The sequence below is a fragment of the Dermacoccus sp. PE3 genome, from assembly GCF_001021715.1.
In the GTDB taxonomy this organism is placed as follows: Bacteria; Actinomycetota; Actinomycetes; order Actinomycetales; family Dermatophilaceae; genus Dermacoccus; species Dermacoccus abyssi.
Genome location: NZ_LDCM01000001.1, coordinates 853,172 through 966,612 on the forward strand (window position 1 = coordinate 853,172; position 113,441 = coordinate 966,612).

General features: G+C 67.1%; 113 protein-coding genes, 3 tRNA genes and 2 pseudogenes (2 of these 118 running past the window's edge). 63 read left to right on the forward strand and 55 right to left on the reverse strand.

Annotation, left to right across the window (positions count from 1 at the left end; genetic code table 11):
• A protein-coding gene (locus AA983_RS04075; RefSeq protein WP_047310834.1) for an NAD(P)/FAD-dependent oxidoreductase crosses the window boundary here: on the forward strand, positions 1–46 show its final stretch. Its footprint begins 1,310 nt before the window's first position; only the last 46 of its 1,356 coding nucleotides appear in the window; the start codon falls outside the window, past its left edge; it ends in the stop codon at positions 44–46.
• Positions 47–125: 79 nt separating this feature from the next.
• Here AA983_RS04075 and AA983_RS04080 read toward each other — a convergent pair whose 3' ends face one another.
• Positions 126–485, reverse strand: a complete 360-nt coding sequence (locus tag AA983_RS04080; protein WP_047310835.1) for a hypothetical protein — start codon at positions 483–485, stop codon at positions 126–128.
• A gap of 616 nt (positions 486–1,101) precedes the next feature.
• Here AA983_RS04080 and AA983_RS04085 point away from each other — a divergent pair.
• On the forward strand, positions 1,102–1,830 hold the full coding sequence (locus AA983_RS04085; protein ID WP_047310836.1) for a hypothetical protein: 729 nt from the start codon (positions 1,102–1,104) through the stop codon (positions 1,828–1,830).
• 753 nt (positions 1,831–2,583) lie between these two features.
• A complete protein-coding gene (locus AA983_RS15425) occupies positions 2,584–3,258 on the forward strand; it encodes a hypothetical protein (protein WP_156170161.1) in 675 nt (224 codons plus the stop codon).
• 140 nt (positions 3,259–3,398) lie between these two features.
• Here AA983_RS15425 and AA983_RS04090 read toward each other — a convergent pair whose 3' ends face one another.
• From AA983_RS04090 to AA983_RS04110, 5 genes are all read right to left on the reverse strand, one after another.
• Positions 3,399–4,247: a DUF6308 family protein gene (locus tag AA983_RS04090; protein WP_156170163.1), complete on the reverse strand. Its 849-nt coding sequence runs from the start codon at positions 4,245–4,247 to the stop codon at positions 3,399–3,401.
• A complete protein-coding gene (locus AA983_RS04095; RefSeq protein ID WP_156170165.1) occupies positions 4,244–4,489 on the reverse strand; it encodes a hypothetical protein in 246 nt (81 codons plus the stop codon). Before AA983_RS04095 ends, AA983_RS04090 begins: the two co-directional genes overlap by 4 nt.
• 173 nt (positions 4,490–4,662) lie before the next feature.
• Positions 4,663–5,556, reverse strand: coding sequence for a GIY-YIG nuclease family protein (locus AA983_RS04100; protein ID WP_197078936.1), 894 nt, complete (start codon positions 5,554–5,556; stop codon positions 4,663–4,665).
• Entirely contained in the window at positions 5,549–6,724 is a 1,176-nt protein-coding gene (locus AA983_RS04105; RefSeq protein ID WP_047310839.1) for a DNA cytosine methyltransferase, read from the reverse strand. The genes AA983_RS04100 and AA983_RS04105 overlap by 8 nt, the downstream gene beginning before the upstream one ends.
• Before the next feature lie 558 nt (positions 6,725–7,282).
• Positions 7,283–7,365 (reverse strand) — tRNA-Leu (locus tag AA983_RS04110).
• Between the two features lie 316 nt (positions 7,366–7,681).
• On the opposite strand from AA983_RS04110, the gene AA983_RS15765 reads away from it, so the two are divergent.
• From AA983_RS15765 to pknB, 6 genes are all read left to right on the forward strand, one after another.
• Positions 7,682–9,103, forward strand: a complete 1,422-nt coding sequence (locus AA983_RS15765; RefSeq protein ID WP_231579513.1) for a DUF3662 and FHA domain-containing protein — start codon at positions 7,682–7,684, stop codon at positions 9,101–9,103.
• Positions 9,100–9,570, forward strand: coding sequence for an FHA domain-containing protein (locus AA983_RS04125; protein WP_047310840.1), 471 nt, complete (start codon positions 9,100–9,102; stop codon positions 9,568–9,570). The genes AA983_RS15765 and AA983_RS04125 overlap by 4 nt, the downstream gene beginning before the upstream one ends.
• 4 nt (positions 9,571–9,574) lie before the next feature.
• Positions 9,575–10,846 carry a PP2C family serine/threonine-protein phosphatase gene (locus AA983_RS04130; protein WP_047310841.1) on the forward strand — a complete coding sequence of 424 codons (1,272 nt, stop codon included), beginning with the start codon at positions 9,575–9,577 and terminating at the stop codon, positions 10,844–10,846.
• The gene (locus AA983_RS04135; RefSeq protein ID WP_047310842.1) at positions 10,843–12,219 is read left to right on the forward strand and encodes an FtsW/RodA/SpoVE family cell cycle protein; all 1,377 of its coding nucleotides are present in this window, start codon (positions 10,843–10,845) and stop codon (positions 12,217–12,219) included. Before AA983_RS04130 ends, AA983_RS04135 begins: the two co-directional genes overlap by 4 nt.
• Positions 12,216–13,670 carry a penicillin-binding protein 2 gene (locus AA983_RS04140; protein WP_047310843.1) on the forward strand — a complete coding sequence of 485 codons (1,455 nt, stop codon included), beginning with the start codon at positions 12,216–12,218 and terminating at the stop codon, positions 13,668–13,670. The genes AA983_RS04135 and AA983_RS04140 overlap by 4 nt, the downstream gene beginning before the upstream one ends.
• A gap of 103 nt (positions 13,671–13,773) precedes the next feature.
• On the forward strand, positions 13,774–15,654 hold the full coding sequence (gene pknB / locus AA983_RS04145) for a Stk1 family PASTA domain-containing Ser/Thr kinase (RefSeq protein ID WP_047310844.1): 1,881 nt from the start codon (positions 13,774–13,776) through the stop codon (positions 15,652–15,654).
• A gap of 81 nt (positions 15,655–15,735) precedes the next feature.
• On the opposite strand, the gene AA983_RS04150 is transcribed toward pknB, so the two are convergent.
• The gene (locus tag AA983_RS04150; RefSeq protein WP_047310845.1) at positions 15,736–16,371 is read right to left on the reverse strand and encodes an aminodeoxychorismate/anthranilate synthase component II; all 636 of its coding nucleotides are present in this window, start codon (positions 16,369–16,371) and stop codon (positions 15,736–15,738) included.
• Positions 16,372–16,417: 46 nt separating this feature from the next.
• Positions 16,418–17,251: a DUF881 domain-containing protein gene (locus AA983_RS04155; RefSeq protein ID WP_231579514.1), complete on the reverse strand. Its 834-nt coding sequence runs from the start codon at positions 17,249–17,251 to the stop codon at positions 16,418–16,420.
• 99 nt (positions 17,252–17,350) lie between these two features.
• On the opposite strand from AA983_RS04155, the gene AA983_RS04160 reads away from it, so the two are divergent.
• Entirely contained in the window at positions 17,351–17,581 is a 231-nt protein-coding gene (locus tag AA983_RS04160) for a cell division protein CrgA (RefSeq protein ID WP_047310846.1), read from the forward strand.
• A gap of 534 nt (positions 17,582–18,115) precedes the next feature.
• Positions 18,116–18,484 carry a hypothetical protein gene (locus AA983_RS14655; protein ID WP_129666281.1) on the forward strand — a complete coding sequence of 123 codons (369 nt, stop codon included), beginning with the start codon at positions 18,116–18,118 and terminating at the stop codon, positions 18,482–18,484.
• Positions 18,485–18,549: 65 nt separating this feature from the next.
• Here AA983_RS14655 and AA983_RS04170 read toward each other — a convergent pair whose 3' ends face one another.
• Both AA983_RS04170 and AA983_RS04175 read right to left on the reverse strand, forming a co-directional pair.
• Positions 18,550–19,458: a rhomboid family intramembrane serine protease gene (locus AA983_RS04170; RefSeq protein WP_047310847.1), complete on the reverse strand. Its 909-nt coding sequence runs from the start codon at positions 19,456–19,458 to the stop codon at positions 18,550–18,552.
• Positions 19,459–19,570: 112 nt separating this feature from the next.
• On the reverse strand, positions 19,571–20,089 hold the full coding sequence (locus AA983_RS04175) for a peptidylprolyl isomerase (RefSeq protein WP_047310848.1): 519 nt from the start codon (positions 20,087–20,089) through the stop codon (positions 19,571–19,573).
• Between the two features lie 219 nt (positions 20,090–20,308).
• Here AA983_RS04175 and AA983_RS04180 point away from each other — a divergent pair, with 219 nt between their 5' ends.
• Positions 20,309–21,436: a hypothetical protein gene (locus tag AA983_RS04180; RefSeq protein ID WP_047310849.1), complete on the forward strand. Its 1,128-nt coding sequence runs from the start codon at positions 20,309–20,311 to the stop codon at positions 21,434–21,436.
• Positions 21,437–21,612: 176 nt separating this feature from the next.
• Here the strand turns inward: AA983_RS04180 and AA983_RS15905 are convergent, their stop codons facing one another.
• Positions 21,613–21,744 (reverse strand): hypothetical protein, encoded by a 132-nt coding sequence (locus AA983_RS15905; RefSeq protein WP_255352608.1) that lies wholly within the window; start codon positions 21,742–21,744, stop codon positions 21,613–21,615.
• A gap of 109 nt (positions 21,745–21,853) precedes the next feature.
• On the opposite strand from AA983_RS15905, the gene AA983_RS04185 reads away from it, so the two are divergent.
• Complete coding sequence (locus AA983_RS04185; protein WP_255352614.1) at positions 21,854–22,363, forward strand: LysE family translocator; 510 nt, start codon at positions 21,854–21,856, stop codon at positions 22,361–22,363.
• Between the two features lie 71 nt (positions 22,364–22,434).
• On the forward strand, positions 22,435–22,998 hold the full coding sequence (locus tag AA983_RS04190) for an NYN domain-containing protein (RefSeq protein ID WP_047310850.1): 564 nt from the start codon (positions 22,435–22,437) through the stop codon (positions 22,996–22,998).
• 164 nt (positions 22,999–23,162) lie between these two features.
• On the opposite strand, the gene AA983_RS04195 is transcribed toward AA983_RS04190, so the two are convergent.
• From AA983_RS04195 to dnaA, 16 genes are all read right to left on the reverse strand, one after another.
• Positions 23,163–23,235, reverse strand: a tRNA-Ala gene (locus AA983_RS04195).
• Positions 23,236–23,247: 12 nt separating this feature from the next.
• On the reverse strand, positions 23,248–23,388 hold the full coding sequence (locus AA983_RS15435; protein WP_156170166.1) for a hypothetical protein: 141 nt from the start codon (positions 23,386–23,388) through the stop codon (positions 23,248–23,250).
• A gap of 33 nt (positions 23,389–23,421) precedes the next feature.
• Positions 23,422–23,498: transfer RNA gene (locus AA983_RS04200), tRNA-Ile, on the reverse strand.
• Positions 23,499–23,995: 497 nt separating this feature from the next.
• Positions 23,996–24,523, reverse strand: a complete 528-nt coding sequence (locus AA983_RS04205) for a DUF3566 domain-containing protein (RefSeq protein ID WP_047310851.1) — start codon at positions 24,521–24,523, stop codon at positions 23,996–23,998.
• Entirely contained in the window at positions 24,520–27,285 is a 2,766-nt protein-coding gene (gyrA, locus tag AA983_RS04210; protein ID WP_156170167.1) for a DNA gyrase subunit A, read from the reverse strand. Before gyrA ends, AA983_RS04205 begins: the two co-directional genes overlap by 4 nt.
• Positions 27,286–27,566: 281 nt before the next feature.
• On the reverse strand, positions 27,567–29,696 hold the full coding sequence (gene gyrB / locus AA983_RS04215; RefSeq protein ID WP_047310852.1) for a DNA topoisomerase (ATP-hydrolyzing) subunit B: 2,130 nt from the start codon (positions 29,694–29,696) through the stop codon (positions 27,567–27,569).
• 270 nt (positions 29,697–29,966) lie between these two features.
• The gene (locus AA983_RS04220) at positions 29,967–30,749 is read right to left on the reverse strand and encodes a hypothetical protein (protein WP_047310853.1); all 783 of its coding nucleotides are present in this window, start codon (positions 30,747–30,749) and stop codon (positions 29,967–29,969) included.
• Positions 30,746–31,342, reverse strand: a complete 597-nt coding sequence (locus AA983_RS04225; RefSeq protein WP_047310854.1) for a hypothetical protein — start codon at positions 31,340–31,342, stop codon at positions 30,746–30,748. The genes AA983_RS04220 and AA983_RS04225 overlap by 4 nt, the downstream gene beginning before the upstream one ends.
• Before the next feature lie 63 nt (positions 31,343–31,405).
• Complete coding sequence (locus tag AA983_RS04230) at positions 31,406–32,089, reverse strand: hypothetical protein (RefSeq protein WP_047310855.1); 684 nt, start codon at positions 32,087–32,089, stop codon at positions 31,406–31,408.
• Between the two features lie 114 nt (positions 32,090–32,203).
• The gene (locus AA983_RS04235; protein ID WP_082128737.1) at positions 32,204–32,827 is read right to left on the reverse strand and encodes a DUF721 domain-containing protein; all 624 of its coding nucleotides are present in this window, start codon (positions 32,825–32,827) and stop codon (positions 32,204–32,206) included.
• Positions 32,820–34,094, reverse strand: coding sequence for a DNA replication/repair protein RecF (gene recF / locus AA983_RS04240; RefSeq protein ID WP_047310856.1), 1,275 nt, complete (start codon positions 34,092–34,094; stop codon positions 32,820–32,822). The genes AA983_RS04235 and recF overlap by 8 nt, the downstream gene beginning before the upstream one ends.
• Before the next feature lie 37 nt (positions 34,095–34,131).
• A complete protein-coding gene (gene gnd, locus AA983_RS04245; RefSeq protein ID WP_047310857.1) occupies positions 34,132–35,124 on the reverse strand; it encodes a phosphogluconate dehydrogenase (NAD(+)-dependent, decarboxylating) in 993 nt (330 codons plus the stop codon).
• Positions 35,125–35,245: 121 nt separating this feature from the next.
• Positions 35,246–36,376 (reverse strand): DNA polymerase III subunit beta, encoded by a 1,131-nt coding sequence (gene dnaN, locus AA983_RS04250; RefSeq protein ID WP_047311219.1) that lies wholly within the window; start codon positions 36,374–36,376, stop codon positions 35,246–35,248.
• Between the two features lie 611 nt (positions 36,377–36,987).
• Positions 36,988–37,944: an MFS transporter gene (locus tag AA983_RS04255; RefSeq protein WP_231579515.1), complete on the reverse strand. Its 957-nt coding sequence runs from the start codon at positions 37,942–37,944 to the stop codon at positions 36,988–36,990.
• Positions 37,945–37,946: 2 nt separating this feature from the next.
• Positions 37,947–38,243 (reverse strand): MFS transporter, encoded by a 297-nt coding sequence (locus AA983_RS15770; protein ID WP_231579516.1) that lies wholly within the window; start codon positions 38,241–38,243, stop codon positions 37,947–37,949.
• A gap of 52 nt (positions 38,244–38,295) precedes the next feature.
• The gene (dnaA, locus tag AA983_RS04260; RefSeq protein ID WP_047311220.1) at positions 38,296–39,795 is read right to left on the reverse strand and encodes a chromosomal replication initiator protein DnaA; all 1,500 of its coding nucleotides are present in this window, start codon (positions 39,793–39,795) and stop codon (positions 38,296–38,298) included.
• Between the two features lie 477 nt (positions 39,796–40,272).
• Between dnaA and rpmH the strand changes: the two genes are divergently transcribed.
• The 10 genes from rpmH (at position 40,273) to AA983_RS04310 (ending at position 48,841) form a co-directional block, all read left to right on the forward strand.
• Positions 40,273–40,410, forward strand: coding sequence for a 50S ribosomal protein L34 (gene rpmH, locus AA983_RS04265; protein WP_047310858.1), 138 nt, complete (start codon positions 40,273–40,275; stop codon positions 40,408–40,410).
• A gap of 18 nt (positions 40,411–40,428) precedes the next feature.
• Positions 40,429–40,848 carry a ribonuclease P protein component gene (rnpA, locus tag AA983_RS04270; protein WP_047310859.1) on the forward strand — a complete coding sequence of 140 codons (420 nt, stop codon included), beginning with the start codon at positions 40,429–40,431 and terminating at the stop codon, positions 40,846–40,848.
• Positions 40,845–41,174: a membrane protein insertion efficiency factor YidD gene (gene yidD / locus AA983_RS04275; RefSeq protein WP_047310860.1), complete on the forward strand. Its 330-nt coding sequence runs from the start codon at positions 40,845–40,847 to the stop codon at positions 41,172–41,174. Before rnpA ends, yidD begins: the two co-directional genes overlap by 4 nt.
• Positions 41,174–42,307, forward strand: a complete 1,134-nt coding sequence (gene yidC, locus AA983_RS04280) for a membrane protein insertase YidC (protein WP_047310861.1) — start codon at positions 41,174–41,176, stop codon at positions 42,305–42,307. The genes yidD and yidC overlap by 1 nt, the downstream gene beginning before the upstream one ends.
• Before the next feature lie 17 nt (positions 42,308–42,324).
• Positions 42,325–42,822 (forward strand): R3H domain-containing nucleic acid-binding protein, encoded by a 498-nt coding sequence (locus tag AA983_RS04285; RefSeq protein WP_047310862.1) that lies wholly within the window; start codon positions 42,325–42,327, stop codon positions 42,820–42,822.
• A gap of 23 nt (positions 42,823–42,845) precedes the next feature.
• The gene (rsmG, locus tag AA983_RS04290; RefSeq protein ID WP_231579517.1) at positions 42,846–43,601 is read left to right on the forward strand and encodes a 16S rRNA (guanine(527)-N(7))-methyltransferase RsmG; all 756 of its coding nucleotides are present in this window, start codon (positions 42,846–42,848) and stop codon (positions 43,599–43,601) included.
• A gap of 702 nt (positions 43,602–44,303) precedes the next feature.
• The gene (locus tag AA983_RS15440; RefSeq protein ID WP_369798758.1) at positions 44,304–45,548 is read left to right on the forward strand and encodes a ParA family protein; all 1,245 of its coding nucleotides are present in this window, start codon (positions 44,304–44,306) and stop codon (positions 45,546–45,548) included.
• Positions 45,549–45,636: 88 nt separating this feature from the next.
• On the forward strand, positions 45,637–46,854 hold the full coding sequence (locus tag AA983_RS04300) for a ParB/RepB/Spo0J family partition protein (RefSeq protein WP_047310863.1): 1,218 nt from the start codon (positions 45,637–45,639) through the stop codon (positions 46,852–46,854).
• The gene (locus AA983_RS04305) at positions 46,847–47,230 is read left to right on the forward strand and encodes a sulfite exporter TauE/SafE family protein (protein ID WP_047310864.1); all 384 of its coding nucleotides are present in this window, start codon (positions 46,847–46,849) and stop codon (positions 47,228–47,230) included. Before AA983_RS04300 ends, AA983_RS04305 begins: the two co-directional genes overlap by 8 nt.
• A gap of 168 nt (positions 47,231–47,398) precedes the next feature.
• Positions 47,399–48,841 carry a sodium:alanine symporter family protein gene (locus tag AA983_RS04310; protein WP_047310865.1) on the forward strand — a complete coding sequence of 481 codons (1,443 nt, stop codon included), beginning with the start codon at positions 47,399–47,401 and terminating at the stop codon, positions 48,839–48,841.
• Positions 48,842–48,930: 89 nt separating this feature from the next.
• Here AA983_RS04310 and trxA read toward each other — a convergent pair whose 3' ends face one another.
• The 8 genes from trxA to AA983_RS04350 form a co-directional block, all read right to left on the reverse strand.
• Positions 48,931–49,257: a thioredoxin gene (trxA, locus tag AA983_RS04315; protein WP_047310866.1), complete on the reverse strand. Its 327-nt coding sequence runs from the start codon at positions 49,255–49,257 to the stop codon at positions 48,931–48,933.
• A gap of 62 nt (positions 49,258–49,319) precedes the next feature.
• Positions 49,320–50,324: a thioredoxin-disulfide reductase gene (gene trxB, locus AA983_RS04320; protein WP_047311223.1), complete on the reverse strand. Its 1,005-nt coding sequence runs from the start codon at positions 50,322–50,324 to the stop codon at positions 49,320–49,322.
• Positions 50,325–50,413: 89 nt separating this feature from the next.
• Positions 50,414–51,391 (reverse strand): hypothetical protein, encoded by a 978-nt coding sequence (locus AA983_RS04325; RefSeq protein ID WP_047310867.1) that lies wholly within the window; start codon positions 51,389–51,391, stop codon positions 50,414–50,416.
• Positions 51,392–51,515: 124 nt separating this feature from the next.
• Complete coding sequence (gene sigM / locus AA983_RS04330) at positions 51,516–52,052, reverse strand: RNA polymerase sigma factor SigM (RefSeq protein WP_047310868.1); 537 nt, start codon at positions 52,050–52,052, stop codon at positions 51,516–51,518.
• On the reverse strand, positions 52,049–53,905 hold the full coding sequence (locus AA983_RS04335; protein ID WP_047310869.1) for a protein kinase family protein: 1,857 nt from the start codon (positions 53,903–53,905) through the stop codon (positions 52,049–52,051). Before AA983_RS04335 ends, sigM begins: the two co-directional genes overlap by 4 nt.
• A gap of 207 nt (positions 53,906–54,112) precedes the next feature.
• Positions 54,113–56,209, reverse strand: a complete 2,097-nt coding sequence (gene murJ, locus AA983_RS04340) for a murein biosynthesis integral membrane protein MurJ (RefSeq protein ID WP_052946849.1) — start codon at positions 56,207–56,209, stop codon at positions 54,113–54,115.
• A 13-nt stretch (positions 56,210–56,222) separates the two neighbouring features.
• A complete protein-coding gene (locus AA983_RS04345; RefSeq protein WP_047310870.1) occupies positions 56,223–58,559 on the reverse strand; it encodes a DUF6049 family protein in 2,337 nt (778 codons plus the stop codon).
• 17 nt (positions 58,560–58,576) lie between these two features.
• The gene (locus AA983_RS04350; RefSeq protein ID WP_047310871.1) at positions 58,577–59,056 is read right to left on the reverse strand and encodes an NUDIX hydrolase; all 480 of its coding nucleotides are present in this window, start codon (positions 59,054–59,056) and stop codon (positions 58,577–58,579) included.
• Positions 59,057–59,197: 141 nt separating this feature from the next.
• On the opposite strand from AA983_RS04350, the gene AA983_RS04355 reads away from it, so the two are divergent.
• Positions 59,198–60,649, forward strand: a complete 1,452-nt coding sequence (locus AA983_RS04355; protein ID WP_047310872.1) for a CCA tRNA nucleotidyltransferase — start codon at positions 59,198–59,200, stop codon at positions 60,647–60,649.
• A gap of 89 nt (positions 60,650–60,738) precedes the next feature.
• The gene (locus AA983_RS14660) at positions 60,739–61,464 is read left to right on the forward strand and encodes a putative glycolipid-binding domain-containing protein (RefSeq protein WP_052946850.1); all 726 of its coding nucleotides are present in this window, start codon (positions 60,739–60,741) and stop codon (positions 61,462–61,464) included.
• A 142-nt stretch (positions 61,465–61,606) separates the two neighbouring features.
• Here AA983_RS14660 and AA983_RS04370 read toward each other — a convergent pair whose 3' ends face one another.
• On the reverse strand, positions 61,607–62,302 hold the full coding sequence (locus tag AA983_RS04370; RefSeq protein ID WP_047310874.1) for a peptidylprolyl isomerase: 696 nt from the start codon (positions 62,300–62,302) through the stop codon (positions 61,607–61,609).
• Positions 62,303–62,377: 75 nt separating this feature from the next.
• Complete coding sequence (locus tag AA983_RS04375) at positions 62,378–63,325, reverse strand: hypothetical protein (protein ID WP_052946851.1); 948 nt, start codon at positions 63,323–63,325, stop codon at positions 62,378–62,380.
• A gap of 144 nt (positions 63,326–63,469) precedes the next feature.
• Between AA983_RS04375 and AA983_RS04380 the strand changes: the two genes are divergently transcribed.
• From AA983_RS04380 to AA983_RS04395, 4 genes are all read left to right on the forward strand, one after another.
• Positions 63,470–64,450: a sugar ABC transporter substrate-binding protein gene (locus AA983_RS04380; RefSeq protein ID WP_047310875.1), complete on the forward strand. Its 981-nt coding sequence runs from the start codon at positions 63,470–63,472 to the stop codon at positions 64,448–64,450.
• Between the two features lie 182 nt (positions 64,451–64,632).
• Positions 64,633–64,851, forward strand: coding sequence for a biotin/lipoyl-binding carrier protein (locus AA983_RS04385; RefSeq protein WP_047310876.1), 219 nt, complete (start codon positions 64,633–64,635; stop codon positions 64,849–64,851).
• A 122-nt stretch (positions 64,852–64,973) separates the two neighbouring features.
• Complete coding sequence (locus AA983_RS04390; protein WP_047310877.1) at positions 64,974–66,026, forward strand: ABC transporter permease; 1,053 nt, start codon at positions 64,974–64,976, stop codon at positions 66,024–66,026.
• Positions 66,023–67,042, forward strand: coding sequence for an ATP-binding cassette domain-containing protein (locus AA983_RS04395; protein WP_082128676.1), 1,020 nt, complete (start codon positions 66,023–66,025; stop codon positions 67,040–67,042). The genes AA983_RS04390 and AA983_RS04395 overlap by 4 nt, the downstream gene beginning before the upstream one ends.
• Before the next feature lie 68 nt (positions 67,043–67,110).
• On the opposite strand, the gene AA983_RS04400 is transcribed toward AA983_RS04395, so the two are convergent.
• From AA983_RS04400 to AA983_RS04415, 4 genes are read right to left on the reverse strand one after another with little or no spacing between them, the layout of a single operon-like run.
• Positions 67,111–67,983, reverse strand: coding sequence for a hypothetical protein (locus AA983_RS04400; RefSeq protein WP_047310878.1), 873 nt, complete (start codon positions 67,981–67,983; stop codon positions 67,111–67,113).
• Positions 67,980–68,534 carry a TerD family protein gene (locus AA983_RS04405; protein WP_047310879.1) on the reverse strand — a complete coding sequence of 185 codons (555 nt, stop codon included), beginning with the start codon at positions 68,532–68,534 and terminating at the stop codon, positions 67,980–67,982. The genes AA983_RS04400 and AA983_RS04405 overlap by 4 nt, the downstream gene beginning before the upstream one ends.
• The gene (locus tag AA983_RS04410) at positions 68,527–68,961 is read right to left on the reverse strand and encodes a hypothetical protein (protein WP_047310880.1); all 435 of its coding nucleotides are present in this window, start codon (positions 68,959–68,961) and stop codon (positions 68,527–68,529) included. Before AA983_RS04410 ends, AA983_RS04405 begins: the two co-directional genes overlap by 8 nt.
• Before the next feature lie 11 nt (positions 68,962–68,972).
• Positions 68,973–70,256: a toxic anion resistance protein gene (locus tag AA983_RS04415; protein WP_225911336.1), complete on the reverse strand. Its 1,284-nt coding sequence runs from the start codon at positions 70,254–70,256 to the stop codon at positions 68,973–68,975.
• Between the two features lie 267 nt (positions 70,257–70,523).
• Between AA983_RS04415 and AA983_RS04420 the strand changes: the two genes are divergently transcribed.
• The 10 genes from AA983_RS04420 (at position 70,524) to AA983_RS04465 (ending at position 78,552) form a co-directional block, all read left to right on the forward strand.
• Entirely contained in the window at positions 70,524–71,660 is a 1,137-nt protein-coding gene (locus AA983_RS04420; protein ID WP_047310881.1) for a DUF475 domain-containing protein, read from the forward strand.
• Positions 71,661–71,784: 124 nt separating this feature from the next.
• The gene (locus AA983_RS04425; protein ID WP_052946852.1) at positions 71,785–72,441 is read left to right on the forward strand and encodes a prepilin peptidase; all 657 of its coding nucleotides are present in this window, start codon (positions 71,785–71,787) and stop codon (positions 72,439–72,441) included.
• 281 nt (positions 72,442–72,722) lie between these two features.
• A complete protein-coding gene (locus AA983_RS04430; RefSeq protein WP_047311229.1) occupies positions 72,723–73,292 on the forward strand; it encodes a PadR family transcriptional regulator in 570 nt (189 codons plus the stop codon).
• A gap of 41 nt (positions 73,293–73,333) precedes the next feature.
• Positions 73,334–74,425: an inositol-3-phosphate synthase gene (locus AA983_RS04435; RefSeq protein ID WP_047310882.1), complete on the forward strand. Its 1,092-nt coding sequence runs from the start codon at positions 73,334–73,336 to the stop codon at positions 74,423–74,425.
• Positions 74,426–74,696: 271 nt separating this feature from the next.
• Positions 74,697–75,077 carry a VOC family protein gene (locus AA983_RS04440; protein ID WP_082128678.1) on the forward strand — a complete coding sequence of 127 codons (381 nt, stop codon included), beginning with the start codon at positions 74,697–74,699 and terminating at the stop codon, positions 75,075–75,077.
• A 426-nt stretch (positions 75,078–75,503) separates the two neighbouring features.
• A complete protein-coding gene (locus tag AA983_RS04445) occupies positions 75,504–75,704 on the forward strand; it encodes a hypothetical protein (protein ID WP_047310884.1) in 201 nt (66 codons plus the stop codon).
• A complete protein-coding gene (locus tag AA983_RS04450; protein WP_231579518.1) occupies positions 75,701–76,093 on the forward strand; it encodes a type II toxin-antitoxin system death-on-curing family toxin in 393 nt (130 codons plus the stop codon). The genes AA983_RS04445 and AA983_RS04450 overlap by 4 nt, the downstream gene beginning before the upstream one ends.
• 159 nt (positions 76,094–76,252) lie before the next feature.
• Positions 76,253–77,299: an NAD(P)-dependent alcohol dehydrogenase gene (locus AA983_RS04455; protein ID WP_047310885.1), complete on the forward strand. Its 1,047-nt coding sequence runs from the start codon at positions 76,253–76,255 to the stop codon at positions 77,297–77,299.
• 300 nt (positions 77,300–77,599) lie between these two features.
• Positions 77,600–77,959, forward strand: a complete 360-nt coding sequence (locus AA983_RS04460) for a helix-turn-helix transcriptional regulator (protein ID WP_006947315.1) — start codon at positions 77,600–77,602, stop codon at positions 77,957–77,959.
• A complete protein-coding gene (locus tag AA983_RS04465; RefSeq protein WP_006947316.1) occupies positions 77,956–78,552 on the forward strand; it encodes a cadmium resistance transporter in 597 nt (198 codons plus the stop codon). Before AA983_RS04460 ends, AA983_RS04465 begins: the two co-directional genes overlap by 4 nt.
• A gap of 2 nt (positions 78,553–78,554) precedes the next feature.
• Here the strand turns inward: AA983_RS04465 and AA983_RS04470 are convergent, their stop codons facing one another.
• Both AA983_RS04470 and AA983_RS04475 read right to left on the reverse strand, forming a co-directional pair.
• Entirely contained in the window at positions 78,555–79,613 is a 1,059-nt protein-coding gene (locus AA983_RS04470; protein ID WP_047310886.1) for an IS630 family transposase, read from the reverse strand.
• 136 nt (positions 79,614–79,749) lie between these two features.
• The gene (locus AA983_RS04475; RefSeq protein ID WP_047310887.1) at positions 79,750–80,730 is read right to left on the reverse strand and encodes a GTP pyrophosphokinase family protein; all 981 of its coding nucleotides are present in this window, start codon (positions 80,728–80,730) and stop codon (positions 79,750–79,752) included.
• Between the two features lie 146 nt (positions 80,731–80,876).
• On the opposite strand from AA983_RS04475, the gene AA983_RS04480 reads away from it, so the two are divergent.
• From AA983_RS04480 to rplI, 6 genes are all read left to right on the forward strand, one after another.
• Positions 80,877–83,207 carry a transglycosylase domain-containing protein gene (locus tag AA983_RS04480; RefSeq protein WP_052946853.1) on the forward strand — a complete coding sequence of 777 codons (2,331 nt, stop codon included), beginning with the start codon at positions 80,877–80,879 and terminating at the stop codon, positions 83,205–83,207.
• Positions 83,208–83,263: 56 nt separating this feature from the next.
• Complete coding sequence (locus AA983_RS04485; protein WP_052946854.1) at positions 83,264–84,544, forward strand: hypothetical protein; 1,281 nt, start codon at positions 83,264–83,266, stop codon at positions 84,542–84,544.
• A gap of 244 nt (positions 84,545–84,788) precedes the next feature.
• On the forward strand, positions 84,789–85,076 hold the full coding sequence (gene rpsF / locus AA983_RS04490) for a 30S ribosomal protein S6 (RefSeq protein WP_047311233.1): 288 nt from the start codon (positions 84,789–84,791) through the stop codon (positions 85,074–85,076).
• Positions 85,077–85,109: 33 nt separating this feature from the next.
• Entirely contained in the window at positions 85,110–85,745 is a 636-nt protein-coding gene (locus AA983_RS04495; RefSeq protein ID WP_047310888.1) for a single-stranded DNA-binding protein, read from the forward strand.
• A 127-nt stretch (positions 85,746–85,872) separates the two neighbouring features.
• Entirely contained in the window at positions 85,873–86,109 is a 237-nt protein-coding gene (gene rpsR / locus AA983_RS04500; RefSeq protein WP_006944621.1) for a 30S ribosomal protein S18, read from the forward strand.
• Between the two features lie 22 nt (positions 86,110–86,131).
• Positions 86,132–86,578 carry a 50S ribosomal protein L9 gene (gene rplI, locus AA983_RS04505; protein WP_047310889.1) on the forward strand — a complete coding sequence of 149 codons (447 nt, stop codon included), beginning with the start codon at positions 86,132–86,134 and terminating at the stop codon, positions 86,576–86,578.
• A 174-nt stretch (positions 86,579–86,752) separates the two neighbouring features.
• Here rplI and AA983_RS04510 read toward each other — a convergent pair whose 3' ends face one another.
• Positions 86,753–87,577, reverse strand: coding sequence for a serine hydrolase (locus AA983_RS04510; protein ID WP_052946855.1), 825 nt, complete (start codon positions 87,575–87,577; stop codon positions 86,753–86,755).
• An 83-nt stretch (positions 87,578–87,660) separates the two neighbouring features.
• The gene (locus AA983_RS04515; protein ID WP_047310890.1) at positions 87,661–88,980 is read right to left on the reverse strand and encodes an MATE family efflux transporter; all 1,320 of its coding nucleotides are present in this window, start codon (positions 88,978–88,980) and stop codon (positions 87,661–87,663) included.
• Between the two features lie 379 nt (positions 88,981–89,359).
• On the opposite strand from AA983_RS04515, the gene AA983_RS14665 reads away from it, so the two are divergent.
• From AA983_RS14665 to AA983_RS15970, 7 genes are all read left to right on the forward strand, one after another.
• Positions 89,360–90,439, forward strand: a complete 1,080-nt coding sequence (locus AA983_RS14665) for an NlpC/P60 family protein (RefSeq protein ID WP_052946856.1) — start codon at positions 89,360–89,362, stop codon at positions 90,437–90,439.
• 391 nt (positions 90,440–90,830) lie between these two features.
• Entirely contained in the window at positions 90,831–91,976 is a 1,146-nt protein-coding gene (locus AA983_RS14670) for a peptidoglycan DD-metalloendopeptidase family protein (protein WP_052946857.1), read from the forward strand.
• A gap of 80 nt (positions 91,977–92,056) precedes the next feature.
• On the forward strand, positions 92,057–92,368 hold the full coding sequence (locus tag AA983_RS15630; RefSeq protein WP_197078937.1) for a DUF2316 family protein: 312 nt from the start codon (positions 92,057–92,059) through the stop codon (positions 92,366–92,368).
• Between the two features lie 681 nt (positions 92,369–93,049).
• On the forward strand, positions 93,050–94,435 hold the full coding sequence (gene dnaB / locus AA983_RS04540) for a replicative DNA helicase (protein ID WP_082128679.1): 1,386 nt from the start codon (positions 93,050–93,052) through the stop codon (positions 94,433–94,435).
• Positions 94,436–94,657: 222 nt separating this feature from the next.
• Complete coding sequence (locus tag AA983_RS04545; RefSeq protein ID WP_197078938.1) at positions 94,658–95,401, forward strand: TnsA-like heteromeric transposase endonuclease subunit; 744 nt, start codon at positions 94,658–94,660, stop codon at positions 95,399–95,401.
• On the forward strand, positions 95,398–96,762 hold the full coding sequence (locus AA983_RS14675) for a hypothetical protein (protein WP_129665793.1): 1,365 nt from the start codon (positions 95,398–95,400) through the stop codon (positions 96,760–96,762). Before AA983_RS04545 ends, AA983_RS14675 begins: the two co-directional genes overlap by 4 nt.
• 29 nt (positions 96,763–96,791) lie before the next feature.
• Positions 96,792–97,031, forward strand: a complete 240-nt coding sequence (locus AA983_RS15970) for a hypothetical protein (protein WP_197078939.1) — start codon at positions 96,792–96,794, stop codon at positions 97,029–97,031.
• Here the strand turns inward: AA983_RS15970 and AA983_RS04555 are convergent.
• Positions 97,018–97,329: pseudogene (locus AA983_RS04555) on the reverse strand (IS3 family transposase); the annotation flags it as partial. The gene AA983_RS15970 and the pseudogene AA983_RS04555 sit on opposite strands and share 14 nt — an antisense overlap.
• A gap of 69 nt (positions 97,330–97,398) precedes the next feature.
• On the opposite strand from AA983_RS04555, the gene AA983_RS04560 reads away from it, so the two are divergent.
• Positions 97,399–97,764: an ethanolamine ammonia-lyase light chain EutC gene (locus AA983_RS04560; protein WP_052946860.1), complete on the forward strand. Its 366-nt coding sequence runs from the start codon at positions 97,399–97,401 to the stop codon at positions 97,762–97,764.
• A 328-nt stretch (positions 97,765–98,092) separates the two neighbouring features.
• Here the strand turns inward: AA983_RS04560 and AA983_RS04565 are convergent, their stop codons facing one another.
• The 4 genes from AA983_RS04565 to AA983_RS04580 form a co-directional block, all read right to left on the reverse strand.
• Positions 98,093–99,097, reverse strand: a complete 1,005-nt coding sequence (locus AA983_RS04565; protein ID WP_047310893.1) for an NADP-dependent oxidoreductase — start codon at positions 99,095–99,097, stop codon at positions 98,093–98,095.
• Between the two features lie 27 nt (positions 99,098–99,124).
• The gene (locus AA983_RS04570; protein ID WP_047310894.1) at positions 99,125–99,808 is read right to left on the reverse strand and encodes a type 1 glutamine amidotransferase domain-containing protein; all 684 of its coding nucleotides are present in this window, start codon (positions 99,806–99,808) and stop codon (positions 99,125–99,127) included.
• A 73-nt stretch (positions 99,809–99,881) separates the two neighbouring features.
• Positions 99,882–101,270 carry an NAD-dependent succinate-semialdehyde dehydrogenase gene (locus AA983_RS04575; RefSeq protein WP_047310895.1) on the reverse strand — a complete coding sequence of 463 codons (1,389 nt, stop codon included), beginning with the start codon at positions 101,268–101,270 and terminating at the stop codon, positions 99,882–99,884.
• A gap of 90 nt (positions 101,271–101,360) precedes the next feature.
• Positions 101,361–101,789 (reverse strand): organic hydroperoxide resistance protein, encoded by a 429-nt coding sequence (locus AA983_RS04580; protein WP_047310896.1) that lies wholly within the window; start codon positions 101,787–101,789, stop codon positions 101,361–101,363.
• Positions 101,790–101,903: 114 nt separating this feature from the next.
• On the opposite strand from AA983_RS04580, the gene AA983_RS04585 reads away from it, so the two are divergent.
• Both AA983_RS04585 and AA983_RS04590 read left to right on the forward strand, forming a co-directional pair.
• Positions 101,904–102,335 (forward strand): MarR family winged helix-turn-helix transcriptional regulator, encoded by a 432-nt coding sequence (locus tag AA983_RS04585; RefSeq protein WP_047310897.1) that lies wholly within the window; start codon positions 101,904–101,906, stop codon positions 102,333–102,335.
• A gap of 27 nt (positions 102,336–102,362) precedes the next feature.
• A pseudogene (locus AA983_RS04590) lies at positions 102,363–102,758 on the forward strand (hypothetical protein).
• Positions 102,759–103,105: 347 nt separating this feature from the next.
• Here AA983_RS04590 and AA983_RS15975 read toward each other — a convergent pair.
• Both AA983_RS15975 and AA983_RS15980 read right to left on the reverse strand, forming a co-directional pair.
• Complete coding sequence (locus AA983_RS15975) at positions 103,106–103,273, reverse strand: hypothetical protein (RefSeq protein ID WP_225911270.1); 168 nt, start codon at positions 103,271–103,273, stop codon at positions 103,106–103,108.
• Between the two features lie 10 nt (positions 103,274–103,283).
• Positions 103,284–103,529 carry a hypothetical protein gene (locus AA983_RS15980; protein ID WP_369798747.1) on the reverse strand — a complete coding sequence of 82 codons (246 nt, stop codon included), beginning with the start codon at positions 103,527–103,529 and terminating at the stop codon, positions 103,284–103,286.
• Between the two features lie 43 nt (positions 103,530–103,572).
• Here AA983_RS15980 and AA983_RS04600 point away from each other — a divergent pair, with 43 nt between their 5' ends.
• Together AA983_RS04600 and AA983_RS04605 are read left to right on the forward strand one after the other, a co-directional pair.
• Entirely contained in the window at positions 103,573–104,595 is a 1,023-nt protein-coding gene (locus AA983_RS04600) for an RCC1 domain-containing protein (RefSeq protein ID WP_369798759.1), read from the forward strand.
• A 243-nt stretch (positions 104,596–104,838) separates the two neighbouring features.
• Positions 104,839–105,309 (forward strand): mismatch-specific DNA-glycosylase, encoded by a 471-nt coding sequence (locus AA983_RS04605; protein WP_323132707.1) that lies wholly within the window; start codon positions 104,839–104,841, stop codon positions 105,307–105,309.
• Between the two features lie 70 nt (positions 105,310–105,379).
• Here AA983_RS04605 and AA983_RS04610 read toward each other — a convergent pair whose 3' ends face one another.
• Positions 105,380–106,351 (reverse strand): DUF4268 domain-containing protein, encoded by a 972-nt coding sequence (locus AA983_RS04610; RefSeq protein WP_047310899.1) that lies wholly within the window; start codon positions 106,349–106,351, stop codon positions 105,380–105,382.
• 364 nt (positions 106,352–106,715) lie between these two features.
• Here AA983_RS04610 and AA983_RS04615 point away from each other — a divergent pair, with 364 nt between their 5' ends.
• The 5 genes from AA983_RS04615 (at position 106,716) to AA983_RS04635 (ending at position 112,074) form a co-directional block, all read left to right on the forward strand.
• Positions 106,716–108,350 (forward strand): nuclease-related domain-containing DEAD/DEAH box helicase, encoded by a 1,635-nt coding sequence (locus tag AA983_RS04615; protein ID WP_231579539.1) that lies wholly within the window; start codon positions 106,716–106,718, stop codon positions 108,348–108,350.
• A 106-nt stretch (positions 108,351–108,456) separates the two neighbouring features.
• Positions 108,457–109,119: a HEAT repeat domain-containing protein gene (locus AA983_RS04620; protein ID WP_052946862.1), complete on the forward strand. Its 663-nt coding sequence runs from the start codon at positions 108,457–108,459 to the stop codon at positions 109,117–109,119.
• Positions 109,120–109,250: 131 nt separating this feature from the next.
• A complete protein-coding gene (gene putP, locus AA983_RS04625) occupies positions 109,251–110,789 on the forward strand; it encodes a sodium/proline symporter PutP (protein ID WP_047310901.1) in 1,539 nt (512 codons plus the stop codon).
• Between the two features lie 96 nt (positions 110,790–110,885).
• Positions 110,886–111,521, forward strand: a complete 636-nt coding sequence (locus AA983_RS04630) for a maleylpyruvate isomerase family mycothiol-dependent enzyme (RefSeq protein ID WP_047310902.1) — start codon at positions 110,886–110,888, stop codon at positions 111,519–111,521.
• Positions 111,522–111,699: 178 nt separating this feature from the next.
• A complete protein-coding gene (locus tag AA983_RS04635) occupies positions 111,700–112,074 on the forward strand; it encodes an ectoine synthase (RefSeq protein WP_047310903.1) in 375 nt (124 codons plus the stop codon).
• A 97-nt stretch (positions 112,075–112,171) separates the two neighbouring features.
• On the opposite strand, the gene AA983_RS04640 is transcribed toward AA983_RS04635, so the two are convergent.
• On the reverse strand, positions 112,172–112,603 hold the full coding sequence (locus AA983_RS04640) for a pyrimidine dimer DNA glycosylase/endonuclease V (protein WP_047310904.1): 432 nt from the start codon (positions 112,601–112,603) through the stop codon (positions 112,172–112,174).
• Between the two features lie 40 nt (positions 112,604–112,643).
• Positions 112,644–113,441, reverse strand: partial view of a magnesium and cobalt transport protein CorA gene (locus tag AA983_RS04645; RefSeq protein WP_082128684.1) — the 3' portion only. Its footprint extends 372 nt past the window's final position; 798 of the gene's 1,170 nt are visible here — the last part of the coding sequence; its start codon lies off the right edge, out of view; the stop codon is at positions 112,644–112,646.

The following is a 113,441-nucleotide window of genomic DNA, read 5'->3' on the forward strand; positions in this document are numbered from 1 at the left end:
AGAGGGCTTCAACGAGGTGCTCGGCGAACTCAAGCCGCTCGACTGACCGATCCTCGCCTGACGCCGGTGGGGGCCTTCCGATTTCGGAGGGCCCCCGCCGTCAGTTCCTGAGCCGTGTCCCTCGCTCAGGTAGACGGCGGACGTAGCCGCGACGTCGACGACATCGACAAGCTCTCGGCGTGCGGAAACGACGGGTCGCTGGGCTGCGGCTCACGGCCTGTTCGCGCCGAACGCAGTCCCATGCGCAGGCGAAAGATCTCGCCCGCGACAGCCAGGACGAGGCCGACCGTCGTGAGGAAAACCAGGAGGGCGAGAACGGCCTTGTTGAAATACCCGATGGGCGTCGGTGCACCGAGCCAGTAGAAGCGGCCCGTTCGTATCCAGGTGACCAGCTTGTAGACGAGCGCGAACACGATCCACATCGACGACATCACCGCTGCGAGGGCCACCATGGTGGCGCCCGTGCCCCGCAGGAAACGCTTCACACCGCGAGCAGAGCCCGGAGTTCCGACCGTTTGTCACTAGCTGTCCACGCATGGCACAGCCGCCTCTCGCCGCGGGATGAAGCACCCCGTCGATTATCTGGACGTTTGTCCAACTTTAGTCTAGCGCCTTGCGGGGCAATAGTTTTCGTCTGATGAGTCACACGCGCGACGAGGTTATCTCGCGATGATGCGGGCCCGCCCACCCGACGAACGGAAGCCATCTTCGTCGAGTGTGGACCCCATCAGCACGCCCACGGATGGGCTCAGTACATCGCTCCCGTGAAGAACACCTTTGCCCCCGTCCTCGCGGCCGCCGTCCTCGCCCACACCACCAGTGGCGGTAGTCATGGATCGCCTACTAGTAGGAGTTCGACGGAGGGAAGCGACTGACGTGGCTAACCCCTCTGAAGCCTTTGGACGTGCGCCAAACTACGGTTCTCCGACATCGTTGATCCGTGTCTTGCACGTTCCTACGCACCGTTACAGAAAGTTCAGGACGACTAGCCCGCCCTGCACGGTAACGAACGTGAAAAGACCCGCCCGAAATCTGTGACAAGAGCGGTTGCAACCCGCAGTCTTAGCCCTACAACTGGATCGACTGAAAGCAAGTAACTCCATGAAGGCCATCTCCCTGCGCACCAGCCTCAGCTCGTGCGTGATCACCGCGGCACTACTCCTCGCGGGCTGCTCCCCTTCGTCAGACTCCGACAAGACACCCTCGTCGGGCACGGCGACCACGCAGGAACGCTCGGGAGCGACCTCGCCGCCCACGGCCCCCACGTCGTCACCATCAAAGTCGGCCTCGCCGTCGGCGTCGGAGCATCCGCTCGTCACGAAGCTGCGCAACTCCTACGCCGAACAGGGCATCACCGGCGAGGTTCTCGAAGGCATCGACCTCGGCGGCGACGTCAACACTTCTGATGGCCGGTTCGTGTCCTACCCCAACGGGTTGCGGGTTACGTTCAAGAGCGCCGCCAGCGCCCACGCGCCCCAGACTCGCGCCGACGGGAAGTACGGCAAGGGAACCTCGCTGATGACGGTGCGTCTAACTATTAGTAACGAAGGCCAAGACACCATCCAGCTCGATAGTTTCTCGTCCCTGTTCAATGCTTACGGCGGACCGAACCTCAACGAGCTCGAAGTCGAAGCAGGCTATACCGATGAAGACCTCATCTCGGACAACACCGCTCAGGTCATCAGTCCCGGCTCCTCGATCGACGTGTACAGCACGTATGAAGTACCAGCGGCAGCGCCGGTCGCACTCTGGGTCAAGACTGACGATTACTTCCCCGAGCTGGGTTACACCGAATTCATCTTCCACGGCATAACGGCCCCGAAGCAGTAATCTGGTTCGCCCATACGGCCCCGTGGGGACGCACTCCTCGGGGATCCAGAGGAGTTCTCGAGATATTCGTGACTGCTGTTAGGTGGTGCCCCCGCGCCACACACCACAAGACCCAACCACACAGCTGACCACGCCCATCAGCAATAGCCCCCGACACCCCACACCTCACGCACGGACGACCCCTCACACCCCGGCAAACCCCTCAAGAACGCCCTTGCACCCCTGAAAAAGCACTAATCCCGGCCCGAGATTTCTCTCGGGCCGGGATTAATGAAATCAAGTCCACACATTTCGTGAACTACCCCGCGTGGACAGTTCCGGAAACTCCGTTTCCGGCACCAGCACCGGCCTTCCGCTGCTCAGTCTGGAGGCGTTTCCCCTCCACCTTGGACAAATTTCCCCCGCGCCTGTCATTCCTCGAATGGTCTCCCTTCGCGGGCGACTCGGCGCGGTGGCTTTGCGGCCTCCGCCAAGGCTCGGACACGACCCCAACCGGCGCTGGGCTGGAGAGGACGTGGGTCACGTACTCTTAACGCCTCGACGCTCTTCGTCTCCCGCCCCACAAGAGGACTCCCGCGCATGAGTTCGGCCCATCCCTCGCCTGCCCCTGCTCGACGTAGCTGGGTGCGGCGTCACAAAGTCCTCACTGGCCTCGGTGTCGTCTGCGCACTCAGCGCCTGGGGCAACCTCACAGAGCACAAGGACGCGGACGCAGCCACAACGAAGACGGTGTCATCGACATCGAAGCCAGCTGTGAAGGTCATGCCGAGGGTCGTCGGACAGCCACTCGATGCAGCAGAAGCTGCCGCTAAGCAGGCGGGGGTCAAGCTGACGTTCAAGCATGGCGCTCAGGAAGGGTATCGGATCGAGGCCGGCGATCATGATGAGTGGACGGTAGTGACGTCGTCGCTTGCAGAAGGTCTCCCAGCGAAGGCTGGACAATCAATCGCGGTCACAGTTCTTTTTCCTGACGAAGCGAAGTGGTATCTGTCCCATAGGACTATGCCGAACATGCTCGGGCAGGACGCACCGTCGTCGGGTTCCATCGAGGGCCCGTTCTCTGGCCTCCCCAACGATAGGTTGGTGGTGCTATGCGCCAAGGGCACGGAGTCATGGACAGATACGGAGCCGAGCTTCTCCGGCCCCTATGGGCCGAACACACCCATGACGGCTGCGGAGCTGGCACCGGTCAAGGGGTTGAAGGAGTGCATCAGCGGCGGCACGGTGACGGCCACTTACCCGACTCCGGGACAGTCCATTCGTCCTGGTCGAAACATCTACTTCATCGTCAAAGGCACCGGCGAGAAGGAGCCCATCACCAATGACAGTGCCCCCGGAAGCTCCCCCGGCGGGTCAGGGGGCGGAGGAAGCGTCGACTGGCCCAACCACCTTCCTGGCCACCGCCATCGGAGCCACTGGCACTGGTAACGCGAAGGTCCATCGTGTTGATCTACACCGCGGCTGAGGGTCCCGTGGAGGGCCACCTGGCGCGTGCCATCACCGGGCCCGTTGAAGCGTTCGTGAGGTCAAGCGACTGACGCGCTCGAGTCGCCGTGCCCACTCAGACTTCACGCCGAGCCCCATGGAGAGACTCCACCAGTGTCTCCTGGACCGCCTTCGCTTGCGTCCACATAGCCCGGAATGGGAGTGGGCCGCATGTAGTCGAGGCTGATCGGCCTCCCCTCGGGGCGGTCTTGCCAGAGGGACCGGGGACGCTCCTTGTCCCGGTAGCCCCGTTCGTCGTCCCAGCTGGTCCAAAGCACGATGTCCAGTAGACGAATGTCGCTGATGCTGTCGGTCCCAGGCAGATCGATGACAGCTTCGCGTAGCGCGCTGATCCAGTCCCGCTGGTCGTTGAGGGCACTGCGGAGTTCGTCGAGGGCGATGGTAATGCGTTCCGTGCGCGATGGTTCCCTGCGGGTCCCTTTTCGAGTGAAGCCGTCGGAGCCGAATCCGAATATGACGGACAGGTGGCCATCGAGAATCGGAACCGCGGCTGGGCGGTAGAGGGCAGCCACCTTTGTAACGGTTGGTCCCCATGCTCCCTTGAATCCGAACGCGCACAATTCCGCGACGGACCTTAGCTGAGCATCATTCATGTCCGCTAAGGGAAGCTTGGCGGGGACCGCGGCGACACGCTGGGCGAACCTCTCGCGCTGCGAGATGTCGAAGAGGATGACTTCTTTCAGGGTGGGGCGCGCGTTCATGAGTCCCGCGAGAAGGATGTCCCACGCGCTGACCTGTTCGAAGTGGCCCTGTCGGCGAGCGTGAATGCCTGCTAGGTCGTATGCGGACCATCCGCTGGCCAAGTTTGTGCAGTAGGCGCGAACACGCTTTACGGCCAGATCGAGACCGACTGGGGCGAGCTGTTTGCTGCGTTCAGTCACCCTGAGCGGCGCGATGTTTGAATCCTTCACGTCGCGAGCCCCGGACGACTCGGAGTGGCCCCACTCTGGGGCCTCGACGCAAAGGCTGCGGCGATGAGGGCTTGGCCGAGTTGCTGGGCCTCGGACGGGGCGAGTTCGACGCCTTGGCGGTGTGCGCCGTCCGGCGCGCGGGTGACGAGTTGGACGAGCCCGTCGCGCGCTTCGACTGTGAGGGCTGCTCCGTCTGCGTAGCGCACGGGATCGCCGTAACGGGAGGGCTCGTTAGCGGTCATGGCGGCAGCGTAAGACTGCCGGAGCGCCGGAGTTGGGGATTCTGTAGATACGGGACGACTCCGCATCAGCTTTTCCGCTAGCAGTCCTCGCCGAGGCGCGGCGTGCCGCTGCGTGGCCATATCCCCTGATTGTCTCACCCATCGTGACGGTGACCGTGAAGATCAACGCCTCGTCATGCAGCGTCTGGATCGTCCCCATCTGACTCGTCACCCAGGCTCGCGTCGTTCGCGTCCTCCTTCGCGCCCGTGGGGTCTGACAGCTCCACAAGAACGCTGCCGACCAGCGCCTCCATGTCGATCACATCAGGGCTGGGCAACTCCCGGCCCTCCACCTGGGCAAGACGGGTCGAGGCGAGGTAGGCGAGACGCACGGCCTGAATGACGAGGACACGTCGGAGACCATCGGATACCTCGCCGCGCTCACGGGCGACCGACGCTAAACGCGAGATCGTCTCAGCTCGTCGTTCGATACGGATGTCCTCGTGTCCGCGCTCCTCACGCATTTCCTGGCTGATGACATCACGCCGCAGGGACGCGGGGAGTGCGATCCGCTCGGAGACCGGGGGGATCTTCTCGTTGAGGATGGCCTTGAAGCGCGAGTTCTCAATGGAGTCGAGATATACCGAGTATTCAAGCGCGTTGAGGTGAGCGATCGCGGCCTTATAGCGGGCCGAGGCTTCCTGATCTTCGCTATTCGAGCGGGGCTTCTTGACCTCCTCGTACTCCCACAGGGGCCAAAGGGCGACCTCGGCCACTTCGAAGAGGTCGAGGATGCGCATGGCAACCGCATCCGTGCGCTGGTTGGTCAAGTGCCGCTGGACGCGAACGCGCAACTGCTCATTCGACTGCCCGACGTAGATCGGCTCGCCCTCATAGTCATAGAACGCGTAGACACCCCACCGTGCGTCCGCCCATTTACGCCCTTCGTCGTCCTTAACGGACAACAGCTTTGCGAGGTTCTCACGAAACTCTTGAACATCCCTCGCAGGCAAGGACTTTCGCGTCGGCTTCCGAGGCTTCTTAGGCTTCGTAGATTTCTTGGACGCCTCGTTACCGCGGTCAGCCATGGGACGCCTCCAAGTAGACGGGGAGATGCCTCTCGTCCGCCTTCTTTCGCGTGAGGGGCATGAGGTAGTGCTGGCTAAGCCAAGCTACGGCATCAACGCACACCGCATCTCCGAAACCGAACAGGATGTGAGAGTCTCGCAGGCCGTCGAGGGTGTAGTCACCCGCACCCATGAGCCGCGCGTATTCGCGCGCGGTCATCCAGCGCACCTGGACACGTCCGTGCCCAGCACGAACGACGGCCTGCTTTGACGAGCCTCCCCTGGCAGTTCGTAAGCAACCGCTGATGTCGTCGGCGCGTATCTCCCACACTGGCGAACCGTTGCGCGTGCGTCTGTACGCAGTGCGGTAACTGACGGTGCGTGCGTCGCGCAGGCCGAGCAGACGTGCTTCCTGAGCCTCCGAAAGGGAGTCGAGAAACTTCTTCGTCCGTTCTGTGTCCCACCAACGCGCGTCGGCGGCGGAGATGTCTTCGACGTAATCGCTGAGGCCGGCTGTTCTCGGTGCGGGCGGCGCAGGCAGCGCCGCCCGGTGGGTCCTCAGGGACGGGTCACCGAAGACCCCTTGAAGCCAGTCGGGGCGCAGCTCCGAGTTCGGTTCGGGCGAGTCCTCTGGCGGGTTCATTGCTGCGACGAGGAAGATGCGCGGCCGCGACTGTGGCACGAAACGGCGAGCATCCAGGGCGAGCACGTCCACGGAATAGCCGAGCCTGTTGAGTTCTCGCACCGCTGCCGCCAGGTCTTCTCCGCCGTGGCTGTTGGCGAGGGCGGTGACGTTCTCTAGGGCGACGACCTCCGGGCGGCGTTCACCCATCTCATCGAGCACTCGGGTGAATTGGTAGAAGGTCGACGAGTGCTTGCCTGCCAGACCCGCGCGGTTGCCTGCGAGCGACAAATCGGTGCAAGGGAACGACGACCACGCGAGGTCAACATCCGGCACGTCGTCTCCCGCGACGTTCGCCACGTCACCGACGACAAACTCGTGAGTGCCGTCGTCCTGGAAGTGACCCGCATACATGTTGTGCTTGAACTCTTCGAGATCGTTGGCCCACACCACCTCGAAATCGGCGCGCTCCAAGCCCATGCGCGCCAGCCCGACACCCGCGAAGAACTCAGCTACGCGAGGGCGCGCAGCGGCGGGAAACGGGATGAGGGTCGCTTCCATTGTCATATCGCCACACTATCGCGAAATTGGCGCCTTAGGATGCACTGCGTGCCCCTGACGCCAGATGACCCGCGACACGGAACCTCGAACGGCTACGGCAATTGCGGATGCCGGTGCGAGCCCTGCCGCGAGGCCAACCGTGTGGCACACGCCGCCTACATGAGCAAGGTCCGCTCCGAAGGACGTCAGCTCGGTCGCCACGGCACCTCCCTGCGATACGACAGCGGGTGCCGGTGTAACGAATGCAAGACCGAACACAATCGACGCAGCCGCGAATACAAGCGCAAACGAAGGGCGTCCGGGGAAGCGGACGGTAAGCCGGTTCAAGACTGAAGCGCGTTGACACCGGGGCCAGGGTGTGGTGGACGGGGGAGGCGTCGGCGACTGCTGCACGGATAGGTGACACCGAACCTGGCTGACCGCGTGGGTTGGCCTGACCAAACAGCCACAATCACACCGCGATGCGCCGCTGAAACACAGTTGGGCCCTCATCCCGATGAGGATGAGGGCCCAACTGGCGTAGTTTTCCGAACACATCCGACTAGTTAACCGAACTGTCCCGCGTGCGCGAGGGGGGATTTGAACCCCCACGCCCTTTCGGACACTGGCACCTGAAGCCAGCGCGTCTGCCGTTCCGCCACTCGCGCGAGTGCTCACCTATCATTCCCTACCGCCACACGGTTCGCCAAATCGGCGGGGCGCGCGTCGCCCCGGCCACCGGACCGGGCGGCGAACCGGCTCCTCAGCAGGCCCACAGGCACGCGCGGAGGGCAGGAATTCAGCGGTTCCCCATGGCCGACGGCTACGATCGAATCCCTGGTTCACCCGACCAGACCGGCGTGCTGCCCGCACACCACCGACGCACAGGCCGCCCACCGACGGAACCACCGCGCCGCGAGGGGAGTCGAAGGCCGTGAGGCCCACCGGCATCCACGCCGGCCACGACACAACGAGGAGGCACCCATGGGGTTGTTCGACAAGCTCGAGAGCAAACTCGAACAAGGTGTCAACGGCGCCTTCGCCCGCGCCTTCAAGAGCGAGGTGCAGCCGGTCGAGATCGCCTCCGGCATCCGCCGCGCCATGGACGACCGCGCAGCCTCCGTCGGCCGCGGCAAGCGCCCCATCGTGCCCAACCTCTTCACGATCGAGCTCTCCCCCACCGACTACGACCGCCTCTCGGCCTGGGGTGACGAACTCGACGACGAGCTCATCGCGAGCGCCCAGGAGCACGCCGACGAGCAGCGCTACTCGCCCGGCGGCCCGTTCACCATCGTCCTGCAGGAATCCGAGAGCCTCGAGACCGGCGTCTTCCGCCTGCGCCCCGCCACCGCAAAGGCCGCCGAAGCCCTCGCGCACCAGCGCGCGAACGTCCGTCCCCGCAACCAACAGGACGAGCGCAACTCGCACGACTCCTCCAACCGCGGGCCCCGCCCCGGCCGCGACGCCGCCCGCCCGGCCGCAGCTGCCGCCGGAACCGCCGCAGGCGCAGGCGCTGCAGCGCCCGCCGGCCGCAGCTTCGCCTCGCGCATCAAGGACTACCTCACCGGCTACGCCCCCGACGACGCCGCGCAGCCGGCACCGGACGAGCAGCCCCAGCCGCGTGAACCGCGCGAAGACATCCGCCGCGACGACCGTCAGGCACACGGCACCAGCGGCAACTACGGCTACGACGACCGCGCACACGCCGAGGACCCCTTCGAGGGCAACACCAACCGTGCGGCCTCGAGCCTCGGCGGCGCCTACTCGTGGGACGCTGCCGGGTCGGACGCGCCGCGCCGTCAGGAGCACGACGCACACGACGGCCACGACGAGTACGACGGCTTCGCCGACGAGCGTGGCGACGAGCGCGCCGGCCACGACGTCGACAACGGGTACGCCGACGACGCGTATGACAACAACGACTACGGCAACGGCTTCGACGACGCCCACCCCGACAACCGCGCCACCGGCCGCGGCCTCGCGTGGGACGACGATGACGACTACGGCGACCCCACCGGTTTCTCCCCGGCCGAGGAGCCGCAGGACTCCACGGCACGTCACGTCCCCGCCGGCGGCGGCGCACGCCCGCCGCGCCCGGTCTCGCCGCGTGAGCGCCCCTGGCTCAAGATCGACGGCCAGCGTTACCCGCTGCTGGGCGCCATCACGGTGCTCGGCCGCGACGACGAGGCCGACATCATCATCGACGACCCGGGCGTCAGCCGAAACCACAGCGAAATCCGCATCACCCACGACGGCCCCCACCTCGTGATGAGCGCGCGCGACCTCGCCTCCACCAACGGCACCTACGTCAACGGTGAACGCATCGACTCCACCCACGTCCACGACGGCGACCGGCTCACCCTGGGCCGCACGTCGATGACGATCCACCTGGGAGACCGCACGTGAACGAACTGACGCTGACGGCCATCCGCATCGGCCTCCTCGCCCTCCTGTGGTTCTTCGTGTTCGCCGTCGTCGGCGTCCTGCGCGGAGACCTCTACGGAGCGAAGACCGGTGGCGGACGCGCCTCGCGCGCCTCCTCGCGTGAGCGCGGCACCAAGACGCCGCGCGCCGTGAAGAAGGGCCCGACGCACGTGGCCGTCATCGAGGGCGCCATGCGCGGCACGACGCTGCCGCTCACCGAATCCGGCGTCCTGCTCGGGCGCAACCCCGAGTGCTCTCTCGTCCTGTCCGACGATTTCGCCTCCGGGCGTCACGCACGCATCTACCCCGAGGCCGACGGCTGGTACCTCGACGACCTCGGTTCCACCAACGGCACGTACATCGGCGCCGAACGCATCGGCGAGCACGTCCACGTCGACGCGGGAACCCGCATCCGTATCGGCCGCACCGTCCTCGAGCTGAGGAAGTGACCCCATGCCCATCGCCCTGAGATTCGCCGCTCGTTCCGACGTCGGCCTCGGCTCGAAGAAGCGCAACGAGGACTCCGGCTACGCGAGCAACACGATGCTCGTGCTCGCCGACGGCATGGGCGGCCACGCCGCCGGTGACATCGCCAGCTCCACCGTCGTCGGCCAGATCGTGCCCCTCGACGGTGACGACGTCGGCGCGGACGACGTCCTCGACCAGCTCGCGGACCGCATCCACCTCGCCAACGAGAAGCTGCGCAGCGAAATGGACGCCGACCCGACCCGCGAAGGCATGGGCACGACGCTCATCGTCCTCATGAAGGCCGGCCGTCAGCTCGCCATGGCCAACATCGGCGACAGCCGCGCCTACCAACTGCGTGACGGCAAGTTCACGCAAATCACGAAGGACCACTCCTTCGTCCAGAGCCTGCTCGACTCCGGCCGCATCACCCCCGACGAGGCCGTCCACCACCCGCAGCGCAGCCTCGTCACCCGCGTCCTCACCGGCCGCGAGAACGACGTTCCTGACCTTTCGCTGCGCGAGGCCCGCATCGGCGACCGTTTCCTCCTGTGCTCCGACGGCCTGTCGGACTACGTCGGCGGCCGCACGATCGAGGAGATCTTCACCTCCGGCAAGCCGATCGACCGCGTCGCCGACGAACTCATCGAAATCGCCCTCAAGGCCTCGACGCTCGACAACGTCACCGTCGTCGTCGGCGAGGTCGCCGACAGCGACGAGCTCGACCTCTCGAGCAAGCCCGCCGTCGTCGGCGCCGCCGTTGCACACGGCGTCACCGAGGCCGTGCCGGTGCGCGACCAGACGCCCGCCGAGAAGGCCCGCGCTCTCTCGCGCGAAGTTTCCGACGACGAGGACGAGGAGACCGAGGAGCACAGCGGCGCCCAGCTCGCCGAGGACGGCCCCCGCCGTCGCGGCCGGTTCTACGCCGCCATCGCCGCACTGGTCGTCCTCGCGGCCCTCGCCGTCGCCGCGATCTGGGGCTGGACGTGGTCGCAGAGCCAGTACTTCGTCAAGGATTCCGGCGGACGAGTCACCATCCACCAGGGCGTCGACGGCGGCTTCGGCCCGCTCGAGCTCAGCCATGTGGAGGAGAAGACGGACATCCCGACGGCCGACCTGCCCGAGTTCTGGCGCACCAAGGTCAAGGCCGGCCTCGAGGCCTCCAGCGACTCGGAAGCCGCGGCCACCGTCGAACGTCTCCGGGCGGAGATGGTGAAGTGCCTCGCCGCCTCACCGAACGGAAGCGAGTGCAAGCAGTGAGTCTCGGCCTCACCCGCACCACCTCCGGCACGAAACGCGGCACCGAGCTCTTCCTCCTCGGCTTCGCGGTCGTCGTCGTGCTGTTCGCCTACGCCAGCGTCGGCCTCGCCATCGACGGCACGCTGCCGGCGGACATCATGACCCTCGGCATCGGTCTCGGGGTTCTCGCGCTCGTGTTCCACCTCGTCGTGCGCATCGTCGCGAGCTACGCCGACCCCGTCCTCCTGCCGACGGCGACGCTGCTCAACGGCCTCGGCCTCGTCATGATCCACCGCATCGACGTCGCCCGCGGCCGCGACATCATGGAGGGCGCCGCGCTGCGTCAGCTCATGTGGTCGACGATCGCCGTGGGCGCCGCCATCACGCTGCTGTTCCTCATCCGCGATCACCGCAAGCTGCGACGCTACACGTTCACGTTCGCCGCAGCCGGTCTCGCGCTGCTCATGATGCCGATGCTCCCGTTCATCGGTATGAACATCAACGGCAACCGCATCTGGATCCACATCGGCCCGCTCAGCTTCCAGCCGAGCGAGGTCGCCAAGATCCTCCTGACGATCTTTTTCGCCAGCTACCTCGTGCAGACGCGTGACGCGCTCTCCCTCGTCGGCAAGCGCTTCCTCGGCTTTCCCCTGCCGCGTGCCCGCGACATGGGCCCCATCATGTTCGCCTGGCTCATGTCCCTGGCCGTCCTCGTCTTCGAGAAGGACCTCGGCACCTCGCTGCTGTTCTTCGGCCTCTTCGTCGCGATGCTCTACGTCGCCACCGAGCGGCGCAGCTGGGTGGCCATCGGCCTCATCCTGTTCTTCACCGGCTGCTACGTGGCCTACCTGCTCTTCGCGAACTTCCAGAACCGCGTCGCGCTGTGGCTCGACCCCTTCACGCCCGGCCAGTCGGACCAGGTCGCGCGCTCCCTCATGGGCCTCGCGTTCGGCGGCATCACCGGCACCGGCCTGGGCCGCGGTTACCCGACCTTCAACTACTCCGAAGCGAACTCCGACTTCATCATGTCGAGCTTCGGTGAGGAGATCGGTCTCGCCGGCATCATGGCGATGATCGTGCTATTCGCCATCATCGTCGAGCGCGGCCTGCGCATCGGCATCGCCTGCCGCGACGGCTTCGGCAAGCTGCTCGCCACCGGCCTCGCGTTCTCCGTGTGCCTCCAGTGCTTCGTCGTTCTCGGCGGCATCACCCGCGTCATACCCCTCACCGGTCTGACGACACCGTTCCTCTCCGCCGGTGGTAGCTCGCTCCTCGCGAACTGGGCCATCATCGCCCTGCTGCTGCGCATCTCCGACCAGGCCCGGCGCCCGAGCGTCGCCGAGACCGACCCGACCCGTGGAAGCGACGACACCCAGGTGGTGAAGGTTCGATGAACACGCCCATCCGACGTCTCGGCTTCGTCGTCGCAGCCCTGTTCTGCTCCGTCCTGCTCGCCGCGAGCTACATCCAGGTGCTGCAGGCCAAGTCGCTCAACAACCGCCCGGGCAACACGCGCATCATCAACGCCGGGTACAAGATCGAGCGCGGCTCGATCCTCGTCGACGGCAAGGCCATCGCCACGAGCCGCAAGTCGAACGACAAGTACGTCTACGAGCGTCAGTACACAAACGGCAGCCTCTACGCCCCCGTCACCGGCTACAGCTCGCTCGTCTACGGCAACGGCGGCGGCCTCGAAGGTGCCGAGAACGAAGTGCTCACGGGCACGAGCGACTCGCTGTTCTACCGCCGCCTCGTCGACGTCGTCACCGGGAAGCCCAAGCAGGGCGCCAACCTCGAGCTGACGATCAACCCCAAGATCCAACAGGCCGCCGCGCAGGCCCTCGGCAACCGCCGCGGCGCCGTCGTGGCGCTCGACCCGAAGACGGGCGCCGTGCTCGCCATGGTGACCTCACCGTCCTACGACCCCAACACGCTCGCCTCGCACGACACCGCGAGCGTGACGCGGGCGTGGACGCAGATGACGCAGGCCGCCAACCAGCCCATGGTCAACCGCACCATCGGCGGCAACCTCTACCCGCCCGGTTCGACGTTCAAGCTCGTCACCTCGGCCGCAGCCCTGGAATCCGGCGACTACTCGTCGTCCTCGACGCTGCCCGGCCCGGCCACCCTGCGTCTGCCGCAGACGACGCACTCGTTGCCGAACGACGACGGGCGCGCGTGCGGCTCGAACGACGAGACGACCCTCGTGCACGCCCTCGAGATCAGCTGCAACACCGCCTTCGCCCAGCTCGGCATGGACCTGGGCCAGGACAAGCTCGCCTCCCAGGCCAAGAAGTTCGGTTTCGGTGACGTCATGCGCGTGCCGATGCGGGTCACGCCCAGCACGTTCCCGACCCAGCTCAACGAGCCCCAGACGGCGATGTCGGCCATCGGCCAGTACGACGTGCGTGTCACGCCGCTGCAGATCGCGATGATCTCCGCCACCATCGCCAACGGGGGCAACCAGATGCAGCCGTACCTCGTGAAGAACGTCGTCGACTCCGACCTCGACGTCATCAAGTCGACCGACCCGAAGGTGCGCGCCAAGCCGATCTCCGGGCAGACCGCCGACTCCCTCACCGAGATGATGGAAGCCGTCGTCAACAACGGCACCGGTAAGCAGGCCGCCGTCCCCGGCGTCCAGGTCGCCGGCAAGACGGGTACCGCGCAGGGCGACACGAAGAACGCCGCCGACCTGTGGTTCACCGGTTTCGCGCCCGCCAACGACCCGAAGATCGCCCTCGCCATCGTCCTCGAGAACGGCGGAGACCAGGGCGTCGAAGCCCTGGCCGGCTCCGTCGCCGCACCCGCTGCACGCCAGATCTTCGAGGCGGCCGTGCGATGACGGAGACCGCAGCCGCGAGCGCCGCGACGAACCACCCACCGGCGAACCACGCACGAACGACCCGACGACCGACCACCCCGACGAGATCTCAGGAGGAGACCGCATGAGCACGGCACCACGCATTCTCGGCGGGCGCTACGAGGTCGGTGAGCTCATCGGTCGCGGTGGCATGGCCGAGGTTCACGCCGGCCACGACACCCGTCTCGGACGCTCCGTCGCCATCAAGATCCTGCGCTCCGACCTCGCGCGCGACCCCTCCTTCCTCCAGCGCTTCCGCCGCGAGGCGCAGTCGTCGGCCGGGCTCAACCACGCCAACATCGTGGCCGTGTACGACTCGGGTGAAGACACCTTCGTCGAGGCCGGCGGCGGCACCGTCGACATCCCCTACATCGTCATGGAGTACGTCGACGGCCAGACGCTGCGCGAGATCCTCAACGACGAGAAGAAGCTCAGCTCGGACGAGGCCTGCCGTGTGACGATGGGCATCCTGTCGGCCCTCGAGTACAGCCACTCCAAGGGCATCGTCCACCGCGACATCAAGCCCGGAAACGTCATGGTGACGCGCGGCGGCAACGTTAAGGTCATGGACTTCGGTATCGCGCGAGCCCTCGCCGACGTCGGCGCGACGATGACGTCGGCCCAGGCCGTCGTCGGTACCGCCCGCTACCTCTCCCCCGAGCAGGCCCAAGGCGAGAGCGTCGACCCGCGCACCGACCTGTACTCCGCCGGTTGCGTGCTCTTCGAGCTGCTCACCGGGCGTGCGCCCTTCGTCGGTGAGCCGGTCAGCCTCGTCTACCAGCACATCGGGGAGCAGCCGCAGCCGCCGTCGCTGTACGAGCACTCGGTGTCACCCGAGCTCGACGCCGTCGTCCTGCACTCGCTCGAGAAGAAGCGGGACGCTCGCTACCAGAGCGCCGGCGAGTTCCGTTCGGACGTGCTCGCGGCTCGCTCCGGCCAGGAGATCTCCGCGGCCGCCCTCGCGAGTACCCAGGCCGCAGGCGACAGCACGGAGGTCGTCAACTACACGCGCCGCGGCGCAGCTCTCGCGGCCGCCGACCACACGGCGGAACTCGACGAGCGTCACGAGCCGAAGCGTTCGCGCGGCGGTCTGTGGGCTCTCGCCGTCATCGCGGCCCTCGCCGCCATCCTCGGCATCGGCTACCTCTTCATGAACCCGAGCGGCACCACCGACCAGGTCACGGTGACGAAGGTCGAAGGCATGACCTACGACCAGGCCTTCTCGACTCTGTCGCAGGACTTCACGGTCGAGCGCAAGGAGACGTCCTCCGACCAGAGCGAAGGCACCGTCGTCGGGCAGGACCCGCCGGGCGGCACCAAGGCCGACCGCAATTCCACCGTCACGCTCACCGTCTCGACGGGCCCGGACTCCGTGAAGGTGCCCGACGTCGTGGGCGACTCGGTCGCGACAGCGCGCCAGACCCTCATCTCCGCAGGTATCGACGCCGACCGCATCAAGGTCTCCTCGGAGAAGAAGGACGACAGCGGCGTCGACTCGGGCAAGGTTGCCGAGACCAACCCCAAGGCCGGTTCGACGCTCGGTGCGAGCAACGAGATCACGCTCTACCCGAGCAGCGGCAAGGTCACCGTGCCCGACCTCGTCGGCAAGACCCAGGACGAGGCGACGCAGGCGCTCTACAAGGCGCACCTGTCGATCAGCGTGACCTACGAGCGCACGGGCGACGAGACCAAGCAGGGCAAGGTCATCTCCGTGCCCGATCAGGGCAAGAAGGTGGACAACGGCACGGCCGTGGTCGTCGTGGTCGGCCAGAAGCCCGAGGCCACCGTCACGGCGACGCCCTCACCGACGTCGACACCGTCCTCCTCGTCGTCGAGCTCTAGCTCCTCGAGCAGTTCCACCTCCTCGAGCACCAAGCCGAGTTCGCCGAGTTCGCCGAGTTCGCCGAGTGACACGACCGAGCTCACGCCGTCGAACACGGCGAGCCCGCCGAACGAGGACGACTAGTCACGAAGACCTCGAAGGGCCACCCCGATTCGGCCGGGGTGGTCCTTCGACGTCGGTGTCGCGTTGCCGGGCGACGGCGGGTCAGCTCGCGCGCACGAGCGGCACCATGTCGTGACTCGCCTCGACGGCCGTCGTGGAGCCGCACATCCGCAGCCAGTTGGCGAGCATGCGGTGACCACCGACCGTCATGACGCTCTCGGGGTGGAACTGCACGCCGTGCAACGGCAGGTCCCGGTGATGGGCCGCCATGATGATTCCGGTGTCAGTGCGACCGTTGACGACGAGTTCGTCGGTGACGGTGGCCGGGTCGATCGTCAGCGAGTGGTAGCGCGTGGCGGTGAACGGGTCGGAGAGACCCTCGAGCACGCCCGTGCCGTCGTGGAAGACCTCGGACGTCTTGCCGTGCAGCAACTCCGGCGCACGCCCCACCGTGGCGCCCGTGACGACGCCGAGGGCCTGGTGGCCGAGGCACACCCCGAGCATCGGCTGGTTGCGCTCGCCGCACGCCTCGATCATCTTCATACTGACGCCGGCGTCCTCCGGGGTGCCGGGACCGGGCGAGACGAGCACGCCGTCGAAATCGGCGCCGTCGGCCGCGCTGATCGCGTCGTTGCGCACGACGGTCGTCTCGGCGCCCAACTGCTGGAGGTAGCCGACGATCGTGAAGACGAAGCTGTCGTAGTTGTCGACGACGAGAATGCGCGGCGAGTCGGTCATGCCCACCAGTCTAGGTGCGCCCATCCCGCACGGCCCAGCGCCGCCGTCAGCGCTGGGCCCGGGCGTACTTCAGGGAGAGCGAGCCGGTGAACGCGGGGAAGGACGCGTTCTGCTCCGTCTTGAGGTCGTAGCCCAGCCCGACGAGGTCGACGTACTGCTTGTAGATCTTCACCGCTTCGTCGTCGTCGAGGGCTGCCTTGAGCTTCACCGGGTCGCCGATGGCCTTGATCGTGAACGGTGGGCTGTAGACACGACCCTGAAGGATGAGGGTGTTGCCGACGCAGCGCACCGCGCTGGTCGAGACGACGCGCTGATCCATGAGCATCATGCCGCGAGCGCCCGCGCGCCACAGGGCGTTGACGACGGCCTGCACGTCCTGCTGGTGGACGACGAGCCAGTCGGGTGTGCCGTCTTCGGGCAGCTGGTCGACGCTCTTCTTGCTGTCGTCGAGGGTGACGGTGATCGCCTGCCCCGTCAGCGGCGCGAGACCGGCCGGGTCCTCCTCCTTCGACGCCTGAGCGTTGATCTTGGACGCCTGGGCGGCCGGTCCGTCCTTCTTCGCGGCGGCGCTCTGCGCCTGTACGACCTGACGGCGCAGGCTGGCGACGGACTGCTGCTTCTCCTTGACGCGTCGGTCGGCTCCGGCGACGACGTCGCTGAGCTGTGTGTTGCCCGAGCGCAGATCGGTGCCGTGGGCCGCACGCGAACTGACGGCGAACATGAGGCCAGCCACGAGCGTCACGATCGGGACGGCGACCTGCCAGGGCTTCACGCGGCGGCGCGAGGGAATCCGGACACCCTCGTTCTGCTCGACGCCGGGAGCTTCGTTCGGTGCGTCATTTGGCGCTTCGGTCGCGGGAGTGCTGGGCGAATCGGCCACGCGGACGCCTCCTTCATGCTGCGTACCGGCGAGTGAGTCAACTAGGCTCTCACCCTAGTTGACTCACCTCCAGAACGCCTGACACGGAAGGGGTACCCCGTGGCCCGTAAGAACTCCGACGCCGCTGCGCGCGCCGCCTCCGGAGGCGGCCTCAACCCCAGGTGGTGGGTGCCGACCGCTCTCGGCCTCATGCTCCTCGGCCTCGTGTGGGTCATGACGTACTACATCAGTTCGGGCGCGTACCCGATCCCCAACGTCGATGCGATCAACATCGTCGTCGGCTTCGCCTTCATCATGGTGGGATTCATCATGATGACGCGCTGGAAGTAGCGCTCCTTCGACTTCGTCGGATGCCCTCGGCCCTGTTGGGTCGAGGGCATCCGACGTTGTGGGATGTTTTCCCCAGAGTTATCCACAGCCTGTGTGTAATTACACGGCTGTCGTTTTCCACAACTGTGGACAAACATGGGGACAACGCGTGGATGGCCCGGGGACAAGCGTCAAGATCAGTGGAAAACCGGTGGTCCACCGGTGGAAAAGGGCAGGTCAGCTGGGGACAACTCATGTGACTCACCGGGCTCGGCCCCACGACACGCCGCTCATTCCGCGGGTTTCTCCACACCCATGCCTGTGGAAACTGTGGAAAACCCTGGTTTCGGACGACGTCGACGGGGTCTTCCACAGCTGGGGACGACGCTTGCTCGGTTTGTCTTGCCCCATCTAGAGCTGAGGCGAGAGATGTGGATAGGTTCTCATCGACGTTGCGGCGAACTGCGAGCGTTCACCACGCCATGGAACCGTCCTGATGACGAACTGCCCTCTGGACGGCGGCGGCATCGCGGCGCACACTCAGGTCAGAGGTATGTGAAGCGGACGTCGGTGGCCACGCTGGGCCTGGCTGCCGTGGTGACGGGCTGGACCTACGCGACGCCCGGCGAGTCGCCCGGGCCGTTCAAGCTCTACACGCACTGCGGTGTGCGCGAACTCAACAGCAACGGCACCTGGTACGTCCGCGAGGGCGGCCCCCTCGCGAGCGAGGCCGGGACGCCGAAGGGGTGGGACGACCCCTATCAGCGCGGCTGGGTCGTCATCGACGGCAACCGTGCCACGTTCCGGGACAGCTCGGGCCGCAAGGAGACCTTCGTCGAGCGTCCAGGAGCCACGAAACCCCTCGCCGTCTGTTCTTGTCCGAGTTCGGCACGATGCATCACTCTGCCCACATCTTGCACCTGACTTAGACAGCACAAGAGGGCTTCATCGAACACTCGACGAAGCCCTCTTGGCGTGACGTCCTGGTGTCAGCGCACGATCTGGATCCAGCTGAGGTCGGCCATCGCGAAACTGACGTAGGCAGCTGCGAACAGTAGCGCGGCAAGACCACCGAGCAGACCGAGCTGGATCGCCGTCGAGCGGCGGCGAACGGCGTACAACAGGCCGGCCGCGATGCCTCCGACGATCGCGCCACCGAGGTGTGCCTGCCACGCCACGTTGCTCATCGTGAAGCCCAGCACGACGTTGATGGCGATGAGGGTGAGCATCGGGCCGATCTCGCGCCCCAGGTGCCGGTTGAGCACGATGACGGCGACGAACAGGCCAAACACACCACCGGACGCACCGACGAGCGGAGTCGCCCATCCCGACGCGTAGAGGTCGCCACCCCGAACGGGCGCCGAAGTCAGCAGTTGATAGCCGACCGACCCACCGAGCACCGCCACGAGGTAGAGGGCCGCGAAGCGGAGACGGCCCAACATCGGCTCGAGGTACTGCCCCATGAAGTACAGCGCCATCATGTTGAACAGCAGATGGATGACGTTGCTGCGGTCGTGCGCGAAGCCGCTCGTGATGTAGCGCCACGGCTCGTCCTGGGCTGCCAGGGCGATGAAAGCGACGTTGCCGAAGAAGCTCCAGCTCATCAGCTCGCCCACCCAGACGGCCACGCAGATGCCGATGATGCCGAAGGTCACGAGCGGGCGTCCGGGCGCGGCGGGCATGCCTAGCTCCGACCGCTGCGTCGGCATCGGGTTCGCCTTGCGCTCGGCAGCGACGCAGTCGACGCACTGGAACCCGACCGAGGCCGGCACCTGGCACTGCGTGCACGCCGGACGTCCGCAGCGCTGGCAGCGCGTGTAGGCCGCGACCTCCGGGTGCCTCGGACACACCGGGATCCCTTGCTCGTCGTACGAACCGTTGTCCAGCGGAACGCTCATCGTTCTCGTCTCTGCCCTTCTCATGCGTGTGGCCCCGTCGTCATGACAACGACGGGGCCACACGATTGTCTCCCGCACCCTCACACCGTTCGGAGCGAGGGCACGGATGCGATCACTCGGAGATGGTGACGCTCTCGATGACGACCGGCTCGACCGGCTTGTCCTGGCCGCCCGTGCGGACGGCGGCGATCTCGTCGACGACCTTCTTGGACTCGTCGTCGGCCACCTCGCCGAAGATCGTGTGCTTGCCCTGCAGCCAGCTCGTGTCGGCAACCGTGATGAAGAACTGCGAGCCGTTCGTGCCCTTGCCCATGCGCTTACCGGCGTTGGCCATGGCGAGCATGTAGGGCGAGTTGAAGTTCAGCTCGGGCGAGATCTCGTCGTCGAACGTGTAGCCGGGGCCACCGATGCCGATGCCCTGCGGGCAGCCGCCCTGGATCATGAAGCCCGGGATGATGCGGTGGAACGTGAGGCCGTCGTAGAAAGGCTGCGGGTTGGTGCGGCCGGCGTCGTCCTTGTACTCCTTCGTGCCCTTGGCGAGGCCGACGAAGTTCTCGACGGTCTTCGGCGCCTGGGTCGGGAAGAGGTTGATGTTGATGTCACCGTGGTTGGTGTTCAGTGTCGCGATCATGACACCCAGTGTTCCACGTGAAACGCACACGGGCACGGCGGCCTCGCGGGTGTTCACACTCGGCGGAAGCCCGGGCGTCACGAGGCAGGCGTCTCCGTCCCTTGAGGTGGGCCCGGCCGACATCCCCACCGTCCGACCTGCCGAACCGGTTGGTAAGCGGGCAGCGAACAAGGCAGGATGAGAGGCAGAAGAGTATCCACCCGCAGGAGAGGAACAGCCGTGCTGTGGAAATCCGAACCCACCAAGACCGAGAAGGCCAAGGAGGCTGCGCTCACCGCGGTCGACCTGGCTTCGACGAAGGCCGCTGAGGCCAAGGCGAAGACCGAGAAGGACATCGTCCCCACCCTCGCAGAGAAGGCCGAGGAGGCCCGCGACTTCATCATGGAGAAGGCAGAGGAAGCCCGCGAAGCCGCTGCGCCGCACCTCGAGAAGGTTGCCGACGCCACTGCCGACCAGCGTGAGGCTGCCGCCGACAAGGTGAGCGTGGCCAAGGCCGTCGCCGCCGCGAAGATCGCCGACGTCGCCGAGTCCGCTGCCGACGCGCGTGACGAGGCCGAGAAGAAGGGCCGCAAGACTGCAAAGAAGGCCGACAAGAAGTCGTCCAAGTTCGCGAAGCAGGCCGACAAGCGCGCCGAGAAGACAAAGAAGAAGGCCGACAAGAAGGCTGCCGCTCTGGCGGGCTTCCTCGGTGCCAAGGCATCGCGCGCGGAAAAGAAGGCGACGAAGAAGTTCGGCGTCGACACGCGCCAGGACGCCGCCTACAAGGCTGCTGCCCTGAAGGGCCAGGCCCAGCAGGTCGCCGAGGACAAGGGCCTCACGGCCGACAACGCTCGCGACTTCTACAAGGACGAGCTGCTCCCGCACCTCAAGGAGATCCTCGCGACGGCCGCTGCCGCCGGCACCGCCGCCTCGCACAACGTCGTGGGTCAGCTTCCCGACGGTGCGCAGGAGCAGGTCGCGCGCTACGCCCCGGCTCTCGCACCCAAGAAGAAGAAGGGTGGCTTCCTCATCGTTGTCGGTGCGGCCGCCCTCGCCGGTGCCGGTTACCTCGTGTACGCCGACCAGCAGAAGAAGAAGGCCAAGAACGCCCAGCTCTCCGAGGCTGCCATCGCGGACAGCAAGGCTGACCGTTCGGACGAGATGACGATCAACAACCCCGTCACCGACTTCAACAAGGCCGATGACACCACGATGGTGCGCCCTGCGGGCGACGGCACGGCCGAGCCGGCAGGTGGGCCGGGCACCGCTGCCACGTGGACCGAGGCCGAGGAGTCGGGCCACATGTCCACCGAGGCACTCGAAGGTGAGACGCGCAGCTCGCGTCGCGCCGCCCGCGGCGACATCTGACATCAGTCGCTCCGCTTGAGGGGTCGCTTCCTGCTGGAGGCGGCCCCTCGTCATGTGCCTGCTCCTGACGCGTCGTGTGAGCGCCTTCCCCGACGCCCGGGCCCGGCTTCGGCGCTGCGTTGCACCAAAGGTCGATCGCTGCTTCTTTAGGTTGATAGACAAATAACTAGATTCTGCTAGCCGAGGGAATCGGCGCGTCCCATCGGGGTAACCCTGTTCGACGTCGTCGTCAGCGGAACGCCGCCTCGCGCCCACAGCGTGGGCAGGCACGCGCGGATTCGGTGACGCCGGCCGTACAGTCCGTCCATGGCGCACTTCCTCAGCTTCGTCGTGTTCGCAACGGCCATTGCGGTGGCACCGGGCCCGGACACGTTCCTCACGCTGCGCAACACCGTCATCGGAGGCCGCGCGTGAGGGCTGTGGACGACGCTCGGCATCGGGGTCGCCGGTGCCACCCAGGGCGTCCTCGCCGCGGCGGGGCTGGGCGCGATCATCGCCCGTTCGGAACCGGTGTTCCAGACGATCCGCTGGCTCGGTGTCGCCTACCTCATTTATCTCGGCATCATGGCGCTGCGCGCACCCGTCAAAGCCCACGGTGACGGCTGGGCCATGACGCCGGAAGCAACACCGCGCAGCCCGCGCCGCTCGTTCCGTCATGGGTTCCTGTGCAACATCACGAACCCGAAGGTGCTCGCGTTCAACCTCGCGGTGCTGCCGCAGTTCGCCGGCCCCGGCACCGGGATGCTCACGCTCCTCGCCTACGCCCTCACCCTGACGATCGTCGGCACGATCGTGCTGCTCGCCGTCGTGGGGCTGGCGACGCGTGCCCGCGATGCACTGGCACGTCCGCTCGTCAACCGCGGTGTCGAGGGCGGTACGGGCGTCGTCATGCTTGGTTTCGCGGGGGCTCTGGCCGCGGAGGGCTGACCTCGCGCCCGTTCGGCCGCCAGATTCGTGGTCGGTGGGCGTCCCAGGCAGGGTGCGGATAGGTTGAAGGCATGGCAACCAAGCGCATCACCTACGTGCTCATCGACGGCGAGAACATCGACGCGACGCTGGGCACGTCCATCCTCGGACGACGACCGCACCCGGACGAGCGGCCGCGCTGGGATCGTCTGCTGCGCTTCGCGGAGCAGGAGTGGCGTCAGGACGCCAAGGGCCTGTTCTTCCTCGCCGCGAACGGCCCCGAGTTGCCGATGTCGTTCATCCAGGCGCTGACGGCCCTGGGTTACCAGCCGATTCCGCTCTCCGGTGCGTCCGACGAGAAGGTCGTAGACATGGCCATCCAGAAGACGCTGGACGCGCTGCGCACCTACCAGGCCGACGTCATGCTCGTCAGCCACGACGGAGACTTCCTGCCGCAGGTGGAGCCGCTGCTCGGAGGCTCGCGCAAGGTGGGACTCATCGGCTTCAAGGAGTTCCGCAACTCGGGCTTCGCTCCCCTCGAGGCGCAGGGCATGGAGTTCTTCGACCTCGAGCACGACGTCAAGGCGTTTAACGCGACGCTGCCGCGTCTGCGCATCATCCCGATCGACGAGTTCGACCCGATCGCCTACCTCTGAGTGCTGGCCCGCCTCCGCGCAGGGAAAGCAGACTTCGCCGGAGAAGGGCCTCGTGGGAGCGTCATCGCGCCCACGAGGCCCTTCTTCGTTACGGTCGCCGCGCCAATTGCTCCCGTGACGCGACGAAGGCCCTCACCTGTGCGGTGAGGGCCTTCGTCGTTCGGTGGAGGTAAGGGGACTCGAACCCCTAACCCCCTGCTTGCAAAGCAGGTGCGCTACCAATTGCGCCATACCCCCGGAGGGTGACGGTCAGTTCTTGCCCGGTACGGTGTTCTCCGGCTGATCCGTCGCTTTCGCCCACAGCTCCTTGCCCAGTTGTTGCTTCTGGTACTCACTGTTCGCGTAGATGGCTGCCGCCGCGGCGGCGGCTGCGAGAAGAACCTTGTACATCGGGAACTCCCAAGCGAACTCGAGGGGCAGTGGTGGTGGGCCTAACTGGACTTGAACCAGTGACCTCTGTCTTATCAGGACAGCGCTCTAACCGACTGAGCTATAGGCCCCTGCACCGCTTCCGCGCCTGCTCGTTCACCGAGCGGCACGAGCGTTGAGATTACCCTACGCCGCGCGCGCCCCGCAAATCCGCGGGGCCCCGGCGGCGCACGGGCTACCGAGCAGGCGTGCGCCACCCGGATCTGGGGAGCTTCTGCCGATCTGACGGCGATATATCGCGGCCAGATCCAGACATCTGCACCGGCTGGAACCGAGGATGCCCGCAGACGCCCGAAGGCCCCCACCACGAGTGTGGTGAGGGCCTTCGAAAATCAGCGACAGACCTCAGTCGCGGGTCTGAAAACCCCGCCAACAAAACAACCGGACCAGCGCAGACCTACGAGACCACGCTGGAAGCCGACCCGCCCCCGAAGGCCTGTCGCACCGAGGGATCTGACCGAGCTTGCGAGGTCAGATCACCGGAAGACGGGCCGAGGGACCCTGTGTCGCACCGAGGCTGGGCAGCGAGCTTGCGAGCTGCCCAGCCCGGAAGACGGGCCGAGGGAGCTCACTCATCGCTGAGGGTCAACTGCACGCCGCCGACGAGGGAGGCGCAGATGTTGTAGAGGAACGCTGTGAGGGTGGCGATGGCCGTCATGAGGATGATGTTGAGCACGCCGATGACGATGCTGAACGAGATGGCGCGTCCGAATCCGACGTAGTCGAGGATGTCGAACTGCGATCCCTGACGGTCGAGGGTGCGCAGCATGTCGTTGGCGGCGCTGAAGGTGCCCATGCCGGCGAGGACGGTCCACAGCGTCGCGACGAGCACGACGGACGCGATGGCGACGGCCACGGACAGCAGGAAGGCGATCTTCAGAACCGACCAGGTGTCGACGCGCGACAGGGTGAGGCGCACGCGACGAGGCGTGGTGCGCCTCGGTGCCGGACGCCCCGCGCCGCCCTTCGGCGCTCCCGCGGCCGAGCGGCCGGCTGGTGACGCGACGCGCTGCTGCGGCGCGCGTCCCTGGCGTGGTGCCGCTGCGGTCGCCTCAGCGCCCGGCAGTTTGGTGCGCGGTTCTCGCGAGTTACTCACTCACTGTCTCCCGACTCGTCGTTCTCGGCGGTAACGGCATCCTCCGAGGGGTTTGTCACCTCTGCGTCATCTGCCGTATTCGCATCCGAACCTACCTGCTCGTCGGCAATTTCCTCGGCTTCCTTCTCGGCGTTGCGCGCAACCGCGACGATGGAGTCGCCCTTGCCCGGGGTGGCGAACTGGACGCCCTGGGTGTTGCGACCGGTCTCGCGCACCTCGCTGACGGCGCTGCGCACGATCTTGCCCTTCTCCATGACGACCATGACCTCGTCACGGTTCTCGACGACGAGCGCGCCGACGAGGTCGCCGCCTCGTTCGGAGATCGTGGCGACCTTGACGCCGAGCGTCGCGCGGCCCTTCGTCGGGTACTCCTCGACGGGGGTGCGCTTCGCGAGGCCGTTCTCGAAGACGACGAAGACGTAGAGCTTTTGGGCGGCGCCGCGCTCCACCTCGTTCGAACCCTCGGGCACGACGCTGAGCGACAGCAGTTCGTCGCCGTCGCGGAACTTCATGCCGGTGACACCGGACGTGGAGCGGCCCATCGGGCGCAGCGAGTCGTCCGTAGCGGCGAAGCGCACGGCCTGACCCTTGCGCGAGACGAGCAGGACGTCGTCGCTCGCCTCGGCGAGCTTGGCGCCGACGAGTTCGTCACCGTCACGCAGGTTGACGGCGATGAGGCCGCCCGAACGCGGCGAGTCGTACTCGGACAGGCGCGTCTTCTTCACGAGGCCGTTGCGCGTGGCGAGCAGCAGGTACTCGTGGTCGGAGTACGTGCGCAGGCGCAGCACCTGGGCGATCTGCTCGCCCGGCTGGAACGCGAGCAGGTTCGCGACGTGCTGGCCCTTGCTCTCGCGCGAGCCCTCGGGCAGTTCGTAGCCCTTGGTGCGGTAGACGCGGCCGGCGTTCGTGAAGAACAGCAGCCAGTCGTGCGTCGACGTGGTGAAGAAGTGCCCGACCACGTCGTCGCCGCGCAGCGTCGCGCCGCGCACGCCCTTGCCGCCGCGACGCTGGCTGCGGTACTCGCTCACCTTCGTGCGCTTGACGTAGCCGCCGCGCGTGATGGTGACGACCACGTCCTCCTCGGGGATGAGGTCTTCCATGTTCATGTCGCCGTCGAACGGCACGATCTGGCTGCGACGGTCGTCGCCGTACTTGTCGACGATCTCGGCGAGCTCGTCGGAGACGAGCTGACGCTGACGCTCCGGCTTGGCCAGGATGTCCTTGTAGTCGTCGATCTGCGCCTGGATCTCGTCGTGCTGCTCGATGATCTTCTGACGCTCGAGGGCCGCGAGGCGGCGCAGCTGCATGTCGAGAATGGCGTTGGCCTGGATCTCGTCGACGTCGAGAAGGTCGATGAGGCCGGCGCGTGCCTCGTCCACCGTGGGGCTACGACGGATGAGGGCGATGACCTCGTCGAGCGCGTCGAGCGCCTTGAGGTAACCGCGCAGGATGTGGATGCGCTTCTCGGCCTCGTCGAGGCGGTACTGCGTGCGTCGCTGGATGACGTCGATCTGGTGCTCGACCCAGTAGCGGATGAACGCGCTGACCGGCAGCGTGCGGGGCACACCGTCGACGAGGGCGAGCATGTTCGCGCCGAAGTTCTGCTGAAGCTGCGTGTGCTTGTAGAGGTTGTTGAGCACGACCTTCGCCACGGCGTCGCGCTTGAGCACGATGACGAGGCGCTGGCCGGTACGACCCGACGTCTCGTCGCGGATGTCCGCGATGCCCGCCATCTTGCCGTCCTTGACGAGCATGGCGATCTTCTCGGCGAGGGCGTCGGGGTTGACCTGGTAGGGCAGCTCCGTGACGACGAGGCACTGACGGCCCTGGATCTCCTCGACATTGACGACGGCGCGCATCGTGATGCTGCCGCGACCCGTGCGGTAGGCGTCCTCGATGCCCTTCTTGCCCATGATGAGGGCGCCCGTCGGGAAGTCGGGGCCGAGGATGCGGCGCAGGCACTCCTCGAGGAGCGCCTCACGACTCGCCTCGGGGTTGGCGAGCAGCCACTGGGCGGCGTCGGCGACCTCGCGCAGGTTGTGCGGCGGGATCTGGGTGGCCATACCGACGGCGATGCCGGCGCTGCCGTTGACGAGCAGGTTCGGGAAACGGCTCGGCAGCACGGTGGGCTGCATCGTCTTGCCGTCGTAGTTCGGCTCGAAGTCGACGGTGTTCTCGTGGATGTCGCGCACGAGTTCCAACGCGAGCGGCGCCATGCGGCACTCGGTGTATCGCGGGGCGGCGGCGCCGTCGTTACCCGGCGAACCGAAGTTGCCCTGGCCGTCGACGAGCGGGTAACGCATCGACCACGGCTGAACGAGGCGCACCATGGCGTCGTAGATGGCCGAGTCACCGTGCGGGTGGTACTGACCCATGACGTCACCGACGACGCGGCTGCACTTGTTGTAGCCACGGTCGGGGCGGTAGCCACCGTCGTACATCGCGTAGACGATGCGGCGGTGCACGGGCTTGAGGCCGTCACGCACGTCCGGAAGCGCACGGGAGACGATGACGCTCATCGCGTACTCGATGTAGCTGCGCTGCATCTCGGCGTTGAGGTCGATGGGGTCGACGCGGTGGGCGACCGGGGCCTCGACGGCGGCGCGAGCCTCCGGAGTGTTCGGCACCTTCGGCGTCTCGACGTCACCGGGCGTACCGGCGGTGGCCGCTGCGGCGTCGCTCACGGGCGCGTCGGGGTCTCCGGCGGGCACCTCGGGGAGGTCGGCCGCGTCGTCACCCGGCAGGTTCGTGTCGTCAGACATAGTTTCTTTCCTTCGACGAAGGGAAATTCATTGAGTTCTTAGGTGGTGTTCCACGTGAAACGAAGGACGGGAACGTCCGACCGTTCCACGTGAAACACGATGTTCAGTTGGCAAGGATCGCAACCCAGCGCGCACCTCGCGTCAGATCCGACCCCGGACGGCGACGCCCCCTACGGGAGCCGACCGCCCACGACGTCGCGCCGCCGATCAAGCGCGGGAAGCAGGGGATGCGACGAAGGAGCAGACCCTGAAGCCCGCGCGCTGAGAAGGCGCGACAGAGGTTAGATATCCAGGAAGCGGACGTCCTTGGCATTGCGCTGGATGAAGCTGCGGCGCGACTCGACGTCCTCACCCATGAGCACGGCGAAGATCTCGTCGGCTGCCGCGGCGTCCTCGAGGGTGACCTGCAGGAGCGTGCGCGCCTCCGGGTCCATCGTGGTCTCCCACAGCTCCTGGTAGTTCATCTCGCCGAGACCCTTGTAGCGCTGGACGCCGTTGTCCTTCGGCAGGCGGCGGCCCTTCGACTGACCTTCGGCGATCATCGCGTCGCGCTCGCGGTCGGTGAAGGCGAACTCGTGCTCGTGGTTGCTCCACTTGAGGCGGTAGAGCGGCGGCTGCGCGAGGTAGACGTAGCCGGCTTCGATGAGCGGGCGCATGAAGCGGAAGAGCAGCGTCAGCAGCAGCGTGCGGATGTGCATGCCGTCGACGTCGGCGTCGGCCATGAGCACGATCTTGTGGTAGCGCGCCTTGTCGATGTCGAAGTCCTCGCCGATGCCGGTACCGAAACCGGAGATGAGGGCCTGGACCTCCTGGTTGGCGAGCACCTTGTCGATGCGGGCCTTCTCGACGTTGAGGATCTTGCCTCGGATGGGCAGGATCGCCTGGTTGAACGGGTTGCGACCCTGCACGGCGGAGCCGCCTGCGGAGTCACCCTCGACGATGAAGACCTCGGACAGGCTCGGGTCCTTGCTCTGGCAGTCCTTGAGCTTGCCCGGCAGACCGCCGCCCTCGAGCAGGCCCTTGCGGCGTGCGGTCTCACGTGCCTTGCGGGCCGCCATGCGCGCCGAAGCGGCGGCAATCGCCTTGTTGACGATGGCCTTGCCCTCGCGCGGGTGCATCTGCAGCCAGTGGTCGAACTCGTCGCGCACTGCGGCCTGGACGAAGCCCTTGATCTCGGAGTTGCCGAGCTTCGTCTTCGTCTGGCCCTCGAACTGCGGCTCGGCAAGCTTGACGGAGATGACGGCGGTGAGACCCTCGCGGATGTCGTCACCCGTGAGGTTGTCGTCCTTCTCCTTGAGCAGCTTCTCGCGGCGGGCGAAGTCGTTGACGAGCTTCGTCATCGCGGCGCGGAAGCCCTCTTCGTGCGTGCCACCCTCGTGCGTGTTGATCGTGTTGGCGTAGGTGTGGACCGACTCGTTGTACGCCGTCGTCCACTGCATCGCGACCTCGACGGAGAGGTAACGCTCGGTGTCCTCGGCCTCGAACGCGATGATGTCCTCGTTGACGACCTCGGCGCGCTTGCTCGAGTTGAGGTGCTTGACGTAGTCGAGCAGACCGTCGTCGTAGCGGTACGTGACCGACTTGCCCTTCTTCGCCTTCTCGGCTGCGGCGTCGGCCGTCTCCGCGTCGCCGCCCTCGGCTGCTGCGTCAGCAGCGGCCTCGTCGGCCGCGCCCTCGTCGAGCACCTCCGCACGCTCGTCGGTGAGCGCGATGGTGAGGCCCTTGTTGAGGAACGCCATCTGCTGAAAGCGAGCGCGCACCGTCTCGAAGTCGTACGTCGTCGTCTCGAAGATCTCGGGGCTGGCCCAGAACGTGATCGTCGTACCGGTCTCGTCGGTGGCCTCCTCCTCGCGCAGGGGGCCGAGCGGCACGCCGCCCTCGAACTCCATGCGGTAGACGTGGCCCTTCTGGCGCACCTCGACCTCGAGGCGCGTGGAGAGCGCGTTGACGACGGAACTACCGACGCCGTGCAGACCACCGGAGACCTTGTAGCCGCCGCCGCCGAACTTTCCGCCGGCGTGCAACTGCGTGAGGACGAGCTCGACGGTCGACATGTCGTACTGCTCGTTGCGGCCGGTCGGGATGCCTCGACCGTTGTCGCTGACGCGTACACCGTTGTCCGGCAGGATCGTCACGTCGACGCGGTCGGCGTGGCCGGCGAGGGCCTCGTCGACAGAGTTGTCGACGATCTCCCACACGAGGTGGTGCAGGCCGCGTTCACCGGTCGAGCCGATGTACATACCGGGGCGCTTGCGAACCGCCTCGAGGCCTTCGAGGACCTGAATGGCGCTGGCGTCGTACTCGGTGTCGATCTGCGAGCGCACGTGTGCCTCGGGCGGAAGCACCTGCTGTGCTTCGCCGCCGGGGATCGGCTCGTTCGTCGCGTCGTCGTGCGTGGGCTGGTCGGCCACTGTGCTCCTTCACCGTGCGGTGCCTGCCACGGTGGTGCGGACGCGACACGGGGTCGAACGTCACAGATCGGCGTACGAAGGCCGAGAGAGGGTGGCAGGTCCTGATCGTGTCCATTCTACCGGGTCAGTGGACGCAGGACTGCCCCGAAACATGCCCACACAGGCATTTTCCGCGATTTTCTCTCGCCCGGCGTGCCGGGGATCGTCCCTGGGGCCACCGAAGGCGCTCGGGGCCGTCTGCGACGTGTCGCGCGTCCAATCTGAAGGGGATCAGCCGGCGCCTTCCTGAACCCAGATGTCAACGTCGGGATCGCTCGCCCGGAAGCAGTTGACGAGCCCACCCCGGCGCGAGCAGGTGAGGTCGATGTACCCGTCGGAACCGGCGACGTTCTCCTTGCGATAGGCGCTGTAGACCTTCAACGGGAAGGAGGCTGTGTCAGGCTTTCGCGCCACCTGGCTCAACGCTGCGTCACGCACGGTGACGAGGAAGGGGCAACTCGAATAGTGCCCCTGCCCTTGGCGCACCTGAACGGCGGTGTTGGTCTGCTGACTCGTGCGGTCGCCACACAGGTTCCACGTCGTGGCCGGGAACGGCGTCAGACCCGTTCGCGTGGGAGTCGGGGTGCTGGTCGGAGCCTCGGCCACGGAGCTTCGGCTCTCACTGTGCGCTGGGGACGACGGCGCAGGCGCCGCGGTTCGGGAGTCGCCACCGGTCTCGCTCGTCGTCGACGACGGCGCCGAGGACGAACTGCTCGAGGAACTCGAGGAGGAGGAACTCGAGGAGGAGGAACTCGACGTCGACCGCGCGTCGCTCGAGGTAGCGGGGTCGGAGGGCGGCGGCGGGGATGCGTCCTTCTGTCCGCGCGTCAGGGCGAGCGCCCCCAGTGCCAGCGCGAGGACGAGCACGGATGTGAGCGCGACGGCGATGACAAGGCCACGTGAGGGCGATCGCCGCTCCGGCGTCTCGGCCTCTGGCTCGTTCCAGAACGCCGGGGTCTTCGGTTCCGCGTCGTGCTCGGGGCCCGACGCGCGCGTCTCCTCGTCGTGGGTCATGGCCCGACCGAGTCCTTCACCCACGCCCTCACAGCAGTGCCACCCGTGCAGAGGCTGAGGTGATCGGAGCGTTCACAGGTGAGCGGCACGTACGCGCGCTTCGCGACGCTGTAGGGGTTGATCGTGAACGAGGTAGCGCCCGAATCCTGGGCGAGGTGCGCCAGCACGTTGCTCCGGATCTCCACGACGTAAGCGCAGCTCGTGTTCGACTCGCGTGCAATGCGGATGTCGGGAACGGTGATGGGGTCGCCCTGGCCGCACGTCGTCACGCTGTCGTCGGGGAAGGTGGCCTCGGCAGCGCTCGGGTCGCTGGGCGTGGAGGACGGTGCCGAGGCAACGGTCGAGGACTGGGTGCTCGCCGGCGTCTCGTCGCCCCCGGATATGAAGAAGGTGACGGCGGCGAAGCCGACGATCGCGGCAGCGACGAGCAACACCGGTACGAGCCACTGCTTCGGCCCGCGAGGGGGTTCTCCGTGGTACTGCTGCGACGCGCCCCCGCTGTCGGCCATCGTCCGGTCGGCCGTGACCCACGACGTCGGTGCTTCGTGTGGCTTCGGCGACTGCGGGTAGCCCCGCGTCTCGTCCTCGTACATGGTGATCGTCTTCCCCTCTCCGCCGTCAGTCTAGGTGGAGGAGGAGACGCCGGTTGCCACAATTCAGCCGACGCTGTCGCTCACCCAGAGACGAACGTTGGAACCACCGGTGCATTCGGAGAGGTGGTCGGCGCGGGTGCAGTGCAACGTCACGACCTTGCGCAACGAGGAGCTGTACGGACTGACCGTGTAGGTCGTGGCACCCGGATTCTCCGCGAGGTGCGCGTTGACCTTGGTCACGACGTCGGCGACGTAGGAGCAGGTGGAGTTCGTGCCGCGGGCGAGACGAACGCTGGACGTGGGTACGGCCTCGCCCGAGCCACACGTCGCCACGGTACCGGCAGGAAAAAATGCCTTGGTCGCCACGGAGGACGAGGGCGTCGTCGACGAGGACGCCGGCGCCTCGGACGTCGATGGAGCGGCTGTCCCGGTCTGCGGCTGCGTCCTGGACGACGGTGTGTCGGAGGGAGCCGTGGCCGCCGACGGCTGAGCGACGAGTGGCCGGCTGCCCGATCCCCGGGTGATGGACCACGCCGTGGCGAACGCGAGGCTGGCGAGCACGATGACGAGCGCCGGCGCCAACCAGTCGGGTCGGCGTGAGGTGCGGTAGGCCACCGGTTCGCTGGCCTCACCCCACAGGTCGGCCACACCGGGCTCGGTTTCGGCACCCGGGTCGGAGCCACTGCCGCGTGACGGGGGTCGCTCGACGCCCCGATTCCACTCCTCGAAACCGTTCGGCTCGTTCATTCGTCACCTCTCGTTCCGTCCTCATGTTCCACGTGAAACGTGAGGTGAAGCGATCGCGCCCCCTATGGCGCCGGACATACCACGCTAGCGGTGGACTGCGTTGTGTTGGAAATGTCAGCCGTAGGTGTCCCGCGGACCACGCCCGGCGACACGTCGGGGACCTCGCACCCAACTGGGGGCAGAGGGACCGACGATCTTGAGCTCCGCCACCACGCCGTCACCGACGCCCTGCTCGATCGACCGGATGATCGTCGACGCAAGCAAGGTCAGCTGGGTCGCCCACGCCGTCGACTCCGCCCGTACCGTGAGAATGCCGTTCTCGAAGCTGACGGGAGAGGCGTGGTCCGCGACACCCGGTCCGACGAGATCGGCCCACCGTGACATCACGGTGCCCGCGGCGACATCGACATTCCATCCGCGGTCCTCGAGCAGTCGCTTCATGTTGTTGCCGAGCAGCAGCGGGTCGCGACCGTTGCGTCCGCCTCGTCCTTTGCGCGCGTCGTGTGTGTCCGTGGCGCGTGGGCTTCGACGCATGGGTCGAGACCCCGGACGGAACCCGCGTTCGGCGGCACCCCGTTGAGCGCGAGCCAACGCCGCTCGGGCTGCCGTCAGGGGGTCGTCCTCGACAGCAGACGTCGCGGGTGCCTCCACCGAACTCTCGTCGAGTGCCGCGTGCGTCGACCGGGCGTCCGTGGACTCGTCCCCGCGGCCGTCGCCGTCGCCGTCGCCGTCAGTCATGATCGGCACCGCCGTCATCGGACGTTGCGTCGGCCGACCCCGAGGTGGTGCCGGATTCGGTGAGCGGGGCAGCATCCGCCTCCTCGGCGGAGACCGACCCCTTCGTCACGTAGTACGTGCGCCCGCTGAGTGCGTCGGGGACGTCCTCGGCCACCGCGGCGGTGATGAGCACCTGCTCGGCGTCGGCCACCATGGCGGCCAGGCGCTCGCGTCGTCCCGCGTCGAGCTCGGCGAAGACGTCGTCGAGCACGAGAACCGGGTCGGTCTTGAGGTCGTTGCGCAGGAGGTGGAAGGCCGCAAGACGCAGGGCGAGGGCGAACGACCACGACTCACCGTGGCTGGCGTAGCCCTTCGCGGGCAGGTCACCGAGTGTCAGCGTGACGTCGTCGCGGTGCGGCCCGACGAGGGTCACGCCCCGGTCGATCTCGCGCTGACGCATCTCCTCGAACGCTTGGTGGAAGGCCTTCTCCAGTTCCTCGCGCTCGGGCACCTCGCCGTCGGCGATCCGACGAGCGACGGCCTCCGGCAGCGACGAGACGTACGTGAGCCGAGCCTCCGAGCGGCCCGCGCTCACCTCGTCGTACGACGACGCCACGTGCGGTGCCAGATCGCGCAGCAGACGCAGGCGCGCATAGACGAGAGAGGCGCCCACCGCGGCAAGGTGGGTGTTCCACTCGACGAGGGTGTCGAGAGTCGTTTCACGTGAAACGGCCTCTTCGGGGGTCAGCGTGCCGCCCCGGCTTCCCTTTCGCAGGACGGGCTGCGCAGAACGGAGGAGGGCGTTGCGCTGCTTGAGGATCTTGTCGTAGTCGGAGCGTGCGCCAGCCCACCGAGGCTGGCGAGCCACGAGCAACTCGTCCAGGAAGCGGCGACGTTCTCCGGGGTCGCCCTTGACGAGAGCCAGATCCTCCGGCGCAAAGAGCACGGTACGCAACGTGCCGAGGATGTCACGGGGGCGCGTGGCAGCCGATCGCCCTACGCGTGCCCGGTTCGCTCGGCCGGGCACGATTTCCAGTTCGAGCACTGTTTCACGTGAATCACGGACGACGGCCGCACGGACGAAGGCGCGTTCCGCACCGAACCGGACGAGGGGAGCGTCGTTCGAGACACGGTGCGACCCCAGGGACGCGAGGTAGCCGGCGGCTTCGACGAGATTCGTCTTGCCCTGGCCGTTTAGTCCCACGAATGTGGTGACTCCTTCGGTGAGATCGACTTCCGCTTCGCTGTAGGAGCGGAAGTCACGCAGCGACAAGTGACGCAGCCTCACGTCGAACTCGTGTGCCCTGGGGTCGAAAGAGGAAGACTCAGTGCTCGCTCTTGGCGGCACCCGGACGCGACGCGCCGTCGTCCTGCTTGGGCTGGGCCGCGGGCGAGACCTCGGCCTGTCCCTCCTTGGCGACGCGGTAGGGCTCCTGGCCGAACTGCATGACCTCGTGACCGCCGAACTGTCCGCGCAGCGCGGCGACGGCCTGCATCTGCGGGCTGTTCTCCTGGCGCGACGTGAAGCGGGAGAAGAGAGCGGCGGCGAGCACCGGCATCGGCACGGCGTTCGCGATGGCCTCCTCGAGCGTCCACCGACCCTCACCGGAATCGGTCGAGTACTCGGAGATTCCCTCGAGGTGCGGCGTCTCCTCGAGCGCCTTGACCATGAGATCGAGCAGCCAGGACCGCACGACCGTGCCGCGCGTCCAGGCCTTGAAGCAACCGTGGACGTCGGTGACGATGTCCTTCGCCTCGAGCAGTTCCCAGCCCTCGGCGTACGCGTGCATGAGGCCGTACTCGATGCCGTTGTGCACCATCTTGGCGTAGTGACCGGCGCCCACCTTGCCCGCGTGGACGAAGCCCTCTTCGCGAGGTCCTTCGGGGCGCAGCGCGTCGAAGACGGGCATCATGCGCTCGACGTCCTCCTCGGCGCCACCACACATGAGGCCGTAGCCGTTCTCCTTGCCCCACACGCCACCGGACACGCCGCAGTCCATGAAGTGCACGCCGGTCTCGGCGAACTGCTCCGCGTGCCCCAGGTCATCGGACCACTTGCTGTTGCCGCCGTCGATGACGAGGTCACCCTCGGCGAGCAGGCCCTGCAGCTCGGACATGACCGAGTCCGTGATCTTGCCGGCCGGCACCATGACCCAGATGTTGCGGGGAGCCTCGAGCTTCTCGACGAGTTCCGCGAGATCGGCGACGTCGCTGATCTCGCGGTTGGTGTCGAAACCGATGACGTCGATGCCGGCGGCCTTCATGCGGTCACGCATGTTGCCGCCCATCTTGCCGAGGCCGATGAGTCCGAGCTGCATGGTCTAACTCCTTGCTGAGGAAGTCTGGTTGCCGCACCCGAAGGCGCGGCGTTCGGTGCTCACGCTACGCCGCCGTCGCGGGAACGACCACATGCCGTCCGACACCGCCGGACGAGGCTGGTCAGTTGGCGAAGCGCACCGGCATGATGAGGTAGCGGTAGCTGTCGTCGGCCTCGCCGTCGAGCTCGTCCTGACCGGACAGCACGGCCGGACGCGTGGGCTGGGTGAAGCCCAAGCGCACGTACTTCGTGCCGACGACCCCGAGGCCGTCGAGGAGGAACTGGGGGCTGAAGGCGATCTCGAGTTCCGGCCCTTCGATGCGGGCTTCGAAGGTCTCCGAGGCCTGGGCGTCCTCGCCGGTACCGGCCTCGATGCGGACGGCGTCGTCACCGAAGCGCAGACGCACGGGCATGTTGCGCTCGGCGACGAGCGAGACACGCTTGGCGGCCTCGACGAGCATCGCCGTCTCGACGACCGCCGTCGTGTCGACGCTCGTGGGGAACAGGCTCGTCACCTTGGGGTAGTCGCCGTCGAGCAGGCGCGTCGTCATGCGGCGCGCTCCGGCCTCGAAACCGGCGAGGCCGGAGCCGGTCGACGCGCCGCTGAGCGACAGCGAGACGCTGCCCGCCGCACCGAGCGCCTTGGCCAGGGAGTCGAGCGTGCGAGCCGGGACGAGGGCCGCGTACTGCGCGTTCTCGTCACCGCCGTTCCACAGCACCTCACGCATGGCGAGGCGGTAGCGGTCGGTGGCCAGCAGGGTGAGCTTGTTGCCCTGAACCTCGATGCGCACACCCGTGAGGATCGGCAGGGTGTCGCCGCGGTCCGCGGCCACGCTGACCTGCGCGACGGCCTGGGTGAAGACGTCACCGCCGATGACGCCGGTGGGCTCGGGGTTCTCCGGCAGCGTCGGGTACTCGCCCGTCGGCATGCTCTGGAGGCTGAACTTGGCCGAACCGCAGGTGACCTGGACCTTGGAGCCCTCGCTCACGAGCTCGATCGGCTTGTGCGGCAGGCTCTTGCTGATGTCGGCGAGCAGGCGGCCGAGCACGAGCACGGTGCCGGGCTCCTCGACGTCGGCGTCGACGGTGACCTTGGCCGAGACCTCGTAGTCGAACGCGGAGAGCGTCAGGCCGTCCTCGGTGGCTTCGAGCAGGACACCCGCGAGCACCGGAACCGGCGGGCGCTGCGAGAGACCTCGAACGGCCCACGCCACAGCTTCGGCCAACACATCACGTTCAACCCGGAGCTTCACGTCCACCGTCCTCGTCACTTCGTGGTTCGCCTACGTCGTGGGGAAGCGAGCGCAGGAGCACAGGTATTCGCGGTGAGCTTAACGCAGGTGGAGCTGACGCCCCAAGCGTCGAGGAGCTGTCCTAGGCGGTCGCCGCGGTTGGCCTGGGTGTGGATTCGTGGGGCGCTTGATCGCGATGGAGAAAGAGTTGGTCGTCGTCATAGGGGGTGTGGATTCTGGGGACAACCACATCTGTGCCGGAGATCCCGCGGTTTCCGGTTGTGGGCAGCGTGGGGATGGTCGTTGGGGACGACACAGTGGGGGTGTGGACGGATTTTTCGCGTCCACAGACGCCGACGGCGCTCAAGGGGTGTTATCCCCTGATTTCGACCGTTGTCCACGGAGTTATCCCCAGATTCTGTGGAAAAGCGTGTGACGAAGGGGTCCTGTTCATGTGGGGCAGGTGAATCACAGTGGTGTTGTCCACAAATCCACAAGGATGTCCCCAGGCGGAGTTTCGCGGAATGTCGGGGCTTCTCCGGCTGTGATGGGGCGTCCGAGCGGTCGTTGCCCACAGCGTCCCCAGGGTTGTCCCCAGAACCTGTGGACAACCCCGACTATCGGCCCCAAGCTCAAGACCGACGGGACGAGCCGGGGACAGTGCGTCGGACGCTCTGACGGAGCGCGTTGACGGGGCGGGTCGAGACGAGGTGCCACAGCCACATCGCGGCCCCGAGCATGACGAGACCGAGCGCCGTGACCGCCATCGTCCAGGCGCTCTCGGCCGCGAAAGGAGCCACGAGACCTGCCACGAGAGCGCTTGTCACGAGGTTGACGAAGGTGCCCGCCGACGCCGCGCTTCCGCGGGCGTGGGGGAACTGGTCGAGCATGGCAATTTGCAGGGTGGGCAGGGACAGCCCGATCCCATAGGCGATGAGAGCGGGAGCCACGATGGCCCACGGCAGGACGTCGCCGACCGGCGTCACCGAGACAATGGCGCCCGCTGAGGCCGCGAGGAAGGCGAAGCCCAGGCCGTAGGTGATCTGACGGTCGCTCGTCACCCGTGCGGCGAGCCGTCCACTCGTCCAGGATCCGGTGATCATGCAAGCCACCATCGGGACGAAGAACACCCAGAAGTCGGATTCGCCGAGACAGAGCAGTCCGATGAGGAACAACGGTGCGGCGGAGATGTAGAGGAACTGGCCCGCAAAGGAGAACGCGGCTGCGAAGGCCACGCGCATGAAGCGGCCGCTCCGCATTGCGGCGAGCAGCCCAGACACGAGTGAGCCCACGCGCAGCGGCGTCCGGTGCTCGGCGGGGAGGCTTTCCGGCAGAGAAAGAGCAACCGAGACGGCCATGATGATGCCGAAGGCGACGAGGAACCAGAAGATCGTGCGCCAGGAGCCCACCTGGAGGAGGAGCCCGGACAGGACGGGCGCCACGGCCGGTGCGACACCGAAGATCATCGAGACCTGGCTCATGAGTCGCTGCGCTTCCGCTCCCTCGAAGAGGTCACGGATGACGGTTCGCGCGATGATCTGCCCTGCACCGGCCGCGAACCCTTGGAACATGCGGAAGACGAGCAGCATCGTCAGGGAGGTCGACAGGGCGCATCCGATGGCGCGACGACGTAGACGCCGATGCCGATGAGCATGACGGGACGCCTGCCCACGGCGTCGGAGATGGGGCCGTGGAGCAGGCTCATCAGCGCGAAGGCGAGGAGGTAGACGCTGACGACCAACTGCATCGCGGCTGGTTCCACGTGAAACTCCGCACCCATTTCGCCGAAGGCGGGCAGCGGCGCATCGACGTTGAACGGGCCGAACATCGACAGGCCGGCCAGGATGAGGGTCAGCAGGACGCCGGCGCGTCGTGGGGCGGAAGTCACCGACCGAGCCTACGAGAGAGGGTGTGTTTCACGTGAAACACAACCTCGTGGATCAAGCGCTGCGGCGCCTGATCTGTGTCGTCAGCTCGGTGATCTGGTCGTAGATCGGCTGACGTTCGCCGATGAGCTGGCGGATCTTCTTCTCCGCGTGCATGACGGTGGTGTGGTCACGTCCACCGAAGTGCTGCCCCAGTTGGGGGAAGGAGTGCTCGGTCAGTTCACGCGAGAGATACATCGCGATCTGGCGCGCGGTGACGAGGTTGCGCGAGCGGGACGTGCCCTTGATGTCGTCCACCGTGACACCGAAATAGACGGCCGTCTCGGAGATGATCTGATGCACCGTGATCTGCCCGGTCTCACTCGGTACGACGTCCTTGAGGACGAACGCCGCCTTGGCCCGGTCGACCGGCTCCTTCTGGAGCGAGGCGTACGCAGCGACGCGGATGAGCGCGCCCTCGAGCTCTCGGATGTTCGTCGAGATCTTCGAGGCCACGAGTTCGAGGACGTCGTCGCCGATGTCCATGCGCTCGGCGTTGGCCTTCTTGCGCAGGATCGCGATGCGGGTTTCCAGTTCGGGAGGGTGCACGTCCGTCGTGAGGCCGGACTTGAACCGGCTGCGCATGCGGTCGGCGAACGTCGTCAGCTTCTCCGGCGGCTGGTCGGAGGTGAGCACGATCTGCTTGCCCGAGGAGTGAAGAGCGTTGAACGTGTGGAAGAACTCCTCCTGCGTCTGCTCCTTGCCCTGGAGGAACTGGATGTCGTCGATGAGCAGGACGTCGACGTTGTCGCGGTAGCGGCGCTGGAAGGTGGCCGCGCGGTCGTCGCGGATGGAGTTGACGAAGTCGTTCGTGAACTCCTCGGAGCTGACGTAGCGCACCCGCAACTTGGGGTGGTAGTCGTGCACGTAGTGCCCGATGGCGTGCAGCAGGTGGGTCTTGCCGAGGCCCGAGTCACCGTGGATGAACAGCGGGTTGTAGGCCTGTCCGGGCTCCTCGGCGATCGCGATGGCGGCCGCGTGGGCGAAGCGGTTGCTGTCACCGATGACGAACGTGTCGAAGGTGTACTTCGGGTTGAGCCGTGGCGAGTACTCCTCGTCGCTCGGCGGCGGAGCGTCCGTGCGGCCACCCACGGAACGGGGGGGCAGAACGACGCCGGGGTGCGCCGATCGAGGACGCGGAACCTGCTCGGCCGCGATCTGGGAGCCGCCCGGCAGCGAGAATCCGAGTGTGCCGTCGGAGTGGTCGGGCTCCTGGGCGTTCATGTCAGGATTCGCATCTGCGCCAGTCTGTGCAGCACCTTCCGCATCGGCGCCCGCGCCGTCGAGTTCCTGGACTGCGGCCTGAAGGCTCTCGTCGACGGAGATGGCGACGCGAACCTGCTGTCCGAGCTGGTTCGAGAGTGCCTCGGCGACCTGGTCGCGCAGCGGACCTTCGAGCATGCGCTTGGTCTGCTCGAAGGGAACGGACAGCAGGACGTTTTCACCGATGAGGCCGACGAAGCGCGTGAGGTTGAGGAAGGCTCGGTCACGAGAACCGATGCCGTGCTTGCTCATTTCCGCCAGGGCGGCGTGCCACGTGCGTTCGTAGTCGACGGGTTCGTCGGTGGTCACGAAGGCTCCTCCTGGTGCGGTGCTCGTCTGTGGAACGCCCATACTAAGGGTGGTTTCCACAACGTTATCCACAGCCTGTGTACCGAAGTGTCGCGGCTTCGGGGCGCTGGAGAGGACAACGGGTCTGCTTTCCGGACACGTTAACGGCGTGTCGACTGGATTTCACCACGCCCGTATGAATCACACATGTGTTATTTGCGCGTGTGCGCCGTTGAACATCGAGTCGCGCGTGTGTCGTTTTGACCGGCTTGGTCACGGCCCGTACAGTTGACGGCGATTGTCTGCGCCCCAAATGGGGCTCGGGTCGAGACGCGCACATCGCGACATTGCCCGAAACAACCGAAAAATCGGCGGCGCGACAACTAGACCACCAGTACGACGGCGACGCGTCAGCGCTCGCCCATTTCATCGGAGATCGACGTGAGCAAGCGCACCTTCCAGCCCAACAACCGTCGCCGCGCCAAGACGCACGGCTTCCGTCTGCGTATGCGTACCCGCGCCGGCCGCGCCATCCTGGCCAACCGCCGCGCCAAGGGCCGCAGCAAGCTCTCCGCCTGAGCCTCGGCGGCAACGGCCGTGCTGCCAGCGCCTCACCGTCTGCGTGACGCCGGGCAGTACCGCGCCGTTCTGCGGAATCGCCGCTCCGGTCGAGCCGGCGGTTCGCTGCTCGTGGTCCAGATGATCGACTCCGACGCGTCCGGCCTCGCGCACCCGGAAAGGGTGGGGCCGCGCGTCGGTTTTGTCGTATCCAAGGCCGTGGGAAACGCCGTGGTTCGCTCGCGCACGAAGCGGGTCCTGCGTCATCTCGTGCGTGACGAGTTGCCTCGCCTCGATCCGAGTCTCGACATCGTCGTGCGCGCCAACCCGGCCATCGCCGGCGCCGGCACGGACGCCGTCCGTGCCGAACTGCAGCGCATGCTCACGAAGGCGCACAAGCGGATTCGGACCGACGACGGCGTTCCACGTGAAACGGCGAGTGCCGGAGCGAAGCGATGACGACGTCCACGGCCGACGATGTGACGGGTTGGCGACATGTTGCCGTCTGGCCCCTGCTCGTCATCGTGCGCTTCTATCGCCGCTGGATCTCGCCCGCGCTACCTGCCACCTGCCGGTTCTACCCGACGTGCTCGTCCTACGGCCTCACGGCGCTCACCCGGTTCGGGCCGATCAAGGGCACCTGGCTCACCCTGAAGCGTCTCGCGCGCTGTCACCCCTGGAACCCCGGTGGGGTCGACCACGTTCCACCGAAGGGCCACTCGGCCCACGGGGAGCACGGACGGTCCGACGCCGCACCTGCACCCGTCAAAGCGAAGGATGATTGATGCTTGACACCCTGCTCTATCCGCTCGAGTGGTTCGTCGCCGCCATCATGGTCGGCTGGCACAAGCTCTTCACCCTCGTCGGGCTGCCTGAAGCGTCGGGCTGGACCTGGGCCCTCTCGATCGCCGGACTCGTGATCGTCCTACGTATCCTGCTCATCCCGCTCTTCGTCAAGCAGATCCACGCCTCGCGCCGCATGCAGCTCGTGCAGCCCGAGATGCAGAAGATCCAGAAGAAGTACAAGGGCAAGAAGGACCCGGAGTCCCGCCAAAAGCAGCAAGAAGAAATGATGGAGCTGTACCGGACCACCGGTACCAACCCCATGGGTTCCTGCATGCCGATCCTGCTGCAGGCACCGTTCTTCTTCGCGCTCTTCCGCGTGCTCAACAACCTCGACGACATCGCCCGCGGTGACCGTGGGCCCATCGGCTTCCTCACGAAGGAGCTCGCGAGCCAGGCCGAGAGCTCGACTCTTCTCGGAGCGAAGCTCTCGTCCACCTTCATGGGAACGTCGGGTTGGGGTGCAGCCAAGTGGGTCGCCGTCCTGCTCATCATCCTCATGTCGGCGACGTCGTTCATCACGCAGCACCAGCTCATGCGCCGCAACATGCCGAAGGCCGCGCTCGAGGGCCCGATGGCCAAGCAGCAGCAGATCATCATCTACCTCATGCCGCTGTTCTTCGCGATCTCCGGTGTGAACTTCCCGATCGGTGTTCTCATCTACTGGTTCGTCACGAACCTGTGGACGATGTTCCAGCAGTGGTACGTCATCCGTCGAATGCCGACCCCGGGTTCGGACGCCGAGAAGAAGCTCGAGGAGCGCAACCGTTCCAAGGGCCGTGAGCACAAGACCGTGACGATGGACGACCTGCGCAAGGAGAACGAGGGCAAGCCGAAGACGCGTTTCCAGCAGGCGATGGACCGCGCTCAGGAGCAGGCCAAGGCGCAGCAGGCCGCGAAGAGCGGTGCCACGCCGGCGTCCGCTAAGAAGGACAAGTCGGTGAAGACCGCGGACACCTCCACTGAGGTTTCCGGCCCGGTCAAGGAGAACGTCCGTCCGGCCAAGGCCCAGCAGACCGGCCCGCGTAACCAGCCCAAGAAGAACACCCCGCGCGCGAAGCGCAAGAAGAACTGAAAGCAGAGGTAGCAAGGATGTCCGAGAACACCTCCGCGCGTTCCGACGTGACGAACCTCGAGCGCGAGGGCGAGATCGCTGCCGACTTCCTCGAGAAGCTGCTCGACATCGCCGACCTCGACGGTGACATCGACGTCGAGGTCGACGGTGACCGCGCGTCCGTCTCCATCGTCGACTCCGAGGAGGGGCAGGTGCCCCGCTCGCTCGTCGGTTCGAACGGCAAGACCCTCGATGCGCTGCAGGAACTCATGCGCCTCGCCGTCCAGGCCGAGACGGGTGAGCGCAGCCGCGCGATGCTCGACATCGCCGGCCACCGCGCCGAGCGACGCTCGACGCTGGAGACCAAGGGCGCCGAGGCCGTCGCGCGCGTCAAGGAATCCGGCGAGAAGGTCGAGATGGAGCCGATGAGCGCGTTCGAGCGCAAGGTCGTCCACGACGTCGTGCTGGCCGCCGGTCTCACCTCCGAGTCCGAGGGCACCGAGCCGAACCGCTACGTCGTCGTTCTTCCGAACTGACGTTTCACGTGGAACGACCGGACGTGAACACCCCGGAGGAGCAGCCGACGATCGGTGAAGCGGCTCCACCGCCGCCCACTCCGGATGCCGCGCGAGAGTTCCTCGGTGCGCGTGTCGACGTCATGGAGCGCTACGTCGCGCACCTGTGTGACACAGGGGTGACGCACGGCCTCGTCGGGCCACGTGAGGTTCCGCGCATGTGGGAACGACACGTGCTCAACTGCGCCGTCGTCCATCCCGGCATTGCGGACGAGAGCGCCGTCGCCGATATCGGCGCCGGCGCCGGACTGCCCGGCTTGGTGCTCGCCATCGCACGGCCGGACCTGCGCTTGACGCTCGTCGAGCCGTTGCTGCGCCGCACCGTCTGGCTCGAGCGCGTCATCGACGACCTCGAGCTCGACAACGTCGAGGTGGTGCGGGCTCGGGCTGACGAGTTGTGGGGCAAGCGTTCGTTCGACGTCGTCACCTCCCGTGCCGTGGCCCGGATAGGCGAACTCGCCCGATGGTCGTTGCCCCTCGTTCAGCGGGGTGGCGAGATGTTCGTGCTCAAGGGTTCGAGCGCGGCTCTCGAACGGGACGAGGACGCCTCGATCCTGCGCAAGCTCAAGGTTGTCGAGGCGGACGTCGAGACGTGGGGCGCCGGAATTGTCGACCCGGAGACCGTCACCCTGCGCCTGAGTGTCGAGGGCGTGGCACCGCAGCTCACCCGGAAGCAGGCCGGAACCGGCCCGTCAACGGCGAAGAAGAAGGCGGCGCGCAGACAGGGTCGTCGCGACTGAGCCCAGTCTTCTTGACGTTGTCCCCAGGTGTGCCGGCTAGCCGGAGCCTGGGGACAACTGCGTTCGGGGCCGTTCGCGAAGGTGACACAATGGGCGGGCTCGTCAACGCGACTTCAAGGAGAAACGGTGACAACGACCGCACCCGTGGGCTGGCCGGCGATCACGCCGGGCGCCGCTGAATCTGCCTCTTCACCGACACCGGTGGGATGGCAGGGGTTGCCGACGTCTGCCGTGGAGGAAGTCGTCGTCGAGACCGCTGTCGACCTTGACGGCGCCCCTCGTGATTCACGTGAAACGAGGATGACGAACTCGGAAGGCGCAGAGTCAGTAGTGCTCGACCCGCAGACGCCGGTGCAGGCGGAGGCGCTCGAGCCGATCGCCGAGACCCCTGCTCCTGAGAACGATCCAGATGCCCGACGTGATGTTCCGGCGGCCGATGCTTCAGGCGTCGCTCCCTCCGAGGCGAAGGGCTACGACATCCTCCTCGGGAGCCACGATGTTTCCCGTGAAACATCGCAGGTGGGTCAGCCCGCGGTGACACAGCAGGACGGCGCTTCGACACACAAGCTCGAGGAAGTCGCCGTCGAGGACGAGGCCGCGGTGGGTGACGCGGCAACGACCGTCACCGAGGTACTGGCGGCAGATCCGGCCGAGGCGAGCGAGCCCGCCTACGTGCCTCGGCATCACGCGTCGGGGGCCGACATTTCGGCCTCTTCGGAGGGTGCAACGGCACCGGCGTCGACCGAGTCGGCCACCGCGGCCGGCGCCCTCAGCGCACCTGCTTCCACTGACGACGATGCTGCGCAGATCCCGGCCGACACCGCCTTGGCCGCTCAGGCTCTGCCCTCCCGCAAGGCTCGCCGAGCCGGACGACCGCGGGTGCCGAGTTTTGACCGCGTCACGGACGATGCCTGGCGCGAACAGGAACCCGACGAGGACGAGCCGGCGGTTCCCGCTTATGCCCCTCTCGGGTCGACCGTCACGCACGAGACGTCCGGCCAGGACATGACGACGAGCGAGGAACCCATGGAAACGCCGCTCGCGCAGAGCTCCGACGGGGAGCAGGAGGTCCGGGCACGCGCGGCCCGCGCCGCCCTCACGAGTGTGGAACGACTTCCCCGTCCGGCCCACCCGCGGGTGCTGACTGTGGCCAACCAGAAGGGTGGCGTCGGCAAGACGACGACCACGGTCAATGTGGCCGCCGCCCTCGCCCAGGCCGGCCTCCAGGTCCTCGTCATCGACATCGACCCCCAGGGCAATGCGTCCACGGCACTGGGCATCGAGCACCACTCGGACGTGGCGAGTGTCTACGACGTCATCGTCGAGGGCACGCCCCTGGCCGACGTTGTCCAGGAGTGCCCGGAGATCCCGGGCCTGTGGTGCGCTCCTGCCACCATCGACCTGGCCGGCGCGGAGATCGAACTCGTCTCGCTCGTCGCCCGCGAGTCGCGCCTGCACCGGGCGATCAACGCGCAACTTGCGGCAGCGAGTGACGAAGACCGCTACGACTACGTCTTCATCGACTGCCCGCCGAGCCTCGGCCTGCTCACGGTCAACGCCTTCGTGGCGGCTGACGAGGTCTTCATCCCGATCCAGTGCGAGTACTACGCGCTCGAGGGGCTGAGCCAGCTCCTCAAGAACATCGAGATGATCAAGATGCACCTCAACCCGGGCCTGCACGTCTCGACGATCCTGCTCACGATGTACGACGGACGCACCAACCTGTCCGCGCAGGTGGCCGAAGAGGTGCGCACGCACTTCTCGGACCAGGTGCTCGGCGCCCTGGTGCCGCGTTCGGTGCGAATCTCGGAAGCACCGAGCCACGGCGAGACGGTCATGACGTACGACCCGTCGAGTACCGGCGCTCTCAGCTACCGCGACGCTGCGAGGGAGATCGCGCTGCGCGGCACAGATGTTCCGGAACCCTCCGGACGTATCGGCCGATGACGCCCACACACCACCCCGCCGGCTCGACCGGCATGTTCGGATCACGAGCCGTGAGCGGTTCGATCGACTCAGTAGGAAGTGGACTGCGATGAACGACAAGCGACGCGGCCTCGGGCGAGGTCTCGGTGCCCTCATCCCCAACGCGACCGAGCCGACACGGGTGACGCGACCCACCGACGTCTTCTTCACCGAGAGCAAGCGCGAGCAGGCTGCTCAGGAGGCCGCTGCGGCCCCCGCAGCCCGTGAGTCGCGCTTCAGCGAGGCCCTCACGCCCCGCCCCTCGTACAACCAGCCGCGCGAGACCGAGCCCCGCACGGCGCCGCGCTCGGCCACGCACCGACGTGATGACCTCGCGGCCGCGGCGGCCGCGGTGACGCAGCCCGCCGGCAAGGCGCCCACCGTTTCACGTGAAACGGAGATCGAGAAGCTCGAGAACGCCACGCCGAGCGAGACGCCGACCGCAAAGGAACAGCCGGAGCTCGCTCCCGTGCCCGGCGCCGAGTTCGCCGAGATCGCCCCTGCACTCATTCGTCCGAACCCGAAGCAGCCGCGGTCGGTGTTCGACGAGGAACACATGGCCGAGCTGGTCCACTCGATCGGCGAGATCGGCGTTCTCCAGCCCATCGTCGTGCGTCCCGTGCCGGCGGAAGACCCCGAGCACGCGACGACACCGTACGAGCTCATCATGGGTGAGCGCCGTTGGCGCGCCTCGCAGGAAGCCGGCCTCGAGGCCGTACCGGCCATCGTCCGTTCGACCACTGACGAGGACCTGCTGCGCGACGCGCTGCTCGAGAACCTCCACCGCAGCCAGCTCAACCCGCTCGAAGAGGCCGCCGCGTACGCGCAGCTGCTCGAGGACTTCGGCTGTACGCACGACGAACTCGCCTCGAAGATCGGTCGCAGCCGCCCGCAGATCTCCAACACGATCCGTCTGCTCAAGCTGCCCCCGGTCGTCCAGCGCCGTGTCGCAGCAGGCGTGCTGTCGGCCGGCCACGCCCGGGCCCTGCTCGGCATGAGCGACCCGGCCGCCATGGAGCGTCTCGCTCAGCGCATCGTCGCCGAGGGCCTCTCGGTGCGTGCCACCGAGGAGATCGTCGCGATCGGTGAGGACAAGAAGCCCCGCCGCACTGCAACGCCGCGGGAGCCCAACCCGGCGCTCGACGACCTCGCGTCGAACCTGTCGGACAAGCTCGACACGCGCGTCGGCATCACGATGGGCAAGAACAAGGGCAAGCTCACCGTCGAGTTCGCCTCCGTCGACGACCTCAACCGCATCATGGACGCCCTCGGGATCGATCGTGGCTGAGCGCAAGAACCCCACGCCGGACGGCGATCTGCCCGAGAACCCCGAAGCCAAGGGCGCTCAGGGGGAGCACCTGAACCCCGACGGCAGCAGTGCCCTCGACTCGACGCAGGACGGACGCTTCACCCGCGACGACGTCGCGAACTCCCCGTTCCAGCAGGGCACGGACCCGTTGAGCGACCGGGCGATCGATCGGCGCACCGGTCGTCCCTCGATCCAGCTCATCGTCTTCGCGATCCTGGCCGTCGTATTCGGGTACTTCTTCGTCAGCGACCTCATCAACGGCGAGTGGCTGAAAGCCGTCCTCGGCGCGGCAGTGCTGGGCATCTGTGCGGTCGCAATCACCCGTGAGCTGCGGGGTGGGCGTCCCCGCGACTGACCGAACCATGCCCGCTCGAGCGGGCGAGCGCACCGGCCCCACGTCCGACGCCGGGCGTGGGGCCGCTGTGCACACCCGCACAGACACACGGAACATCTGACGAAACACCGGCGTCTTCAACCAGTTTCATTCCGGCATCGGCTCTCTGCGCACCGTAGGGTACGGGGCATGGAAGCAGCAGCCGACTTCATTGCGACGATCAACGACAAGTTCTGGTATCTCGTCATCGCCCTGCTCGTGGCTGCGGGCCTCTGGTATTCGGCGCGCACCCTGGTGGTCCAGGTGCGGCTGCTGCCGGAGATGTTCCGAGCCATCAAGGAGAAGCCCTCCGGTGCCGGCGAGAACGACGGGATCTCGGCGTTCCGCGCCTTCACCATCTCCGCGGCGTCCCGCGTGGGTACGGGCAATATCGCCGGTGTCGCGGTAGCCATCGCCATCGGTGGCCCCGGCGCCGTGTTCTGGATGTGGATGCTCGCCATCCTCGGTGGTGCCACCGCGTTCATCGAGTCCACGTTGGCGCAGCTCTACAAGGTGCGCGGCAAGGACGGCTACGTCGGTGGTCCGGCGTACTACATCCGCGAAGGCTTGGGCCGCAAGGGCATGGCCGCAACCTTCGCCGTCGTCATCACCGTGACGTACGGCTTCGTCTTCAATGCCGTGCAGGCCAACTCAATCAGCGCCTCGGTGCAGGCCAACTTCGACGACGCCAAGGGCCTGGCCTGGATCATCGGGCTCATCGTCGCCGCGCTGACCGCAGCCGTCATCTTCGGCGGCGTGCGTCGCCTCTCGGCCGTCACGGAGATTATCGTGCCGGTCATGGCCGTCGCCTACGTCGGCGTGGCGCTCGTCGTCGTCGCGATGAACATCGGCGAGGTTCCGGCGATGATCGGCCACATCGTCGGTCACGCCCTCGGCTTCGAGCAGATCACGGGTGCTGCGTTCGGTGCGGCCCTCATGCAGGGCATGCGTCGTGGTCTGTTCTCCAACGAGGCCGGTATGGGTTCGGTGCCGAACGCCGCCGCAACCGCAGAGGTATCGCACCCGGTCAAGCAGGGTCTCGTGCAGGCCTTGGGCGTCTACTTCGACACGATCATCGTGTGTTCGGCGACGGCGTTCATCATCCTGCTGACGCAGCCTAAGTACGGCGTGAGCGACCCGGAGGGCATCGGACTGACGCAGACCGCCCTCCAGTCGCAGGTCGGATCGTGGGCCGGGCCGTTCCTGTCGATCGTCATCTTCTTCCTCGCCTGGTCGTCGATCCTCGGCAACAGCTACTACGGCGAGGCGAACATCCGCTTCCTCACCGAGTCCAAGCCGGGCGAGGGCCTGCTCACGGCGTTCCGTGTCGGCGTCCTCGTGTGTGTCGTCGGCGGTGCTCTTGGTTCGGTGGCCCTCGTGTGGAACATAGCGGACCTCGCGATGGGCATCATGGCCACGATCAACCTGCTTGCCCTGCTCCCGCTCGGCGGGCTGTCCGTGGCGCTGCTCAAGGACTTCCTCACGCAGCGTGCCGCCGGCAAGGATCCCGTGTTCGAACGCTCGAGCCTCCCGCAGGCGAAGAACGTCCAGCTCTGGGACGCGCCCCCGGCGCGCAGCGCAACACCCGAGTGATCGGCGCCTGACCTCCGTCAGCGCTCGACACGAAAGACTGCGGCCCCCGTCGATTCGACGGGGGCCGCAGTCTTTGCTGAAAGCGATGATCAGCCGATGAAGGGCTCAAGCTCGCGCAGGAGCTTCGGCTTCGGCATGGCGCCGACGATCGTCTTGACGACCTCGCCGTTCTGGTAGACGTTCATCGTCGGGATACCCGTGATGCCGTACTTGGCGGACGTCGCGGGGTTCTCGTCGGTGTTGAGCTTGAAGACCTCGATCTTGTCGCCGTTCGCGGCGGCGATCTCCTCGAGGATCGGCGCGATGGCGCGGCACGGGCCGCACCATTCGGCCCAGAAGTCGACGAGGACGGGCTTGTCGTTCTTGAGAACGTCAGCCTCGAACGTGGCGTCGGTGGTGGGCTTGGTGGTTGCCATGGGGCATTCCTTCCGGGACGTCGGTCAGTGCTGGTGAAGAGAAACGGTGGGGACGACGCGCGTCAGCGCGGCTCGTCCGTGCCCTGCGGCTCTGCGGTGAGGGACGCGTCGGGCTTGGGCTCGCCGGCGGCGTCGAGCGAGGCGAGGAAGCGCTCCGCGTCGAGGGCGGCCGAACAGCCGGAACCGGCGGCCGTGATGGCCTGGCGGTAGACGTGGTCGACGAGGTCGCCGCAGGCGAAGACGCCGTCGACGTTGGTGTGCGTCGTGCGGTCCTGGACGAGGACGTAGCCCTCGTCGTCGAGGTCGATCTGGCCGGTGACGAGTTCGTTGCGCGGCAGGTGGCCGATGGCGATGAACAGGCCCGTGGTCTCCTGCTCGCGCTCCTCGCCGGTGACGGTGTCGCGCAGCGTGACGCTCGAGACCTTGGCGTCGCCGTGGATCGCGACGACCTCGCTGTTCCACGCGAAACGGATCTTCGGGTCCTTCTCGGCGCGCTCGGCCATGATCTTGGAGGCGCGCAGCTCGTCGCGGCGGTGCACGAGGGTGACGCTGTTCGCGAAGCGCGTGAGGAACGTGGCCTCCTCGACGGCAGAGTCGCCGCCGCCGACGACCATGATGTCCTGGTTGCGGAAGAACGCGCCGTCACACGTGGCGCACCACGAGACGCCGTGACCCGACAGGCGCTTCTCGTCGGGCAGCCCCAGCTCGCGGTAGGCCGAGCCCATGGCCAGGATGACGGCGTTCGCCCTGTGAACGACGCCCTCACCGTCGGTGACCGTTTTGACATCGCCCGTGAGGTCGACGGCGGTGACGTCGTCACGCACGAGCTCGGCGCCGAATCGCTCGGCCTGGGCGCGCATGTTCTCCATGAGGTCCGGGCCCATGATGCCGTCGGAGAAACCGGGGAAGTTCTCGACCTCGGTGGTGTTCATGAGCGCGCCACCGGCCGTCACGGAGCCCTCGAACACGAGGGGCTCGAGGTTGGCACGCGCCGCGTAGACGGCAGCGGTGTACCCGGCGGGGCCGGAGCCGATGATGATGAGGTTGCGCACGGCCTGGTCGCTCACGAAAGCTTCCTTCGTCGGTTTGATGCGGTTCGCGTAGGTCAACGCACTCTATCCGCGCGTCATTCCCCGGCGCACACGCGCGCTCGGCATCAGGTGGAGATGGGCGTCGGCCCCGCCTTGAGGTCATCGGCCTTGCTGCACGTGCGCGAGACGACCCAGGCCGTCTTCTTGCCGTCCTTGACCGTGACGACGATGACGGCGGGCTGGCCGTCGTAGGAACCGAAGTCGGCGTACACCTTGTCCGGCGCCTGCGCGAGGCCGGCGTCGACGGCGTCGAGGCAGGACTGCACACCGGTGCCGGTGGCCAGCGGGCCGAGCGACTGGGCGTCGGCCTGCTTGGGCTCGATCGGGGTGCTCGTCGAGGTGGGCAGCGAAGCCGCCTGCGTGGCGAGCGACTCCGACGTGTACTGCGTCTCGGTCTGGGTGACGCGCACCCGCGAGGCGTAGTTCTGCGTGCCGTCGTTCGCTCCGCTGCTCACCGACGACGACGGGCTCGGGCCGTCAGCGACCTGGGCGTCGTCGTTGCCGCCGAGCGACTTCGAGACGCCGACGGCACCGATGGCGACGGCGGCCGCAGCACCGAGCGCGAGCGCGGCCTTGCCGAAGCCACCCTTCTTGCGGGCACGGTGCGCGTCGAGCGAGGCGACGGAGTGATCACGCTCGGACTCGGCGCGTGCGGACGTCTCCGCTGCGGGACGGGCAGGCGCGGGACGCGACGGCGTCACGGACGCCGGGCGCGTGGCGTCGGGGTCGTACTCGGCACGCTGCGCGGATTCGGTGCGGCGCGGACGGGCCGGCAGCGGCACGACGGTGGAGCTGCCGGACGAGGCCCGCTTGCTCTCGTCGAATCCGGAGGCGCGGTCGCCGAACTCAGCCTTGAACGCCTCACGCATACGCGCCTCGACATCGCGGGGCATGGCGAGTTCGGGCCCGTCCTCGGCTGCGCTGCGGCGCAGCAGAGCCGAGATCTCGTCCTGGACGTGTTCGGGTGCGAGGTCGGCGGGCTGCTCGTCCTTCGAGCGGCCGCTGTTGGCCGCCTCCCACTCGTCACGGAAGTTCCGGGTCATCTCGGGCCTCCTTTCTGCTGGGCATACGTTCGCTTCATGGTCTCCGACGCGAGGGACGTCGCTTCGGTTCCATCACGGTTCGAGAATTTTTCGGAACGTTGCGTGAGGAGCCGGCGAGGCGCGTTCAGGTGACCCCGAGGAGCTCGGCCAAAGCGGTGCGCCCACGGGCGCAGCGGGACTTGACGGTGCCTTCGGCGATGCCGAGTTGTTGGGCGACCTCGGCGACGGACAGGCCCTCCATCTCGAGCAACACGAGGCAGACGCGCTGGCCATCGGGGAGCTTGTCGAGGGCCTCGCGCACGTCGAGGCGGACGTCGGTCTGTGCGTGTTCGTCGCGTTTGTCGGCGATGTCGTACTCCGGCCACTCCTGCGTGGGCTTGAGCCGGCGTAGTCGATCGAGGGAGGAATTGACGATGATGCGGTGCAGCCACGTGGAGAACTGGGCGTCCCCGCGGAAGGAGTCGATGCGTCGGAACGCAGCGATGAAGCCTTCCTGGACCGCGTCTGCGGCGAGCTCCTGGTCGCGGGTCGTGCGCAACGCCACGGCCCACATCTTGTCCTTGTAGCGCTCGAACAGCACTCCGAAAGCGTCGGCGTTGCCCTCGCGATACGCGTCGACGAGAGCGACGTCGCTCAACTCGCGAAGTTCGTAGCCGTTCACTTCTCTACCGAGACCTCGGAGACGGCCGACTGGTAGTAGGACGTGCCGGGCGCGAGGCTCTGCGTCGTGATGAAGATCGTCACGTAGCTTCCCTTCGCAGTGGACGAGATCGTCTGCTGGCTCGTCGCATTCGAGACCGAACCCACCTTCTTGCCCGCGGTGCCGGGCGCGTCACCGACGTAGACGTCGGCGGTGAGCGGCTGGCCCTCACCCGGCGTGATCTCGATGCTCTTCACGTCGGTCGAGGTGCCGAGATTGAGTGCGAGGCCACCGTAACCCGGGTAACCGCCCCAGGGGCGGTTGCGATACAGAAGGCTCTTCCATGCTGTGCTGGTGTCACCGTCGACAGCCTGCGCCATCGAACTGGAGTCGTTGACGCGCATGCCGCGCTGATTGACGACGGAGGCGCTCTGGACCTTCACGGGAGTGCCGGCCCGACTGGCCGAGCCCGAGGGCGACGCGCCGGACGACGCAGCGCCCGAGGACGCGGAGCCGGAGTTGGACGCGGCAGGGGTGTCGGCATTACCACCGATGCCGCGGATGCCGAGGACAGCGAGCACGAGGGCACCGATGACGAAGAGCGCGACGATACCGAGCGCGAGCTTGCTGCTGCCCGCGTCGGGGTCGTCGGTGCCGCCGTGAAAACCGGGGACCGGCGGCTCGAGCTCCTCGAACGAGGGGTCGTACGTCGTGCGGTGGTAGGCCGCGTCCTCGTCATCGAGGGAGAACTGGGTGGTCTCGTCGGCGTCGAACTGGACCGGGCGGCCGATCATCGTCGCGTCCGCCGGATCCTGCTCATTCGCCGCACGGGGCGCGGGCTTGCGCGGCAGGGCTGCGCGCGGGCCCTCCGCCCGGGCGCCCGGATCGGTGTCGTCGTCGGCGTTGCTGAGTCGTCGAGCACCCTTGGCGGCGCCCGCGGTGCCTGCGGCGGCCAGGGCGGCCGCGCCGACGGCACCGACGCCGCGTCGGCCCTCACCCTCGGTGCGGTCGGCGGCACGACGCACGGTGAAGTTGTGGTCCTTCTCGTCCTCGTCGCTCGCGGCGTCGTCCGAGCGTCGTCCCTTGCCGGGTGCCGTGATCATCTGTGCCGACCAGGGGGCGAGCTGACGGGCGACCTCGCCTGGCGTGCGCGGTGTCTCGTCGTAGTTGAGCGACTGGCGGCACATCGTGTCGAGGTCGCTCGGGATGCCGTCGACGACCTCGGACGGGGTGGCGATCTGCCCGTCGGCGCGACGCTCGGCCACGGTGAGGCCCTTGAGGCCGGTGATCTCTTCGGCCTTGCCCGGCCACTCGCCCGTGAGCGCGGTGTAGAGCAGCTTGACGCACGCCGCCGCGTCACGCTTGGTGGCCTCGGCGGAGGAGATGTCGTCACGGCCGGCGAGGGCGCCTCCGACGGCGACCTGTGTGACGGCGATGGAACCGTCTGCGAGGCGTAGCACGTGGCGGGGGGAGAGCGTGAGGTGGTGCAGGCCCCGCTGACGCGCGGCTTCGAGGGCGCTCGCGGTCTCGCCGACGATGCGGCGAGCCTCCTCCGGGTGCATGGCTTCGAAGCGGACGAGATCTGCGAGGCTGTGCGCGCCCGTGTGGGCCTCCTCGACGACGAAGGAGTGGTCGTCGTCGCTCCCTGCGTCGAGCACGCGCACGAGGCGGTCGTCCTCGACGCCGGCGGCGCGGCGGGCGCTGTCGAGCGCAGCCGCGGCATGGGAGGACTTGGAGCCGAATACCGTGATGGCGACCTCGCGGCCCAGCTTCTCGTCACGGGCGAGCCAGCGGGCGAGCCCGGGCGCGTCCGAGATCTCGGACGTCAGTTCGTACCGGTTTCCCAGCACTGTGCCCTTGGTGATGCCCTGCACTCGAACTCCTCGTCGTCGACGCCATCGATGTCGCTGCCGTCCGTGTACGACGCTGGACGTCGGGTGAACGCGGGCGACAGCAGGCTCGCTCATCCTAAGCAAGGGGCCTGACAACCGGCCGGTATCGCGGGGCGTTCGGCGCGCCGAACGCCGGGCCCCGTCGAGCGCGAAGCCCGCCGCCCCGAGGAGGGCCGGCGGGCTTCGAGGTCAGGAACGCTTGAGGCGCCGCGCGACGGGGCCGGTGAGGCTGTTGATCTCCTCCACCCGCAGGCGGTTCGCGACGAACAGGTACACCGCGAGGAAGATCGAGCCGACGACCGCGATCTCGAGGAAGGAACCGAAACGCGACACCGGCAGCGCGTCGTGCAACGGAAGCTGCACAAGGAAGCCGACAGCCGTGGCGAGCAGTGAGGCGATCGCGAGACGTACGTACGTGCGTACCGTCTCGGACATAGGCACGTGACCGATCTTGCGCTTGAGCAGGACGAAACCGACGAATGCCTGGACGACGTTCGACAACGTCTGCGCCAGGCCGACGCCGACGCCGACCCAGTGGACGCCGGGCTGGCCGAAGAAGTGGGCACCCTGCAGCCCGGTCCAGTCGGTCAGCGCACGCCCGAAGATCTCCTCGGTGAGGTTGTGCCAGTTGAACCACGGGAGGGTGAGCCCGATGGCGGTGCCGGTGCACAGGATCTGCATCCAGAAGGGCGTCTTGGCGTCACCGTAGGCGTAGAACACGCGCTGGATGATGAGGCAGAGGCTGAACGGCACGAGGCCGATCATCATCGTGATGGCGATCGATCCGATGGCCCACAGGCTCGACTCGACCGGCCCGACCCACAGGCCCACGAGGGGGAAGACGAGGACGAAGCAGCCGAACGTCAGCATGACGGACGCGATACCCGACAGGCGGATACCCATCGTCATGTCGTCCTTGACCTTCTGCGTCTCGCCGCGACCGGCCGCCACCGACATGCGCGTGAACAGCGCCGTCACGAGGGAAAGCGTGATGAGCGAGTGGGGCAGGCTGAACAGGAGGAAGGCGTTGCTCTGGGCTGCCTTGTTCGGCTGGCCGTCGGGCTGGGAGGAGAGCAGCTGCGTCGTGACGACGAGGCCGATCTGCTGGACGATGACGGCGGCGAAGGCCCATCCGGCCATCGTCGAGGCGCTGCGCAGGCCGACGCCGCGGAACTGGAAGTTCGGCGAGTAGGTGTATCCCGCGCGCTTGAGGAGCGGGATGAGCACGACGGCCTGGGCGAAGATGCCCAACGTCGCGGGCAGCGCCAGCATGATCATCATTTGGGTCGTCATGCCACTGAAGCCGGGCGTGTTGGCGCCGTGCGGGTACATGAGGATGTAGGCGGCGAGGCCCGCAATAATGACGACGTTCGCGAGGGCGGGGCTCCACATGAAGGCGCCGAAGCGACCACGGGCGTTGAGCACCTGACCGAGGATCGTGTAGAGGCCGTAGAAGAAGATCTGCGGCAGACACAACAGGGTGAAGATCAAGGCCACGTGTGCCTTGTCGTCGGTCATGTTGTTGTTGTCGAATAGGCGATAGACGAGTGGCGCCGCTGCCATGAAGACGACGGTGACGCCCGCCAGGATCATGAACGTCAGCGTGAAAATGCGGTCTGTGTAGGCCTTGCCGCCGTCGGAGTGCTCGAGCGCACGGGTGATCTGTGGAACGAGGACGGCGTTGATGACACCACCGGCGAGCAGCAGGTAGATGATGTTGGGAAGGGTGTTCGCGACGTCCCACGTGTTCGCCACGCCGGTGCTCAGACCGATGGCGGCCACCGTCATCGAGGTTCGCAGCAAGCCCAGAACGCGCGAGACGAGGGTGCCGGCCGCCATGATGGCCGAACTGCGCAGGATTCCGCCGCGCCCGCCCGTGTCGGCGGCCTGGTTGGCTGCGTTGCCACCGACCTCGCCGGGGGAGGTCTGTGGAAGCGCCTGGGTTGCGGGCGCACCCCCTGTTTCACGTGAAACGCCGACCTCGCGGCGCGAACGGCTCGAGACGTTGAGTGCGGCGTCGGCGTCGGTGTCCCACGTCTTCTCGGCCTCACGACGCTCGCGATAGGCGTCGACGTCGGAGCGGGAGATGACCTGCGTGTGGTCGCTGCTCGCGTGGCTTCGACTCTCGTCGAGGTTGCGCAGCCACTGAGCCTCTTGGTCGGCCTCGAACCAGGCGTCGTAGGCCGAGCCGATGCTCGTGCCCGCGACGGAGGGCATCTGCGGCACGTGCCGTCGGGCGTTGGATTCGTACAGCGCGCCGAGAGAGCCGGGGCCGTCGTTCGACATGGGCAGGGTGCTCCTACAACTGGATGTCCCGCGCGAGCTCATCGCGTCGGCGGGTGCCCTTCTGCCTGTTGCGCACGAGGCCGTAGCAGAAGACGAGCAACGCCACGATACCGAGCACCCAGAAGATCCAGGTACCCGTGGGACGCGCGTTGATCTCGATCTCGGCCCCGTGCTTGTCGCTCTCGCCGAGGCGGACGTCCCCCGGGCCGGTGACCTTCGCGTCGACGCTCACGCGTCCGGCGGCCTGCGCAACCGTGGGGACGCGCACCGACGTCTGTCCCTTGCCGGGGATGTCGACGGCGTCCGGCTGGCTGCGGAAACGCACGGCGTAGGTCCGCGGCGTGAGGTTGACCTCGATGCCGTGGACGGCGCGGGCCAGGCCGTTCTTGACGGTGACGCTGATGGGACCGGAATCGGAGAAGAAGTTGACGCGTGACGGCACGACGGCGATCTGTTGGGGGATGGCGGAGACGGTCGACGACGCGTGCTCGACGAGACCGTCGACGTCGGCCGGGTCGCCGCGCCAGCGGGTGCTCGTCACCTGGTCGAGGTTGCGAGTCCAGGCGGGAACGATGTCATCGCCGTCCACGACGATCTCGGCCATTTTCGTCAGGGTGGCGAGGGTCCTGTCGGCAGTCGTGATGTCGCCGGCGTCGAAGGCGGGTGCGGCGACTCGCGGCCACACGGTTTCGGACGGCGGGGCCTGGGGTGCCAGATCGACGACGGGCGCCGAGGTGGATTCCTCGGTACTGAGAGCTGCAGGCTGCACCCAGGGTGCCTGCTCGAGAGCCGAGGCGATCGCCTTCAGCCGACCGACGGGGACGGTCTCGCGCCCGCCCATGATGACGAGCGAGCGCTCGGCGGTGGGCTGCTGCTGGTAGATCGCCAGACTCGATGCGCGCAGCGAGGCGGCGGCCTCGGCGTTGGACACGGACGCGTCGTTGAGCGTGCGGCTCAGCGGCGCGTTGTACCCGACCATCGTCACCTGATTCGTCGTGCGTCGTGTCGCCGAGGTGACGGCAGCGGCGTCGGTACGGTCGAGGGAGACGTTCGGGGTGAGAACGACGGGCCGCGAGCCACGCGTCTTCTGCCACGCGGCGGTCAACCGGGCGGTGGAGGCGGCGTCGAGCGGCGCGACAGGCGCCGCGACGACCGTCTCGGACAGTTCGGACAGCTCACTCGAGAGCGGACGCGAGAGCGAGCGTTCGAGGATCTTCTGCGACCCGGCGGGGCGCCGGGCGCTCGTCAGCGCGGAGAGGTCGGGGTCGCCGTAGGGCGTGAAGGCGATGCTCTGGTTGCCGGGACGCTCGGCGAGCTTGGCCCGCAGGTTCGCCGCCAGTTCGTCGACGCTCGCTGCGGGTTCGCTCGGCTGGGTGCCGGGCGACGTGGATCCCGAGTCGGCGGAATCCGTCGACTCCGAAATCTCTGAAGGCTCTGACGTGCCCGAGGAGTTCGACTTCGTCGAACCTTCGCTCGACGGCGACGCGGAGCCGGGCGCCGATTCGGACGGGCTCGGCGTGCCGTCGGACGTGGGGGAGGCAGACGGTGACGCCGGGCTCCCCTCCGTCGTTTCCTGCTCGGCCGTGGGGAGAGTGCCGTCCTGAGCCGCAGCGGGGTCGAGCACCGCAGGGTCGATGAGCCACGTGACAGGCACGCCAGGGTCGGAGGTGATGAGCCGCTCGATCGTCGAACCGGGGCCGATCGCCTTGCGCCACGCCTCGAGGCGTTCTTCACCGGTGGCCGTGAGGAGCTTCGGGTCGTTCGGCAGGGTGACCGGCACGACGACGGACGCCGACATCCGCGTGAACGTGGCATCCTTCGCAGCCCACGAGACAAAGCTGTGGAGTCTCGTCGTGGGTCGGCCAGCACCGCGCAGTTCGATGCGCAGCGGCAGCGTCGCCATCGTGTAACTGAGGTCGAGTTCGCTCGAGGTGAGGGACAGCTTCACCGTCTCGGAGGCGCCGGGCGCGATCGTCGGCACATCGGCGTCGGCGGACGCCGACGCTCCGAGCGGTAGCTTTCCCTCCTCCCACCGTTGCTGCGCGGCGAGGGAGTCGAGAGGCCGAGTACCCACACGAGCACGCAGAGTGGCTCCGTCGATGGGCGTGTCACCGGTGTTCTCGACGATGACGCTCACGGTGGTGCCGGAACCCGTCGTCGCTGTGGCCGGAGCGCCGCTCGTCATCCACATCCGGACGTCGCCGTTGGTGACGATTCCGGGCCGTGGGAGCGCGCTGACGTTCGAGCGGGGGTTCGGCGGTGCGGCGCTCGCAGCAGGAGCGAGGCCGAGGAGCGCGAGCAGGCAGACGAGGGCCGCCACGAGCGCGCGGGCCAACGCGGAGCGTGTCATCTGGGGGCCGGAACCGATCAATGTCCGGTGAGCCGGGCCCAGGCGGTGGCTGCGATGCGGCGCTCGTTGGGGAAGGTCAGCTGTTCGTGGGCGCGGTCGAGGCGGAACCAGCGCGCGTCGATGGCCTCGTGGTCGGGGTCACCTTCGATGCTGATCTCTCCGCCGACCGCTTCGAGCAGGTAGTGGTGGACCATTTTGTGGATGCGGAAGCCCGGAATCGAGAACCAGTAGTCGATGACGCCGAGCGTGACGAGGGCGCGGCCCTTGATGCCGGTCTCCTCCTCGACCTCGCGCTCGGCCGTCTGCACGAGCGTCTCGCCTTCTTCGATGTGGCCCTTGGGCAGGCACCACTCGACGCGTCCGGCTCGGTTGTGCCGCGCGATGAGAGCGAGATAGGCCTGCTGGTCACGAACGTCGACGACGACTCCGCCCGCAGAAATCTCCTCCAGCGAGCCCAGGCGTGAAGCCCGCTGCATGCGCGACGAGGAGACGGTCATTGCTCCACCTTAACGAGAGCGGCTGGGAAATTCTGGTGCCGCCGGGCCCCTCGATACCCTTGGCCGGTGACGCCTACTCGAGCAGCCTCCGTTCAGCCCGCGCAAAACCGACCGAACGGGTCGGTACCGAGCGGAGCGACGATGCTGGCCGAGGCTGTCTCGCACCTCGAACCGGTCATGCCGATGTTGCGCGAACTGGGTGAACGCTTCACGTCGGCGGGCCACGAGATCGCCCTCGTCGGTGGGCCGGTGCGTGACGCTTTCCTCGCGCGCACGTCGCCCGATCTCGACTTCACGACGTCGGCGCGCCCTGAGGACACCGAGCGCATCGTCGCCGGATGGGCTGACGCGGTGTGGGATCTCGGGCGTGCTTTCGGGACGATCGGCGTCCGTAAGGGCGATTTTCAGGTCGAGATCACGACGTACCGAGCCGACGCCTACGACCGCGAGACGCGCAAGCCGGTCGTCGAGTTCGGCGACTCGCTCGACGAGGACCTCGTGCGTCGCGACTTCACCGTCAACGCGATGGCGCTGCGGCTGCCCGACCTCACCTTCGTCGACCCGTACGGCGGCCTCGCGGACATGGCGGCGCGGAGTCTGCGCACACCCACGTCGCCGGAGGTCTCGTTCGGTGACGACCCGCTGCGCATGATGCGCGCGGCACGCTTCAGCTCGCAGCTGTCGTTCGACATCGCTCCCGAGGCGTTCGCGGCGATGACGGAGATGGCCGGCTCGATCCGCATGATCTCCGTCGAGCGGGTGCGTGACGAACTCGTGAAACTCCTCATGTCGCCGGCGCCGCGGCGCGGGCTGACGGCGCTCGTCGACTCGGGTATCTGCGAGTACGTGCTGCCCGAGGTGCCGGCGCTCGCGTTGGAGATCGACGAGCACCACCGTCACAAGGACGTGTACGAGCACTCCCTCACGGTGCTCGAGCAGGCGATGGACCTCGAGGGTCCGCGCGACGTTCCCGGGGTCGAGGAGGCGGAGGTCGTCGAAGGGCCCGACCTCGTGCTGCGCCTGGCCGCGCTGCTGCACGACATCGGCAAGCCGGACACGCGTCGCTTCGAATCGGGCGGCGGCGTCAGCTTCCACCACCACGAGCTCGTCGGTGCGAAGCTCGCACGGAAGCGGTTGCGGGAGCTGCGCTTCGACAAGGACACGATCAAGGCTGTGTGCCGGCTCGTCGAGCTGCACCTGCGCTTCCACGGCTACGGCAACGGGGAGTGGACGGACTCGGCGGTGCGCCGCTACGTCACGGACGCCGGACCGTTGCTCTCACGCTTGCATCTGCTGACGCGCGCCGATTCGACGACGAGAAACAAGCGCAAGGCAGCTCGCCTGCAGGCCACCTACGACGACCTCGAAGCCCGCATCGAGCGGTTGAAGGCCGAGGAGGAACTGGCGGCCGTTCGTCCGGAACTCAACGGCAACGAGATCGCCGAGGTGCTCGGCATCAAGCCCGGCCCGGTGCTCGGCAAGGCCTACCAGTACCTGTTGTCGGTGCGCCTCGACGAGGGAGTCATCGGCAAGGAGGCGGCGGCCGACCGGCTGCGGACGTGGTGGGCCGAGCAGCCTGAGTCGCAGGGCTGAAACCGTGTGTTCTTCGGGTGCCGGCCGAGGTCGCGTGCGTAGCGTGATGGCTGCATGTGTCATCTGCTGATGCGAGAGGGAGTGGCGCGATGACGACGGTTGAGGTGGTCTGGCGCGGGCTGGACGACGAGTCGCGTCTCGACGTCGCGTCGGTCGAGTTCGACGCCGACGGCGGCTTCGTCGCCACGGGGCGGCAGTCGACGGAGCGCTACCGCGCCCAGTGGGATCTCGTCGTCGACTCGTCCTGGCGCACGCGCCTGTTCACGGTCGACGTCGAGGGCTACGCGCCGTCGTCGGCGGCCGAGGATCTCGACGCCCCCGACGAGACCGGTGGCTCCCTCGAGCCGGTGTGGCAGCGCCACCTCTATCTGTGGCGTCGTGACGAAGGGTCGCGCTCCGTGTGGCGGTGCGAGAGCGGCGAATCCGGTGATGTACCGGGCGATTTCGGCCCGATCGGCATCGCAGATGACGCGCTGGAACTCTTCGTCGAGGCCCTCGACGTCGATCTAGCGGGGTGCCCGCTGACGAACACGATGCCGATCCGCCGGCTCGGCGTGGACGCGGCCGGCGTCGGGGAGCGTCCGATCACGACGGCGTGGGTGTCGTTGCCCGACCTCGCCGTCATCCCGTCGGCGCAGGTGTACTCCTCGGGCCCCGAGGGACTTTCGGACATCGCGTCGGCCCTCGACGATCGCGTCGTCTCCGTCGTGCACTACCGCTCGGCAACGCGTGACGTGAGCGTCGACCTCGCCGTCGACGCTCACGGCCTCGTCGTCACCTACCCCGAACTCGCGGCGCGCATCGACGTCGACTGACCCGCTCTCGGTTGCAGCGTGACCACGTCTGAAGCCCGGCCGCTGGTGCGGCCGACGTCTCTCGTGCTCAGTCCGCCGGCGTCGAGCGTGCGGCGGACGCCGTCGGATTCCTCGTCGTAGAGCTCTTCGGGCAGATCGCGGCTCACTTCTCCTCGATCTTCACGCTCGTGATCGTGTGCTTCTTCTCGGGCGTGCCTTCCTGCGAACCGTCCTGGTTGCCGCCGGCCTCGATCTTCTTCACAACGTTCATGCCCTTGCTCACCTGGCCGAAGAGCGTGTACTGCGGCGGCAGGGCCGTGCCGGAATCGCCGGTGACGATGAAGAACTGTGAGCCGCCCGAGTTCGGCTGGCCCGTGTTCGCCATCGCGATCGAGCCCTCCTTGTACTCGCCCTGCTGCGGGAACTCGTCCTCGATCGTGTAGCCCGGCCCGCCCGTGCCGTCACCCTTCGGGTCGCCGCCCTGCGCCATGAAGCCGGGGATGACGCGGTGGAAGCTCACGCCGTCGTAGAAGTGGTAGCGCGAGAGGACGACGAAGTTGTTGACGGTCTTCGGTGCCTTCTTCGCATCCAGCGTGATGACGACGTCGCCGACGTCCGTCGTCATCGTCGCGGTGTAGGTCTTGTTCGCGTCGATGCACATGGGCGGGGCGTCGTCGAAGCTCTGCTTCTTCTGCGCGGAACCGTCGGCCGGCGGGCACTGCGTCGAGGCACTCGCACTGCCCGAGCCTCCCGAACTCGACGAGCCCGACGACGAGTCGTCCTTGCCGCATCCGGCGAGAGCGAGCGAACCGGCGAGCAGGCCGAGGGCATCGGTGCGGCGGGGCAGCGAGAGGTTCATGCTGCGCAGGGTACTTCGCCGACGCGCGCGGGCGCCGAGACTGCTGGGGCGACGACGTGTCGCGGCGGTCGCCGATCAGTCGACCGTCACGAGGTGCAGCAGCAGGCCCGCATGACGCTCCGTCGCACGCCGCGCTTCCCGCAGCACGGCCAAGGGGTCGTTCGGATCGTCGTTCGTTTCGGCCGACGACACGACCGAGAGGCCGACCATCTCCATGCCGCGCTCGCGGGCCGCAAGGGCACCCAGCACGGTCGACATCCCGACGCAGTCCGCCCCGGCGTTGCGCAGCATCTTCACCTCGGACGGGGTCTGATACTGCGGCCCGGGAACGAACGCGAAGCACGCGTCACGCAGAGACGGCTCGTGCTCACGGGCGAGTTCGGCAAGGTTCTGCGACCACATGCCGCGCAGGTCCGCGAACTTCGCCGAGCCGACGAGCGGCGTCGCGAACGTTGGGTTGAGGTGGTCACGAATGATGAGCACGGTGCCGGGGGCGATGTCGTCGCGCAGCGAGCCGCAGTCACTCGTGAACACGACACGCTCGGCGTTGAGTGCCGCCGCAACCCGAATGGGGTGGACGACGGCGTGCACCCCGTACCCGTCGTAGAGGTGCGCTCGCCCGGTCTGGACGAGGACGTGGCGCACATCGCCGGCCACGTCGTCGGTATCGTCCGAACCGATCCGCACGAGGAGAAGTTCGGCACGGTTGTCCTCAGCCGCGGGCTCGACGAAGCCCGGCACGGACGGTGCGTCGGCACGCCACAGCACCTCGACCGACGTCTCTGCGTCGATGTTTCCCGTGAAACCGTCGGCGTCGCTCTCGTCTGCGGCGGAAGTCCCCGTCAGCGCGTCCAAGGCTCCGCGCCATCCCGTGCCGAGGATGAGGAGAGCGTCGATGTACTCGACGCCGGAGGCGGCCCGAACGTAGGCGGCGGCCGAGTCGGCCAGCGTCATCGCGGCGTTGAACTCCGCGGCCGCGTCGGTGGGCCAAGAGGGCAATCCGTGGGTCTGGCTCTGCGTCATGTCTTCAACGTAACGCGGCAGCGTGCGCACAGGAGGACTCCCCGGCGGACTCCGGATGTATCGAACCGAGACATTGCGTGGTGCACAATGGACGGCGATACCTCTGGCCGCACATGTGTTCGGCCTGTTCTGGAAGGAACGCCCATGCGTAAGTCCCTGTCGATGGCGGCCGTCGCCGTCCTCGCCACGTCGCTCACCGCCTGCAGTGCGACGGGTGGCCGCAAGGCCGAGGAGCAGGCGTCGATGAACGCCGGCAAGGCCACGACGCCGCGCATGACGGTTGCGCTCATCACGCACTCCGGCCCGGGCGACACGTTCTGGGACATCGTCCGCAAGGGCGCCGAGGACGCGGCGGCCAAGGACAACGTCAAGCTCGAGTACACGGCCGACCCCGACGGCCCGAAGCAGGCGAACCTCGTGCAGCAGGCCATCGACAAGAAGGTCGACGGCATCGCCGTCACCCTGTCGAAGCCTGACGCGATGAAGAGCGCCGTCGACGCCGCCCGCAAGGCCGGCATTCCGGTCGTCGCCCTCAACGGTGGTCTCGACGACTGGAAGAAGATGGGCGTCGAGAGCTACTACGGCCAGGACGAGAAGATCGCCGGTGAGGCCGCGGGCGACAAGCTCAAGTCCGGTGGCGCGAAGAAGGTTCTGTGCGTCATCCACGAGCAGGGCAACGTCGGCCACACCGACCGCTGCGCCGGTGTGAAGAGCAAGTTCGCGCAGACGGAGAACTTCTACGTCAACGGCAAGGACATGCCGAGCGTGCAGAGCGCCATCACGAGCAAGCTGCAGCAGGACAAGACGATCGACTCCGTGCTGGCCCTCGGTGGTCCGTACGCGATGACGGCGACGAAGTCGGTCAAGGAATCCGGTTCCAAGGCCAAGGTGTTCACGTTCGACACCTCGAGCGAGGTCATCGGCGCGATCAAGAACGGCTCCGTGCAGTGGGCTGTTGACCAACAGCCGTACCTCCAGGGTTACCTCGCCGTCGACTCGTTGTGGCTGCGCAAGAACAACGGCAACATCGTCGGTGGTGGCCAGCCGGTGCTCACCGGCCCCGCGTTCATCGACAAGAACAACGTGGCCGACGTGGAGAAGTACGCCAAGAGCGGTCGCCGCTGATCCTCACCCGGACGCATCACGCCTGACGATGCCCGCCGCACCTCACGTCGAGGGCGGCGGGCATCGTCGTGGGTGAGGCTCGACGGGTTCGACGTCTCGCCTGCGCCTTGGGGTGTGACGCGTCCACAGTTACTCGTCGGTGGGACGCGCGGGTAACCGATCGGCTCTGCGACGATGCCAGCATGGCCGCCCAACACATCGCCTCCGACCTCGTCGCCAACGTTCACTCCGTCGCGGTGCGCGTCGGGCAGAAGGTCGAGGCCGGTGAGGAGCTCGTGCTCCTCGAGTCGATGAAGATGGAGATCCCGGTCGTGCCGGAGGAACCCGGCACGGTCGTCGAGATCCGCGTGGAGCCCGGTGACGTCGTGCAGGAAGGTGACGTGCTCGTGGTCCTGCAGTGACACCGGCCGGGAGGCCGACCCGCTGACGACGAAATGTATCGAGTCGATACACGCGTGACCTACGATGAAGGACGGCGAGGGCGCCCCTTCGCCATGCCCGCACATCCGAAAGGGAGTTCCGCGTGTCGACTCCTGCCACTTCGAGCGACTCGTCGAGCGCTGCCGACGACCGGGTGAGGAACCGCCACGTTCTGGCGCGATACCTCTCCCGCCCCGAGATCGGCTCGCTCTTCGGCGTTCTCGCGATCGCCCTGTTCTTCCTCATCGTGGCCGAGCCGTTCCGCCACATGGCGAACACCGGCACGATCCTCTACCAGGCCGCAACCATCGGCATCATGGCCGTGCCCGTGGCGCTGCTCATGGTCGCCGGCGAGTTCGACCTCTCCGCAGGTGTCGCCGTCACGACCGCCGGAATGTCGGCGTCGTTGCTCGCCTGGTACTTCAACTTCCACGTGTGGGCCGCCGTCGGGCTGAGCCTCCTCATCGCGCTCGCGATCGGCGCGATCAACGGTTTCATGCTCAACCGCAGCGGGTTGCCGAGCTTCCTCATCACCCTGGCGACGTTCTTCGTCCTCCAAGGCGTCAACCTCGGCCTGACGCGCGCCGTCACCGGCGGCGTAGCGAGCAACGACATCAGCGACATGGCCGGCTTCGACTCGGCGAAGGCGATCTTCGGAGCGTCGTTCTCGATCGGCCCCGTCAACATCAAGATCCCGATCATCTTCTGGATCATCCTCACCGTGATCGCCGCGTTCGTCCTGCTGCGCACCAAGATCGGCAACTGGATCTTCGCCATCGGTGACGACGAGAAGGCCGCTCGCGCGGTCGGCGTGCCGGTGTGGAAGGTTCGCATCGGCCTCTACATGTTCATCGGCTTCTGCGCCTGGCTGTCGGGCATGCACCTGCTCTTCGCGTTCAACCGCGTCCAGTCCGGTGAGGGCATCGGCAACGAGTTCATCTTCATCATCGCCGCAGTCGTCGGTGGCTGCCTGCTCACCGGCGGCTACGGCTCGGCGGTAGGCGCCAGCCTCGGCGCGCTCATGTTCGGCATGACGCAGCTCGGCATCAACTACGCGGGCTGGAACCCCGACTGGTTCAAGGCGTTCCTCGGCGTCATGCTCCTCGCGGCCACGCTGCTCAACACCTTCGTCAAGCGAAAGGCGGACTCACGATGATCCGCATCAAGACGGGGCAGCCCGAGAAGCCCGGCAAGGGTAGTGCCGGCGGCGAGCACGCCGAGCGGCCCGGAAGTCTGCCGGTCGACGGCACCGACGCGACGAAGCGCGACGCCGTTTCACGTGAAACTGCCGGGACGCCCGCGGAGCGTGAGAAAGCGCTGATCGACTCGACGCCGGCTGGCCGGGCGACGAGCGACGACGTCGCCGATCCCGACGCGCTCGTGCAGCTCCTCGACGTCGGCAAGGCGTACGGGAACGTCGACGCACTGCGCGGCGTCGACCTCACCGTCCGCCCGGGCGAAGTGACGTGCGTGCTCGGCGACAACGGGGCCGGCAAGTCGACGCTCATCAAGATCATGTCGGGCCTGCACGACTACACGTCGGGCACGATGCTCGTGGCCGGCGACGAGCGGCACTTCAGCTCGCCGCGCCAGTCGCTGGCGTCGGGTATCGCAACGGTGTACCAGGACCTGGCGCTCGCTCCGCTGCAGTCGGTGTGGCGCAACTTCTTCCTCGGCAACGAGCTGACGCGCGGCCCGTTCGGCGTGCTCGACATCAAGAAGATGAAGGCCATCTGCGGCGAAGAGCTGACGAAGATGGGCATCGTCATCCCCGACCTCGACCGTCCGGTCGGCGGCCTCTCGGGTGGTCAGAAGCAGTGCATCGCCATTGCGCGTGCCATCTACTTCGGCGCGAAGGTCATCATCCTCGACGAGCCGACGGCGGCGCTCGGCGTCAAGCAGTCCGGCGTCGTGCTCAAGTACATCCAGGCGGCGCGCGACGCCGGCCTGGGCGTCGTCCTCATCACGCACAACCCGCACCACGCCTACCTCGTGGGCAACCACTTCGTCGTGCTCAAGCTCGGCCGTGTGGCGCTCGACGCGTCGAAGGACGAGGTCAGCCTCGACGAGCTGACCGCCCAGATGGCCGGCGTCTCCGAACTCGAGGCCCTCGAGCACGAACTGCGCAAGGACGACGTCACGGTGAGCACCTCACCCCTCGACGTCGACTGACGCCCCACACCGAAGTGCCCCGGATCGCTTGGCGATTCCGGGGCACTCGTGCGTTCAGGAGCCCGGCGTCAGCGCAGCACGTGCGAGTGGGCGAGGACGAAGTTGCGTTCGTCGTAGCCGTACGCGCCGGCAACGGCCGAGAGGATGCCCGAGAGCGGGTCGTGCTCGTGGCGGATGACGACGAACTCGTCGACACGCGTCAGGGTCAGTCGCGGCCAGACGCCGAGGCTAGTGCCGCCGTCGATGGGGATGATGACCTGCGTCGAGCCGTTGCTCACGCGCAGTTCCGAGGCGGGTACAGGCATCGTGCCCTGCGTGCCGGTGGCGATGAGGACGCGGTTCATCGGCTGCGTGAGGTCGATCGTCAGGGTGTTGGCGCGGGCCGCCACGGTTGAACCGTCCTGCAGCGCCAGCAGGTCGAACCCGCGCTGACGCACGCGCCACTCGACCGTGAGGTAGCCGATGCCCGACGCCAGCCGGTCGAGCGCCACGACGCGGTGCAGTTTCACCGTGCGCCCGCCGACGACGCTGATGCCCTGCGGCGGGCGCGACGGGCGGCGACGCGCAGGCACGACATCGACACTCTCGCGTCCACTGTTGTCCCGGGGCGCAGTCACCGCGTTGCTCGACGCAGGGGATGGCTCGCTGCCGCCCCACGACCCACCGAGGCTCTGCGCGGGCCCCGTGCTCGGTGCCTCCGCCTCGATCTCACCCGTCTCGACGCGCTCGCCCTGCTGACTGTCGGACAGATGCACCGGGCTCGGCTCCGCGCTGATGACGCGCAACCACGCGCCGTCGGGGTTGCCGAGCTGCGCGTCGGGAACGTCGCTCGGACGCGAGGCCGCCTCGGGCGCCTGCGGAGGCACAGGGGCGGGCTGGGGCGACGGCGTCGGACGCGCCGCGTCACCCGAGTTGTAGCCGGGAGGGGGCTGCAGCGTCACAGCCGGCTCCCCGCCTGCTGCAGCGCGCCGTCGAGCCCGGCCTCGAAACCACGCGCGGAGACGTTGACGCGCCACCCGTCACCGTCCCGCACGACCTCGGCGACGGCGGCGGCCGTCACCGGACCGATGGCGCGCGCCAGGTTGTCCGTGCGCGCGATCTCGCGGCCGGACGAGTCGTCACGGAACGTGATCGACAGGTCGCTCACCTCGTCGAGGGTGCGCTTCGACGCGTTGGCCCGCGGGTGGACGAACGCAAGCACGACGACGCGCTCGACGTCCGCCGGCGCCGCGGCGAGGTCGACCTCGACGACGCCGTTGGACGCTCCGAGCCTGGTCGTCTCGTCCGGCGTGGCCGGCTGGTTCGAGTGGACAACGTGCTCGCGGCTCTCGACACGGTCGCGCACGAGGGGCATGGCGGCCAGCCCGATGCGCTCCGACAGCGCCGTCTCGGTACCCGTGTTCCAGCGCACGTCGATCGACAGCACGCGCACACCGGCGTCACGCCCGAGCGGGAGGCCGTCTCCGGGAGCCAGATTCGTCGTGTCAGGCATGTCCGAACTTCTCCTCGAGGAACGCGCCCTGGATCTCCAGGGCGTCACGGGCACTCTCGATCGAACGCTTCGCAGCCGACGCCGCGACGCCCTCGATCGTCGTCAGTTGCCGGATGAGCATGTCCTGCGCCCCGCTGACGCCGCGCGCGGCCAGGTAGGCGTTGATCGTGTCGGGCACGTGGGCACTCGCGGTGCGCTCCAACGTGACGAGCGTCTGCACGTCGAGCAACTTGGCCGACGGGTCGCCCACGACGTCCTCCAGGTGGTCGCCGATGAGCCGGCACAACACCATGGCCCGCCCGGGCACCTGACTGCCGAGCGAACGCAACCACCGCACGTACGGCACGAGCGCAGCACCGACGGCGTCGACGGTTCCGGGCGTCGGGCCGCTCGGGCGCTGCGGTTCGTCGCGCGAGAACCACCCCACGTCAGATCACCTCAGGAACGGCCCGGCAGCTGACCGCTGTTACGCGACTCGTTGCTCTCGATCTGCTCCTTGCGCGCACGCTCCATGTACGGCTCGGCGCGCTTGATCTGCGTCTGCAGCGACGAGATCGTCTGCGCCATCGAGTCGGTGGCGGCGGCGCGGTAGGAGTCGATGGCGTCCATCGTGGCGAAGACGTTGGTGAACGCGTTCTCCAACTTCTCCACCTCGACGAGCGACTCGGTCGACTTCGCGTTGATCTCCGCACCCTGCGTGCGCAGCTGCTTGCTCGTGGCCTCGATCATGTTCGACGTGGTCGAGCGCAGTGCGTTGATCTGGTCGAGCACGAGCTTCTGGCGAGCCAGCGCCTCGGAGACGATGACGGCCGTGTACAGCGCGGCGACCGTGGTCGACTTCGCGCGGTCGACGGCCTGGATGAGCTGGTCGTTGTTCTGCAGCACGAGGCCGAGCGACATGTAGCCCTGCGTCGCGACGGCGATCTCCGTCGCGAGGTCCTGACGACGCTGGCGCACCGTGAAGAGCACCTGCGACTTCATGGCGTCGGCCTTCTCCGTGTCGCCACGCGCCTGCAGTTCGGCCACGCGCTGCTCGATCGCGCCGTCGAGCTGCGTCATCTTCTCGTCGAGTTCACGCAGACGCAGAAGCGCGTCCCACAGACGCGTCTGCTCGAGCTGGATGCCCGCGTTGTCCTTGCGCAGGTCGTCCTGACCCGATTCGAGCGCGGCGATGATCGAGTTCAGGTGCGTCTGGCTCGACTGGTACTTCATGAAGTAGCGGTCGACCTTGTCGCCGCCCGGCAGCCACTTGAGCACCTTCTTCGCGCCCTTGAGGTCGGCGCGGTGCGGGTCGAGGTCGGTGATCGTCTGGCGCAGTTCGACGAGGGTGTTGCCCACCTTCGTCTGCGACGAGTCCTTACCCGCGAGGGAGGGGCGCTGCAGGATCGAGTTGCTCACCTGCGTCGCCTTCATGGACTCCTCGCGGCCCATGTTGGTGATCTCCTTGAGCCGCGCACGGAACTGCGGGTCGTTCGGGTCGATCTCCTCGAAGCGCGCGACCGTCTGCGTGGCCTCGGTGGTGGCCACCTGCTTGGCCTGCTCGTCGATGGGCACCATCGCCGCGGCCTTCTCCGGCTCGACGAGGTCGACGGCCTTCGGCGGCGCCAGCATCGTCTCGGGCTCGGGGGCCTGCTGGGCCTGGGGAGCCTGCTGAGGCTGTGCCTGGGGCCCGCCGTACTGCTGATTCGGATCCTGGTACGGCTGCTGTCCGGGGTTCGTCATCGTGCCTCTCCTGCGAAGGTTCAGGGCGAATGAAGGAGCTCGTCTTCGAGCCTAGTCCACCCACCCGACAACGAGCCTGTGGTGCGGGGCGTTCCCGCAGGTGGAGCGGTTGTCGCGGTTCGACGTGTCTGCGTGGGCGCACACACATCGTCGGACGATGGGGCTCAGGCGTGTCGGCGCTACGCTGGGTGTTCAAGAGCCCCCGCATGCCCTTTTCCCAGGGTCGGGTGTGCCCGGTTCGTGCCCGCTCCCCGGAAAGTGTTCTCCATGCTTCTCAAGACGTTCGGATGGTCGGTGGCCATCACGGTCGCCGGCCTCGTCGGCGGTTTCTTCCTCGGGGGAGTCTCCGGCCTGGCCATCGTCGCCATCCTCATCGTGCTCGAGGTCTCGCTCAGCTTCGACAACGCCGTCGTCAACGCGACGATCCTCAAGCGGATGAACGCGTTCTGGCAGAAGATCTTCCTCACGGTCGGCATCCTCATCGCCGTCTTCGGTATGCGCCTCGTGTTCCCGCTGCTCATCGTCTGCCTGACGGGTGGCGTCGGCCCGATGAAGGCCATCGACCTCGCCATCAAGGGCGGTGACCAGGAGACGCCCGGCACGTACGCCTACATGCTGCACGAGGCTCACCCGAGCATTGCGGCCTTCGGTGGTTCCTTCCTGCTCATGCTGTTCCTCAACTTCGTGTTCGAGGACCACAAGGTGAAGTGGCTGAAGCCCATCGAGCGTCCGCTCGCGAAGATCGGCAAGCTCGACCAGCTCTCCGTCGTCGTGGCGCTCCTCGTGCTCGTGCTCGCCTCGCAGTTCCTCGCAGAGGACGCAGGAACCGTCCTGTTCTCCGGGGTGCTCGGCGTCATGACGTACCTGCTCGTCGGTGGTCTGGGCGACCTGTTCGAGCAGCAGGGCCTGGCCGAACACGACGCCGCGGACGACGCCGACGAGGCGGAGGCCGACAGCAAGGAGAGTGCCGAAAACGGCAAGGACGGGAAGGAACTGCCCGGTGTCGGCAAGGCCGCGGGCAAGGCCGCGTTCTTCCTCTTCATGTACCTCGAGGTGCTCGACGCGTCGTTCTCGTTCGACGGCGTCATCGGCGCCTTCGCCATCAGCCAGGACATCTTCATCATCGCCGTCGGCCTCGGCGTCGGCGCCATGTGGATCCGTTCGCTCACGGTCTACCTCGTGCGTCAGGGCACGCTCGACGACTACGCCTACCTCGAGCACGGCGCCATGTGGGCCATCGGGGCGCTTGCGACGATCCTGTTCATCAGCATCAAGCACGAGGTGCCCGAGGTCATCACCGGCCTCATCGGCGTCGGTTTCATCGGTGCCGCTTTCCTCGCGTCGGTACGCCGCAACAAGCGGATTGCCGCCGAGGGCGGAGAGGTCGAACACGTCCACGCCTGACGGATCTCGAGGCTGGTCAACGACGGCCGCACCCCACATGGGGTGCGGCCGTCGGTGTTTCTGCAGTGAAATCGCTTGTGGCCAAACGGCCAACGCGCCGACGGTCGCTGACACACTTCACGACATGCTCTGGGGCTGGGTGGGTGCTGCGTTGTTCCTTGCGGGCGCCCTCGCGCTCATGACGCGTCATGTCGTCCCGGAGGTCGCAATGCCCGGTTCGGAAGCGGCGTACGAGCGTCGACGCGACCGGGAGGCCCTGCTCGCGGTCGCTGCGCTCGTAGCCGCGGGGGGCATCGTCGGGCGCTGGTGGAACGAGGCGCCGGGTTTCGCCACGGCCCTGCTCCTCGTGCTGCCCCTCCTACTCGCGCTCACCCTCGTCGATCTCGACGAACACCGCCTGCCCAATCGCCTCACCCTGGCGTGCGTCGTCGTGACGACCTGCGGCCTCGCCCTCGCGACGCTGGCGACGTCATCCGCCGGCTGGCTCGAAGCACGGCGGGCGCTGGCCGGGGCAGCCTTGCTCGGGCTGTTCTACCTTGCGCTGGCCCTGCTCGGTGGTGGGCGTGGCATGGGCCTGGGAGACGTGAAGCTGGCCCCCTCCCTCGGTGGCCTGCTCGGTTGGGTCGGGTGGGAGACGTGGGCGGCGGGCGCGTTCGGCGCTTTCCTCCTCGGTGGCCTGTGGGGTGTTGTCCTCATGCTCCGGGGTCGAGGCCGGAGCGCGCGAATGCCCTTCGGGCCGTTCATGATCGGCGGCGCCCTGGCCGCGCTCTGCCTCGCCTGAGCGCAGCGAGGCACATCGCGGCCACCTGCGTCGCGCGTCGAGTTCACTCATGGCGGCGGACCGCGCTCACCCACCTCGATGAGGTTCGACATTGAGGGACTCAGCGAACTGCCAGGGACTCGGCGTCGCGTTTTCGATATGTCGAGTCGATATATCTGCTAGAACTGTCGACGAGCGTTCACCCGCTCGCCATTTCCCGTCAGTGGCCGTTCTTGAAAGAATGAGCGTTCGCATCGGACGCGGGGATGGCCACGCCACCCGGCCAGACGAAGGAGAAGCGCATGTCACGCCGTGGCACAGTGCTCGAATTCGCTGTTCTCGGGCTGCTGCACGAAGCACCGCTGCACGGGTACGAGCTGCGTAAGCGACTCACCGGTGTGCTCGGTGCCTTCCGTGTCGTGAGCTACGGGTCGCTGTACCCGTGCCTCGCGAAGCTGTCGCGCAAGGGCCTCATCACCGAAAGCGCGTCGTTCGCGCCCGGGGGGCGTCGCCCGCGTATCACGTACGAGATCACGGACGAGGGCCGTGACGTCTTCGCCGATCAGTTGTCGCGCTCCGGCCCGGCTTCCTGGGACGACGACAACTTCGACGTGCATTTCGCCTTCTTCTCCCGCGCGAGCGCCGAGGTGCGCCTGCGCATCCTGGAGGGGCGACGCCTGCGTCTGCAGGAGCGTCTCGAACGCTCCCGCGAACAGGCGCGTGACAGTCGCAGTACGCGTGACTCCTACATCGCGGAGCTGTTCCGCCACGACGTGGAGTCCACGGAGCGTGAAGTGGGCTGGGTGAACGAACTCATCGAGATCGAGCGGAAGGCCGTTGCCGATCCGCGCCCGCTGTCCTCCGAGGTCTGACCACATTTCCTCTGGGGGCTCGTCCATCAGGAGTGAGTTCCATGGGTTCCATCCGCGTCGCCATCGTCGGCGTCGGCAACTGCGCCAGTTCGCTGGTTCAGGGCGTCGAGTACTACAAGAACGCTTCCCCGGACGCGCACGTGCCGGGTCTCATGCACGTGACGTTCGGTGACTACCACGTCGGTGACGTCGAGTTCGTCGCTGCGTTCGACGTCGACGCGAAGAAGGTCGGCTTCGACCTCTCCGAGGCGATCAACAACTCGGAGAACAACACGATCAAGATCGCCGACGTGCCGCCCACGGGCGTCACGGTGCAGCGCGGTCACACCCTCGACGGCGTCGGCAAGTACTACGCGCTGACGATCGACGAGTCGGACGCCGAGCCGGTCGACGTCGTCCAGGCGCTCAAGGACGCGAAGGTCGACGTCCTCGTCTCCTACCTGCCGGTCGGCTCGGAGACGGCCGACAAGTTCTACGCGCAGTGCGCGATCGACGCGGGCGTCGCCTTCGTCAACGCGCTGCCGGTCTTCATCGCCTCCGACCCGGAGTGGGCGAAGAAGTTCGAGGACGCCGGTGTGCCGATCATCGGTGACGACATCAAGAGCCAGGTCGGCGCGACGATCACGCACCGCGTCATGGCGAAGCTGTTCGAAGACCGCGGCGTCGCCCTCGACCGCACGTACCAGCTGAACGTCGGCGGCAACATGGACTTCAAGAACATGCTCGAGCGCGAGCGCCTCGAGTCGAAGAAGGTCTCGAAGACGCAGGCCGTGACGTCGAACCTGTCGGGTTCGCTCGCGGGCAAGATCGACGACAAGAACGTGCACATCGGCCCGAGCGACTACGTCGCGTGGCTCGACGACCGCAAGTGGGCGTACGTGCGCCTCGAGGGTCGCGCGTTCGGTGACGTGCCCCTGAACCTCGAATACAAGCTCGAGGTGTGGGACTCGCCGAACTCGGCCGGCATCATCATCGACGCCATCCGCGCCGCGAAGATCGCCAAGGACCGTGGTGTCGGCGGCCCGCTGCTGTCGGCGTCGAGCTACCTCATGAAGAGCCCGCCCGAGCAGCGCGAGGACGGTGAGGGCCGCGCGAAGCTGGAGGCCTTCATCGCCGGCACCGAGGAGCGCTGACGAAGCATCGTGTGGTGCGCCTTCCGGCGTAGCGACTTCGCAGGCTCAGTCGCTGCGCTCGGTGCGGCGCATGTGCGCGAACGGAGGTAGGACCGCAGTGAAGCGAGGATCCTGCCGTAGTGAGCGTTGAGGAAGCGCTCCTAAAAAGGAGGAGCGCTGACGCGAGATTCTGTTGCCGATTCGCGCCGCAGAGTGCGCGAATCGACAGCAGATCGACCATCCCATCGACGGCGACGGTGTCCTCTCGCCTGGGGTCGGGCATCATCGACTGGTGAGTGACGAACGCACGAACGCCTCGTGGACCGGAGTGACCATCGATTGCGTCGACCCCGCGCGGCTGGCCCGATTCTGGAGTGACCTGCTGGGTCGGCCCCGAACGGCGGAGATGGACGCGCCCGGCTGGGCCAGCGTCGGCTCTCGGCACGATACCGCGCCACGCTTGACCTTCCAGGCGGTGCCGGAGGCTCGAGCGGGAAAGGTGAGGATCCATCTCGACGTCTCCGTCGGTGACGTCGAAGAGGCCCGTAGACGGATCGAGGCGCTAGGCGGTTCCTGGGCCGGCGTGCGTCACGACTATGACGAAGGGTCAGTGCTCACGATGTGCGACCCGGAGGGCAACGAGTTCTGCATCGTGAGCTATGCCGAACGGTGACGTGAGTCGGTCGACCCCGACAGCGGAAAGTGCTTCGACGAGGAGGTGCCTCGGGGATCGTTTCAGAAGTGGGCGCCGCCGAGTTCATGCGGATGAGGTACGGCGGCTACTCGCGCTGCCGGATCCGTGGTCGGCAGCACTCCCGCAGGAAGCGAGTTCCGGGGCCAGGGCGAGCCGGTGACGACCGGACCTGCTTTCCCAGGGCTTGGGGGCATGGCAGATGGCTGTGAATCGACTGAACCACTGGCCGCGCTGACGGTCCGCAAGCGGCACGAGCGCTGACCAACCCTCTCAACCGCCAGAAGGTGTGAGATCCTCCCTTCCGGCGCCCAAGCCCCGTGCTTGCGTGCAAGCGGAATCCTTCCGTTGAAGCGGCCATGGCGGCGCACTCTTCTCAGCGTGGTATCACGGCGATACCATCAGGACATGGCTATGACACTGCGGTTGACCGATGAACAGACCGAGGCTCTTCGTGCTGCCGCGGACCAGGACGGTCTCTCGATGCAGGCCGCCGCTGTGCGGGCGGTCGAGGAGTACTCCTTGCGTCGTCGCGAGCAGCGCGATCGTTTGCTGGAGCAGTTCTCCCGCGAGAACCGTGCCGTGCTCGACCGTCTGCGCGACTCGTGAGCGGCTTTCGCTTCCTCTCGATGGACGACTTCCTCGCCGCCAGCGAGGTAGCTCTCGAAGCCGTGCCTCAGATCCGCGACTGGGGGCTGGTGGACTCAGCGTTGAATCGACCGCGGGCCATTGTCTTCGGTGAAGACGTCTACCCCGGCCTGTTCTCGAAGGCCGCTGCGCTCTTGCACTCCCTCGTGACGAACCACGCGCTGGTCGACGGAAACAAGCGTTCGTCGCTCGGTGCGGTGTGGTTGTTCCTTGCCTTCAACGGTCAGCATCTCCAAGGAACCGACGACGACAGGTATCGACTCATCCTCGACGTCGCCGAGGGGCACCTGCGCGAGCTTGCCGACATCGCCGAGCGCCTCCAAGGCCTCTGTTCCCCTCTGAGCGAGTAGAACTCCCGACGTCGGGAGTTCTGCCGCTGATCCCCTCCCACGGGGCTGCAAAACTCCCGACGTCGGGACTTCCGGCCGGAACCCCACGCCTGACCGCGCGAGGAACACGCACCGCTGATGGGAATGCTTCTCACCCCCGGTCGGCGTAGCGTAGCAAGCATGACGAACACCGTTGCCTGCTACCAGGCCGTTGCCGCCGACGCTCCTCTCGAGAAGGGCTCGCTCGAGCGCCGAGACCTGCGTCCCGACGACGTCCGCATCGAAATCGAGTTCGCCGGAATCTGCCACTCCGACATCCACACCGTGCGCGAGGAGTGGGGCAAGATCACCTTCCCGATGGTGACCGGCCACGAGATCATCGGTCGCGTCACCGAGGTCGGCTCCGACGTCACGAAGTTCACCGTCGGCGAGCGCGCCGGCGTCGGCTGCCTCGTCGACTCCTGCCGCGAGTGCGAGTGGTGCCTCGCCGGCGAGGAGAACAACTGCCCGAACTCCGTCGGCACCTACAACGGCATCGACCGCTTCGACGGCACGCCCACCGCCGGCGGCTACTCGACGCAGATCGTCGTCTCCGAAGCCTTCGCCATCCACATCCCCGAAAGCCTCGACGCCGCAGCCGCCACCCCGCTGCTGTGCGCCGGCATCACCACCTACTCGCCGCTTCGCACCTGGGGCGTCAAGGAAGGCTCCAAGGTCGCCGTCGTCGGGATGGGCGGGCTCGGCCACGTCGCCGTCAAGCTCGCCAAGGCCATGGGCGCCGACGTCACCGTCATCTCCCAGACCCGCTCCAAGGAAGAGGACGGACGCCGCTACGGCGCCACCGACTGGATCGCGACGACCGAAGACCCCGACGCCGTCAAGAAGCGTCGCGGCGAATTCGATGTCATCCTCAACACCGTGTCCGCACCCATCAACGTGCGCCACTACCTCGCCGCGCTGCGCCCCCACGGCGCCCTCGTCATGCTCGGCCTGCCCGTGGACAACCTCGAGTTCAACGCGGCCAACGTCATCCTCGGCCGTAAGTCCGTCACCGGCTCCAACATCGGCGGCATCCGCGAAACGCAGGAAATGATCGACTTCTGCGCCGAGCACGACGTCACCGCCGAAATCGAACTCATCAACGCCGACACCATCAACGAGGCCTACGACCGCGTCGTCAGCTCCGACGTGAAGTACCGGTTCGTGATCGACGCCAAGACGTTTTGATTCTCCCTTGCCCCGTGTTCCGGCGGGTTCACTGACGGCGCTCGCAGGCTCGCGTCCTCAGTGAGCCAGCTCGGTGCGACAGGGCTTCGGGCCGCACGCTCCGCGGGCGTCCCTCGTCGGTGCGGAGTCCGCTTCCAGCGTGGTGCTGTTGAGGGGGAGTGTCTCGGCTTCGTGACCTGGCCGGGGGCTGCTCGGTAGTCGGCTGAGGTGCGTGGCGCGCCTCTAGTGTCACGCGTCTGAACTTGTTTGACGAGTTGGGTGGGGCGATTGTAGTTCAGCGGTTACTGTATCGTTCAGTGCATGCTGACTCTTGCTTCCCGCTTGGACGCCATGCAGCGTCTGGGCCGGGCGATGGCCGACCCCACGCGTTCACGGATCCTTCTGTCGCTTCTGGCGTGCCCCGCGCATCCGGCAGAGCTCGCCAACGCGCTAGACCTGACGCGCTCGAATGTGTCGAACCACCTGGGTTGCCTGCGGGACTGCGGGATCGTGGTCGCCACCCATGAGGGCCGCCAGGCCCTTTACGAGATCGCTGACCCCCACCTCGCACGTGCGCTCACCGAGCTGGTCGAGGTCAAGCTGGCCGTCGACGCGGACGCCCCCTGCCTCGACGTCGCCTGCGAGGTGCCTGGTTGCCACGACGGCAGGTCCGGCGCATGACGGCCGCGGCGCTGCTCCAAGCGATCGGGCTCTTCATCGCGACCAACATCGACGACATCATCGTGCTCTCGCTCTTCTTCGCCCGAGGTGCCGGACGCCCCGGGACGACCGCGAAGATCTTGGCCGGGCAATACCTTGGCTTCGTCGGGATCCTCGCCGCCGCACTCGTGGTGACCTTGGGGGCGGGGTGGGCGCTGCCAGAGGAGGCGATTCCCTACTTTGGGCTCATCCCCCTCGCGCTGGGTCTCTGGGCTGCGTGGGAGGTCTACCGCGGCGAGGGCGACGACGATGATGCCGCCGTGTCAGGTAAGAGCGTTGCCGTGGCGACCGTCGCCGGCGTCACCTTCGCCAACGGTGGGGACAACATCGGCGTTTACGTCCCGGTCTTCCTCAACATCAGTACTCCCGCTGTCATCACCTTCTGCATCGTTTTCCTCGTGCTCGTGGCAGTGCTGGTGGCCACCGCCAAGTTCGTCGCCACGCGTCGACCCATCGCCGAGGTCCTCGAACGGCGGGAGCACATCCTCTTCCCCATCGTCCTGATCGGACTGGGCGTCGCAATCCTCGTCGGCGGCGGCGCGTTCGGTCTCTGATGTCACGCGCCTGAACTGGTTTGACGGGTGGCGTGGGGCAGGATTTCCTCGGCGGTCTTGGTCCAGATGAATGGGGGGCAGCGCTCGTTCCAGCCGTCGATGAAGGTGCTGATCGCTGTGACGAGTTGCTTGACGCTGTCGAAGGAGCCGCGGCGGATGGCCTGTCGGGTGATGATCCCGAAGAAAACCTCGACGAGGTTGAGCCAGGACCCGCTGGTCGGGGTGAAGTGCAACGTGATCCGCGGGTGCTTGGCCAGCCACTGCTTGATGTCCTCGTGCTTGTGGGTGTGGTAGTTGTCCAGGACCACGTGCAGCTCCCGGCGCGGGTAAGCCCTGGCGACCTTCTTGAGGAAGTCGAGGAACTCGGCCTTACCGTGCCGGTCGTAGCACTGGTCGGTCACCGCACCGGTGGCTACCTCGAGAGCGGCGAACAGCGTGGTGGTGCCATTGCGCTTGTAGTCGTGGGTCGCCTTCTCCGGCAAGCCTGGTCGCAGCGGCAGGATCGGCGCGGTCCGGTTCAAGGCCTGGATCTGGGACTTCTCATCCACGCACAGCACGACCGCCTTCTCCGGTGGGTTCAGGTACAGCCCGACCACGTCGCGGACCTTGGCCTCCAGCTCCGGGTCTGTGGAGAACTTGAACGTCTCCCGCCGCCATGGCTTGACCCCGTACTTGCGCCAGGCACGGGCGACGGTGGCATCCCCGATCCCCAAGTGCCTGCCCAGCAACCGCGAGGACCAATGCGTCACCCCGAGTTTGGCCGGTGGCGGCTCGAGCGTGGTGGCGATGATCACGGCATCATCGATGCGTTTCGGTCGGCCCGAACGCTCCTCGTCCTCGAGGCCAGCGAGCCCGTCGACGGCGAACCGGTCACGCCACTTGATCACAGTCGGACGCGAGACCCCGACATGCCGCGCCACTGCCGAGGTGCCCGTCCCCGCCGCGACGGCCAGCACGATCCGCGCACGCTGCGCACGTCCCGCCGGCAACGTCCGCGACCGTGTCCACGAGGTCAGGGTCGCACGGTCCTCTTCGCTGATCTCCAGCACAGGTGGCGGCATATGCCATCATCCCATACTGTCAACGAATTAATGACGCGCGACACTAGCCGGTGCACTTGTGTCGATCTGGCCGCGATATATCGCCGCCAGATCGAGATAACTGCACCGGATGCGTCGCGGGCCTTCGCCCTCGCCTTTACGACAGGTTGCCCAGGCGCTGCAGGCGGCCGCGCAGCGAATCCTGACGCTCGGCGTTGCCCGGCAGCTCGACGAAGCGCTCCCGGAACCGAGCCAGCAGGTCGTCCTCGAGTCGGCGAACCGCGCCGGGCGGGAAGCTGTAGCCCATCGCACGGGACACCCGCTCGGACGAGACACCCTGCAACTCCACGCGCAGGTCGTGGATCGACTCGACGCCGAGTTCCGTCAGCAAGTCGGCCGTGTCGACGTAGTGATCGACACGGGAGAAGCGCGAATCGGCGTAGCGGCCTGCGAGGAACGACGCGAGCTCGCGCGGGTCGATGCGCCCACCGGCATCGTCGAAGTCGCGCTCACGCACCCCCGACGCCAAGGTGTCGCGGATGACCGAGAACTCCCGGTCGGCCAACTCGATGAGCCCTGCCGCCAGTGTGAAGCGGCGGTCCAGCTCCGACGCGTGCTCGCTCGGCACCTCACCCTTGTACCGCGCGTCGTGCTCGAACTCGGCCCACGCGTGCTGCAGCACCGTGCGCAACTGCACCGAGACGCACTTCGACGCCTCGTACCCCGTCGCGTCGGGGTCGGTCGAGATCAGCATGTGACGACTCGCGTACCCGAACCGTCCCTCGCTCGCGGTTTCGCGTCCCATGTCGCGATCCTCGAGGACGGTGTAGTGGTCGCCGAGCAATTGGGCGACCGGCTCGATGTCGCTGAGCGTGTACGTCACGATGCGCACGCCCACCTGGTCGGTGATCTCGACGAGCGGGTCGAAGTCGGTGTGACCCAGCTGCTCCGCGCGGCGAACCACCTTGGCGGAGAAGGACGCAGGAGATTTCGCGCGACCCGTCACCGACAGGTAGTTGATGCCGGCGTCGTCGACGATCGCGCGGATGCGGCGCACCGTTTCGTCGGTGCGCCGCACGGTACGAGGGTGACGGGACGCGTACGTCGCGTTCGCTCGCTGCAGTGACTTGCGGCTCATGGGGGAATCCAAACAGAAACGACCGACGGCTGTCGGGAGGTGCGGGTTTCGAATCGGTGGGAGGGCGATGTCGGAGACGGTCGGTACCCTGGAAGGTAATATCCGCGCGTGCTCCGAGGCTCGCGCCGCACGAAGCGAGGCAGTACGTGGTCAATGAGTCGGGCCAGGGGCGCGGTAACGCGGGTGGTCGCCCCGCCGCCGGAGGCAGGAAGCCGCAGGCTTCTTCGAAGGGTTCCTCGAAGAGCGCTGCGGCCGGGTGGATCGCCTCCCGCCGCGCCAAGGCGTCCAAGCGCTCGATGCCGGTGCGCATCCTGCGCGGTGCTCTCATCGGCTTCGCCAGCCTGTTCCTGCTCGCCGTCCTGGCTTTCGTCGTTCTCTACATGGCCATCGACATTCCCAAGGCCAACGCGCAGGCCACCCAGTCCGTCTCTGTCGTCTACTACGCCGACGGCAAGACGGAGATGGGTCGTTTCACCACGACGAACCGCGATCCCGTTGCCATCGAGAAGGTGCCCGAGCACGTCCAGCGCGCCTTCATCGCTGCGGAGGACCGCAGCTTCTATTCGAACCGAGGCATCTCACCGAAGGGCATCGCCCGAGCGTTCATCAACAACTTCAAGGGTGAGGGAAGCGGCAGTCAGGGTGGTTCGACCCTGACGCAGCAGTACGTCAAGAACTACTTCCTCACCCAGGACAAGACGATTACCCGCAAGGTCAAAGAGGTCGTCATCAGCCTCAAGGTCGACCAGGAGATGAGCAAGAACCAGATCCTGGAGGCCTACCTCAACAACGTCTACTTCGGACGTGGCGCGTACGGCGTCCAGGCTGCGGCCAAGTCCTACTTCCACAAGGACGTCTCGAAGCTGACGCCGGTCGAGGGCGCCTTCCTCGCGTCGGTGGTCAACAACCCGGAGAACATGGATCCGACGGTCGGTCCCAACTCCGAGAAGCGCGCCAACGCGCGTATGGCGTACACGCTCAACGGCATGGTGAGCATGGGGTGGCTCTCGGAGGCGGAGCGCTCCAAGGCGACGATGCCCACGTTCTACAAGCGTGAGCCCGTCAAGTACGCCGACGGACCCGAGGGGTACGTCGTCGCATCGGTGCGTCAGGAGCTGTCGCGCAAGCTCAAGCTCTCGACCACCGACATCGACCGTGGCGGTCTGCGCATCACGACGACGATCGACAAGCGCACCCAGGACGCCGCCGTCCGCGCCGTCGAGGCCCACACGCCTGTCGTGTTGCAGGGCAAGTTGCACACGGGTCTCGTCGCGGAGAAGGCGAACAACGGTGCCGTCGTCGCCATGTACGGCGGAGCCGACTACGACCCCGTCAAGGCGCCCTACTCCGACGCCGACCGCTCGATGCTGCAGAGTGCCTCGACGATGAAGATCTACGCAGCCATCGCTGCGCTGCGCGACGGCAAGACCATCGACACGCGGTACAACGGCAACAACTACATGCGGCTCGGGCCGAACTCGTTCGTGCAGAACGACCACAACAAGTCGTACGGCTTCCAGCCGATCACGAACATGCTCGCGTACTCGATCAACACGGCGTTCGTGCGGCTCAACCAGGACATCGGCCCGGAGAAGACCCTCAAGGCCGCACAGGATTCGGGCATGCCCAAGACCCTCGGTGGCATGAACGACACCAAGGAGATCCTCAACGTCCTCGGTACCGGTGACAGCCGCGTCGTCGACCAGGCCACGGGCTACAACACGCTCAACTCCGGCGGGAAGCGCTACGACCGCTACCTCATCTCGAAGGTGCGCACGTACGACGAGAGCTACAGCTACGACGTGAAGGTCGAGGGCGAGCAGGCCTATGACAAGGGCATCGCCGACGACGTCACGTGGGCTCTGGGCAAGACCGGCGTCTACGGAACGGCCGCCGGCACGCAGTACCAGCTGAACCGTCCGTTGGCCGCGAAGACGGGTACCGCGACGGGTAACAAGTACATCTGGTTCAACGGATTCACGCCGGGCCAGCTCACCACGTCCGTCGGCATGTACTACAGCGAGGACGGACGCACGGCGAAGCCCATGCAGAACCTGCCCGGAATCCCGTCGGCAGACGTCTACGGTGCCGGCCTTCCGCGCAAGGTGTGGGTCGACTTCATGAAGGCCGCGCTCGAGGGCCAGGAGGTCACGAAGCTGCCGGAGCGCTCGTACTACAACCAGGACAAGCCGCAGACCCAGGATCCTCTGCCGAGCAGCACCTACGTGCCCCCGTCAACGGCACCGATGCCCTACCCGGAGCGCAGCACGTCCTCGACATCGTCGCCCTCGCCGGAGACGAGCGACTCCCCGGAGTCGTCCTCGAGCAGCTCGAGCAAGCTGCCCAGTTCGTCGAGTTCGTCCCCGAGCCGTTCCTCGAGTACGTCGAGTCCCAGGCCGTCGACGCCGCGGCCAACGTCGAGTTCTCCGCCGAGCCCGACGCCGACACCGAGTGGTTCCCTCACCTCGGCTCCGTGACCTAGCGGCCACGCTCTAGGGTTGGGCCCATGAGTTCAGGTGCGCAGAGGAAGAGCATGCGTCCTCAGCGTGTGCCGCGGCGCGCCGCGATGCCCTCGCGCACCGACTCCGTCGTCGCAGCGGCTTCGCACGTCATCGGAGGCCCGCTCGGGCGTCACGCCGTGCCGGGGGTGCGCGGATGGCGGCCCGCTGCGGCGGTTCTGTCGGCCCTCAGCTCGGTCTTCGTCGCGCTGGGCGTGCTCCAGAAGAACCACTGTGTCTCGACGGGCTGGGCCACGCCCGGATCGTTGTGGCGCGCCTGTTACTCGGATCTCCCCGTGGCCGTTGCGGGTGACGCAGGCAGCACGCCGTGGTCGTCACCGGGGAATGCGGGGCAGCCACCGCTGACCGCGGCCATCACCTGGATCGTGAGGATCCTCGTGCCCGGTGGTTCGCAGCTGCGTCTGCAGCAGGGCATGTTCGCCTGGGGCGCAGCGCTCATCGCCCTGCTCATCGCCCTCGCCGTCTGCTTCACCGCGGCGTCGCTGCCGAAGGGACCGTGGGCTGCTGCGCACGTTGCCCTCTCGCCCGTCCTCATCACGACGGCTCTCATCTCGTTCGACGCGTTCGCCGTGCTGCTCGTTGCGGCCGGGCTGTGGGCCTGGAGCCGCAACCGGGCGGCGCTGAGTGGCGGGTTGCTCGCCGCAGCGCTTCTCACCAGGCCCGCGTTGGGCACCGTGTTGCTCGCCGTCATCCTCGTGGCTCTGGCTCGTCGGCGCACCCGCGATCTGGCCGGCGTTGCTCTCGGCGCAGCCGTGACGTTCGCCGTCGTCGGGGGTCTCATGCTGATCTCCGGAGCCAACCCGTTCGCGTCCTTCACGACGTGGAAGGCGCAGGGCGCGTCGTACGGCTCGCTGTGGCAGATCTTCTCGTTCGCAGGCTTCACACTCTCGCCCACGTCCCTGACGGCGCTCGCTGTCACCGGCTGGATCCTCGCCATCGGTCTCGGCTGGCTTCTCGCGAGCCGCGACGAGACGATGACGCCCGCGGCCGTCGCGCTGCTCATGCTCGTCGTCGTCATGCTCACCTCGCGGGCGCTGCCGGTGCAGGCTGCTCTGTGGGTGCTTCCGCTCGTCGCCCTGTGCGCGATTCGTTGGCGCGACCACCTCGCGTGGGCGGGAGCAGAGTTCGCCTACTTCGTCGTCGTGTGGGGTTTCATCGCGCGTTCCTCGAACTCGGCCAAGGCGCTGCCGCAGGAGTGGTTCGCGGTCTTCGTCGCCGTGCGGCTCATCGCCGTTCTCTTCCTCGTGCGAGCCTGCATCGACTCCGTGGCCGGCACCGCCCGCCGGGCGAAGTGATCGCCGCCCGAGCCGACGCACCGACTCATGGGCAGTCGTCCACAGATTTCGTCCGTCGTGACGGCAACGGGTAGTCTTGAGAGGCTTACGCCCTCTTGTCCACAACCCGTGGACGCCACTTTCTTCCCGAAAGCGCTCACGACGAGCACGATCGGGCCAGGAGGCGGTGAGGGCGAGCAACGCTGCAACCCTCCTGTCACGGAGAGACCGTGACCGCTTTAGACCAAAGGAGGTGGGTTACCGCATGCGTCACTACGAGATGATGATCATCCTCGACGGCGAGCTCGACGAGCGTACGGTCCAGCCCTCGCTGGAGAAGTTCCTCACCGTCGTCACGAAGGACGGTGGCACCGTCGACAACGTCGACACCTGGGGCCGTCGTCGCATGGCGTACGACATCAAGAAGAAGTCCGAAGGCATCTACGTCGTGGTCGACTTCACGTCCACCCCGGCCACCGCCGCAGAGCTTGACCGCCAGCTGGGCCTCAACGAGTCCATCCTGCGCACCAAGATCCTGCGCAAGGACGCCTGAGAACTCCCCACACTTAAGTAGGAGGAACCACCCATGGCTGCAGGCGACGTCAACATCACCGTGATCGGCAACCTCACCGCCGACCCCGAGCTTCGGTACACGCCGAACGGGGCAGCGGTCGCCAACTTCACCGTGGCCTCGACCCCCCGCCAGTTCGACCGTCAGTCGAACGAGTGGAAGGACGGCGAGACCCTCTTCATGCGTTGCTCCATCTGGCGTGAAGCGGCGGAGAACGTCTCCGAGTCCCTGCAGCGCGGCACTCGGGTCGTCGTCACCGGCCGACTGAAGTCTCGTTCGTACGAGACGAAGGAAGGCGAGAAGCGCACGACGACCGAGCTCGAGGTCGACGAGATCGGCCCCTCGCTGCGTTACGCCACGGCGAAGGTCAACAAGACCCAGCGTTCCGGCGGCCCCGGCGGCGGCTTCGGAGGAGGCCAGGGGGGCGGCAACGTCTCCCAGGGCAACTTCGGCGGCCAGCAGGGCGGCAACGGTGGTGGTTTCGGTGGCGGCCAGCAGGGCGGCAACTTCGGTGGCAGCCCCAACGACGACCCGTGGGCAACCGGTGGCAACACCGGCGGCCAGCAGGGTGGTCAGGGCAACGCCGGCGGTCAGCAGGGCGGCAATGGTGGCTGGTCCACCGGCCCGTCCTACGACGAGCCCCCGTTCTGATCGGCTCCTCCTCACACCGGTCGTGATTCGTCACGACCCACCTCGCACCGGCCGACGGCCGAGGCGAAACAAGACACTCGCTATCCCGAGTCACCCACTCGGGCTCTCATAGAAGGAGAGCACCACGATGGCAAAGCCCGTTGTGCGTAAGCCCAAGAAGAAGGCCAACCCGCTGAAGGCGGCGAAGGTCGAGAACATCGACTACAAGGACGCAGCCCTGCTGCGCAAGTTCATCTCCGACCGCGGCAAGATCCGTGCGCGTCGCGTCACGGGCGTCTCCGTCCAGGAGCAGCGCCTAATCGCCAACGCCGTCAAGAACGCCCGCGAGATGGCCCTGCTGCCGTACTCGAGCTCGGCTCGCTGATCAGGCGGAAAGGAACACCATCATGAAGGTCATCCTGACGCACGAGGTTTCCAAGCTCGGCACGGCCGGTGACGTCGTCGACGTCAAGCCCGGCTTCGCCCGCAACTACCTCCTGCCGAACAACCTCGCCACCGAATGGACGAAGGGCGGCCAGAAGCAGGTCGACTCCATCCAGAAGGCTCGCGAGTCCCGCGCCGTCAAGACGCTCGAAGAGGCTCAGTCCATCAAGGGCAACCTCGAGAACGCCAAGGTGACGCTGAAGGCGCGCTCCGGTGAGAACGGTCGCCTCTTCGGCGCCGTGACCACGCACGAGATCGCCGACGCCATCAAGGAAGCCGGCGCCGGCTCCGTCGACAAGCGCAAGATCGAGATCACCACCCCGATCCGCTCGCTCGGCGACCACAGCGTCCTCGTCCGCCTCCACCCGGAGGTCCAGGCGACGGTCAAGCTGAACGTCGCGCGCGCCTGACGCGTTCGCGTAGACCACGCAGAAGCTCCCACCCTCCTGGCGAGGGTGGGAGCTTCTGCATGTCGTGGGCAGAACTGTCCTCGACGACGTTCGATCTCGCGTACGCATGGCGAAGGCCCCGGCACATCCTCCTCGGATGTCCACGGGGCCTTCGCCGTCACACTTCGAGGACTGTCACAGTGGCGTCGCGAGGTGATCCCACATCGTCTTCGCGACGCGGTTGGCCACGCTCGTACCGATGGCCATCGTGGGGGTGCGCTGCAGGATGGCGAGCGTGTGGTTGCGTCCGTAGCCACCGACGTGGCCGACGCTGTTGATGCGCCACTGACCGTTGTAGGGCAGCCACCCGTTCTTGACCTGGGAGGTGCCGTACGTGCCGACACCCCAGCGCTGGCCGGAGGTCACCTGACCCATGAGCGTGCTGATGTAGCCGCGGTTGGTGCTGTTGAGCACCCGACCGAACCAGAAGATCTCGTCCATGAGCACCATCTGGTCGTAGGCGGACGTCGTCGTCAGGCCCCAGGCCTTGTTCGTCACCGTCTGGTACATGCGCAGCTTCGTGGCCATGGCCTGAACGGCCGGCGCGCCGCCGACGCTCTTCCACAGATTCGTCGCAGCGTTGTTGTCGCTGTAGCGGATCATGATGCTCGCCTGCGACTTCTCCCACGCCGTCAGGGCACGCCCGAGGCGCTGAGCGCGGTCACACACCGTGGCGAGGATGAGCACCTTGACGATGCTGGCGCACTCGTTGCGCACTCCCGCGCTGTACTGCCAGAACCGGCCGGAGCGGCGGTCGTAGACGGCGACCGACAGGGTTCCGGTCGTCGCCGCATCGATGGCGTAGATCTTGTCGCGAAGGCCCACGGTGGTGGCAGAGGCCTCAGCTGCGCCGACGAGACTCGGCAGCGCGAGAGCCGTGCCGGCGCCACCGGCGCCCAGGACGACGCCTCGTCGAGTGTACCCCTTGGGGGTTTCATGATGCTTTCCGACGCGAGCCATGTGGCCTCCCGAACTTCTGTGGTGTGGCCCTCAGGGTACGTGCAGGCAAGCGTCGTTCTGTCGACTTCGGCATGTCGATTCGGTTACGGAACAGCCAGTTCCATCCACGCGTCCACGCGGCGGCGACGATCCAGCACGACGCAGCGAGCCGTCAGGTAGAGCGAGTAGCAAACCCACAGAGCGGTCAGCGGGGCCGCGACGTCCAGCCCCTCGAGCCACTCGTCGGCGAGCATGAGCACGCCCAGGGCTGGGAGGTAGGCGAGCAGGAGGGCGACCTGTGCCTTGGCGAGGAATGGGCCGTCTCCGGCCCCCATGAGGACGCCGTCGAGGACGAAGAGGACCCCCGCGACCGGTTGGACGAGGGCGATGACGACCAGGGCGCCCGTGGTCGCGCGCAACACCGAGGGGTCGTCGGAGAACAGGTGGGGCAGGGGCCACGCGGCGGCGAGTGTCAGCAGGCCCGCTGCGGCACCGCTGTACCAGCCCCAGCGGGTGATGACGGCCGAGAGCTCGCGCGTCTCGTCGTGGTCGCCGCGCCCGAGCGACTCCCCGATGAGTGCCTGCGCGGCGATGGCAATGGCATCGAGGGCGAAGGTGAGAAAGGTGAAGATCGTCATCGCGACCTGGTGCGCGGCCAGCGTCGTGGCACCGAACGTGCCGGCCGCCGCCGTCGTCAGCAGCAGGACGGCGCGCAGCGCCACCGTGCGCACGAGCAGCGGCGCGCCGAAGCGGGCAGCCGCCAGGACGCGGGCGGGATGGGGACGCAGGTCGAGGTGGCGGGTGCGGCGCACGATGGAGACGAGTAGCGCCAGGGCCATGAGCCACTGTGCGACCACCGTTCCCACGGCGGCACCGGCCAGCCCCCAGCCGACCACGAGGACGAGAAAGGCGTTGAGAGCGGCGTTGACCGCAAAACCGATGCCTGTCACCCACAGAGGAGTCTTCGTGTCCTGGAGGCCCCGGAGAAGGCCCTGTGCCGCGAGGGCGATGAGCATGGCCGGGATGCCGACGGAGCTGATCTGGAGGTAGGTCGTGGCTTGGTCGACCACGTCGGCCCCGCCCGAGCCACTCATGGCGCGTGCTGCGGGACGGGCGAGGACTGCGGTGACGGCGGACAGCGGCAGGCCGAGAGCGAGGGCCAACCAGACACCGTCGAGGCCGGCCTGGACGGCGTCGTCCTGGTGGCCGCGGCCGAGGTGTCGTGCCACGACGGCGGTCGTCGCATAGGCGAGGAAGACGAAGATGCCGGTGGCGGTGAGGAGGATCGCGCTCGCGGCTCCGAGCGCGGCGAGCGCCGACGTTCCGAGGCGCCCCACGACGACCGAATCGGTGAGGAGAAACAGGGGCTCGGCGATCAGGGTGAAGAACGCAGGCACCGCGAGTCGAGCGATGGGGTGCGTCACACGGCTCCTAACGTCTCACGATGCGAGATGCACCACACATTTTTTCGCGGCGTGTCGGCGCGCCTTCCATGACGTTCGACCTGTATCTGATATTGGCCGAAATTCTGCAGAACCACGCACGATCGGGTGATTCACAGCGTCGTGCTTCTACGCGCATCCTGCTCGACGAGTCAAGCATTCACCCCTGCGTGTCGGCAACTTTCACTTTCTTCACAGGGTCCGGTCAGGCACAGTAAACGAGCACCTTTGTGAGCGGGGGCTGGCAGGGGTGTGGCAGTGACGTGCGCACGCACCCGACGTCCGAGACGTCGGGGGTGTGCACGTCGTGACGACTTCACCTAGGAAGGCTGCTCATTTGAGTACCCACGCTCCCTTGCACATGAGGCGGCGCCAACGCGCTACCTCCGCACTGCCGCGCCTGACGGTCAAGCAAGCCGTCGGCGCCGGTGTTGCGCTCGCCATTCCGACGGGTGGCACGCTGATGGCGGCCGCTTCGGCGCTCGCCGCGCCCGGTGACGACACCACCAACGGCTCCGCCTCCACCCCCCGCCCGACGCTCTCGTACGGCTCGCGCGGCGCCGCCGTCAAGATCGTTCAGGCCCGCGTCGGTGTCACCGCCGACGGCATCTTCGGTCCGGCCACGCTGAGCGCGGTCAAGACGTTCCAGCGCGCCAACGGCCTCGTGCCGGACGGCATCGTGGGAGCGCGCACCTGGGCCAAGGTGGGCGGCTCGGCCGTCACGCCGACGCGTCCGACGACGCCGACGCGCCCGACGACGCCCACCACGGGCACGACGACGCCCACCACGGGCACGACGACGCCCACGGTGCCGACGACCACGACCCCCGCCTGCTCGCCGACGTCGACGACGTTGCGCATGGGCAACTCGGGCCAGCTCGTCAAGGTGCTGCAGGACCGTCTCGGCCTGCCCACGGACGGTTGGTTCGGTGCCAACACGAAGGCCAAGGTGCTCGCCTTCCAGCGCGCAACCGGTCTGTACGCGGACGGCATCGTCGGCCCGCGCACGTGGACGAAGCTCGGATGCGTCGGCCCGAACGCCCCGCAGCCGACGACGCCGCCGGTGTCGACGCCGTCCGTGCCGAGTACTCCGGCCACGGGTACCGCGGCGCAGGTCATCGCCTTCGCCCAGACGTTCGCGGGAACGCCGTACGTGTGGGGCGGTTCGTCGCCTGCCGGCTTCGACTGCTCCGGTCTGACGAGCTACGTGTTCAAGAACTTCGGCTACTACATGCCGCGTACCGCGGCTCAGCAGCAGGCGTACTTCCCGCGTGTCTCCGACCCGCAGCCCGGTGACCTCGTCTTCTGGGGTTACCCGGCGTACCACGTCGGTATCTACGTGGGGAACGGCATGATGATCGACTCGTCGCAGCCGGGCGTTCCGGTTGCGATGCGCAAGGTCTACAGATCGCCGTCGGGGTACGCGCGCGTCATCAAGTAGGGATCACCAAAGCCTCCGCGGTGTGACGGGGATGGCGCTCGGATCGGTTCGGTACCGGCAGTGGGGAAGCTGACACGGTTGACGAGCTGAGCGCCGTCCCACATCGTGGACAAAATTGAAGAAGAAATTTTCTGTCGAACATTTTTTCGAAGAGCGAAAGGATGTTCGATTCGTGCTGCCCGAAAACGCGCACAATTCGCCCGAATTTCCCGTCATCACGGGCAGATCACGGCGGCTCTGAACGACACGCGTGTAATTTTTTCGGTGCTTTGAAGCGCTCATTCGGTGGGGCATCCTCGGTCATGTCACGCATTCAGCGTGGCCTCAGATCCCTGTGAGCGCGTTGTCGGCTTCGCCCGTGCGCTCCACGAACTCACGGAGTGCAGAAGCCATGACGAAGTACGTGCCCAAGCATCTCTCCTCGCATGCCGGCTACCTCGACTCGGCTCGTGTCGGTGCCGCAGCTGCGCGCAGTGGTCGATCCGCCGTCGCGCTCGGTGTGAGTGCGGCCCTTCCGACCGGTGCGGCAGCCCTCATGGCGGCCCCCGCTCTCGCCGTCGAAGGCGACAAGGCCGCCGAGGCAGCTGCCGGTGACACCCCCAAGACGGTGGCGTTCGGCGCTCGTGGTGGTGACGTGACGCAGGTCCAGGCCCGCCTGGCGCTCGTGCGTGACGGCATCTACGGCCCCATCACGACCGCCGCGGTCAAGGACTTCCAGCGCGCCAACAACCTTTCCGTCGACGGTGTCGTCGGATCGAAGACCTGGTCCGTTCTCAACGCCACGTCGACGAAGCCCGCCTCGAAGCCGGGTTCGAAGGACTCGGTCGTCAACATCGGCGACGAGGGCGCCGTCGTGCGCGCGGTGCAGAAGAAGCTCGGCATCACGGCCGACGGTGTCTTCGGCCCGAAGACGCTCACCGCCGTCAAGGCGTTCCAGACCGATAAGGGCCTCGCCGTCGACGGCATTGTCGGCGTCCGCACGACCTACGCGCTCGCCAAGACGGATGCTGCTTCCGCCAAGAAGAGCACGCCCAAGAGCTCGTCGAAGAAGGTGGCCCGCAAGGCTGCTCGTCCGACGCTCGTGAGCCCGAACGCCCCCTACGAACTGCCGTTCCCGAGCGGTTACGCGGCGCCGATCTCGCAGGGTCCGTACGGCTCGGCCAGCCACTACAAGTGGAACGACAAGCACCACGTCGACTTCGCGGTGCCCGCAGGGACGCCCGTCGTCGCGTCGGCCTCCGGCGTCGTCATCATGGCGGAGTACAACACCGGCGGCGGCAACACCATCCTCATCCGCGACGCCTCCGGTCACGCGATGGAGTACGCGCACCTGTCGTCCATGAACGTCGTTCCCGGTCAGCGTGTCGTCCAGGGTCAGCAGATCGCTCGCTCGGGCAACACGGGCAACTCCACCGGCCCGCACCTGCACTGGGGCATCGTGGACGGACGCAACTTCGTGAGCATCAAGATCGCGGAGTCGAAGGAGCTCGGTACGTCGTACGTGCCCGGCACACTCGCGATGTCGCGCAACGGCTGACCCGCCGTGTGCTCACCGACGGGCGCCTCTTCCGACTGGGAGAGGCGCCCGTCGGCGTTCGCGAGCGTAGGGGTCGGGGCGTGTCGTTGAACAGTCGTGAACGTGAAGTCACCGGTGAGCAGTTGCGTCGTCACGTCGAGGTGCTCGGGGTGAGCGAGCAGGCGCTGGCAGCCTGGCTTGACCTCGAACCGCAGGCGGTGGAGGACACCGTTGCCGTGCGGGGTGCGGATCCTGTCGTCGTGTGGCTCATGCGGGACGGGCTGGACGCGCTGGCACGTCACCGCGGCGTGGACGCAGGTGGGTGGACGGTGTTGACGGACTCGTCCCGGCAAGCCGCGCAGCGCTGGTTCCGTTTGCCGGCGGTTCTACCGGTGGAGTCCTTCAAGGGGTGACGAAGGCCGCCGGGGCTTTACCGGTGGCCGGCCCCGACCCGGTGCTCCGAGCGCAGCGGCGTCGCCTCGGATTTCGGTCTGTGCCGGGTGGTTGCGTGTCGAAGCGTGCTGCACGGTCGGTTTCTTGATTTGGTGAGGGTGGCGTCTCGGTTCGTCAGCCCCCAACCGCTCGTCGCCGAAGGGCGCAGGCTCGCCTCGCGGGTCGGCGTCCGGGATTCGACGGCGAGCACCATCGCGAGCCGGGACGCCACCACGTCGCCTTCGCGTCCGGCAGGCCGATTTCACGTCGTGATTTCGCCCAGCCAGGTCGGGCGGACGGGGCCCGAACGGCGGTTGATCGTACGATGAACGATTCCAACGCCTGTGGACGGCAATATTTCTTGTCGCACAGGTCGGAAGAATTCTTCGTCCCCAGGCTGGGGACGAAGAATGCGCCGTCATGACGGGGATTTCGGAGGGTCGGTTCGTTTCGTCCACAGGCTTGTCCCCGTGTTTCCCACAGGGGTGGACGGCGTTTCCAACACGTTGTGCACAACGTTGCCCACAGGCCGGTTGGTGAACGGACGGGGTTGCTCCGTACGGTTGTCGGTGCTGAGTGAGATGGTGCCTTCTGTGCTGCTCGAGGTGGCACCGACGGGCAGTGCGACGCGGCGAGTTCGCGCCGGGATGAGGAGTGGCGGCATGGCCGAGTTGGAGCCGTACGAGGCGCCGCCGGAGTTCGACGCACCCGGCGACGCGATGCCGCCCGGCAAGCTGCCGCCGCAGGATCTGCAGGCCGAGCAGAGCGTCATCGGCGGCATGATGCTGAGCAAGGACGCCATCGCCGACGTCATTGCAGAGGTCAAGGGCGTCGACTTCTACCGTCCGGCGCACGAGGTCGTCTTCGACGCCATCACCGACCTGTACGGGCGCGGCGAGCCGGTGGACGCTATCACCGTCGCCGACGAGCTGACGAAGCGCGGCGAACTCGGGCGCATCGGTGGGCAGGCGTACCTGCACCAGCTCATCTCGAGCGTGCCGACGGCGGCGAACGCCGGGTACTACGCGCAGATCGTCGCGGAGCGAGCGGTGCTGCGTCGCCTCGTCGACGCGGGTACGCGCATCGTGCAGATGGGCTATGGCGATGACGGCGGGGATGTCGAGGACATCGTCAACGCGGCGCAGGCCGAGGTTTATGCGGTCGCCGACAAGCGTGGCGGCGAGGACTACGTCCAGCTCGGTGACGTGCTGGAGCTGACGGTCGACGAGATCGAGCAGATTCAGGGTGGCGGGCAGGCGGCCGGCATCCTCACGGGCTTCGCCGACTTCGACGAACTGACGAACGGTCTGCACGCGGGCCAGATGATCGTCATCGCGGCGCGACCGGCGATGGGTAAGTCCACGCTGGGCATGGATTTCATCCGCAACGCGGCCATCCAGCACGGGCACTGCGCGGCCTTCTTCTCCCTGGAAATGGGGCGCACGGAGATCACCATGCGCATCTTGGCCGCCGAGGCGGGCATCCAGATGCAGAACATGCGCAAGGGCACGATGACCGACGACGAGTGGGTCAAGATCGCCACGACGATGGGGCGCATCAACGAGGCGCCGCTGTTCATCGACGATTCGCCGAACATGTCGCTCATGGAGATTCGGGCGAAGGCGCGCCGCCTCAAGCAGCGGCACAACCTGAAGATCTTGGCGATCGATTACCTGCAGCTCATGAGTTCGGGCAAGCGCGTCGAGTCGCGTCAGCAGGAGGTGTCGGAGTTCTCACGTGCGCTCAAGCTGCTCGCGAAGGAGCTCGAGGTTCCGGTCATCGCGATTTCGCAGCTAAACCGTGGCCCGGAGCAGCGCACCGACAAGCGTCCACAGATGTCGGACCTGCGTGAATCGGGTTCGATCGAGCAGGACGCCGACATGGTCATCCTGCTCCACCGAGACGACTACTTCGACAAGGACTCGCAGCGCCCCGGCGAGGCCGACATCATCGTCGCCAAGCACCGTGCCGGCGCAACGAAGGACATCACCGTCGCCTTCCAGGGCCATTTGTCGCGCTTCAAGGACATGGGCGGCCAGAACTTCTGATCGTTGTCGAGACCGCCCCTACTTTGCACACAACTGCCCGCGTATGCAGCATACGGAGGCGACGGCGTGTCTACGGGATCAGGAGAGTGGTTGCATGATAAAGGCACCCCGCGTTGGGGGTGAGTGTGCTTAGTTCGTGTAGACGCAGTGAGGGCGTCCCGTTGCAGCGGGACGCCCTCGATGACAAAGACCTGCTTCGCGACGTTGAAGAGGAGTTCTGTCGTGTCCAGTGTAGGACTGTCGCTGGTGAGCCCGCTGGAAGGTTCACCGACGTGGAGGGTTATTGGGCCGGATGGCGTCCTGTCCGAGTGGGACTGGGCTTCCGGGGCGCCACCGGTGAGAGATCTCCTGCCGGTCCGCAAGGTGCGCTCCGCGGCGTTGTCCCGCCACATCCCGGTGCGGGCGCGCGTGTCTACGATCGGCGGCCCACTGCTGCTGGAGTCAGGTCTGGAGCACGAGCTGGTGACCTGGCTCGACCATCGTCGGGACGTGGAGTGGATCGTCGCGCAACCTGTTCGACTGACGTGGTCTGACGGGATCTCCCATTGCCCTGACATTCTTGCGGTCAATTCGTATGGACAGGTTCAGGTGTGGGACGCCCGCCCTGCGGCGCGCCAGGATGACGCATTCGATCTGAAGGCTGCTCGCACTGGGGCCGAGTGTGAGCGGGTGGGATGGTCATACTCGACCTTCGCCGGCCTGCCGGCGGTGGCTTCGTCCAATTTGCGGTGGATCGCCGGTGCGCGGCGAATCCCCGAGTGGTTGGAGGCGGCCAGGCCGGCCCTGATGGAGTTGTTCACTGCGGGCCCTCGGCCGCTCAGGGACGTGCTGGCCAGTGATGACGGACGAGGATTTCGGACCCGGGCGTTCTGGCACCTGGTGTGGACCGGGGACCTCGTGATGGAGCTGGACGAGTTGTGGGACGAGGACACTCTCGTGGTGGCCCGCGGTGGGGCGGAAGCATGAACGGCGGGGTGCGTGTAGACCTGGTTGCGGGTTCAAGTGTTCTGCTGCCCAAGGGTGTTCGCGTGGTGGTGTCGGTGAATCCGACCGGAGTGGTCGTGAAGGACTTCTCCGGCGACGCCACGACGCTTTTGTGGGCTGACCTGCAGACAGCTCGCAGGGTTGCGGATGGACGCGTAGACGCGGTGGCACTTCCGGTGGCCTCCTTGCTGGCCGGCCTGAGCAAACCTGCGAGGGATGCGGCGCTTGACCGGCTGGAGGTGGTGCAGACCATCTTGACGGGATACGCCAACGGACATCCTGCTCTCGCCCGGGAAGGGGAACCGTTCTCGGCGTTCGACCCCAAGGGAGGCTTCAGCGAACGTGCAAGGTGCCTGTCCATGGCCGCTCTCTTGGAGTCGGAGGCTGCGATCAACCGTCGCGCGCAGCGCGCCCGCGAGGACCGCGAACGCCGCCCGTACGAGTCGATCGGCGGCACCGCGTTACGCACGATCCAGGCGTGGGTCCAGGCCTACAACGATCCCGTCAACGGCGGTGTCCTCGCCCTGATCGATGGACGGAGCAAGAAGTCTCACAAGGACTTCGCCAGCCTTGACCCCGAATTGATGCGAGTCGCCGACGAGGTCCTGTCGGCCATGGACGGGACCCAGTCTCTGCTTGAGATCAACGAACTGTACCGGCGCACCCGACTGGCGCTGAATTGCGAAGGTCTGCACGACGTCCACGTTCCCGAAGCAACTCTGCGGGCCTACCTGTCTCGTGGCCTGAACCAGCGCGGACGGACGACGCGTAGGCAGACGACGACGCGCCTGCGCGGGGCCATGGCCGTCACGTCGTACCCGGCCTTGCGGCCTGGGCAGGTGGTGGCGGTGGACGTGACCCGAGCCGACAACTTCGTGGTGGACCCGTGGACCGGCGAGGCGATCTCGGTGGAGATCATGACGGCGCTGGACGTGAGCTCCCGGGTGGCTCTCGCCCTGAGGGTGGTCCCACGAAGCGCGACGTCCATAGAAGCCGGGCTCCTGCTGTACGACGTGCTGCGCCCGTTCAGCCAGGCCGTCAGCAAGGACCGCGCAGATGACTGGCGGTGGGCCGGCGCGCCGGAGTTCTTCGGCCCCATCAGCAATGCGGTTGTCAAGGCCGAGGAGTTGTCCGTGCGCCCGTTGATCGGGGAGCACGTGATCCCAGGCGTCCTGCCCGAGGCGATCAGAGCCGATCACGGCAGCATCTTCACCAGCCGGCACTTCATGATGGTGTGCGATCGTCTGGACATCCACCTCCTCCTGGCTGCATTTGGCGCGCACTGCGCACAACGCGAAGGCTTCACTGTTTCGGGCGCCGGCCGACAGCCTGGCCTGACATGATGGGGCAAAACGACCCGAAAGGTCCGACGATGCGATCTCTCACCGTCCGCCGCGCGCTCGCCGTAGTGGCCGCTGCGTTATGTGCGGCCGTGCCGGCTGCATCTAGCGCCTCCCCTTCCGGGGAGAATGGGTGGCTTTCTGCCGGGCGGGCGCACACGTGCCTGGTAACCGACGGTGGCGGTGTCGAGTGCTGGGGCGACAACTCCGACGGTCAGCTCGGTGACGGAACGAGAACGAGCTCTAATGTCCCCGTCAGCGTGCAGGGGTGAGCTTCGTCGTCTCGGCTCTCAGCTGGGCGTTCTCCGCCTCCAGCCGTGCCACGCGCTGCTCGAGCGGCTCATCAGGATTCGATGTGGAAGCCGTCGGCGCGGACCGCAACGGGCTGTCTGTCAGCGTGCCGTCAGCCGCCGTTTTCTTCCCGGTCCCGTGAGTCTCCAGCCACTGCCGCAGCGTTCCCCGGACGATCCCGAGGTCCTCCGCGATACCGCGGGGCGTCGCTCCCGGAGTCGACTCATACAGGTCGACCGCCTGCCGGCGGAACTCCTCGGAGTAGTTCTTTCTGGCCATGGTTCATAATATCGCTTCCCCAGCCAATGCTGGAATCAGCGTGTCCACGAACAAGGGTCAGGCCCCAGCGTGGCCACGCCGGTGTTGGCCACGCAGGCGCGCGTGGCGCTCGGCGACCAGGTTGGCGAGCAGTTGGGCGTCGAGACGATGCTCGTCGTCATCGGCGAGCGTCCGGGCCTCAGCGCCGTCAACAGTCTGGGCATCTACATCACCCACCAGCCACGCCCCGGACGCCACGACGCGGAGCGCAACTGCATCAGCAACGTGCGGCCGCCGAGGGGCGTCGGCTACCAGCAGGCCGCCGTCACCACGCTGAGGCTGGTGCGCCGCATGCGGGAGCTCGGCCGTTCAGGCGTCGACGTGAAGGACGTCGCGGAGCCAGCCCCCCTCACCAACCGACCAGCACCGGTGGTCCAGGCGAACAGTTCGCTGTAGGGTGACCGCGCTGATGAGGATGACGTCGCGGCCGTTGTGGCGCCGTGCAGGTGGGTCGAACTCGCCGTGGTCTCCGCCTCGGCCGGGATGGCAGGAAGCGCAGGGGCTTGCACCAGGCGTTGCGAGAGGTTGTGGAGCAATGCGTCCAGTCTACCGGGGGGCAGCGGCCATTCGAGACGACCCCCTGCCTGGCGGCCACCAGGCCTCGGGGCGCACCGGGGGGACCTCCGCAGGATCGTGGGCATGCCAACGCCCAGCCCATTCGGAGGTCCCCCCGGTCAACTGTCCGTGGTGATGTCACCGCGGACGAAGGCAGCCGATGACCTGCTCAGAGGTTCACGATCATCTTGCCGGTGTTGGCACCGTCCAGCAGATCGATGAAGGCCTGTGGGGCGGCGTCGAGACCGTCACGGGCGGTCTCGTCCCAGTGGATGGAGCCGTCGGCGATCCAACGGCCCATGTCCCGCTCGAAGTCCGCCCTCGCCTGCTCGGCGTACTTGGCGATCACGAACCCACGCAGCGTGAGCCGCTTGCCGATGGCCAGCGCCAGGTTGTGCGGGGCGGAGGCCGGCTCGGTGGAGTTGTACTGGCTGATGGCCCCGCACATCGCCACCCGGCCATCGGTGCGCAGGTTCGCGATCGCGGCCTCCAGGTGGTCACCGCCGACGTTGTCGAAGTACACGTCGATGCCCTCCGGGGCGGCCTTCGCGAGCTGCTCGGTCACGTCGCCGTCGTGGTAGTTGAAGGCAGCATCGAAGCCGAGCTCCTCCAGACGGGCGATCTTCTCGGGGGTGCCAGCCGAGCCGATCACCCGGGAAGCGCCCTTGAGCTTGGCAATCTGTCCGACGGCCGAGCCGACTGCTCCCGCCGCGCCGGAGACGAAGACGGCATCGCCCTCACGCATCTCGCCGGCCAGCAGCAAACCCGCGTAGGCGGTCAGGCCGGGCATGCCCAGTACGCCCAGGTAGGCGCTGTCCGGCACGCCCCGGGCTGTCAACGGTCGCACCGCATCACCGGCCAGGATGGCGTGTTCCCGCCACCCGAGGCCGTGGGTCACCTTGGTGCCCACGGGCAACTGCTCCACCCGTGACTCGATCACCGTGCCGACGGCGCCGCCGTCCAGCGGCTGGTCGATCTGGAAGGGGGGCACGTAGGACTCGACGTCGTTCATGCGGCCGCGCATGTACGGGTCCACCGACATGATGGTGTTGCGGACGAGGACCAGACCGTCATCGAGATCGGGCAGGTCGACCTCGACGGTGCGGAAATTGTCAAGGGTGGGCTTCCCGTCGGGGCGGGAGGCGAGGTGGATCTCGCGGGTGTGTGTGGTCATCCCTGTACTCCTGTGGGTGGGTGGTGGTCAGTGGGTCAGCAGGTCGAGGAGGCGGCGGGCGGCATCAGCCGACGAGGCCGGATTCTGCCCGGTGACCAGCGTGCCGTCCGTGACGACGTAGCTGTCACCGTCGGGGCCCTTGCTGTAGCGGGCGCCCGCTTCCCTGAGGGAGTCCTCGACCAGGAACGGGACGATGTCGGTCAGCCCGGCGGCCTCCTCCTCGCCATTGGTGAAGCCAGTCACCGAACGGTCGGTGATGAACGACGTCCCGTCCTGCTTCTTGATGGCATGCAGCACGCCGGGGGCGTGGCAGACCAGGCCCAGCGGCCTGCCGGCGGCGCCGCTGTCGAGGATGATCTGCTGCGAGGTGGGATCCTCCACGAGGTCCCACAGCGGGCCGTGGCCGCCCGGGTAGAAGACCGCGTCGAACTGACTCACGTCAACCTCCGACAAAGGGGTGCTGGTCGTCAGGGCAGCCTTGGCCGCGTCGTCGGCCTCGAATCGACGGGTGGAGTCGGTCTGCATCTGCGGCAGCGTGCTGGTCGGGTCGACCGGCGGTCGCCCGCCCTTCGGCGAGGCCAGGGTGATGTCGTGTCCGGCATCGCGGAACACGTAGTAGGGAGCGGCGAACTCCTCGAGCCAAAAACCGGTCCTACGGTCGGTGTCACCGAGTTGGTCGTGGGATGTGAGGATCATCAGGATGCGGGACATGGCATCTTCCTTTCGATGTCTCGTGGAGTGGTTCCATGGTCAGGGGTGGCTGTGCCCCGGGTTGGGGCGGGGTTCACTGCTCAGGACCCACGGGGTCGGAAACGCGGACCAGACGCTTGTTGACGAACTCGTCGACGCCGTAGTCGCCCAGTTCCCGGCCGAAGCCAGAGCGGCCGACGCCGCCGAAGGGCAGTCCGGCGAGGCTGGTGCCGTGCTCGTTGACGTAGGCCATGCCCACGTCGAGGCGGCGGGCGGTGGCCTCGGCGAGTTCGAGGTCGTCGGACCACACCGAGCCGCTCAGTCCGAAGTCGGTCTCGTTGGCCAGGGCAACGGCCTCGTCCACGTCCGCGGCGCGGCACACGACCGCGACCGGTCCGAACAGCTCCTCCGACCAGGCCCGCATGTCGCGGGTCACGTCGGTCAGTACGGTCGCCTCCATGAAGGCGCCGGCACCCTCGCGCGGGTAGCCGCCGACGAGGACGTGGGCGCCGTGGCCCACGGCATCGTCGACAAGCTCCATCAGCTCGTCGCGGGCATCGGTGCTCGACATGGGGCCCACGTCGGTGGCCCCATCCTGGGGGTCCCCGACGACCGCTGCGGAGAAGGCAGCCGACAGCTTGTCGCCGAAGGTGTCGTAGAACTCGTCGAGCACGATCATCCGCTTGGGCGAGTTGCAGGCCTGGCCGGCGTTGCTCAACCGCGCCCGGGCGGCGGTGCTCGCCACCGCGTCGATGTCACCACCGAGGACGATCAACGGGTCGGAACCTCCGAGCTCCAGCACCACCTTCTTGAGGTGCTTGCCGGCTGCGGCGGCGACCGAGGCCCCCGCGCCCTCACTCCCGGTGAGGGAGACACCGCGCACGCGCGGGTCGGCGATGATGTCCTCGATCTGGGAGCTGTCCACGAGGAGCGTCTGGTGGACTCCCTTCGGCAGACCGGCCTGGTCGAGGAGCTTTTCCACCTCGAGGGCGGAAGCAGCGCAGATCGAGGCCGGCTTCAGCAGCAGCGTGTTGCCGAGCAGCAGGTTGGGTGCGATGAACCGGGCGATCTGGTAGTAGGGGAAGTTCCACGGCATCACGCCCAGCAGGACGCCCAGGGGCTGCTTCTCCACGCGGGAGGAGTTCGCCCCCTGGTCCGGCAGGACCTCGTCGGCCATCAGCTCGTCGGCGCGCTGGGCGTAGTAGTCGAAGATCTGGGCGACCAGCTGCGCCTCGGCGATGCCCTGGGAGACGGGCTTTCCCATCTCGGAGGCCGCGATTCCGGCGAGCTCCTCCGCCCTCTGCTCGAACAGGTGCGCGGTCCGGGCCAGCACACCGGCGCGCTCCTCGACGCTCGTGCGCCGCCAGGAGGTGAAGGCCTCCTCGGCGGTGTCGATGGCCGTGCCCACCTCGCGTGGGTCGAGGGAGTCCCAGCTGCGGACGACCTTGCCTGTCGAGGGGTTCTGTGTGCGGTAGGTGGTCATGGTTGCCCCCGTTGTGTCGATGGGTTGGGGCGGTGCAGGTGGCGCGGTGGGTGGGGCCCAACGCGTTGGTGTCGCGGCGAGGCGGGAGGGTCAGTCGTCGACGACGACGACGTCGACGCGGATGTTGCCGCGGGTGGCGTTCGAGTAGGGGCACACCTGGTGGGCTTGGTTGGCCAGCTGCTGCGCCTCGTCGTCGGGCAGGTCGGGGATGACGACCTCAAGGGTGACTGCCAGGCCGAACCCCTCACCGGCCTTGCCGATGCTCACCTGGGCACCCACCGACGAATCGCCGAGATCCTTGTTCGCGTGGCGGGCCACCATCTGCAGGGCGGAGTGGAAGCAGGCGGCGTAACCGGCGGCGAACAACTGTTCGGGGTTGGCGCCCTCACCGCTGCCGCCCATCTCCCGCGGGATGGCCAGGTCGAACGAGAGCCGGCCGTCGGCGGTCTGGACGTGGCCGTTGCGGCCTGCGCCGGTGGCGATGGCCTCGGTGGTGTAGACGGGCTCGATCTCGATCATGGTGCCTCCTGGGCGGCGTCTGTGCGAGGCCTCTCCTGCCTCGCGATTGCAGAGACAACATAGCGCACAAGTGGATTGCGCACAATCAGATTGTGTCTGAGGTAGGATTGGGGTGTGAGTGACCAGATCCCCGACCTCGACCACCAGCTCTGCTTCTCCCTGTACAGGGCCAGCAGGGCGGTGACGCGCGCCTACCGGCCACTGCTCGAGGACATCGGCCTCACCTATCCCCAATACCTCGTCATGCTCGTCCTGTGGCACGCTGACAAGCCCGTCGGTGTCAATGACATCGGAGCTCGGCTGCACCTCGACAGCGGCACCCTGACCCCCCTGCTGCGACGGCTGGAGCAGGCTGGTCTCGTCACCCGGTCGTGGAGTGGCAACGATGAACGGCGCCGCCTGATCAGCCTGACCCAGGAGGGGAGTTCGCTGCGGTGCAGGGCAACCGGAGTTCCCGCACAGATGCTCGCGCTCTACCCGGGCCCACCAGAAAAGCTCGTCCAGGTGAAGGCATTCCTGGACGACCTGTCCACCCAACTCGAGTGACAACCACCATCCAGGAGGATCATTTCCATGCCCACCACACACCGCTCCCAAGAACTCGCACGAATCGCGCTCGGAGCGTTCATGGTCTACGACGGCGTCTCCCACCTGAGCTTCAAGCGCCAGGAGTTCCAGGCACAGGTGCCCGACTGATTCCCCGGTGACAAGGATTCCGTGGTCATCGGCTCCGGCGTCGCCGAAGTCTTGGCCGGCAGCGCGATGCTGGCGCTGCCGCGTCATCGCATGCTGACCGGTGGTGCCCTGGCTGGGTTCTATGCCGCGGTCTTCCCCGGCAACATCGACCAGTATGCGGCGCGGCGAGACGGTTTTGGCCTCGACACCGATGGCAAGCGACTCGCGCGGTTGTTCGGCCAGCCCGCCCTGATCGCCGCGGCGCTGTGGTCGGCCGGCCTGCCCCGGTCGTAGCAGAAGGCCGACCCCGGGCCCCACGCCCAGGGGCCGGGCGCAACCGGTCGGCATCGCGACGTGGAGGTGCACGCGCAGCGCACCTCCTGTCAGGACGGGGAGGTCTCGACCATGGCCGTCACGCCCAGCACACCGTGCTGGGCGTGGACGACACGCAGGTGTGGAGAAGGAGGTCGAACGCGACGGGTGGCACCTCCCGGGCCCTGCGGAACCGGCTTCGCGGCCTTGACCGTCCAACCCGGGAGGCACGCTGGAGTGCCAGCCCTGGCATGCAGGCCGGCACCCCGTCGGAGCGCGACGGTGCCACCGGCCGCCATGAGCCCTGTCACGGCGGTCGGGCCCCGGTCTCAGCAGAAGTCGGACTTGCGGATCAGGCCGTGCACGCCGGTGGTCTTGTCGACGAACTGGCTGACGTAGAAGTCGCTGGCCGCCGACAGGTAGGCGTAGGCGACAGCGCGGGGGATGCCCACGTCGACCTGCAGGTGGTCGAGCGCATTGATGACCGCCCTGCGCATCGCCCCACGTTCAGGTCGGTGTCGTCGCCGCCGACCAGGCCGTCAGGGTCACTGAGGCCGATCGGGATCCACGCGTCGCGGGTCTCGCCGAAGGGGTGGTTGGAAGGCGACCGACGGGGCATCCCCAGACCCCTTCTTGCAGACCGACAGGCGGAAGGTGCCGCGCAGGGAACCCTCCATCGCAGTGAGTGCCCTCGCCCGGGCCCATCGCGTGGTGCGGGTCGCCGACGTAGAACAGGGCGCCCTCGGCCGCCACGGGCAGGTAGAAGGTGCTGTCCAGCCCGAGGTGGCGGATGTCGATGTTGCCGCCACCGAGGGGTGGGAGGGACGGAGTGCGCGGACGGGTCGTTCAGCGTGGTCGCCTCCGAGCGGGCGACGCCCATCATCCCGAAGAACAGCTTGCTGGCGGTGTACTCGCGCTTGCGACCGGCCTTGGCCATTCCTGTGCCCTCTTGCGTCACGGGAGCATCGAATGCTGGGGCTGGAACTCGACGGGGCAGTTGGGCAATGGGGCGACCATGGACTCCCTTGCGCCGGTGAATGTGGAGGGCATCGACGGCAAGGTCACCGCAATCACGGCTGGCTACAACCACACCTGTGCCCTCACGCGCGACGGTGGCGCGTGGTGCTGGGGATGGAATATGCAGGGGCAGCTAGGTGACGGAACGAGCACCAACTCAAGCACACCTGTTCACGTCCAGCTTCCCGGCAAGGTTAAGTCGCTGCGCGCGAGCGGCAACCAGACGTGCGCCGTTGCGCGCGACGGCGTGGGCTGGTGCTGGGGCGACAACTCGTATGGGCAGCTGGGCGACGGCACGCTCGTCAACGCAAACACGCCCCAGCGCGTAAGCACCACGAGCAGGCTGACCAGCATCAGCCCGGGTGGCAATTCCACTTGCGCGGTGACGGCTCGGGGTGGCGTCGAGTGCTGGGGGTGGAACTTGGGTGGCAGCTTGGGGTCTGGAAGCAGCGCGCAGTACCTCACCGCCCCCATGGCGGTCGTCGGGCTAGGGACCGGCATCTCCGAGGTATCGACCGGAGGCGATCACGCCTGCGCACTCGCCAATAGCGGCGACGTCTGGTGCTGGGGCGTCAACTTCAACGGTCAAACCGGCGGGGCTACGCCAATCGACGTGACTCCCACGCAGATCAGGGGGCTCCCCACCCCAACCGCGAGCATTGCCCTAGGAGACACGCACTCCTGTGCCGCCACCAAGGAGAAGAACGTGTTCTGCTGGGGGGCCAACCAGGTCGGTCAACTCGGAAATGGAAAACTCGACAACACCGCTGTTCCAGTGGCGGTTGTGCAGGCCGGGCACTAGCCGGCGGTTGGCGCCCACGAGGCCGCGACCCGGTTGGGTTCTCGGCAGGTCTTCAATGCGGCGGCGCGTCACGCGCTGTCGCTCGCGGGGCCTCGCCTACCGCGACTGGTCTGGCCCGAGGGCTCCGTCATCTCGAAATCGTGGGCCGATGAAGAGCGGGGGGGCGGGATCGTGCCAGGAGAACACCGTCGCGATGGCGTCAATGAGCCTGCCCTCGCTGACATATTGGGCCCCGGACTCAGCGTGGTGTTTGTGGGTACCGCGGTCGGGACCGCATCTGCCGAGCGAGGCCACTACTACGCGGGGAGGGGAAACCGGTTCTGGCAGCTACTTCACGAAGCAAAACTCACGCCCAGGCTCCTAGCACCGGAGGAGGATGCCTCCCTGTTTGACTTCGGGATCGGCATCACGGACCTAGTCAAGGGCGTTGCCCAGAGCCACGATCGCGGACTGGACTTCAGCGGGGCTGCGGGGGTGGCGGCTCACCTGGTGGCAGCCTGCCCACGCTGGGTGGCGTTCAACGGTTTGACCGCGGGGCGGGAGGCAGCACGCATACTCCGTTACGGCGGCTCCGTTGCTCTTGGCGAACAACCATGGACCCTCGGCACGAGCAGGGTCTTCGTGCTACCGAACAGCAGCGGTGCCTACGCGAGCATGCCGTACGCCGAAAAGTTGCGCTGGTGGACGGCCTTGGCGGCCCTGGTGGCAGTTTGAGACGCGGCTGTGGCCGCGATGCCGCGGAGTGGCTGACCCTGCGCCCATGGCGCCGAGCCCCGACGATGATTCAGAGGGAGGGCACATTCTCAAGCCGCTTCTTGGCTGCCTGGGTTGCAGCGCGGAAGCGTGAGAAGGTGTCAACAAACCATTGGGCCATGGCGGGGTATTGGCTGTGGTCGAAAATGTCCCATCCGGGGTCCGACGTGACTTGGATCCGGCAGCTTTTGCGCTCAGGGAGGGGGAGGAACTCGAGGCTGCCGCCGAAGTCGTTCTCGATCTGGGAGCGTTGTGTGCTGTAGTCGCTGAACTGGCGTGCGTTGAGTTCGGCGTCGGCGGATCCGAAGTAAAGTTCGACGCGGAGTACCCCATCCGCGTATACGAAGTGGTACCAAGCGGACGACATGCCGAAGGGCAGGGTCATCCAGTTGACCGGCTGGGCCGCCCGGGCGCGTGTCCACGAGCGGTCCTTGGTAGTTACCGTTTGCAACACGGTCGCCCAAAGAGCCTCGTACGCGAGAGAGCGCCCAGTGGCGCTGGAAGCTTCTTTCGCTCCCTGGACTCGTTTGGTCCAGTCGTTGGGTTTGACCACCAAGCGAGATTGGGGCGCAGGGGTGGACTCGCCGATGCGGACGGCGGCTATCTCGACACCGAAGAAGCGGATCTCCTCGATCGTGTTCTCGTTGAGCCAGTCCAAGGCGGCGCGGTGCTCGTCGCGGAAAGACGCTGCGCACCACACTATGGTCTTGGCCTTGGTGCCGCCGGCATACGTAAGCAACTGGCCTAGGTGCGTATGGTCAGTTTGTTCGAGTTGGTTCTCGATGATGACCTGCTCCCCGGTCTGCATGTCTCTGCCGATCAGGTCGAGCGCGAACCCACCGACTCGGTACTCCGCCTCGTCCAGCTCGAGGTCCATTCCGAGGACGTCGGCGAGCACGTCGGCGTTCTGGAGCAGCCACTGAGTGAACTGGTGGGCTTCGTGCTTCCACACCTCACGCAGCGGTACGACCGTAAAGCGCCCGAGCGCCGGAAGTTCACTCACCGTCGTAGCCTAGCCCGGACGAGGGTGCCTAGTCGCCGGTCTCCCCAACCCTGAGCGAGCGACCAGAGTCGTCGCTGCCCCCCCGTGACGACTACTTTGCACAGTCGCCCGCCGCCCGCCGATCTGCGCAGAGTAGTCCCGCTGATCGCGTGCAGACTTGGTCGCATCTCGACATCGGGTCGGCTGAATGACCGTGAAAAGGTCAGGTTGTGCGTGATATTTCGTCCACAACCTGACCTTTCGGCGTCAGCCAACCCATCGACCGGTTCGGCGTGAACTCCGCCCACTGCGTCAACCCGTCGGTGAGACTGGTTGTCAGGGCGCGCCGTGCCGGGCGTCCACCCCGACGATGCCTGAGGTGACGATGACGAAGCCGACGTTCACCACCGAATCCGAACGCCACGTCTGGCAGACGTTGACCGATGCGATGCCGCCCGACTGGCAGGTCGTCGCCAACGTGCGCCTCATGACGGAGCGGCGCGACCACGAGGTCGATCTCGTCGTCCTCATCCCAGACGCGGGCATCGTCGTTGCCGAAGTCAAGGGCGGCAGCGTCTACTACGAGGACGGTGGCTGGTGGCTCACCTCCGGTGGGCAGACACGCAGCATCGATCCCATGGGCCAGGTCTCCGACGGCCTCTACGAACTGCGGCGCTATGTCGAGGAGGACCCGCGGTGGTCCGGCGGCCGCGTGCGCTGGACGAAGGCGCTCATCGCTCCGTACACCGACTTCGCCGACGACTTCGCCGCCCCTGAGAGCCCGCGCTGGGCCGTCCACGGCCGCCGAGACATGGACGACCTCCCCGCTCGGCTCGAAGCAGCCGCGCGCAAGGGCGACCTGGCCGTGCCGAGCGCGGCGCAGTGTGACCTCCTCCGCGAGATCCTCGCGGGACGCAGCCTTCCCGTGCGTGACGTCGTCGCCCTCGCCGCCGAACACGAAGCGCGGGCCGAACGCCTCACCGCCGAGCAGGCCACTCTGCTCAAGGTGACGCGCCTGCTCAACCGCGTCGAAGTTCGGGGTGGTGCCGGTAGTGGCAAGACCGTGCTCGCCCTCGCCCAGGCGCGCGAACTCGCGCGCGGCAGTGCGGAATCGCCCGCGCAGCGCGTCGCCCTCGTCTGTTACTCGATCGGCCTCGCCGCCCACTTCAAGCGGCTCACTGAGACCTGGCCGCGACACCAGCGTCCCGCGTTCGTCGGCACCTTCGAGGAGCTGGGACGCTACTGCGGCATCGACGAGTTCGGCGCTCGCGACAACCCCGACTTCTGGGAGCGCGAGCTGCCGGAGCAGATCGCCGCAAAGGCCGCCGAGTTGCCCGACGGTAAGAGGTTCGACTCCTTCGTCGTCGACGAGGCGCAGGACTTCGCCGACCTGTGGTGGCAGCCCGTCGTCGCGCTCCTACGCGACCCCGACCAGGGCGGCCTCTACGTCTACTCCGACGAGAACCAGCGGGTCTTCGATCGCTTCGGTCGCCCGCCGATGGCGCTCGTGCCGCTCGTTCTCGACCGCAACCTACGCAACACCAAACAGATCGCCGAGGCGTTCCGTCCCCTCGCGCCGGCGCGCATGTACGCCGGCGGCGACTCCGGGCCCGACGTGGAACTCGTCCGGTGTACGTCGGACGAGGCGATCAATGCCGCGGACGACGTCGTCGACAGCCTCTTCGAGGACGGTTGGGAGGCGACCGACATCGCGTTGCTCACCACCGGTCGGCGCCACCCCGTCCAGGTCGAACAGCAGGAATCGCTCGGCCAGGAAGGGTATTGGCGTTCGTTCTGGGACGGCGACGACGTCTTCTACGGCCACGTGCTCGGCTGCAAGGGGCTCGAGCGTCGCGTCGTCATCCTGTGCGTCAACGAGAAGGTCGGCCAGGAACGCGCCCGCGAACGCCTTTACGTCGGCATGTCACGTGCAACGGAGCAGCTCATCGTCGTCGGCGACCCGGACGTCATCGCCGAGATCGGCGGCCCAGGCGTCGCGGCGCGGCTCGGGTGCGGCTGATTGATCGCGAAAGTGTCAGGTTGTGCGTGATATTTCGTGCACAACCTGACGTTTCCGCGTCACTCGCCGGTGGGATCGTCGGCCGCGTTCGTGTCTACTGGGTCGCGTGAGTTCAGCCGAAGAGCACGATTACGCCGCCAGCATCGCCCGCGCGCTCGAGTCGCAGGACGAGTCGCTGCGACTGCGCGCAGCCCTCGCGGCGGGCACCCACCCGCACCCGAGCCTCGTCGAGCCCCTCGTGCGCCGGTGCGGAGTCGAACCCGACTTCTTCGTCCGCGAGAACCTCTCCTGGGCGCTCACGCGCCTGCCGGCCGACGACGTCCTGCCGCGCCTGCAGCGCGAACTCACGTCGAAGAACCTCTTCGCGCGCACCCAGGCCGTCCACACCCTTTCGAAGATCGGCGACCGCCGTGCCTGGCCGTGGATCACCGCCGACCTCCTCCACGACCCCGACGACGACCTCGCCCGCACCGCCTGGCGCGCCGCGGCTGCCCTCGTGCCCGACGACGAGGTGAGCGCCCTCGCCGGCGAGCTCGTCAAGGAACTCGGCCGCGGTGACGACGGCGTCCGCATGGCCCTGAGCGTCGCGTTGCTCGGCCTCGGCGAGCCTGCCGTCACGCCCGTTCAAGCCGCCATGAAAAGCCCTGAGTCCGCCGTCGCGGAGCACGCCCGCGCCACGGAACTGATGCGCACGCGCCCCGACCTCGCCTTCGCCGGGGCCCTCGAGGAGGCCAAACGCATCATCGCCATGGGCGGCGCGACGGGCTGACTCACCCCTCGAGGCACACGGTCACCCAACGGGCTTATAACGATTCGCCCTTTCGGGCGTGTGAAGTGTGATCTGCGCCACGACGCCTGGTTCTCTGGTGAGAGTTCGTTTCTGCCTCATGAGAGATCCCCATGGACACCACGTACAAAATCATCGCGCTGACGATCTATTTCGGCGCGATGCTGGCCATCGGCCTGTTCGCCTTCCGCCGCACCAACGACGGTGACGACTACATGCTCGGCGGCCGTCGCCTCGGGCCGTTCACCGCGGCCATGTCCGCCGGAGCCTCGGACATGTCCGGCTGGCTCCTCATGGGCCTGCCGGGCGCGCTCTACATGAGCGGCCTCGTCGAGTCGTGGATCGCCATCGGCCTGCTCATCGGTGCGGCCGTCAACTGGCTGTTCATCGCCCCGCGCCTTCGTGAGTACACGGCTCTGGCGAAGAACTCCATCACCATCCCGAGCTTCTTCGAGAATCGTGTGGACGACCGTAGCCGCGCCCTGCGCGTCGCCGCGGGCCTCGTCACGCTCGTTTTCTTCACGTTCTACGTGGCTTCCGGCATGGTTGCCGGCGGCACGTACTTCGAGTCGACGTTCGGTGGCAACTACATGCTCGGCATGTTCCTCGTCGCCGGCGTGACGCTCGCGTACACCCTGTTCGGCGGCTTCCTCGGCGCCACCTACACCGACATGGTGCAGGGCCTCATCATGCTCGCGTCGCTCATCCTCGTTCCGCTCATCGCGATGTTCGCTGTCGGGGGCCCGGGCGAGATGTTCGACACCGTCAGCCAGATCAAGCCCGAGTTCACCTCCCTGACGGCGTCCGCCACCTTCATCGGTGTCGTCTCGTCGCTCGCGTGGGGCCTCGGCTACTTCGGTCAGCCGCACATCATCGTGCGCTTCATGGCGCTGCGCAGCTCGAAGGACGCCAAGGTCGGCACCGTCATCGGTATCGGCTGGATGCTCCTGTGCGTCCTCGGCGCGATCTTCACGGCGCTCGCGGGCCTCGCATACTTCCAGAAGCACAAGGACGCGCACCTCACCGACACGAAGAAGGGTGAAACCGTCTTCCTCGACCTCGCCCAGCAGGTGTTCCACCCGGCCGTCGCGGGCTTCCTGCTCGCCGCCGTGCTCGCCGCCATCATGTCGACGATCTCGAGCCAGCTCGTCGTCACGAGTTCCGCGCTCGTCGAGGACCTTGCCGGCATCCGTCAGAGCCGTCCGATGACGGCGAACCAGCAGCTGTGGGCCGGTCGCGCCGGCGTCGGCATCGTTGCCGTCGTCGCGATGCTGCTCGCGATGCAGCGCAACGACTCGATCCTCGAGCTCGTCGCGTTCGCGTGGGCCGGCTTCGGTTCGGCGTTCGGTCCTCTCGTTCTGCTGTCGCTGTTCTGGCGCCGCCTCAATCGTCAGGGCGCCCTCGCGGGCCTTGTGACGGGTGCGGTCGTCTCCTTCGTCTGGGGCAAGTTCGAGCTCGACACCAAGTGGGGCCTGTTCGGCGACCAGCACCTCTACGAGATGGTGCCGGGCTTCCTCCTCGGCCTGCTCGCGGCCATCGTCGTCTCGCTCGTGACGCCGGCGCCGTCCAAGGAGGTCACCGACACCTACGACGAGATGCTGCGTCTGCACCGCTCGCCGCGTACGGACGAGGAACTGGCCGCCAAGGCCTGACCCGTTCCGTTACGAATCGATCGGCGCGCAACCTGCATCGGGTTGCGCGCCGATCGGCGTCAACGGGGATGCGGAGTCAGCCGGTAGGTTGCTCGCATGAGTGACATCTGGAGTCGTGTCCATGACGAGCGTCGGGCGCTCATCGCCGACCTCGCAGGTCTGCCCGCGCAGGCCTGGGAGCAGCCGTCGCTCGCGGCCGGGTGGACGATCCACGACGTGGCGGCTCACCTCGTCGACAATGCGAAGACGACCCCGCTGCGGCTGGTCGTCGCCATGGTCAAGGCGCGGTTCGACTTCGACCGGCAGAACGCGAACGGCGTCGCTGCTGCGAAGGGTTCGTCGCCGGAGGAGACGCACCAGAGGTTGCGTGACGTCGCCTCCCGGCGTTCCGGTCCGCCCGCGCCGAAGGCGAGCCGCCTCGTCGAGGAGATCGCGCACGGAGAGGACATCCGACGCCCTTTGGGTATCGAGCGTGACTATCCCGTCGCGTCCGTTCTCGACGCGCTGGACTGTCAACTGCATACCCCGCAGCGCTTCGACGGGGCCAAGGAGTTGTTGGGTGACGTTCGGCCCGTCGCCACGGACGCAGACTTCTCCGCTGGCGACGGGCCGGTCGTCGAAGGCTCTGCGCTCGACCTGCTCATGGTGGCGACGGGCCGGGCACCTCGCACGGAGGGGTTGAGTGGTGCGGGTGTTGCGCGCCTCGTGGAGTTGGGCCGCGCGACAGCCTGACGAAGGCGAAGGGGCATCATGCCAAACGCCAACCAATATTGCTAATCGGCTGGGGTTCTGCCGCCGAGCTTGGCATGGTGGAACGCGAGCACGAACTTTCACCGGCCCTGCCAGCGCGCCGAAGCGGCTTGCGCGAGAGCTTGATTTCCTGCGGGGCTGACGACCCGAGGAGGAATGAATGTTCACGCGCTCCATGGAAGAAGTCGAAGCCGTCGAGTGGGGAAGTGGCACGAGCCACCGCCTCGTCACCGAGGACGACAAGATGGGCTACGCGATCGCCCGCACCCTCGTGCGTGCAGGCACCGAGTCGAAGCTCGAGTACCGCAACCACCTCGAATCCTGTTACTGCATCTCGGGTTCGGGCAACGTCGAGGACACGAACGGCAACGTCTACGAGATCACGCCGGGCACGGTCTATGTCCTCGACAACCACGACCCGCACTACCTGCGGGCCTCCGAGCACGAGGACATGGAACTGCTCAGCATCTTCAACCCGCCGATCACCGGCAACGAGAAGCACACGCTCAGCCCTGACGGGTTCAGCTCCTACTGATCGGAGCCAGCGGTCGTCGGACTCGGCGTTCGCTGACGAGGGCGAGCACCTCACCGACGCGCAGCCGCGCGGGTGCGGTGCTCGTTCTCGTTCGGCGTCAGCGAACTTCCCAGGGCTCGACGTCGCCGGGCACGACGTCGAACAGCGGGTGCGGTTTTGGGCGCGCGGTGACGACGACCGCCTCGAACCACTCCGGGTCGCGAGTCTCGACCTTCGCGCGCAGGTGCTGCCACTCGTAGTCGAGTTGGCCAGCGGTGACGCTCAGGCGGAGGCCCTCATCGGCGGGGCGTGACACGCGGGAACGGTCGAACGAATAGCCGCGGGCATCGGCGTCGTCGGCGAGGGCGTGCAGGTAGGTCGCGATGGCGACGAGCGGGTCGTCGGTCGCCCGAAACCGTTGCAGCTGCGGGTGATGCGTGTATCCGCGCGTTCCACCGGCGAGCACCTTCTGCGCGAGCAGCGCCTCGCGCCAACCGGCCACGAGCGCGCGACGATCGAGCTGGGAGGGGTGCAGGCTCCACAGGCGCACGGCTACTCCTGCCGCCAGGTGAGCCGCGGCGACGCGGGCGTCACAGCCAGTCCTTGCGCTTGAACATGAGCCACATGACGGTCGAAACGGTCGCCATGAGCAGCAGCGCGAACGGGTAGCCGAAGAACCAATGGAGTTCTGGCATCTTGTCGAAGTTCATGCCGTAGATGCCGGCGACGATCGTCGGTGCGAAGAGGATGGCGGCCCATGACGAGGCCTTCTTCACTTCGTCGGCCTGCGTGTTGGCCACCTCGGCGAGCCGCTTCATGTCGTCGTTCTGCACCTGCGCGACGAGGATCGCGTTGAGCTGCAGGATCTCCGAGAGCGATTGGCGGAAGCCGTCGGAACGTTCGATGACGCTCGTGACGTGGTCGTGGACGTCACGCATGAGCGCGATGATCTCGGGGTCGGTGCCGTACTGCTCTGCGCCGCGCTCGAGGCCGGCAAGCACGCGGTGCAGCGGCTTCACGGCGCGCTGCAGCTCCATGACCTCCTGCGAGAGCTCATAGATGCGGCGCGACACGTTGGGATCGGACTCGAAAACCTGTGTCTCGATCTCGTCGATGTCGTTCTCGAGCCCGGAGAGCACCGGCGCGTAACCGTCGACCACGAAGTCGAGCAGGCCGTAGAGAATCGCCTGCGGGCCGGCCGCGAGAAGGTGCCGGTTCTTCTCGAAGCGCTGACGCACGGCACCGAGCTCGGGCTGCGCGGTGTGGCGGACGGTGATGACGAAGTCGGGCCCGATGAAGGCGTGCACCTCGCCGAACTTCACGGTTTCCGACGTGTCGTCGTAGGTGGCGGGGCGCAGGACGACGAAGAGGGCGCCGCCGTAGCGTTC

Coding starts and splice junctions, on each gene's coding strand:
- trxA (WP_047310866.1), bottom strand. CDS start 49,257: ATGGCAACCACCAAGCCCACCACCGACGCCACGTTCGAGGCTGACGTT.
- AA983_RS04565 (WP_047310893.1), bottom strand. CDS start 99,097: ATGACCACACACACCCGCGAGATCCACCTCGCCTCCCGCCCCGACGGG.
- AA983_RS04105 (WP_047310839.1), bottom strand. CDS start 6,724: ATGACAATGGAAGCGACCCTCATCCCGTTTCCCGCCGCTGCGCGCCCT.
- AA983_RS04495 (WP_047310888.1), top strand. CDS start 85,110: ATGGCTGCAGGCGACGTCAACATCACCGTGATCGGCAACCTCACCGCC.
- AA983_RS04220 (WP_047310853.1), bottom strand. CDS start 30,749: ATGACCCACGACGAGGAGACGCGCGCGTCGGGCCCCGAGCACGACGCG.
- AA983_RS04325 (WP_047310867.1), bottom strand. CDS start 51,391: ATGACCCGGAACTTCCGTGACGAGTGGGAGGCGGCCAACAGCGGCCGC.
- AA983_RS04470 (WP_047310886.1), bottom strand. CDS start 79,613: ATGCCGCCACCTGTGCTGGAGATCAGCGAAGAGGACCGTGCGACCCTG.
- gnd (WP_047310857.1), bottom strand. CDS start 35,124: ATGCAGCTCGGACTCATCGGCCTCGGCAAGATGGGCGGCAACATGCGT.
- AA983_RS04430 (WP_047311229.1), top strand. CDS start 72,723: ATGTCACGCCGTGGCACAGTGCTCGAATTCGCTGTTCTCGGGCTGCTG.
- AA983_RS04255 (WP_231579515.1), bottom strand. CDS start 37,944: ATGCTGCTCGTCTTCCGCATGTTCCAAGGGTTCGCGGCCGGTGCAGGG.
- AA983_RS04580 (WP_047310896.1), bottom strand. CDS start 101,789: ATGATCGAGATCGAGCCCGTCTACACCACCGAGGCCATCGCCACCGGC.
- AA983_RS04140 (WP_047310843.1), top strand. CDS start 12,216: ATGAACACGCCCATCCGACGTCTCGGCTTCGTCGTCGCAGCCCTGTTC.
- AA983_RS04170 (WP_047310847.1), bottom strand. CDS start 19,458: ATGAGCGTTCCGCTGGACAACGGTTCGTACGACGAGCAAGGGATCCCG.
- AA983_RS04510 (WP_052946855.1), bottom strand. CDS start 87,577: ATGGCTCGCGTCGGAAAGCATCATGAAACCCCCAAGGGGTACACTCGA.
- AA983_RS04345 (WP_047310870.1), bottom strand. CDS start 58,559: ATGACACGCTCCGCGTTGGCCCGCGCGCTCGTGGCGGCCCTCGTCTGC.
- AA983_RS04350 (WP_047310871.1), bottom strand. CDS start 59,056: ATGACCGTCTCCTCGTCGCGCATGCAGCGGGCTTCACGCCTGGGCTCG.
- AA983_RS15765 (WP_231579513.1), top strand. CDS start 7,682: ATGGGGTTGTTCGACAAGCTCGAGAGCAAACTCGAACAAGGTGTCAAC.
- AA983_RS04150 (WP_047310845.1), bottom strand. CDS start 16,371: ATGACCGACTCGCCGCGCATTCTCGTCGTCGACAACTACGACAGCTTC.
- pknB (WP_047310844.1), top strand. CDS start 13,774: ATGAGCACGGCACCACGCATTCTCGGCGGGCGCTACGAGGTCGGTGAG.
- AA983_RS14675 (WP_129665793.1), top strand. CDS start 95,398: ATGAACGGCGGGGTGCGTGTAGACCTGGTTGCGGGTTCAAGTGTTCTG.
- AA983_RS04615 (WP_231579539.1), top strand. CDS start 106,716: ATGACGAAGCCGACGTTCACCACCGAATCCGAACGCCACGTCTGGCAG.
- AA983_RS04425 (WP_052946852.1), top strand. CDS start 71,785: ATGCTCTGGGGCTGGGTGGGTGCTGCGTTGTTCCTTGCGGGCGCCCTC.
- AA983_RS15905 (WP_255352608.1), bottom strand. CDS start 21,744: ATGGACGGACTGTACGGCCGGCGTCACCGAATCCGCGCGTGCCTGCCC.
- yidC (WP_047310861.1), top strand. CDS start 41,174: ATGCTTGACACCCTGCTCTATCCGCTCGAGTGGTTCGTCGCCGCCATC.
- AA983_RS15975 (WP_225911270.1), bottom strand. CDS start 103,273: ATGCGCAGGGCGGTCATCAATGCGCTCGACCACCTGCAGGTCGACGTG.
- rplI (WP_047310889.1), top strand. CDS start 86,132: ATGAAGGTCATCCTGACGCACGAGGTTTCCAAGCTCGGCACGGCCGGT.
- rpsF (WP_047311233.1), top strand. CDS start 84,789: ATGCGTCACTACGAGATGATGATCATCCTCGACGGCGAGCTCGACGAG.
- AA983_RS04375 (WP_052946851.1), bottom strand. CDS start 63,325: ATGACGCAGAGCCAGACCCACGGATTGCCCTCTTGGCCCACCGACGCG.
- AA983_RS04370 (WP_047310874.1), bottom strand. CDS start 62,302: ATGAACCTCTCGCTGCCCCGCCGCACCGATGCCCTCGGCCTGCTCGCC.
- AA983_RS04635 (WP_047310903.1), top strand. CDS start 111,700: ATGTTCACGCGCTCCATGGAAGAAGTCGAAGCCGTCGAGTGGGGAAGT.
- dnaA (WP_047311220.1), bottom strand. CDS start 39,795: ATGAGCAAGCACGGCATCGGTTCTCGTGACCGAGCCTTCCTCAACCTC.
- AA983_RS04225 (WP_047310854.1), bottom strand. CDS start 31,342: ATGTACGAGGACGAGACGCGGGGCTACCCGCAGTCGCCGAAGCCACAC.
- AA983_RS04465 (WP_006947316.1), top strand. CDS start 77,956: ATGACGGCCGCGGCGCTGCTCCAAGCGATCGGGCTCTTCATCGCGACC.
- AA983_RS04460 (WP_006947315.1), top strand. CDS start 77,600: ATGCTGACTCTTGCTTCCCGCTTGGACGCCATGCAGCGTCTGGGCCGG.
- gyrA (WP_156170167.1), bottom strand. CDS start 27,285: ATGTCTGACGACACGAACCTGCCGGGTGACGACGCGGCCGACCTCCCC.
- AA983_RS04100 (WP_197078936.1), bottom strand. CDS start 5,556: ATGGCTGACCGCGGTAACGAGGCGTCCAAGAAATCTACGAAGCCTAAG.
- murJ (WP_052946849.1), bottom strand. CDS start 56,209: ATGTCGAACGACGGCCCCGGCTCTCTCGGCGCGCTGTACGAATCCAAC.
- AA983_RS04600 (WP_369798759.1), top strand. CDS start 103,573: ATGTTGCCGCCACCGAGGGGTGGGAGGGACGGAGTGCGCGGACGGGTC.
- AA983_RS14665 (WP_052946856.1), top strand. CDS start 89,360: ATGAGGCGGCGCCAACGCGCTACCTCCGCACTGCCGCGCCTGACGGTC.
- AA983_RS04415 (WP_225911336.1), bottom strand. CDS start 70,256: ATGACGAACCCCGGACAGCAGCCGTACCAGGATCCGAATCAGCAGTAC.
- AA983_RS04570 (WP_047310894.1), bottom strand. CDS start 99,808: ATGTCCCGCATCCTGATGATCCTCACATCCCACGACCAACTCGGTGAC.
- AA983_RS04435 (WP_047310882.1), top strand. CDS start 73,334: ATGGGTTCCATCCGCGTCGCCATCGTCGGCGTCGGCAACTGCGCCAGT.
- AA983_RS04455 (WP_047310885.1), top strand. CDS start 76,253: ATGACGAACACCGTTGCCTGCTACCAGGCCGTTGCCGCCGACGCTCCT.
- AA983_RS04380 (WP_047310875.1), top strand. CDS start 63,470: ATGCGTAAGTCCCTGTCGATGGCGGCCGTCGCCGTCCTCGCCACGTCG.
- AA983_RS04130 (WP_047310841.1), top strand. CDS start 9,575: ATGCCCATCGCCCTGAGATTCGCCGCTCGTTCCGACGTCGGCCTCGGC.
- AA983_RS04630 (WP_047310902.1), top strand. CDS start 110,886: ATGAGTGACATCTGGAGTCGTGTCCATGACGAGCGTCGGGCGCTCATC.
- AA983_RS04230 (WP_047310855.1), bottom strand. CDS start 32,089: ATGAACGAGCCGAACGGTTTCGAGGAGTGGAATCGGGGCGTCGAGCGA.
- AA983_RS15435 (WP_156170166.1), bottom strand. CDS start 23,388: ATGTACAAGGTTCTTCTCGCAGCCGCCGCCGCGGCGGCAGCCATCTAC.
- AA983_RS04395 (WP_082128676.1), top strand. CDS start 66,023: ATGATCCGCATCAAGACGGGGCAGCCCGAGAAGCCCGGCAAGGGTAGT.
- AA983_RS04190 (WP_047310850.1), top strand. CDS start 22,435: ATGGCAACCAAGCGCATCACCTACGTGCTCATCGACGGCGAGAACATC.
- AA983_RS04300 (WP_047310863.1), top strand. CDS start 45,637: ATGAACGACAAGCGACGCGGCCTCGGGCGAGGTCTCGGTGCCCTCATC.
- AA983_RS04420 (WP_047310881.1), top strand. CDS start 70,524: ATGCTTCTCAAGACGTTCGGATGGTCGGTGGCCATCACGGTCGCCGGC.
- putP (WP_047310901.1), top strand. CDS start 109,251: ATGGACACCACGTACAAAATCATCGCGCTGACGATCTATTTCGGCGCG.
- AA983_RS04085 (WP_047310836.1), top strand. CDS start 1,102: ATGAAGGCCATCTCCCTGCGCACCAGCCTCAGCTCGTGCGTGATCACC.
- AA983_RS04445 (WP_047310884.1), top strand. CDS start 75,504: ATGGCTATGACACTGCGGTTGACCGATGAACAGACCGAGGCTCTTCGT.
- AA983_RS04475 (WP_047310887.1), bottom strand. CDS start 80,730: ATGAGCCGCAAGTCACTGCAGCGAGCGAACGCGACGTACGCGTCCCGT.
- AA983_RS14670 (WP_052946857.1), top strand. CDS start 90,831: ATGACGAAGTACGTGCCCAAGCATCTCTCCTCGCATGCCGGCTACCTC.
- AA983_RS04235 (WP_082128737.1), bottom strand. CDS start 32,827: ATGACTGACGGCGACGGCGACGGCGACGGCCGCGGGGACGAGTCCACG.
- AA983_RS04405 (WP_047310879.1), bottom strand. CDS start 68,534: ATGCCTGACACGACGAATCTGGCTCCCGGAGACGGCCTCCCGCTCGGG.
- AA983_RS04355 (WP_047310872.1), top strand. CDS start 59,198: ATGCTGGCCGAGGCTGTCTCGCACCTCGAACCGGTCATGCCGATGTTG.
- AA983_RS04385 (WP_047310876.1), top strand. CDS start 64,633: ATGGCCGCCCAACACATCGCCTCCGACCTCGTCGCCAACGTTCACTCC.
- dnaB (WP_082128679.1), top strand. CDS start 93,050: ATGGCCGAGTTGGAGCCGTACGAGGCGCCGCCGGAGTTCGACGCACCC.
- AA983_RS04575 (WP_047310895.1), bottom strand. CDS start 101,270: ATGACCACCTACCGCACACAGAACCCCTCGACAGGCAAGGTCGTCCGC.
- yidD (WP_047310860.1), top strand. CDS start 40,845: ATGACGACGTCCACGGCCGACGATGTGACGGGTTGGCGACATGTTGCC.
- AA983_RS15970 (WP_197078939.1), top strand. CDS start 96,792: ATGCGATCTCTCACCGTCCGCCGCGCGCTCGCCGTAGTGGCCGCTGCG.
- AA983_RS14660 (WP_052946850.1), top strand. CDS start 60,739: ATGACGACGGTTGAGGTGGTCTGGCGCGGGCTGGACGACGAGTCGCGT.
- rpsR (WP_006944621.1), top strand. CDS start 85,873: ATGGCAAAGCCCGTTGTGCGTAAGCCCAAGAAGAAGGCCAACCCGCTG.
- AA983_RS04175 (WP_047310848.1), bottom strand. CDS start 20,089: ATGATCGCGACACTGAACACCAACCACGGTGACATCAACATCAACCTC.
- AA983_RS04095 (WP_156170165.1), bottom strand. CDS start 4,489: ATGACCGCTAACGAGCCCTCCCGTTACGGCGATCCCGTGCGCTACGCA.
- AA983_RS04310 (WP_047310865.1), top strand. CDS start 47,399: ATGGAAGCAGCAGCCGACTTCATTGCGACGATCAACGACAAGTTCTGG.
- AA983_RS04485 (WP_052946854.1), top strand. CDS start 83,264: ATGCGTCCTCAGCGTGTGCCGCGGCGCGCCGCGATGCCCTCGCGCACC.
- AA983_RS04285 (WP_047310862.1), top strand. CDS start 42,325: ATGTCCGAGAACACCTCCGCGCGTTCCGACGTGACGAACCTCGAGCGC.